The organism is Chryseobacterium sp. Marseille-Q8038 (assembly GCF_965111995.1).
In genome coordinates, this window is the sequence record NZ_CBCOPN010000002.1 from 400968 (window position 1) to 516310 (window position 115343).

101 protein-coding genes and 1 pseudogene (2 of these 102 cut by a window edge) are annotated in these 115343 nt (G+C 35.5%); 32 read left to right on the forward strand and 70 right to left on the reverse strand.

Features of this window, described 5'->3' with window-relative positions; genetic code table 11:
- The 4 genes from ACWPWS_RS15745 to ACWPWS_RS15760 all read left to right on the forward strand — a co-directional run.
- Positions 1-310: the 3' portion of a DUF7674 family protein gene (locus tag ACWPWS_RS15745; RefSeq protein WP_209787956.1), read on the forward strand. The gene continues 47 nt to the left of window position 1, outside the view; 310 of the gene's 357 nt are visible here — the last part of the coding sequence; the start codon falls outside the window, past its left edge; the stop codon is at positions 308-310.
- 82 nt (positions 311-392) lie between these two features.
- Entirely contained in the window at positions 393-524 is a 132-nt protein-coding gene (locus ACWPWS_RS15750; protein WP_262497573.1) for a hypothetical protein, read from the forward strand.
- Positions 525-575: 51 nt separating this feature from the next.
- On the forward strand, positions 576-971 hold the full coding sequence (locus ACWPWS_RS15755) for a DUF7674 family protein (RefSeq protein WP_209787953.1): 396 nt from the start codon (positions 576-578) through the stop codon (positions 969-971).
- Between the two features lie 138 nt (positions 972-1109).
- Positions 1110-1652, forward strand: a complete 543-nt coding sequence (locus ACWPWS_RS15760; protein WP_454047159.1) for a hypothetical protein — start codon at positions 1110-1112, stop codon at positions 1650-1652.
- 139 nt (positions 1653-1791) lie between these two features.
- Here the strand turns inward: ACWPWS_RS15760 and ACWPWS_RS15765 are convergent, their stop codons facing one another.
- The gene (locus tag ACWPWS_RS15765) at positions 1792-2304 is read right to left on the reverse strand and encodes a thioredoxin family protein (protein WP_209787944.1); all 513 of its coding nucleotides are present in this window, start codon (positions 2302-2304) and stop codon (positions 1792-1794) included.
- A gap of 80 nt (positions 2305-2384) precedes the next feature.
- Here ACWPWS_RS15765 and ACWPWS_RS15770 point away from each other — a divergent pair, with 80 nt between their 5' ends.
- The 3 genes from ACWPWS_RS15770 to ACWPWS_RS15780 all read left to right on the forward strand — a co-directional run bounded on the left by ACWPWS_RS15770 (position 2385) and on the right by ACWPWS_RS15780 (position 4491).
- The gene (locus ACWPWS_RS15770) at positions 2385-3179 is read left to right on the forward strand and encodes a helix-turn-helix domain-containing protein (RefSeq protein ID WP_454047160.1); all 795 of its coding nucleotides are present in this window, start codon (positions 2385-2387) and stop codon (positions 3177-3179) included.
- A 514-nt stretch (positions 3180-3693) separates the two neighbouring features.
- Complete coding sequence (locus ACWPWS_RS15775) at positions 3694-4125, forward strand: DoxX family membrane protein (RefSeq protein ID WP_454047161.1); 432 nt, start codon at positions 3694-3696, stop codon at positions 4123-4125.
- Positions 4126-4137: 12 nt separating this feature from the next.
- Positions 4138-4491, forward strand: coding sequence for a cupin domain-containing protein (locus tag ACWPWS_RS15780; protein ID WP_454047162.1), 354 nt, complete (start codon positions 4138-4140; stop codon positions 4489-4491).
- Between the two features lie 81 nt (positions 4492-4572).
- On the opposite strand, the gene ACWPWS_RS15785 is transcribed toward ACWPWS_RS15780, so the two are convergent.
- The gene (locus ACWPWS_RS15785) at positions 4573-5682 is read right to left on the reverse strand and encodes a heparan-alpha-glucosaminide N-acetyltransferase domain-containing protein (protein ID WP_209787932.1); all 1110 of its coding nucleotides are present in this window, start codon (positions 5680-5682) and stop codon (positions 4573-4575) included.
- Positions 5683-6444: 762 nt separating this feature from the next.
- Here ACWPWS_RS15785 and ACWPWS_RS15790 point away from each other — a divergent pair.
- Positions 6445-8058 (forward strand): hypothetical protein, encoded by a 1614-nt coding sequence (locus ACWPWS_RS15790; RefSeq protein ID WP_454047163.1) that lies wholly within the window; start codon positions 6445-6447, stop codon positions 8056-8058.
- A gap of 83 nt (positions 8059-8141) precedes the next feature.
- On the opposite strand, the gene ACWPWS_RS15795 is transcribed toward ACWPWS_RS15790, so the two are convergent.
- The 5 genes from ACWPWS_RS15795 to dnaK form a co-directional block, all read right to left on the reverse strand.
- The gene (locus ACWPWS_RS15795; RefSeq protein ID WP_454047164.1) at positions 8142-9284 is read right to left on the reverse strand and encodes a cytochrome-c peroxidase; all 1143 of its coding nucleotides are present in this window, start codon (positions 9282-9284) and stop codon (positions 8142-8144) included.
- Between the two features lie 6 nt (positions 9285-9290).
- Entirely contained in the window at positions 9291-10883 is a 1593-nt protein-coding gene (locus ACWPWS_RS15800) for a DUF6850 family outer membrane beta-barrel protein (RefSeq protein WP_454047165.1), read from the reverse strand.
- Positions 10873-12219 (reverse strand): DUF4876 domain-containing protein, encoded by a 1347-nt coding sequence (locus tag ACWPWS_RS15805; protein WP_454047166.1) that lies wholly within the window; start codon positions 12217-12219, stop codon positions 10873-10875. Before ACWPWS_RS15805 ends, ACWPWS_RS15800 begins: the two co-directional genes overlap by 11 nt.
- Before the next feature lie 26 nt (positions 12220-12245).
- Entirely contained in the window at positions 12246-14966 is a 2721-nt protein-coding gene (locus tag ACWPWS_RS15810; protein ID WP_454047167.1) for a TonB-dependent receptor plug domain-containing protein, read from the reverse strand.
- Positions 14967-15359: 393 nt separating this feature from the next.
- The gene (dnaK, locus tag ACWPWS_RS15815) at positions 15360-17258 is read right to left on the reverse strand and encodes a molecular chaperone DnaK (protein WP_105681175.1); all 1899 of its coding nucleotides are present in this window, start codon (positions 17256-17258) and stop codon (positions 15360-15362) included.
- Between the two features lie 462 nt (positions 17259-17720).
- Between dnaK and ppk1 the strand changes: the two genes are divergently transcribed.
- The 6 genes from ppk1 to ACWPWS_RS15845 all read left to right on the forward strand — a co-directional run bounded on the left by ppk1 (position 17721) and on the right by ACWPWS_RS15845 (position 25562).
- Complete coding sequence (gene ppk1 / locus ACWPWS_RS15820) at positions 17721-19793, forward strand: polyphosphate kinase 1 (protein ID WP_209787867.1); 2073 nt, start codon at positions 17721-17723, stop codon at positions 19791-19793.
- A complete protein-coding gene (locus tag ACWPWS_RS15825) occupies positions 19790-20674 on the forward strand; it encodes a Ppx/GppA phosphatase family protein (RefSeq protein ID WP_454047168.1) in 885 nt (294 codons plus the stop codon). The genes ppk1 and ACWPWS_RS15825 overlap by 4 nt, the downstream gene beginning before the upstream one ends.
- Before the next feature lie 325 nt (positions 20675-20999).
- Positions 21000-21653, forward strand: a complete 654-nt coding sequence (locus tag ACWPWS_RS15830) for an NAD-dependent epimerase/dehydratase family protein (protein ID WP_454047169.1) — start codon at positions 21000-21002, stop codon at positions 21651-21653.
- The gene (locus tag ACWPWS_RS15835; protein ID WP_156106575.1) at positions 21650-21799 is read left to right on the forward strand and encodes a hypothetical protein; all 150 of its coding nucleotides are present in this window, start codon (positions 21650-21652) and stop codon (positions 21797-21799) included. The genes ACWPWS_RS15830 and ACWPWS_RS15835 overlap by 4 nt, the downstream gene beginning before the upstream one ends.
- A gap of 137 nt (positions 21800-21936) precedes the next feature.
- Positions 21937-24972 carry a choice-of-anchor I family protein gene (locus tag ACWPWS_RS15840; RefSeq protein ID WP_454047170.1) on the forward strand — a complete coding sequence of 1012 codons (3036 nt, stop codon included), beginning with the start codon at positions 21937-21939 and terminating at the stop codon, positions 24970-24972.
- A gap of 197 nt (positions 24973-25169) precedes the next feature.
- Positions 25170-25562 (forward strand): DUF3060 domain-containing protein, encoded by a 393-nt coding sequence (locus tag ACWPWS_RS15845; RefSeq protein WP_454047171.1) that lies wholly within the window; start codon positions 25170-25172, stop codon positions 25560-25562.
- Positions 25563-25710: 148 nt separating this feature from the next.
- On the opposite strand, the gene ACWPWS_RS15850 is transcribed toward ACWPWS_RS15845, so the two are convergent.
- Both ACWPWS_RS15850 and ACWPWS_RS15855 read right to left on the reverse strand, forming a co-directional pair.
- Positions 25711-25959, reverse strand: coding sequence for a NifU family protein (locus ACWPWS_RS15850; RefSeq protein WP_002977212.1), 249 nt, complete (start codon positions 25957-25959; stop codon positions 25711-25713).
- 46 nt (positions 25960-26005) lie between these two features.
- A complete protein-coding gene (locus ACWPWS_RS15855; protein WP_209787847.1) occupies positions 26006-27112 on the reverse strand; it encodes an Mrp/NBP35 family ATP-binding protein in 1107 nt (368 codons plus the stop codon).
- A gap of 151 nt (positions 27113-27263) precedes the next feature.
- Here ACWPWS_RS15855 and ACWPWS_RS15860 point away from each other — a divergent pair, with 151 nt between their 5' ends.
- On the forward strand, positions 27264-27719 hold the full coding sequence (locus ACWPWS_RS15860; RefSeq protein WP_454047172.1) for a hypothetical protein: 456 nt from the start codon (positions 27264-27266) through the stop codon (positions 27717-27719).
- Positions 27720-27856: 137 nt separating this feature from the next.
- Here the strand turns inward: ACWPWS_RS15860 and ACWPWS_RS15865 are convergent, their stop codons facing one another.
- A complete protein-coding gene (locus ACWPWS_RS15865; protein ID WP_454047173.1) occupies positions 27857-30199 on the reverse strand; it encodes a TonB-dependent receptor domain-containing protein in 2343 nt (780 codons plus the stop codon).
- A gap of 93 nt (positions 30200-30292) precedes the next feature.
- Here ACWPWS_RS15865 and ACWPWS_RS15870 point away from each other — a divergent pair, with 93 nt between their 5' ends.
- Positions 30293-33094, forward strand: a complete 2802-nt coding sequence (locus ACWPWS_RS15870; protein WP_454047174.1) for a GH92 family glycosyl hydrolase — start codon at positions 30293-30295, stop codon at positions 33092-33094.
- A 181-nt stretch (positions 33095-33275) separates the two neighbouring features.
- Here the strand turns inward: ACWPWS_RS15870 and ACWPWS_RS15875 are convergent, their stop codons facing one another.
- Both ACWPWS_RS15875 and ACWPWS_RS15880 read right to left on the reverse strand, forming a co-directional pair.
- Entirely contained in the window at positions 33276-33998 is a 723-nt protein-coding gene (locus ACWPWS_RS15875) for a phytanoyl-CoA dioxygenase family protein (protein ID WP_454047175.1), read from the reverse strand.
- 6 nt (positions 33999-34004) lie between these two features.
- Positions 34005-35255 (reverse strand): dicarboxylate/amino acid:cation symporter, encoded by a 1251-nt coding sequence (locus tag ACWPWS_RS15880; protein WP_110367164.1) that lies wholly within the window; start codon positions 35253-35255, stop codon positions 34005-34007.
- Between the two features lie 220 nt (positions 35256-35475).
- Between ACWPWS_RS15880 and ACWPWS_RS15885 the strand changes: the two genes are divergently transcribed.
- From ACWPWS_RS15885 to ACWPWS_RS15900, 4 genes are all read left to right on the forward strand, one after another.
- Positions 35476-35967, forward strand: coding sequence for a BON domain-containing protein (locus ACWPWS_RS15885; protein ID WP_079242881.1), 492 nt, complete (start codon positions 35476-35478; stop codon positions 35965-35967).
- Between the two features lie 6 nt (positions 35968-35973).
- A complete protein-coding gene (locus ACWPWS_RS15890) occupies positions 35974-36393 on the forward strand; it encodes an SH3 domain-containing protein (protein ID WP_105681194.1) in 420 nt (139 codons plus the stop codon).
- Between the two features lie 94 nt (positions 36394-36487).
- Positions 36488-39238 carry an outer membrane beta-barrel protein gene (locus ACWPWS_RS15895; RefSeq protein ID WP_454047176.1) on the forward strand — a complete coding sequence of 917 codons (2751 nt, stop codon included), beginning with the start codon at positions 36488-36490 and terminating at the stop codon, positions 39236-39238.
- Positions 39239-39499: 261 nt separating this feature from the next.
- Positions 39500-41359, forward strand: coding sequence for a CocE/NonD family hydrolase (locus tag ACWPWS_RS15900; protein ID WP_454047177.1), 1860 nt, complete (start codon positions 39500-39502; stop codon positions 41357-41359).
- Positions 41360-41519: 160 nt separating this feature from the next.
- Here ACWPWS_RS15900 and ACWPWS_RS15905 read toward each other — a convergent pair whose 3' ends face one another.
- From ACWPWS_RS15905 to speB, 3 genes are all read right to left on the reverse strand, one after another.
- The gene (locus tag ACWPWS_RS15905) at positions 41520-42128 is read right to left on the reverse strand and encodes an alpha-ketoglutarate-dependent dioxygenase AlkB family protein (RefSeq protein WP_454048196.1); all 609 of its coding nucleotides are present in this window, start codon (positions 42126-42128) and stop codon (positions 41520-41522) included.
- Between the two features lie 204 nt (positions 42129-42332).
- Positions 42333-43175 carry a bifunctional helix-turn-helix domain-containing protein/methylated-DNA--[protein]-cysteine S-methyltransferase gene (locus ACWPWS_RS15910; protein WP_454047178.1) on the reverse strand — a complete coding sequence of 281 codons (843 nt, stop codon included), beginning with the start codon at positions 43173-43175 and terminating at the stop codon, positions 42333-42335.
- Positions 43176-43244: 69 nt separating this feature from the next.
- Positions 43245-44102: an agmatinase gene (speB, locus tag ACWPWS_RS15915; RefSeq protein WP_209787824.1), complete on the reverse strand. Its 858-nt coding sequence runs from the start codon at positions 44100-44102 to the stop codon at positions 43245-43247.
- Positions 44103-44282: 180 nt separating this feature from the next.
- Here speB and ACWPWS_RS15920 point away from each other — a divergent pair, with 180 nt between their 5' ends.
- Positions 44283-44930, forward strand: a complete 648-nt coding sequence (locus ACWPWS_RS15920; RefSeq protein ID WP_454047179.1) for an HAD family hydrolase — start codon at positions 44283-44285, stop codon at positions 44928-44930.
- 190 nt (positions 44931-45120) lie between these two features.
- On the opposite strand, the gene ACWPWS_RS15925 is transcribed toward ACWPWS_RS15920, so the two are convergent.
- The 6 genes from ACWPWS_RS15925 to ACWPWS_RS15950 form a co-directional block, all read right to left on the reverse strand.
- The gene (locus ACWPWS_RS15925) at positions 45121-46515 is read right to left on the reverse strand and encodes a type III PLP-dependent enzyme domain-containing protein (protein WP_209787819.1); all 1395 of its coding nucleotides are present in this window, start codon (positions 46513-46515) and stop codon (positions 45121-45123) included.
- A 122-nt stretch (positions 46516-46637) separates the two neighbouring features.
- Positions 46638-47513, reverse strand: a complete 876-nt coding sequence (locus tag ACWPWS_RS15930) for a tyrosine-protein phosphatase (RefSeq protein ID WP_454047180.1) — start codon at positions 47511-47513, stop codon at positions 46638-46640.
- 178 nt (positions 47514-47691) lie between these two features.
- Entirely contained in the window at positions 47692-48339 is a 648-nt protein-coding gene (locus tag ACWPWS_RS15935; protein WP_309512677.1) for a thiamine diphosphokinase, read from the reverse strand.
- Positions 48329-48898 (reverse strand): cob(I)yrinic acid a,c-diamide adenosyltransferase, encoded by a 570-nt coding sequence (locus ACWPWS_RS15940; RefSeq protein ID WP_454047181.1) that lies wholly within the window; start codon positions 48896-48898, stop codon positions 48329-48331. Before ACWPWS_RS15940 ends, ACWPWS_RS15935 begins: the two co-directional genes overlap by 11 nt.
- A gap of 189 nt (positions 48899-49087) precedes the next feature.
- Positions 49088-51508 carry a TonB-dependent receptor plug domain-containing protein gene (locus ACWPWS_RS15945; RefSeq protein WP_454047182.1) on the reverse strand — a complete coding sequence of 807 codons (2421 nt, stop codon included), beginning with the start codon at positions 51506-51508 and terminating at the stop codon, positions 49088-49090.
- A gap of 335 nt (positions 51509-51843) precedes the next feature.
- Positions 51844-52428 carry a hypothetical protein gene (locus tag ACWPWS_RS15950; RefSeq protein ID WP_454047183.1) on the reverse strand — a complete coding sequence of 195 codons (585 nt, stop codon included), beginning with the start codon at positions 52426-52428 and terminating at the stop codon, positions 51844-51846.
- 171 nt (positions 52429-52599) lie between these two features.
- Here ACWPWS_RS15950 and ACWPWS_RS15955 point away from each other — a divergent pair, with 171 nt between their 5' ends.
- Positions 52600-53091 carry a DinB family protein gene (locus ACWPWS_RS15955; RefSeq protein WP_454047184.1) on the forward strand — a complete coding sequence of 164 codons (492 nt, stop codon included), beginning with the start codon at positions 52600-52602 and terminating at the stop codon, positions 53089-53091.
- Between the two features lie 227 nt (positions 53092-53318).
- Here ACWPWS_RS15955 and ACWPWS_RS15960 read toward each other — a convergent pair whose 3' ends face one another.
- Entirely contained in the window at positions 53319-54272 is a 954-nt protein-coding gene (locus ACWPWS_RS15960; protein ID WP_105681205.1) for a helix-turn-helix transcriptional regulator, read from the reverse strand.
- Between the two features lie 93 nt (positions 54273-54365).
- Between ACWPWS_RS15960 and ACWPWS_RS15965 the strand changes: the two genes are divergently transcribed.
- Both ACWPWS_RS15965 and ACWPWS_RS15970 read left to right on the forward strand, forming a co-directional pair.
- A complete protein-coding gene (locus tag ACWPWS_RS15965) occupies positions 54366-54938 on the forward strand; it encodes a Crp/Fnr family transcriptional regulator (protein WP_209787801.1) in 573 nt (190 codons plus the stop codon).
- Positions 54939-55142: 204 nt separating this feature from the next.
- Positions 55143-55607 (forward strand): carboxymuconolactone decarboxylase family protein, encoded by a 465-nt coding sequence (locus ACWPWS_RS15970; protein WP_454047185.1) that lies wholly within the window; start codon positions 55143-55145, stop codon positions 55605-55607.
- A gap of 49 nt (positions 55608-55656) precedes the next feature.
- Here the strand turns inward: ACWPWS_RS15970 and ACWPWS_RS15975 are convergent, their stop codons facing one another.
- The gene (locus tag ACWPWS_RS15975; RefSeq protein ID WP_454048197.1) at positions 55657-57384 is read right to left on the reverse strand and encodes an ABC transporter ATP-binding protein; all 1728 of its coding nucleotides are present in this window, start codon (positions 57382-57384) and stop codon (positions 55657-55659) included.
- Positions 57385-57888: 504 nt separating this feature from the next.
- A pseudogene (gene lptB, locus ACWPWS_RS15980) lies at positions 57889-58614 on the reverse strand (LPS export ABC transporter ATP-binding protein); the annotation flags it as partial.
- A 155-nt stretch (positions 58615-58769) separates the two neighbouring features.
- Between lptB and ACWPWS_RS15985 the strand changes: the two are divergent.
- Positions 58770-59063 (forward strand): TM2 domain-containing protein, encoded by a 294-nt coding sequence (locus ACWPWS_RS15985; protein WP_454047186.1) that lies wholly within the window; start codon positions 58770-58772, stop codon positions 59061-59063.
- 82 nt (positions 59064-59145) lie between these two features.
- On the opposite strand, the gene hemB is transcribed toward ACWPWS_RS15985, so the two are convergent.
- Positions 59146-60135, reverse strand: coding sequence for a porphobilinogen synthase (gene hemB / locus ACWPWS_RS15990; RefSeq protein ID WP_079242899.1), 990 nt, complete (start codon positions 60133-60135; stop codon positions 59146-59148).
- A 118-nt stretch (positions 60136-60253) separates the two neighbouring features.
- On the opposite strand from hemB, the gene ACWPWS_RS15995 reads away from it, so the two are divergent.
- From ACWPWS_RS15995 to ACWPWS_RS16005, 3 genes are all read left to right on the forward strand, one after another.
- Positions 60254-60604 (forward strand): T9SS type A sorting domain-containing protein, encoded by a 351-nt coding sequence (locus tag ACWPWS_RS15995; protein ID WP_034699180.1) that lies wholly within the window; start codon positions 60254-60256, stop codon positions 60602-60604.
- A 107-nt stretch (positions 60605-60711) separates the two neighbouring features.
- Positions 60712-61623, forward strand: a complete 912-nt coding sequence (locus ACWPWS_RS16000; RefSeq protein WP_209787789.1) for an ABC transporter ATP-binding protein — start codon at positions 60712-60714, stop codon at positions 61621-61623.
- Between the two features lie 3 nt (positions 61624-61626).
- Positions 61627-62937: an ABC transporter permease gene (locus tag ACWPWS_RS16005; RefSeq protein ID WP_105681211.1), complete on the forward strand. Its 1311-nt coding sequence runs from the start codon at positions 61627-61629 to the stop codon at positions 62935-62937.
- 107 nt (positions 62938-63044) lie between these two features.
- Here the strand turns inward: ACWPWS_RS16005 and ACWPWS_RS16010 are convergent, their stop codons facing one another.
- The 10 genes from ACWPWS_RS16010 to ACWPWS_RS16055 form a co-directional block, all read right to left on the reverse strand.
- Positions 63045-63716: a porin family protein gene (locus tag ACWPWS_RS16010; protein WP_105681212.1), complete on the reverse strand. Its 672-nt coding sequence runs from the start codon at positions 63714-63716 to the stop codon at positions 63045-63047.
- 16 nt (positions 63717-63732) lie between these two features.
- Positions 63733-64605, reverse strand: a complete 873-nt coding sequence (gene sucD, locus ACWPWS_RS16015) for a succinate--CoA ligase subunit alpha (protein ID WP_047378735.1) — start codon at positions 64603-64605, stop codon at positions 63733-63735.
- Positions 64606-64705: 100 nt separating this feature from the next.
- Positions 64706-65275, reverse strand: coding sequence for a hypothetical protein (locus tag ACWPWS_RS16020; protein ID WP_454047187.1), 570 nt, complete (start codon positions 65273-65275; stop codon positions 64706-64708).
- On the reverse strand, positions 65272-66171 hold the full coding sequence (locus ACWPWS_RS16025; protein ID WP_209787781.1) for a UDP-3-O-(3-hydroxymyristoyl)glucosamine N-acyltransferase: 900 nt from the start codon (positions 66169-66171) through the stop codon (positions 65272-65274). Before ACWPWS_RS16025 ends, ACWPWS_RS16020 begins: the two co-directional genes overlap by 4 nt.
- A gap of 70 nt (positions 66172-66241) precedes the next feature.
- Positions 66242-66805 carry an elongation factor P gene (gene efp / locus ACWPWS_RS16030; RefSeq protein WP_209787779.1) on the reverse strand — a complete coding sequence of 188 codons (564 nt, stop codon included), beginning with the start codon at positions 66803-66805 and terminating at the stop codon, positions 66242-66244.
- Positions 66806-66825: 20 nt separating this feature from the next.
- On the reverse strand, positions 66826-67497 hold the full coding sequence (locus ACWPWS_RS16035; protein ID WP_209787776.1) for a hypothetical protein: 672 nt from the start codon (positions 67495-67497) through the stop codon (positions 66826-66828).
- The gene (gene lpxA / locus ACWPWS_RS16040; RefSeq protein ID WP_209787773.1) at positions 67497-68291 is read right to left on the reverse strand and encodes an acyl-ACP--UDP-N-acetylglucosamine O-acyltransferase; all 795 of its coding nucleotides are present in this window, start codon (positions 68289-68291) and stop codon (positions 67497-67499) included. The genes ACWPWS_RS16035 and lpxA overlap by 1 nt, the downstream gene beginning before the upstream one ends.
- Complete coding sequence (locus tag ACWPWS_RS16045) at positions 68292-69689, reverse strand: bifunctional UDP-3-O-[3-hydroxymyristoyl] N-acetylglucosamine deacetylase/3-hydroxyacyl-ACP dehydratase (protein WP_105681218.1); 1398 nt, start codon at positions 69687-69689, stop codon at positions 68292-68294.
- Positions 69682-70713 (reverse strand): UDP-3-O-(3-hydroxymyristoyl)glucosamine N-acyltransferase, encoded by a 1032-nt coding sequence (gene lpxD, locus ACWPWS_RS16050; RefSeq protein ID WP_454047188.1) that lies wholly within the window; start codon positions 70711-70713, stop codon positions 69682-69684. The genes ACWPWS_RS16045 and lpxD overlap by 8 nt, the downstream gene beginning before the upstream one ends.
- A 71-nt stretch (positions 70714-70784) precedes the next feature.
- Entirely contained in the window at positions 70785-72011 is a 1227-nt protein-coding gene (locus tag ACWPWS_RS16055) for an HD domain-containing protein (RefSeq protein WP_454048198.1), read from the reverse strand.
- 164 nt (positions 72012-72175) lie between these two features.
- Here ACWPWS_RS16055 and ACWPWS_RS16060 point away from each other — a divergent pair, with 164 nt between their 5' ends.
- From ACWPWS_RS16060 to ACWPWS_RS16075, 4 genes are all read left to right on the forward strand, one after another.
- Entirely contained in the window at positions 72176-73816 is a 1641-nt protein-coding gene (locus ACWPWS_RS16060) for a S41 family peptidase (protein WP_454047189.1), read from the forward strand.
- A 132-nt stretch (positions 73817-73948) separates the two neighbouring features.
- Positions 73949-75493, forward strand: coding sequence for a T9SS response regulator signal transducer PorX (porX, locus tag ACWPWS_RS16065; protein WP_105681222.1), 1545 nt, complete (start codon positions 73949-73951; stop codon positions 75491-75493).
- A gap of 100 nt (positions 75494-75593) precedes the next feature.
- Positions 75594-75884, forward strand: a complete 291-nt coding sequence (locus ACWPWS_RS16070) for a YciI family protein (protein ID WP_454047190.1) — start codon at positions 75594-75596, stop codon at positions 75882-75884.
- Complete coding sequence (locus tag ACWPWS_RS16075; protein ID WP_454047191.1) at positions 75884-76648, forward strand: exodeoxyribonuclease III; 765 nt, start codon at positions 75884-75886, stop codon at positions 76646-76648. Before ACWPWS_RS16070 ends, ACWPWS_RS16075 begins: the two co-directional genes overlap by 1 nt.
- 70 nt (positions 76649-76718) lie before the next feature.
- On the opposite strand, the gene ACWPWS_RS16080 is transcribed toward ACWPWS_RS16075, so the two are convergent.
- From ACWPWS_RS16080 to ACWPWS_RS16250, 35 genes are all read right to left on the reverse strand, one after another.
- Positions 76719-77090, reverse strand: coding sequence for a septal ring lytic transglycosylase RlpA family protein (locus tag ACWPWS_RS16080; RefSeq protein ID WP_105681225.1), 372 nt, complete (start codon positions 77088-77090; stop codon positions 76719-76721).
- Between the two features lie 569 nt (positions 77091-77659).
- Positions 77660-78373 (reverse strand): hypothetical protein, encoded by a 714-nt coding sequence (locus tag ACWPWS_RS16085; RefSeq protein WP_454047192.1) that lies wholly within the window; start codon positions 78371-78373, stop codon positions 77660-77662.
- A 15-nt stretch (positions 78374-78388) separates the two neighbouring features.
- Entirely contained in the window at positions 78389-78991 is a 603-nt protein-coding gene (locus ACWPWS_RS16090; RefSeq protein ID WP_454047193.1) for a hypothetical protein, read from the reverse strand.
- A 395-nt stretch (positions 78992-79386) separates the two neighbouring features.
- Entirely contained in the window at positions 79387-80688 is a 1302-nt protein-coding gene (rimO, locus tag ACWPWS_RS16095; protein ID WP_209787751.1) for a 30S ribosomal protein S12 methylthiotransferase RimO, read from the reverse strand.
- Between the two features lie 96 nt (positions 80689-80784).
- On the reverse strand, positions 80785-81330 hold the full coding sequence (gene rfbC, locus ACWPWS_RS16100) for a dTDP-4-dehydrorhamnose 3,5-epimerase (protein WP_454047194.1): 546 nt from the start codon (positions 81328-81330) through the stop codon (positions 80785-80787).
- A 15-nt stretch (positions 81331-81345) separates the two neighbouring features.
- The gene (locus ACWPWS_RS16105) at positions 81346-81915 is read right to left on the reverse strand and encodes a sugar transferase (protein WP_454047195.1); all 570 of its coding nucleotides are present in this window, start codon (positions 81913-81915) and stop codon (positions 81346-81348) included.
- Positions 81916-81929: 14 nt separating this feature from the next.
- Positions 81930-83066, reverse strand: a complete 1137-nt coding sequence (locus tag ACWPWS_RS16110) for an aminotransferase class I/II-fold pyridoxal phosphate-dependent enzyme (RefSeq protein ID WP_454047196.1) — start codon at positions 83064-83066, stop codon at positions 81930-81932.
- A 20-nt stretch (positions 83067-83086) separates the two neighbouring features.
- Positions 83087-83680 carry an acetyltransferase gene (locus tag ACWPWS_RS16115; RefSeq protein ID WP_454047197.1) on the reverse strand — a complete coding sequence of 198 codons (594 nt, stop codon included), beginning with the start codon at positions 83678-83680 and terminating at the stop codon, positions 83087-83089.
- A 9-nt stretch (positions 83681-83689) separates the two neighbouring features.
- Positions 83690-84292, reverse strand: coding sequence for a sugar transferase (locus ACWPWS_RS16120; RefSeq protein WP_454047198.1), 603 nt, complete (start codon positions 84290-84292; stop codon positions 83690-83692).
- Between the two features lie 46 nt (positions 84293-84338).
- The gene (locus ACWPWS_RS16125) at positions 84339-85517 is read right to left on the reverse strand and encodes an O-antigen ligase family protein (RefSeq protein ID WP_454047199.1); all 1179 of its coding nucleotides are present in this window, start codon (positions 85515-85517) and stop codon (positions 84339-84341) included.
- A gap of 36 nt (positions 85518-85553) precedes the next feature.
- Positions 85554-86792, reverse strand: coding sequence for a glycosyltransferase family 4 protein (locus ACWPWS_RS16130; protein ID WP_454047200.1), 1239 nt, complete (start codon positions 86790-86792; stop codon positions 85554-85556).
- 4 nt (positions 86793-86796) lie between these two features.
- Positions 86797-88647 (reverse strand): asparagine synthase (glutamine-hydrolyzing), encoded by a 1851-nt coding sequence (gene asnB, locus ACWPWS_RS16135; RefSeq protein WP_454047201.1) that lies wholly within the window; start codon positions 88645-88647, stop codon positions 86797-86799.
- Between the two features lies 1 nt (position 88648).
- Complete coding sequence (locus ACWPWS_RS16140) at positions 88649-89776, reverse strand: glycosyltransferase (RefSeq protein WP_454047202.1); 1128 nt, start codon at positions 89774-89776, stop codon at positions 88649-88651.
- Between the two features lie 22 nt (positions 89777-89798).
- A complete protein-coding gene (locus ACWPWS_RS16145) occupies positions 89799-91631 on the reverse strand; it encodes a hypothetical protein (RefSeq protein ID WP_454047203.1) in 1833 nt (610 codons plus the stop codon).
- A 289-nt stretch (positions 91632-91920) separates the two neighbouring features.
- Positions 91921-93135: an O-antigen ligase family protein gene (locus ACWPWS_RS16150; RefSeq protein ID WP_454047204.1), complete on the reverse strand. Its 1215-nt coding sequence runs from the start codon at positions 93133-93135 to the stop codon at positions 91921-91923.
- A gap of 2 nt (positions 93136-93137) precedes the next feature.
- Positions 93138-94430 carry an oligosaccharide flippase family protein gene (locus ACWPWS_RS16155; protein WP_454047205.1) on the reverse strand — a complete coding sequence of 431 codons (1293 nt, stop codon included), beginning with the start codon at positions 94428-94430 and terminating at the stop codon, positions 93138-93140.
- Positions 94427-94858, reverse strand: coding sequence for a glycosyltransferase (locus ACWPWS_RS16160; protein ID WP_454047206.1), 432 nt, complete (start codon positions 94856-94858; stop codon positions 94427-94429). Before ACWPWS_RS16160 ends, ACWPWS_RS16155 begins: the two co-directional genes overlap by 4 nt.
- 64 nt (positions 94859-94922) lie before the next feature.
- Positions 94923-95210, reverse strand: a complete 288-nt coding sequence (locus ACWPWS_RS16165) for a hypothetical protein (RefSeq protein WP_454047207.1) — start codon at positions 95208-95210, stop codon at positions 94923-94925.
- Entirely contained in the window at positions 95194-95571 is a 378-nt protein-coding gene (locus ACWPWS_RS16170) for a hypothetical protein (protein ID WP_454047208.1), read from the reverse strand. The genes ACWPWS_RS16165 and ACWPWS_RS16170 overlap by 17 nt, the downstream gene beginning before the upstream one ends.
- Positions 95571-96584 (reverse strand): Gfo/Idh/MocA family protein, encoded by a 1014-nt coding sequence (locus ACWPWS_RS16175; RefSeq protein WP_454047209.1) that lies wholly within the window; start codon positions 96582-96584, stop codon positions 95571-95573. The genes ACWPWS_RS16170 and ACWPWS_RS16175 overlap by 1 nt, the downstream gene beginning before the upstream one ends.
- A gap of 10 nt (positions 96585-96594) precedes the next feature.
- A complete protein-coding gene (locus tag ACWPWS_RS16180; protein WP_105681246.1) occupies positions 96595-97167 on the reverse strand; it encodes an acyltransferase in 573 nt (190 codons plus the stop codon).
- A gap of 12 nt (positions 97168-97179) precedes the next feature.
- Positions 97180-98304 carry a DegT/DnrJ/EryC1/StrS family aminotransferase gene (locus ACWPWS_RS16185; protein WP_454047210.1) on the reverse strand — a complete coding sequence of 375 codons (1125 nt, stop codon included), beginning with the start codon at positions 98302-98304 and terminating at the stop codon, positions 97180-97182.
- Between the two features lie 37 nt (positions 98305-98341).
- Positions 98342-99532, reverse strand: coding sequence for an L-2-hydroxyglutarate oxidase (gene lhgO, locus ACWPWS_RS16190; protein ID WP_454047211.1), 1191 nt, complete (start codon positions 99530-99532; stop codon positions 98342-98344).
- 6 nt (positions 99533-99538) lie between these two features.
- Positions 99539-100834, reverse strand: a complete 1296-nt coding sequence (locus tag ACWPWS_RS16195) for a nucleotide sugar dehydrogenase (RefSeq protein WP_105681249.1) — start codon at positions 100832-100834, stop codon at positions 99539-99541.
- On the reverse strand, positions 100834-103221 hold the full coding sequence (locus ACWPWS_RS16200) for a GumC family protein (protein ID WP_454047212.1): 2388 nt from the start codon (positions 103219-103221) through the stop codon (positions 100834-100836). The genes ACWPWS_RS16195 and ACWPWS_RS16200 overlap by 1 nt, the downstream gene beginning before the upstream one ends.
- Positions 103222-103228: 7 nt before the next feature.
- On the reverse strand, positions 103229-104053 hold the full coding sequence (locus ACWPWS_RS16205; protein WP_454047213.1) for a polysaccharide biosynthesis/export family protein: 825 nt from the start codon (positions 104051-104053) through the stop codon (positions 103229-103231).
- 39 nt (positions 104054-104092) lie between these two features.
- The gene (locus ACWPWS_RS16210; RefSeq protein WP_454047214.1) at positions 104093-106021 is read right to left on the reverse strand and encodes a polysaccharide biosynthesis protein; all 1929 of its coding nucleotides are present in this window, start codon (positions 106019-106021) and stop codon (positions 104093-104095) included.
- A 355-nt stretch (positions 106022-106376) separates the two neighbouring features.
- On the reverse strand, positions 106377-106835 hold the full coding sequence (locus ACWPWS_RS16215; RefSeq protein ID WP_454047215.1) for a regulatory protein RecX: 459 nt from the start codon (positions 106833-106835) through the stop codon (positions 106377-106379).
- Positions 106836-106892: 57 nt separating this feature from the next.
- On the reverse strand, positions 106893-108158 hold the full coding sequence (glyA, locus tag ACWPWS_RS16220) for a serine hydroxymethyltransferase (RefSeq protein WP_105681254.1): 1266 nt from the start codon (positions 108156-108158) through the stop codon (positions 106893-106895).
- A gap of 361 nt (positions 108159-108519) precedes the next feature.
- On the reverse strand, positions 108520-109425 hold the full coding sequence (locus ACWPWS_RS16225; RefSeq protein WP_454047216.1) for an NAD(P)/FAD-dependent oxidoreductase: 906 nt from the start codon (positions 109423-109425) through the stop codon (positions 108520-108522).
- 152 nt (positions 109426-109577) lie between these two features.
- Positions 109578-111104 (reverse strand): glycosyltransferase family 39 protein, encoded by a 1527-nt coding sequence (locus tag ACWPWS_RS16230; protein ID WP_454047217.1) that lies wholly within the window; start codon positions 111102-111104, stop codon positions 109578-109580.
- A 56-nt stretch (positions 111105-111160) separates the two neighbouring features.
- The gene (locus tag ACWPWS_RS16235) at positions 111161-111727 is read right to left on the reverse strand and encodes a hypothetical protein (RefSeq protein WP_454047218.1); all 567 of its coding nucleotides are present in this window, start codon (positions 111725-111727) and stop codon (positions 111161-111163) included.
- Positions 111728-111852: 125 nt separating this feature from the next.
- Positions 111853-113064, reverse strand: a complete 1212-nt coding sequence (locus tag ACWPWS_RS16240; protein WP_454047219.1) for an efflux RND transporter periplasmic adaptor subunit — start codon at positions 113062-113064, stop codon at positions 111853-111855.
- Between the two features lie 114 nt (positions 113065-113178).
- Entirely contained in the window at positions 113179-114450 is a 1272-nt protein-coding gene (locus ACWPWS_RS16245; protein WP_209787662.1) for an ABC transporter permease, read from the reverse strand.
- A gap of 67 nt (positions 114451-114517) precedes the next feature.
- Positions 114518-115343: the 3' portion of an ABC transporter permease gene (locus ACWPWS_RS16250; protein ID WP_105681261.1), read on the reverse strand. 404 nt of this gene lie beyond the right edge of the window; 826 of the gene's 1230 nt are visible here — the last part of the coding sequence; its start codon lies beyond the right edge, outside the window; it ends in the stop codon at positions 114518-114520.

Genomic DNA, 115343 nt, shown 5'->3' on the forward strand with positions numbered 1-115343 from the left:
CTTTGAAAAAGAAGTAAAAGAAATTAAAATTCAAAATTCATACAGCATCATCAGAACTTTTACAGAACGTATTAAAAATATGATCCGCCAGAATGACAGAAATCTGTTGTTCAGAAGTTTACAGAAAATGGATAAAATATATACTGACGGAGATACCGTATTAAAGAATGCTATTGAAACGACTTTTATCTATTCTCTGGACAATTGTACTGCTTTCTGCAGTGAGGAGTACAAAAAAGTGATTTTTAGTCACATTTCTGCCAACCTTCAGAAGGTGTATTCAAGACAAATTTACAGCCATGGCATATAACGGTTTTGTTACATTTTTCATCCGTTTCATTACAAAGTGTTTAAATTAAACAAAATTAAAAATAACTCACAATCAATAGATTATGAAAAATAAAATAAGAAGAATTTCAGACTGGAAAACCTGGAAAACTACGTCAAACAGACACAATACAGAGATATTACTCACTCACATAGCAGTGATCCTGGGAGTTTTTATTTTTGCAGCCTGTCTTTAGATTTTGGTATACATTTCGCTGCACTAAAAAGTGTTTGAAAAATTCTTAATTATGATGAAAGTAAAAATGCAAACTATTAATAAAAAAATAGCTGTTGAATACTTAAAATTTTTCTATCCGCCACTTCGCAATGAAATCACACAGTTGTCTGTTCAGGACAATTTCGCTGGAATCATGCAGGCTACCGTGAATTATCTGAAGAATCTTTTACAGGAATCTAAAATCAGCATTATTGCCCATCACCTTAAACTGATGGACTCAATCTATAAAAACGGTGATTCTTATGTAAGAACCATGATTGAAAATCTGTTTGTAAGATCTTTTGAAAGTTTCAAAAAACACGCAAAGATTCAACATTGGAAACTCCTTTATCAATATATGCCTGTAAGCTTCCAGATCATTTATAATGAGCAACAGAAGCAGGATATGATATATTTTGGAAAATAAATTAAAGCAAAAGGCGAAAGGGTAAATCGAATATTTACCTTTTTACCTTTTTATTTTTTCCCTATTAAATATAGCTTCCATTTTATTTTGTTTCACTGTTACGTGTGAAACCTTTATTTTTTTTGTAACAATATACCCATGAAATACTCTTTTTATGCCCTGATGATGGCACTCTCATTGATCTCTTGTGAAAATAATGACACTACGATTGATGATCCAAGACCTGTTGATAAAAGTCTTTACCAGTTTCAATTTAAAAGCTATGCTGTAAAAAATACAGTTTTGTACAAAGGATCAAATGGAGAAAAATCTACACCGGATGAATCTTACCTCAACAATTATTGGAGCTTATATCAGGAACCTGCCTGGAAAAAAATAAGCCTTGATCTTAAAAACAAAACCATTAAATTGTTTTCCGAGACCTCATCTACAGATTTCACCTATAGTTTTACGATCGTCAATGACTCTGTACTGATCAAAGAGAATAACAATAATAAGCCAAGTTACATTGGCGATTTCAATAAAAACACCTCTTCATTCACGTTAAAAAGAACGTACAGATATGTTAAAAAAGTACCCCGAAACGACCAGGACGCACTATTAATTACTAAAAGTGCCCATTTTGGGACCACCCAATTTGAAAATATTTTTGGAAATATATTTACGACTCCTCCGAAATGATAAAAACAGGAGATCAGGTTTTGTGGACTAATATTGAATATTCTTATAAAGAATAATTGTTATGTATAATTATTCAAAAAACAAATCCCCGGAAATATTAAGTTCCGGGGATTTGTTCTTTATCATAAATGAAAAGTTTTTATTTCTTCACAAATACTTTCTCTATGGTCTGTGATTCTTCATTAGTAAGTTTTGAGGTTTTTCCCAACTTGGCAATGAAAGACTTTACTTCTTCAGGGGTTGCCGGTGATCCCAGATTTTCTCCTTTGTCATCAAAAGAATCTGCCAGTACTTCTCCTTTTGGACTGAGAACCAGCCAGAAAGGAAGTCCTGCATTTCCGCCTTTATATTTATTCATAAGTTCCTGTCCGCCTGGATTTTCAAGGTTCTTCTTATCTCCCCTTTCCTGAACGTCTACATACGCAGTGACAAATCTTTTATCAAAAATAGGTTTGGTTTCAGGGAGATCCATATTTTTTTCCATCATTTTACACCATTTGCACCATGAAGCATGGAACACCAATAAAACATTCTTCTTTCCTGCTTTAGCTTCCGTGAAAGCCTTATTTAATACAACATCTGCTTTTTCCTGTGCTGCTCCCAACTGAAACAGTAAAAGGCTGACAACGATAATAATTTTAGAGTATTTCATTCTGAATTTTCATTTAAAATCAACACGAATTTAGGTATTTAATCCTTCATTTATTTTATTTAACTTTAAATATTTATAAAATGATTGAAATAAGAAAATATTCTAATCAGGCAGGACATGCTGAGCCTAGACGGGTCATTAAATATACCTTGTTCTGGTGCCATCATGGAAGTGCTGAAATTTTGATTGATGAAAATATCTTCACCCTGAAGACAGGGCAGACTGTAACCATTACTTCGGGACAGTTTCATCAGTTAAAATCTGTGGAAGGAGAACTTACTGCATTAGAATTTACCCTGGACTTTTTCTGTAAAAGCGACAGTGATATTGAACTTATTTTTCACAACGGGCTCTTTTGTCATTTCGGGATGAATGAAATCATTACCATACAGCATCCTGCATTTTTCTCTGAAATGCTGAATACTATTGAAAAAGAAATTCAGGAGCAGCCTTATCAGTATCTGATCTCTACCCATTCTCTGGTGGAACTGCTATTGGTAGAAATTAACCGCAGTAAAATTGCCAATGGTGATGAAATCTGGAAACCGGATGCTTTATTTTTAAAGTTCCTGGAAAGTGTGAGGGATAACTTTAAAAACAATTATCAGGTCTTTCATTTTTTTACAGATCTTCTTGGAACCACTGAAGCCAAACTGAATGAGGTTTCAAAACTTCACACCAACAAAACCGCTCAGAATGTGATCTACAGCCTTATTATTTCTGAAGCGAAGAGACTTTTACTTTATGAAAAACTAACCGTAAAAGAAATTGCTTACCTTCTTGGTTTCAATGATCCTTTCTACTTTTCCAATTTCTTTAAAAAACATACTTCACATTCCCCCAAAGAGTATCAGAAGACCGTGAAGGAAATTTAAAAGAAGCCAGATAGAAATAAGGTGCAAAGTTGGGGCTAGGCAAAAAAATGTAGTAATCACCTTATGAAGCAATATAAATATCCTGTTGCTTAGAAAGAATCAATGAAATTGATTCCGCCTTTGCCTCCTTAAAAGTATAATATCAACTTCTTAAAACTTTGAATCAGTCTTAAAAGTTGGAGAGGTCTGTAATTCTGGATTTTTATAACACGCAAAGATTTATTTTCAATTCCGTTTTATCTTAAGTGAGCAAAGAAATGAATCGATATTCAATCGATTCTGATGAAGCATGTGTTTAAAGCTATACTATAATTTATAACTAAATGTCAATATACTGAATTCTCCACAGCATTTGAGACTCGTCCAGAATTTTTATACATCATCACTTCCAACTTCCATCCTTCTGCTTCCCTCTTCCATACAAATATTCTATGCTTTTCCCGGAATTGTCTATTCTTTAGATAACGGATTTCGCTGAACTTTGTACTGTAATTAAGACCTAAAAATTATACGTATGAAAACTCAACAGGATGCCGCTATTTTTTTATTAAGAATTACCTTGGCTTTCGGATTTTTATCTGCTGTAGCAAGCAGGCTGAATCTTTGGGGAAATCAGTCTTCCGGCTGGAACAATTTTGTTAAATATACCGCTGAAATAAATTCATTTTTACCACAGTCGTGGGCAGCTGGTATTGCCGTATTATCTACCACCGCTGAATTGTCAATTGGAGTGCTGCTTCTTTTGGGATTTCAAATAAAAAAGACAGCATGGTCTGCCTCTATTCTCACCCTAGTTTTTGCGGTTGCGATGAGCATTTCCTCGGGTATTAAAGAGCCTTTGGATTATTCTGTCTTTGCTTTCAGTGCCGGAGCATTTCTCCTGAGTACTTTTTCCCGTTACATCTGGAGTTTAGACCATTTTTATAACAATAACAATAACAATTAAAATTTATATAGTATGAACACCAACATCCACGATTACATCGTAAAAACAGAACAGAAAGAATGGCAGCCTTTAATTGAAAAAGGAATTCATTATGAAGGTATTTTTGTAAAATCTTTAAAATTTGATCCTGAAAACAACCGTTCAACCAGTATTCTTTTAAAATTTGAACCGGGAGCCAGCTATCCTTATCACAACCATCCTGCAGGTGAGGAACTGTTTATCATGGAAGGCGATGCCACTATTGCAGGAGCCACACTTGAAAAAGGAGATTATTTATACACTCCACCTGGCTTCAAACATTCCGTGAAGTCGGAACATGGATGCACCATTCTTTTTGTGATCCCTGAAGAAGTGGAAATTCTTTAACCCGTTATTAAAAACAAAACCACCGTAAAAAGATTTACGGTGGTTTTGCTATAAAATATTTTTAGTGTTACGCGGAAATATTTATTTCAACACTGTTTTGTTTGATGATATGGGTGTAAAATCAAATAAAGTTTTTTTCTTTCTTATGATATCCAACAAAGTCTGCACTGAAAAGGTGAGAATAATATACAGTACGATGAGCACCGAAACATAACCAATTTCATGCTGTCTATACCCAAAAATTCCTTTTCCCCAAGAGATCAGTATCCATTGAATCATATACATTGAGGTTAAATTTTTGCTGCAGTATTTTAGAACACGCATGAAGCCATTTTCTTTACTATTTGTCGTTATTCTATTGATCAGCCATAAAAACAGTAATGTCCAGCCTGCAAAATAAATTACTCCTCCAGGTCCCATATGATAAAAACCGTTGTAATTATAATCACCATACAGAAAAACCAGCGGTGCTCCTATGGCAATGAACAACAGCCCCACATACAGCATATTTTTAAATATCTGTTGGATATTGTAGTTTAATTCCTGAAACCACTTACCGAAAAACATTCCGATGATAATAAAAGCCATCCATGGGAAAACAGGAAAATAGACATATGCCGGATAATCCGTATTGAAAAGAAGATCCAGAACATAATTGATCACGGGATAGTCCAGATTAATTCCGCTCACTTCTCTGGATATCAGGGCTACAAATAAGCCTATAGCCAGCATAATATATTTATTTTTCACATATTCTCTGATAAACCCAACGAATAATAAAGACATCCCTGCAAGCTGTAAAATATCACCCAGCTGTACCAAATATACATACTGTTGTTCTATAGGAGCATGCCATCCGTATTTTTGGATAAAATTATCGGGAGCAAAATTAAAAATAACAGGGACCATAAACTTCATAAAATTCATGAAAAGACCTGCAAACACTAATAAGACACCTCTTTTTAATGCACTCTTAAGGCTTTGATGGCTGGAAGTCATAAAAGTGATTCCCATACAGATCAGGAAGATGGAAGTTCCTCTTCCGAGAAAAACAATAAAACTGCCAATGGCTGTTTCATATTGTGATTTGACATTGGCATACACCAATAAGGTATGTATAATGATCATTCCGAGAACACTTATACCTTTTATTAAATCCAGAGTCAGGATTCTTTTGTTTTGTTGTTCCATAGTTTTTAGTGGAAATTGTGGATTAGATGGATAAAATTGTAGTCATTATTATTTCTTTACACTATATTTTTATTTATTCTAAATAAAAATCAAATATACAAATTAAAATCACTTTTTATAATCCATTATGTAATTTTCATAAACAATTAATAATTAAACATTTAATCCAACAGTAAAGAACAATAATGATCTAATATTCATCCCTATTCTATCTTATAATTATCCATTAAATCTGTACAAAAATGAAATGATTAAAGCACTTTAAATAAAAAAACTCTTCCGCTTGGAAGAGTTTTTTATTACAGTTATGATTTAGATAATTCTGGTGGACGCATTTTGTATTTGTAACTGTTCAGTGTTTTCAAAAATGCTACGATATCAAAAACTTCGTCATCTGTCAGATTCAGTGTTTGCTTTAATCGTTACAAAATCATTGGCAGAAAACATTTATTTCAGAGTATAAAGCAATAGGATGTAAATAACATGTCATTTACTAAAGTGTCAATAAAAAAAATAAAATGCACAATAGAGTAATTACTCCACACAAAAATGATAAAAACACAGAAACCGTAATCAAATAACATATGATGTATATATGATGTATGTATGATGTATATCAAAACACGCAACAACCTAGAGTATATCCTTACTTTTATTTGAAGAAATACGATTCAACAAAACGCAAGGATACACTGTTCTTTTTATGAAATACTCACAGAAAAAGAGATATTAATTTATTTTAATTCCAAATTCTTATATATTATGAAAAAAAAATTATTACTAGCAGGCTTGCTTACCACATTTTCCCTGGTGGTAAAATCACAAGTGGGGATCAATACAACTAATCCTCAGGGAGTATTTAATATTGATGGAGTAAAAAATAATCCAACAACAGGAACCCCGACAGCAGCTCAGGCTACAGATGACCTGGTAATGACTTCTAATGGTAATCTGGGACTGGGGCTTACCGCTCCCGGCACCACCCTGGATGTGAACGGAGCCATTACCAACCGTGAAACAACACTGGTTGTTACTGGTAACGCAGCTACTATTCCAGCTAATATAAGCCAGGTACAGCTTACCGGTGCTGCTACTGCAACAATTGCTATTACGGCGCCTGCTGCCCCCAATGCAGGTCAGCGAATCGTTGTTTTTAATAATACAACGGGAGGCTTTGGTGCTGCATTAGGTGGTGTTACCATTCCCAATGGTAAGGCTTTGGAATATGTATACAGTAACTCTGGCTGGAGATCTACGGATGGTGGTGCTGTAGGAGCTACTTCCATTAATATTTATAATACAGATGGTACACTTACCAGTAATAGAACGGTAACACAGGATGCCAATACTCTGGCATTTACCGGAACTCAGACCAATGCATTTTCCGTGGATGGAAATACCTTATCAGTAGATGCTGCCAATGACCGCGTAGGGCTTGGTACCAATACACCTGATACTAAACTTACCATCAGTACTCTCGATAATAGTTTCGGTTTGAATCATACCAATGGTACAATCAATCTGAAAACGTATATTGGGGGAGGATCCGCCTACTTTGGAACTACCACACCCAACAACCTGCATCTGGTAACCAGTAATAGTATAAAGATGACAATTACTCCTTCTGGCAATGTGGGGGTAGGAACAAGCATTCCGGATAATTCAGCTTTACTGGATCTCAATTCAGCTACCAAAGGATTTTTGCTGCCAAGAGTATCATTAACATCAATGACAGATGGAGCAACAGTCCCTTCACCTGCAAAAGGATTGATGGTTTACAATTCTAACACGGCATTAACTCCTTATGGAGAGGGACTTTATTATAATTCAGGAACTTCCGGAGCACCCAGCTGGAATAAACTATCCCCTCAGAAAAGTGATTATATCTTATCACAGGTAGTAGCGGTTGCAGCAACAGTTCCTGTAGATCAGGCTGCTGCGGGAGCAGGCAACATTGTAGATAATATAGATCTTGGCTTAAGCGCTACTGTAGTGGTTCCTGCTAATTCTACCGCCAAAATATTAATGACCTACACTGTTCCTATGGGCACTTTTCCTATAAATAACAGTAATACAGTTGTTAATGGATATTTTGGGATTCGTTTTCTGAAAGACGGAGTAGAAGCATCGGAGGGTTCCCGAAAATATTCTGTCCCCTATTCTTCTTCCGGTTCGCATATGATAAGTGTTTCAGGGAGTTTTTCTGAAACCGTTGTTAATAATGGATCATCACCTCTGAATATAGTATACACACTGAATGGCTATGTGGAAGGGACTGCAACTGGTACTAGATTTAATATGTTCGCTTCATCCGGGGCTAACTTCAACTGGGGTAAGGGATCCTTAAGCGGAACTATATTTGTTAAAGGGAACTAATACAAAAGATTACCTATAAATTCTATTTTCACAATGGAATTCTACAAAAAAAACTCTTCCAGTGGAAGAGTTTTTTATTACAGTTATGATTTAGGTAATTCCGGCGGGCGCATTTTGTATTTGTAACTGTTCAGTGTTTTCAAAAATGCTACGATATCAAAAACTTCGTCGTCTGTCAGATTCAGTTTTTCTACCATTCCTGATTTGTGAGGAAATTTCGGATCATTGAGCTGATCTGCTTTTGGTGTTTCTCTGCCCATTCCGGCGTTATACATCATGACGATATTGGCCAGTTCAGGGAAAAGTCCGTTATGCATATAAGGTTTATTTTCAGAAACCTCTCTCAGTGTAGGGGTTTTGAATTTTCCTACGTCTTCATTTTTTTTAGTAACGATATATCTTCCCAGATCTTCATATTTCCTTCCGTAGTAGGTGAGTCCAAGATTATGGAACTTCTGGTCAGAAAAATAAGGGGTGTTATGACAGTTGATACAGTTTGCTTTTGTTCGGAATAAATGAAGCCCGTTGATTTCTGAATCCGTTAAAGCATCTTTTTTTCCGGAAACAAATTTATCAAACTTTGATGGCGGACTGATGAGCGAACGTTCAAAAGTAGCAACAGCCTTTGCAATTTTCTCTTCAGTCACTTCCCCATTTCCAAAAGCTTTGACAAAGAAAGGTTTATAATCTTTAATTTTTCTGATATTTTTTGTTGCCATTGACATATGAAGATTCATTTCTACAGGATTTTCAATGGGAGCTTTTACTTGCTCTTCCAAAGTTGATGAACGGCCATCCCAGAAGAATGTTTTGGCATATCCTATATTCACCAGAGTAGGTGCATTTCTGGTTCCAGTCTGCCTGTCATGACCAAAAGAAACTCTGCTTCCGTCTGACCAGCCTATTTCGGGATTGTGGCAGTTGGCACAGGAAATCTGTCCGCTTTTAGAAAGTCTCGGATCAAAGAACAACATTTTCCCTAGTTCCATTTTATCTTCGGAATAGGGATTATCTTCAGGAAAATTCATTTTAGACAAAGGTCCGATATCCTGAAAACCTTCTTTAGCTTCATCAAATAAGTGAGCAGCCGGCCATTTGCTCTGGTCTCCACTGCTGTATAGCGTACGAAGTTCTTCCACGGTATATCCCGTAGGGTCATTAGAAGTATAACTTAGTAAACATATTATCCCGGCAATTGCCAGAAAAGCAATATATCTGTCTTTCATTATTTTTTAATAATAAACATTCAATCCTACCAGGGCAACATGATTAGCTCTGCCATTGTAGTCAACTTGATTTTTATAAGTACTGTTCATCAGCCAGATCTGGGAAAAACTTGCAAACAATTCATACCTTATTTTGTTCTGATCAAAAATATAATTTGCATTAAAATTAAGACCCATTTTAGGTGTTGCATCATACGCAAAGTCCGGCTGTGCTATTTTAGTTGCAAAGATATTCTCTTTTGTGCTTTGATAAGGCTGATAATTGAATTCTTTTCCCAAAGGAACATAAAGATTTTGAGAAAGACCAATAGCCAGTTTATGAGAAGATTTTAAAGCAAATTCTTTTTCAGCTCCGAGTCTGTAATTGAAAAAAGACAGTTTTCGATCCATTACTACAGACAAATCTTTTACACGATTTTTCCCATAGGCTGCATCGAAAAGAACCTTGAACGCCTCATTTTTATGATTAAACCAGACCAGGCTATTCTGCCAGGAAAGATTCTTCTGCTCCAGACGGTATGATGTGTAATCCAAAGGATAATTGTAATTGGTATCCAGCTGATCCTGATACGTCATCATAGAAGCCCATTTTTTCCCGTTATAATTTCCTAAAAAATTAAGGTAGAAGCTATGCAGCTTTGTTTTCAGCCCGGAATATTTTGTGTAGTCTTTCTGCCAGTTATAGTTTGCATCCTGATATTCAAAAACTCTGTAGAAGCGTTCAATAAGGTTTTTGTAATCATATCCGGCAGAAAAATGAGTATCATTACTATTGAAGGCATATTCTCCGCCCCAGATATAGCCTCCCATTTTATATTCAGAAGTTTTATATTGGGTAATTCCGATATACTGATTACCGTAGCCTTCATTATAATGGATATAAATACTGTCATTCGCAGGTACATTTCCTTTCATATTCACAAACATGATATCATTTCCTTTGTAATGATGCACATAGCTCAGTTTTCCAAATAGAGTGTGCTGCTTCCAGTTCAACCCTAATTTTGCAAAAGCTTTGTATTTATAATCATCTACTTTGGGTCTCGGATCTGCATTCTGACGATAAGATTTAGCATACATTCCTTCTCCTCCCAGCTGAAGAATGACTGGTTTTACAGGATTATAGGCAAACTGTCCGTTGATAAGATAACTCTGTTTCTGCCATTTTGCCGAACGGGAAACCCAATAATAAGAGGGATTGTAAATAAAGGAAGAATTGTTCGTTCTTTCATCACTGAGGATATAAGGAACATTATCTTCGGTTGTTTTGTCTGCTTTAAGTCTTCCTGATAAAGCGATCTTATCATTAAGCTTATATACTCCTTCAGACAGAAAAGTAAAACTTCCGGTCTCTTCAGGAGTCTGAACTCTTTTAAAATTTTGCTTTGTTGAAGAATATTGAAAAGTTGTCCTGGAAAAATCCAAGGGCTGAAAAAATGAAATATAGGGATCATTGATTCTGATATTCTTTTCTACAGCACTTATATTAATACTGTCTAACTGAGTTGCCTGAGCATGAAAGAACTGAGTTCCTGCTAAAGCCAATCCCAATATACTGTATTGAAAAACTTTAATTGTCTTATTTTTATTATTGTGCATATCCTCTAGGGTTTGCTTTAATCGTTACAAAATCATTGGCAGAATTATTCGTATCCTGCAATACTACACGTCCATTGGTAATTTCCTTTGTTTTTCGGATTACAGAAAGTCCGGTAAAAGTAGCTTCAGCCTGTCCCGATGCATTAACAATAAATGTTCTTGAGGCATCTATATCTGCAGGAAAGTCTTTAGGTGCTTTTTGTTCTTTGTCTGTAATATCAATTCCGTCTATGATATAGTTCTTAGGAATTTGCAGAAATAAAGTTCCGCTTGGAGCTTTAGGCGATGCCACTTTTTTCCAGCTTGCCACTTCTGCATCGGTTGCTCTCAGAATTCCCAGCCCCAGCATTGAAGTTACATTAAGGATTAAATCATTGGATGCAATACTCCAGTATGACACCAGCATATCCGGCACCAAAATATTCTGGATATCCCATGCAAAAGGTTTCTTACCAATACTAGTATTATAATCACCCATATAGGTTTCAAAATCTGCATGGCTCAGGTCTATGGTTCTGTCAGGTTCCTGTATCGCTACACCAGTACCGTTGATATCATCAAAAGGCATTTTATGGTTAATAGCGGTTTGAGCAATGACAATACTTTTCCCAGGCAAAATAGGATACTGATTTCCGTTTCCTGGTATTTTAATGAATATATTGGAATATACGTACTCTGTGTTTGCCTCAGATCCGCCACCGGCAGTTTTGCTCCAGTCGTACTGTCCATTAGATAAAGTATAAGTAGTTGGATTATTATTCGTATTCCCCTCCAGAAATACCAGATATAAGCCGTCTGCATAAATAGTCTGATCAGAATTGTTATGAATTTCAATAAACTGATCTCTGAAATTGGCTCCTAATTTCGTATCCGAACCTGCATAATAGTACTGTTTGATTACAAGATCTCCTAAGTTTCCACTGGTGATTCTGACCAATTTTGAAGAGGTATTGGCATTAACGGTTACTTTTTCATCAAAACCTCCGAAGTGTACAATTTCATAGCTGGTCTCTTCTCCAATCTGTTGCTCATATTCATTCTGCTTCAGTTGCAGTTCAGCCTGAACACTATAAGTTCCCGGTAGAACAGCATCCAAAATCAATTCACCATCTGCATTTGTCTTTCCTATAATCTGATCTTCTGTTGCAGAGTTTTTCAGAATCACGGTTACATTGGCAACTCCTTTATCGGAAACGGAAGGATATTTTGAAGCATCATATTTTATATTTATGGTAAACGGAACAGGTTTAATCTCATTATTACCAAAGTCATCATCTCTGTTGCATCCTGTCAGAACAAGGACAGGAAATAGGAGTAATAGTATGAATTGTTTCATTATGTTCAAGTTTATTTTTAGTAGTATTAAAATCGGTATGAAATATTTCCTCCAAACGAGGTAGAGGTAAAATTGCCGTATACAGCTCCTCTCTCGTCGTATGCTTTTAAGTTGAAAACATTACTCACATAGATTGAAAGTCTGAGGCCGCTCAGGAAATCCTTGGTAACTCTTAAATGAATATTATGCAGGGTTTTGTTATATAAACCTGAAAGTTTTTCATCGGAAGGTTTCAGGAAGAGTCCCTGATATTTTGGATTAGTACGGTCATTTTCCGGAATCATCTGTGTCTCTCCGTCATGTTTGATATACCCTATCGGATAAATATCATTCATACCATTCAGGGTTCTGTCTGAAAGGAAATGATCTGTTCTCAAACCGATAATCAATCCTGATGAGGCCAGGTGATAATCAAAACTGAAACTTGCTCTGGCCATAGAACTTTTGTTTCGGGAATCGTTATAAATTCCATATTCATAGTCTTTATCTGCAATCTTAGGAGCAGTGATCTTGTAAAGACCTTCATCTTTATGGCCGGAAGTTTCTACATAACTGGCATTGAAACCTATAACAAGATTTAAAGCTTCAATCTTTTTGAAACTTGCCATCAGCTCCAGTCCTTTATCTACGGACTGATATCCGTTAACGATTCTGTTTTGGAGATAATTAAATTTTTCTGTTCCTATTACTTCAAAAGTAGGTACTTCTGTTCCTGAGACATTGACATTTACTTTCGCCTTATCCATAATTTTATGAACACTTGCGGTGGTAAATCCATCAAATAATCGGTTGTAATAAGCTGTAAGGTTAACTGTTGCAAAAGGAAATCTGTAATCCATTCCTACTTCAGTTTTCCAGCTTCGTGATGGTTTCAGATTGGCATTATCTCCCGGCGTAACAATAGTTTGCATGATAGCAGCTGAATAATATCCCGGCAGACGATAATCACCAAGAAGGAAGTCAAAATATCTTGGTGCTGTGTAAATCTGATTCAAAGAAGGAGCTTTAGAAGTGAGCCCAAATCCTCCTCTTACAGAAAATTTTCCCATTTGATACGAAGTATTTACCCTTGGGGAATAGGTAGAATATGAATTCTGCAGATCGTAACGAAGTCCCAGATTGGTTCTTAAGATATGTTTATTAGCAAAAGCTTTCGTAATATTATCCTGGATATAGAATGCATATTGTTTGGATGCAAAAACATGATCACGATAATTAAAGTCTCTCATTCCGTTTGATCCCTGACCTGCCGCATTAAATGTTGTAAACTGTCCTGCAGTTCCGTAACGGCCTTTTCCGAAATTGTTTCCATATCTGAAGTTCGCTCCAATGCTGTACATATGAACCCATTTGGAGGCTGTCACTTTACTTCCGTTCACACTTAAATCAGTGAAAATAGTAAGTGGTTTACCGTCTGAGAAGGCCTGATTTTCATAACTTGGGGGTGTATAAGGAGCGTAATAAACACCATCAGTGGTTGAATTTCCATAAGGACGGGCTCCCTGGTTAAGCCAGAATCTTCTCTCCGTAAGCTGCGTTGAATAGCTGACCCCTACATCTGCACTGACCGTTCTGAAAAATGGTTTGCTTCCGTTTCGATTAAAGTTATAACTGATATTATTTCCTAATGAAAAACTCTTGTTATCTACATTGATAATCATTCCGTCCAGATCATCAGGATCTCTTTTCCCTTTGCTGGTATTGGTAGAAAACGAAGCGGAGAATTTATTACTGAAACCGTTTTTATTTTTTGATGACCAAAGGAAGTTGACATTTGTTCTGTCATATCCTACCAGACTGGTTCTTGGATCAGAAAGTGAATTCATATAGCCCACAGATACATTCAGGGCATTGTTGTTTTTAAGCTTAAATCCTTTTGTAACCCCTACCTGGTAAGTTCCATCTCTGAGCGATGCATCCAAACGGAGTGGTGATGCTTTGGCAATGGTTGTAACCTTGATAAGTCCTGAAGTTAAATCTCCATATTTAGCATCCGGAACCCCTTGTATGACTTCAATACTTTCAATATTTTCAGTCGAAATTTCTCTTAAATCGACCCCGTAATTCGGTTGGCTTGGTGTTAAATTTCCTCCATTGGTAGAAGTACTAAAACTTATCCCGAAGGGGCCGCTGTTCGCAGAATCATAGCTCTGCATATTTTCATTATTGGATAAGGCAATATCATTGACCATCAACTGTACACCGAATGCTCTGTTTCCAAAATCATCTCCACCGGGAATATTACCGGATCCTGTTACAGATGATCCGCTTGCAGTTCTGAAAACAATATTTTTAAACTGGGTATTGTCAAATTGTTGTACATATTGACCTGGTAATTGCTGTAGAACATCTCCGATAGAAAATGATTGTAAATTTTGAAGGGCTTCCTGCTGGATAGCAATTTCAGAAAACTGTTTTTTTCTGGCGGTAAGCTGTACTCCTTCAATCCTGATCGCTGGTTTTTCTAAAAAATTTTCTTTGGATGGAATGAATTCTACTTTAAGCTCTTCTCCTTCTTTTAGTGTGATTTTTTCTTTTTTATTGTTGGCATTCAGGAGGGTTATCTGACAACTTCCTTTAAAAGTCAGAATCTGATCTTTGTAGACCAAGCCTTTACATTTTTCCATTTCTCTGGTCAGAAGTTCTCCCTTTTTAAGTTGTCCATCATGATAGAATTCTACATTCTGTGCAGACAAGAAACCTCCTGCTGTTAAAAAAACAGCACCTGCTAATAACGATACTTTCACCCTTAAAATATTTAGGCTGCAAAATTAATTATAATTATTCTAAATAAAAAGTAAGTTATTGAAATTATTAAAGTTATTTTAACGTAAAATAAAATAATATTTACATATAAATCCCTATATAAAGAATAAAACAACAATAAAAACAACGAAAAACAAAAGCTTAGAGGATACATCAGTACAAATGTGTTTATGATATTAATCCACAAAATATACACTAAGAAAAAGAAATAAAAATACCCACAGTAAGCCGCTGATAATCTTATTTTTCAGCAATTACTCTTCAAGGAAATATTTATCCGATCTGTTTTATGAGTATTTATATACGAAAAACCCCGCGGTAAACTTTGTTTACCGCGGGGTTGATTTATAATTAAATGTTAGTGTTTATATCTATTATTTTACTTCTTCGAAGTCTGCATCCTGTACATCTTCAGCTCCAGCGTTTCCACCAGCATTCTGAGCTCCAGCACCTGCATCAGCTCCTGGCTGTTGACCCGCTGCATATAATTCTTCAGAAGCGGCCATCCATGCTGCGTCTAATGCTTCAGTTTTAGCTTTAACATCATCAGCATTTTTAGCTTCGAAAGCTGTTTTTAATTCTCCATGAGCTGCTTCGATTGCTGCTTTTTTGTCAGCAGAAAGTTTCTCACCGAATTCTTTCAATTGCTTTTCAGTCTGGAAGATCAATCCGTCAGCTTTGTTGAAGATTTCAACTTCTTCTTTTCTCTTAGCATCTGCTGCAGAGTTTTCCTGAGCTTCTTTCTTCATTCTTTCGATTTCTTCGTCAGAAAGACCTGAAGAAGCCTGAATTTTGATAGACTGTTCTTTACCAGTTCCTTTATCTTTAGCAGATACGCTTAGGATACCGTTAGCATCAATATCGAAAGTTACTTCAATTTGAGGAACTCCTCTTGGTGCTGGTGGAATATCCTGAAGATCGAATCTACCGATTTCCTTGTTATCGTTGAACATTGATCTTTCACCTTGTCCTACTCTGATGCTTACTGCCGGCTGGTTGTCAGATGCAGTAGAGAATACTTCAGATTTCTTAGTTGGGATGGTAGTATTCGCTTCAATTAATTTAGTGAATACAGAACCCATTGTTTCAATACCTAAAGAAAGTGGAGTAACGTCAAGTAGTAATACGTCTTTTACATCACCTGTCAATACACCTCCCTGGATAGCTGCACCAATTGCTACAACCTCATCCGGGTTAACTCCTTTAGATGGTTTTTTACCGAAGAATTTTTCTACTTCTTCCTGGATGATTGGGATTCTTGTAGAACCACCTACCAAGATTACTTCGTCAATATCAGAAGTTGATAAACCAGCATCTTTTAATGCTTTAGCAACAGGCTCCATAGATCTTCTTACAAGATCAGCAGATAATTGCTCGAATTTAGCTTTTGTTAAAGACTTCACTAAGTGTTTAGGGCCAGTAGCAGTAGCTGTGATATAGGGTAAGTTGATTTCAGTCTGAGGAGAAGAAGATAATTCAATTTTAGCTTTTTCTGCAGCTTCTTTCAATCTTTGAAGAGCAATGGCATCAGATTTTAAATCTACACCTTCTTCAGCTTTGAACTCGTCAGCCATCCAGTTGATGATCACATCATCAAAGTCATCACCTCCTAAGTGGGTATCACCGTTTGTAGACAATACTTCGAATACACCGTCTCCTAAATCAAGGATTGAGATATCGAAAGTACCACCTCCAAGGTCATATACTGCGATTTTCTGATCTTTATGGTTTTTATCAAGACCGTAAGCTAATGCTGCAGCTGTAGGCTCATTGATAATTCTTTCTACTTTAAGACCCGCAATTTCACCAGCTTCTTTAGTAGCTTGTCTCTGTGCATCGTTGAAGTATGCAGGAACAGTAATTACCGCTCTTGTTACTTCCTGTCCAAGATAATCTTCAGCAGTTTTCTTCATTTTCTGAAGAGTCATTGCAGAAATTTCCTGTGGAGTATATTCTCTATCGTCGATTTTTACTTTTACTGTATCGTTTGGTCCGGCAACTACTTTATAAGGTACTCTTGTGATTTCAGAAGCATCATCTTTAAAATGAGTTCCGATAAATCTTTTAATAGAGTAAACAGTCTTTGTTGGATTCGTTACAGCCTGTCTTTTTGCAGGATCACCTACTTTTCTTTCTCCATCTTCCGTAAAAGCTACGATAGAAGGAGTAGTTCTCTTACCTTCTGCGTTAGGAATAACAACAGGGTCTTTTCCCTCCATTACAGCAACACAAGAGTTGGTTGTTCCTAAGTCAATTCCAATTATTTTACTCATAATATTTTATATTTTTTCTATTTTTAATTTAATTTACACTCTCAATTTCTCAATATCTGTACCATTCGAAGAATTATGACAAAATGACACAATAAAAATAAAAACCCCGATAAATTGAGGTTTTTATATGGTTTAATATGGAAATTTTTTCCTACAAGATTTTATCAGAATGCCATAAATAAGCTTTCCAGGATTTCAATAACTATTTTGAGATTTTTTCTGGTACGTTTCTATACTACCCCAATAAACTGTCATGACTGATGAGATGTATTCTCTCATTTTTCTTCATAAAAATAAAATTTGATCCATATCAATCCCGTAAAAAAGTATTGATTATCAACATGATTATATTAGTCTAACAAATTAATTCACCAATCTTTAAAAATTAATCAAAGTTTAACCTAAGAAATAAGGTGATAGTCTTTGTGAATTATTATTTTTGATAAAATATACACATTTAGAATGTCAATACACTTTAATCCAAGAGATATTACATGGCTTGCCTTTAACGAAAGAGTTTTGCAGGAGGCTATGGATGAAAAAGTACCCTTACATTTAAGAATACGTTTCCTGGGAATTTTCTCCAACAATTTAGATGAATTTTTCAGAGTACGTGTTGCCGGATTAAAGCGTGCCATGGATTTTAAGGAAAAAGTGATTGCTGAATCTTTCTATCAGCCTCCTACCAAAATCCTTCAGAGAATCAATGAGGTTGTTATGAGACAGCAGCTGAATTTTGATAAAACCTGGAAAAAAATCCAGACTGAAATGGCTGATCATAAAGTTTCTATTAAAAACGCCAAAAACCTGACAGCAAAGCAGAAAGAGTTTGTCCGACAATATTTTGACGAAGTGGTAGAATCCAATGTGATCCCGATTCTTCTTCATGAAAATACACCTATGCCCTACATGAGAGATAAAAGTCTTTACCTGGGCGTAGCCATGAGAAAAAAAGACTGGCAGTATTCCAGCAATTATGCAATTATTGAAATTCCTTCCCGTTTTGTGGGGCGATTCGTATTGCTGCCAACGGAAGATCCGGAAGAAAAAAATGTCATGTTACTGGAAGATGTGATTACTTTCAACCTTCCTCACATATTTTCTTATTTCGGATATGATGAGTTTGCAGCCAATGCTTTTAAAGTAACAAAAGATGCGGAACTGGATCTGGATAATGATATCAGAACCAACTTCGCAGAAAAGATAGAAAAAGGACTCAAAAACAGAAGAAAAGGAAAACCTACCCGTTTCGTTTTTGATAAAGATATGGATAAAGCTCTGCTGGAACTTCTTATCAGAAAACTGAATCTGACCAAGAAAGACAGTATCATTCCCGGAGGAAAAATTCATAATTTCAAGCATTTCATGGACTTTCCTGATGTTTTTGAAAAGTATGAAAGACCGGTGGAAAGAACCTCTTTTACCCATCAGGCATTTGAACATGGGGAAAGGGTAACGGATGTTATTTTAAAAGAAGATGTTCTCCTTACTTTCCCTTACCACAAGTATAATCCGGTGATTGACCTTCTTCGCGAAGCCGCCATGGATCCGGATGTGAAATCCATACAGATCACGGCTTACCGTCTGGCCAGCAGCTCAAAAATTATTAATGCATTAATCTATGCGGCACGAAATGGTAAGGAAGTGACAGTGATGCTGGAACTTCAGGCAAGATTTGATGAAGAATCCAATCTGGAATGGAAAGACATGCTGGAACCGGAAGGAATTACCGTTCTTGTTGGTATCCCCAATAAAAAAGTACATGCCAAGCTTTGTGTTATCAAAAAGAGAGCCCACAACAAAACAATTCAATATGGATTTGTAAGTACCGGAAACTTCAATGAAAAAACGGCAAGAATATATGGAGACCACCTGTTGTTAACTGCTGACCGTGGCATCATGGCAGATATCAATAAAGTCTTCAATGTATTGAAAAAACCGAAAGATGATTTTATTTCCATTTTGAAAACTTGTAAAAATTTATTAGTTTGCCCTCAGTTTATGCGTGAAAAAATTGTTCACCATATTGATAAAGAAATTGAAGAAGCTAAAGCAGGACGAAGAGCAGAGATTATAGTAAAAGTAAATTCTCTGAGCGACAGACTGCTGATAGAAAAATTATATGATGCCGCAAAAGCAGGTGTGGTAACCAGACTGATTGTAAGAGGAATCTATTGTGCCGTCAACCAAAAGGATTTTAAAGAAAAAATAAAAGCTATAAGTATTGTAGATGAATATCTGGAACATGCCAGAGTAATGTATTTCTACAATAAAGGATCAGAAGACATGTATATTTCTTCTGCCGACTGGATGACAAGGAATCTTGACTACAGAATTGAAGCAGCCGCTAAAATTACGGACAAGAACCTGAAGAAAGAATTAAAAGACATTCTTGACATTCAGCTTAGGGATAATGTAAAAGCCCGAATTCTGGATAAGAGACTGAGCAATGAATATGTAAGAAATGAAAAACAAGAATGCCGATCACAAATAGAAACCTATAAATATTTAAAAGCTAAAACAAGCAAAAAATGAAGATAGCAGCGATAGACATAGGGAGTAATGCAGCCCGCCTTCTTATCAATGAAGTAAAGATTAATAACAGAAAACCTGAATTCATCAAACTTAACCTTCTCAGAATTCCTCTGAGACTGGGAATGGATGTTTTCACCATCGGAAAGATAGGCCCGGAAAGAGAAAAAATGGTCATTGACTCCATGAAAATCTTCAGTGACCTGATGAAAATATACAAAGTAGATCATTACAGAGCCTGTGCTACCAGTGCAATGCGTGATGCTGCCAATGGTAATGAAATCATCAATCTGGTAAAAGAAACGTCAGGTATTAATATTGAGATCATTTCCGGTGATGAAGAAGCAACGCTCATCTATGAAAATCACGTAGCAGAAGGTCTTGACAAAGAATTTGCCTATCTATATATTGATGTAGGTGGAGGTTCTACAGAACTTACCTTTTACGAAAACGGCAAAATGGTTTACGAAAAATCCTTCAATATCGGAACAATCCGTCTTCTCAACAATCTTGTAACGATGGACAACTGGAAGGAAATGAAAGATGAAATCAAGAAAAATATCGTCAGCAAAAAACCAATTGTAGCCATCGGGTCTGGAGGAAATATCAACAAAGTATTCTCCATGAGCAAAACCAAAGACGGAAAACCAATGTCTTTGTCTCATCTGAAAAAGGTTTATAGAGAGTTCAATGAATTGTCCGTAGAAGAAAGAATGAGCAATTACAACCTGAGAGAAGACCGTGCAGACGTATTGGTACATGCTCTGGGAATTTTCAACAACGTAATGTCCTGGTCTGAGATCAACAGGATTTTTGTCCCTAAAATCTCAGTAGCAGACGGATTGATCCATAATATTTACAGTCAGCTGCAACATAAAAAATAACAGCATACAAACAATATTGAAAGCCAGCCATTTTTGTGCTGGCTTTTTCTTTGAGAAGCTGTTTCGCACATTGTCATTGCGAGGAGCAACGCGACGAAGCAATCTCTATGCTCTCTCATACTATTAAGTTTTGGCTAAAGCCAATAGATGGATAATTAATTTTCAGGTGGGTTAAAACCCACCCCTATTGAATTTTAACATAAACATCTTTTATCTCTTATCTTTTATCTTTTATCTTTTATCTTCTATCTTCTAATAAAAATTTTTCAGAATTTTAAAGTAAAACCTCATCTTCATCCGTCATACCAGTATCAATAGCAAAGCAATGAACCCAATCAAAATAATTCTTACAGGAGCTACAGGAATGGTAGGCGAAGGTGTTTTAATGGAATGTCTTGAAAATCCTAATGTTTCTGAAATTCTGAGCATAAGCCGAAAACCCTCCGGAAAAACACATTCCAAACTGAAAGAATATCTTATCCCTGACTTTTTATCCATAGACCTTCATGATGAAAACCTGAAAGGTTATGATGCCTGCTTTTTCTGCGCAGGAATAAGCAGTGTAGGGATGAATGAAGAAGACTACACCAAAATCACTTACGATACAACCCTCCATTTTGCAAAAGCTGTTTTAAACCAAAATCCGGACATGGTTTTCAGCTATGTCTCAGGAGCAAGCACAGACAGTACAGAGAGTGGTAAACTGATGTGGGCACGCGTAAAAGGGAAAACAGAAAATGATCTGAAAAGAATGAATTTCAAAGGAGCTTATAATTTCCGTCCCGGATTTATGAAACCCGTTGATGGTCAATTGAATGTAAAATGGTTTTTTAAACCTTTTATTTGGATTTTTCCTGTTTTTTTCCAATCAAAATCATTAACTTTACACGAAGTGGGTAGAGCAATGATCAAAGTGACACAAAATGGATACCCAACATCTACTTTAGAAATTAGAGATATTAAAAATTTAGCACTATGAGAGACATGTTAAAAAGAATTGTTCTGGTTATTTTTGTACTGTTGCTTGTGACTGCTGTTTCAGGATATTTTTACATGCAGAAACATCCGCTGGAAGGAAATAAATCAGGAACGATTTTAAATTTTTCCGGAAAGTCAGGAAAATAATTTCATCTCAACTCTCTTATTCGAACAAAATTCTATCTTTTATCAGAAACAAACCTATTTTTTAAACATTTCTTAAGATTCCATTAAAATAGTTGCGAAACAGAAAGTTCATTTTTGCATATCTAATTGATGTAAAAATGATCAACAACTACCTATTAAAAGGGTCTGTGATAGCTGCCTTCTTTTTTCAGAGCGGTCTTTTCGGACAGACACTGATTCATTACTGGAATTTCAACAATAATACTTCTGCTGCTGCAGTCACTACCCCATCGTCAACCATGGTAAATGGCTCTCTTGCAGCGATAGCAGGAGGAACAAGTGTAATTGATTTTGCCGGTGGTACGGGACAGAATTTTGATTTGCAAAATTTAAATGCCAGAAATGGTGATGCATCCGGAACTCATTTAAGATTCAATAATCCGATTGGTGGAGCTTTACAATTTAATCTTCCTACAACAGGATACAAGAATGTCATTGTTAAGTTCACGACCAGAAGATCCGGGCAGGGAGCCGGAACGCAGACATGGTCTTATTCCACAGACGGAACTACCTTTGTACAGCTTCAGACTGTGAATCCTCAGGATGCAGATCCACAATTGACTACATTGGATTTTTCTGCTATTCAGGGAGCTAATAATAATCCTGATTTTAAATTAAAAGTTGAATTCTCTGCAACAGGAGGCGGAACAGGAGGAAACAACCGTTTTGATAATTTTACAGTAGATGCAACCTCTGTTGGAAGTGCAGACACAACTCCACCAGCAGTCACTTATCTTCCTGCTAATACTACCAATAACGCTTCAATTACCGTAAATCCTACCCTTTCTTTTAATGAGAATGTAAGATTAACAGACAATTCAGCAATCAACGATTCTAATGCACAAAACCTTATAGATTTCCGTCTTGGAAATGCTTCAGGTACACAAGTTCCCTTTACTACCACTTTCAGTAATAATACCATCACCGTAATTCCTGCTTCCGGCTTAGTTCCGGGACAAACGTATTATGTAGCCCTTAAGCCCAATACGGTAGAGGATTTCAGTGATAATGCCGTTACTGCCGTTACGTCCAGTACTTTTACGACTGCCGGAACTATTATTTCCTTAGAAAAGAATTTCATTAAAGTCAATGAAAATGCAGGAAACCTGGCGTTAAAAATTAATATCACGAATCCATCAACCTCTACAGTAAATCTTGTTGTTAAGCCCGCACCATTCAGTACAGCTGATGCTAATGATTTTACTTTAGTCAACCAGACTATTTCTATTACTCCTTCTACAACAAGCTACACCGTGAATATTCCGATTATTGATGACACAGTGGCAGAACAGCAGGCTGAATACTTTGTAGTAAGTCTTGAAAATCCTGTGGGAGCAACAATATCAGGAGATAATTCGGCAACCGTTTATATTGTAGATAATGATAAGCCGACACCGGTTCCTTCCCATCAGATTCAATTGAATTACCTCGGAAGTTTTGATCCTTCAGGAAATAATAGCAGTTCTACAGAAATTGTAGTTCATGATGCATCCACACAACGTTTGTTCACGATCAGTTCGATTACAGATGTTTTTGATATTATTGATTTCAGTACTCCGGCAGCTCCATCAGTTGTAAAAACAGTCAATATGGCTCCTTACGGCGGAATTACGAGTATTGCCGTAAAAAACGGAATCATCGCAGCCGCATCTCCGAATACTGATCCTCAGCAAAATGGTTCTGTAGTATTCTTTGATATTAACGGAAACTTCCTGAAACAGGTAACTGTAGGAGCTTTACCGGATATGATCACCTTCTCCCCTGACGGAACAAAAGTAGTGACCGCCAACGAAGGAGAACCTAATGACGCTTATACGGTAGATCCTGAAGGAACAATCAGCATCATTGATATTTCCGGAGGGATTGGAAATCTTACCCAAAGTAATGTAACAACACTCAATTTCAATAGTTTTGATTCTCAGGTAGCAGCTTTAACAGCTACCGGATTAAGAAAAGTAAGAACGAATAATACGCTTTCTCAGGATCTGGAACCAGAATATGTAACCATCAGTTCAGACAGTCAGAAAGCATGGGTAACCCTTCAGGAAAATAATGCCATCGCAGAGATTAACCTGGCAACCAAAACTATTACAGGAATTTGGGGATTAGGCAAAAAAGACATGAGTATTCCGGGGAACGGATTTGATGCTTCGGACAATAATGGAGAAGTTTTAATTGCCAACTGGCCGGTGAAAGCCTATTATACTCCGGATGCAGTACAGAATTATAAGGTAGGTAGCACAAATTATATTGTAACCGCCAATGAAGGTGATGAAAAAGATCTTTCCGGATATAGTGAGAGAACAACTGTGGGAGCTAATACTTATACTTTAGATCCTGTACTTTTCCCTCATTCAAATATCTTAAAGGCTTCTTATAATCTTGGAAGATTCAGGGTTTCATCTGCTACCGGAAATACAGACGGAGATACAGAATTTGAAGAAATCGCAGCTTTAGGGGCTCGTTCATTCTCCATTTTCAATGCAGATACCAAGCAGATTGTTTATGATAGCGGAGATCAGTTTGAAAGATATATTTCCGTGAAGCATCCATTAATTTTCAATGCAGATAATGAATCAAATGCTGTCAAAAACAGAAGCCGTGCTAAGGGTCCTGAACCAGAAGGAGTGGCATTAGGAAATATCAACGGCCAGACTTATGCTTTCATTACCTTAGAAAGAACAGGTGGTGTTATGGTTTACAATATTACAGATCCTAATAATCCTACCTTCACAGATTATAAACATTCGCGATCAACTTCCGCATATGGAGGAGACAATGGCCCTGAAGGAATTATCTACATTGCTCCCCAAAATACAGCCGCCAATGGTTATGTGATCGTTGCCAATGAAATCAGTGGAACGCTCTCCATATTTGAAGTCGCTACACCAACAACACTTGGAACTGGTGAAATTAAAACTGAGCAGGCGACATTCAACATATTCCCTAATCCGGTAAACAAAGGAAACACTCTTTATTTCAACAGAAAGCAGGATTACGAATTGTATGATATGTCCGGGAAATTAATCGGAAAAGAGAAAAATGCTTTAACAATAAGTACGTTCAATCTTTCTACAGGAGTTTACCTTGTAAAAACTTCAGAAGGACAGATAAAAAGAATTATTATAAAGTAAAATATAATATTTAGTTGATTGAAAAGGCTTCGGATTTCCGGAGCTTTTTTATTGTTGATAAAATGATATCAACCCTATTTCTTAAATCATTGAAAAAACAGTGTCTTAAAAGCTTTATATTTAAGATGATTTAACTTTTAAAATACCTGAAAAAATCATTTTATTTCTATATTTACTCCAATCAAAATCCAATCACAATGAAAAATATTAAAAGAGCAGGAATTCTGGCTATCCTTTTACTCGGGACAGGAACAGCTTTTTCACAATCCAGGAAAACAGAATCTGCAAAAGGTGTAGAAAAAACGGACAATAATAAGATTGTACATGTAGAAGGTGTAGGCCACCAACTCAATTATTCTCTCAACGGAGGAGTAGCTGAAGTAGAAGGTGGTGACAATACGGTAACGATCAAAGGAAGTGCAAAAAAGATTGCAGTTTCGGGAACGGGTAACAAAGTATATATTGATAAAGTGGATAAAGTTTCCATAGAAGGAGGTAATAACACAGTATACTACCGAACTTCAGGAACAAAATCAGGAAAACCTGATGTTTCTGTTACAGGAGTGGGGAATAGAGTAGTAAAACAATAAAAACATTTTTCTAAGTCTGGAAAATCCCATCATACACCTCACAGTTTTCAAAACCTGAGAGATGAGATTTCTATTTAACTCTGATTTTAAACAAAAAAAAGACAGGCTTTAAAAAAACCTGTCTTTTAAAAATATCTCAGATATAATTTTACTCTACGTTGATTACCTTTTCGATTTCCGGAGCATGTTGCTTGATTGTATTTTCAACGCCTAGCTTTAAGGTTGAAAAATTCAATGAGCACCCGGAACAGTTACCTAAAAGTTTCACAAACACCTGATTATCTTTCACATCAATAAGCTCAATATCACCACCGTCTTTATTCAAAAACGGTCTGATGCTTTCCAGAGCTTCCATTACTCTTGTTACGGTATCTTCGTGCGTTATGTTTGTTTCCATATTTTTCAGTTCAATTTGGTACTTTCAAGTATATTGAAAGCTATTATTATTTTGCTTTTGGTGAACATCCAGCCATTGTTGAAATCTTCACGGCTTCAGTAGGAGGAAGACTTTTATTCCTTTCCACTAAGCTTTCTACCATTTTTCTGGCAGTTTCTGTATAGATATCTGCAATTTTAGATCCATCCTGAAGCGCTGCCGGTCTCCCTACATCTCCTGCTTCTCTGATGCTTTGGATCAACGGAATCTCTCCCAATACAGGAATTCCAAGATCTTCAGCTAAATATTGTGCTCCCTGGTTCCCAAAGATATAATATTTATTGTCAGGAAGTTCTTCCGGTGTAAAATATGCCATATTTTCGATCAATCCCAGAACCGGAATATTGATGCTTTCCATCTGGAACATGGCAATTCCTTTTCTTACGTCTGCCAATGCAACATGCTGAGGTGTACTTACAATCACCGCACCTGTTACCGGTACTTCCTGAATAATTGATAAGTGAATATCACCTGTTCCCGGAGGAAGATCGATTAATAAGAAATCCAATTCTCCCCATGCAGCATCTCTGATCATCTGGTTCAAAGCTTTTGAAGCCATAGGACCTCTCCATACTACAGCCTGGTTAGCTCCTGAGAAATATCCTATTGAAAGCATTTTCACGCCATAATTCTCAACAGGTTTCATCATACTCTTTCCATTTACTTCTACAGAAATAGGTTTTTCACCTTCTGTATCAAACATGGTAGGAACTGAAGGACCATAGATATCAGCATCTAATAATCCTACTTTAAAGCCCATTTTAGCTAGTGTTACTGCCATATTTGCAGAAACTGTAGATTTCCCTACCCCTCCTTTACCGGAAGCAATAGCGATAATATTTTGAATTCCCGGAATTTGTTTTCCTTTGATCTGACTTTGCTGAATTTCACTAGGCTCCGGAGAAACGATTTTAAGTTTTAAATGAACCTCTTCTCCAAACTCACTGGCAAAAGCCTGTTTCATTGCTGCCTCCAGTTTTTTCTTTTCGTGCATTGCAGGCGAATGAGCGGTCATGTCAATATAAACATCGTTACCCATAATCTGAAGATTATTCACCAAATCGTCTACTTCTATTTCTTTAAGGAAATCCTGAACCTTTTCTTTCGTCAACATATAAATATAAATTGTTTACAAATTTACGCATTTTTTCGGTAATTTAGAATCAATAAAATCTATAATATCAGGTGATAAATCAGATCGTTAAAAATTTCTTATTTCTGTTTTTTCATTTTGATACCACAACCAATCCCAGAAAGCAATTGATATGAAAACCACTTCCTATCCTTCCAAATACGCACAGCCAAAAGGAATTTTTACCGTTGGAAAAACGAAATTCAAATGGTATGACCTCGCGAGTGATCCTTTGGAAGTTTCCCAACAAGACATTGATGATGCACAATTGTGTATTGAAAATGCTGAAGAAAATTTTAAAAACATCGATGATCTGGGATTTGTCATCATGCACCGTTGTGGAAAAAACTATCTTCTGTTAGCCTGCACATGGCGAAGTGAAAATGAATTGTGGGAAAGTGTATACTACGACGGTTCCGGAAAATTTGAAATATGGGACAGAAACAAAACCCACCTTCCGACTTACTGTGTTTGGGAAATGGGCATTGTATATCATGAATCTCAGTCCTGGAAAAAATTTCTTGGTTCCGGACGGGAAGAAAAAGACAAAGAGGAATATCTCAATGACTTCTTTGAGGGAGAAGTTTAAATATTTTGCTCTGTCATTAACTATGTCGGATCTTCGATTTCTGACGAAGGAAGAACCTCATAAAAAGAAGAGATTCTTCATTTCACTTCGTTTCATTCAGAATGACATGCATCAAAAAATAATTAAAATCCAGAGTATTAGTTAGCTCTGTTTTTTTCATCAAATTTCACATTACGGTCAGTTCCTTTTACTTTTTTATTTCCAAAAGTATAGGTAGCAGATACAGTAAGTCTTCGGGCATCGTAATAATTATTGAAAGAATGAGTTCCTGTAGTATAATAAATCTGTCCTAAACTTTTTGACTCTTTAAAAATATCAGAAACCAACACATTAATCTGTAAATTTTTCTCCATGAAATTCATCTTCATTCCGGCAGTCAAGTTCCCCAGATACTCCCAATGTACCATTCCAAAATTGGAAGGGAGGCGAAACCAGTAATTAAGAATAAACTGAATGGTTTTATTTTTATTGAGTGACAGATTGTTCTGAAGATTGAAGTCATAACCCAGCCCCTTTCTGGAAGCAGCATCTGTAGCAAAAACCTGTGTTTTCATATAAGAAAGATCCGCAGAATAATTGGCTTCCCATTTCTTGAAAAATGTATCAGAATAGTTCAGGGTAATTCCCATACTGTTTTGAGTATAAAAATTGGCAAAAGTACTGATCCTGTTTTCTCCATCAAGATTCACAATCTGTCCGAAACCGTCTAATGTTCTCTGAAAGTACGTTGAAGCAGATAATTTTCCTTTATACACATAAGAGAATTCAAAATTATGGTTGAAAGAAGGCTTCAGAAAAGGATTTCCGGTAAAATAAGAGTTGATGTTGATATACCATCGGTATGGATTGATCGCACGGAATCCGGGTCTTTCGATTCTTTTGGAATAACTCAGGTTGAAAGTATGATTTTCATTGCTTTTATAACTGATATAAACCGTTGGAAAAAATTTCCCGTAGGAATTCTCGGTCTGCTGTCCGGAAGTTAAAGAGTTGCCGTTGACCACAGAATATTCATAGCGTAAACCTGCTTTTGCCGACCATTTTTCACTGAATGATTTTTCAAAACTGATATAAGCGGCATAATTTTTCTCATTATACTCAAACTCATTGCTTTTCAATGGATCTGTGATATATTGCCCATTCGTCAAGTTCTGATAAAATATACTGGAGTTATTATCAAAATTGGTGAATTTCACCCCGGCTTCTGTCTTTGCAAACTGATAAGGCAATGTAAGATCCGCCTGCCCGGAATAAATTGTATACTCCACCATAGAAGGTGATTTTACCACAAATTGATCGCCCGAACTCTCTGTAGTGGTAAAATCAATAGTTGTTTCCGGCATATTGGAAAAATAATTTCCTGTGATACTCAGTTTATGATCCTGCTTCCCGAATTTCAGGTCATAATAAGCGCTGGCAGTATGTTGCCTTCCCGTGGATCTGTGCTCTGCATCGGTAAGGAGTGTATTTGTATAATTACCATTCTGGAAATAGTTTGAAGTATTCCTGATATCCATATTGGAATGCCCGAATCCGAAATCATAAATAAATCCGATATTAGATTTTCCACCTAGCTGATAATCAAGACTTACATTTGCACCAAGCCCATCTCCGAAATCTCTTCTGTTGTCATTGCTTTTAAGACCGTCTGCTCCTTCTATCCAGTAGTTTTCATAGGAATGTTTTTCATTTTTATTTTGTCTTAGTTTTATTGAAGTACGTAGTTTTTCATTCTGATAATTGACCGTTATGCTGTTTGAATTTCCGGTATAGGTCTGTTGCTGAAGGCTGGAGGTTAAACTTCCACTCCACCCGAGATTCTGGTTTTTCTTTAAAACAATATTGATTAAACCACTGTTTCCCTGTGCTTCATATTTGGCTGGAGGCGCTGTAATGACTTCAATTTTTTCAATATTTTCGGATCTGAGACTTTTCAGATAAACAACCAGTTCAGCATCTGACAAATTCAGAATTCTGTCGTTAATCATGACTGCTACTCTACTCTTCCCAACAATGGAAACTCCTGAGTTATCATCTACTTTTACCAGAGGAGTTGTCGCCAGAGCATCAGCTCCATCCATTCCCTGTGAAGCAACAGAATTGGAAACATTAAAAACAAGTCTGTCTGCTTTTCTCTCAATCAGTTTTTTTCTGGCAGTAAGTGTAACGCCTTCTATTCGTTTTTCTTTTCTTATTTCAACAAAAAAATCCTGTTTCACAGCTCCGTTTATAACAATATCTTTATTGGATATTTCTATACCATCCTGGATAAGTTTAATGTTATAGTTCCCGTTTTCTGAAAGTTTCAGTGAGTAATTTCCTTTTTCATCTGAAATAGCGGTCTGCTTCTTATGATCCCTCATTGCAATAACTTCTGCGTAAGGAACACCATTTCCGGTTTTGGTAATCTTCCCTGCTATACTTTGGGCGAATACAGCTACAGGCGACAGCATGATCACAGCAAATAATGTCTTCTTCATGAATTATATCGTTTTTAATAAGACAAACCGTAATTATCTTTTATTACATCACTTTTACTGTTTTTCAATATCTTCGCTTCATAAAATCAGAACATGAAAAAAGGGCTTATTGCATTTTCCATATGTATTACTCAGATCATTTCGGCACAGAATTATTCACAATATGTCAATCCATTTATAGGAACCGGAGGCCATGGCCACACTTTTCCGGGGGCCATTGTTCCTTTTGGAATGGTACAGCTTTCTCCGGATACAAGAATTGACGGAAGCTGGGACGGATGCAGCGGATATCATTATTCGGATTCCGTGATCTATGGTTTTTCTCATACCCACCTGAACGGCACCGGAGTTTCGGATTATGGAGATATTATGCTCATGCCCACCATGGGCAATCCAGGTCTGAACAGCAAAGATTATTCTTCAAAATTTTCTCATAAAAATGAAAAGGCAACCGCAGGATTCTATGCTGTCAAATTAGACAAAAACAATATTGATGTTCGTCTTACCACTACAAAAAGAGTGGGCTACCACGAATATACTTTCAACAATGCAGGGAATGCGAATATTATTTTAGACCTCAACCATAGAGACAAACTTCTGGAAGGCGAAGTAAAAATCATTGATGACAAAACCATTGAAGTATTCAGAAGAAGTGAGGCCTGGGCAACCAACCAATATATTTATGCCAGAATTGAGTTTTCAAAACCGATGAAAATTTCAAAAAAAGAGGCCAACGGAAAAAAGGAAAACAATCTTTTTACCGGAACAAAGCTTGCGCTTGCATTTTCAACCAGTGTTAAAAAAGGAGAAAAGATTAATGTAAAAGTATCCCTTTCTCCCACAGGTTATGAAGGTGCAGGAAAAAACATGTTGGCAGAAGGACAACCGAAGGATTTTGAACTCGTAAAAAAGCAGGCAGAAGCTGATTGGAACAAAGAACTTTCAAAAATTGAAGTAAAGTCTGATGATAAAGACAAATTAGCCGTTTTTTATACCGCTTTGTATCATGTTTTCACCCAACCCAACATCAATATGGATGTTGACGGAAAATACCGGGGCAGAGACAATAAGCTTTATAACACTAATGGTTTTGATTATTATACCGTATTCTCACTTTGGGATACCTTCAGAGGAGCTCATCCGTTAATGACTTTAATTGATAGAAAAAGAACCGCAGATTTCATCAATACCTTCATCAAACAATATGAACAGGGAGGAAAACTTCCGGTATGGGAACTGGCTTCCAATGAAACAGAATGTATGATTGGCTATCATTCTGTTTCTGTTATTGCAGATGCTATGGCTAAAGGAATTCAGGGGTTTGATTATGAAAAAGCTTTTCAGGCTGCCAAAGGTTCTGCCATGCAGGATATTTTTGGATTGAATGCTTATAAACAGAATAATTACATCAGTATAGACGATGAGCATGAAAGTGTTTCCAAAACCGTAGAATATGCCTATGACGACTGGTGTATTGCTCAAATGGCAAAGATTTTAGGCAAAAAAGAAGAATATCAGGAGTTCATGAAACGCTCTCAAAACTGGAAAAATCTTTACAATCCTAAAACAGGTTTCATGCAGCCAAGAAAGAATGGAAACTGGTATGAACCTTTTGATCCAAGAGAAGTCAACAACAATTATACGGAAGGGAATTCGTGGCATTATTCTTATTCCGTACAGCAGGATATTCCGGGACTGATTGCCGCTCACGGCGGAAAGGAAAAATTCGAGCAGTTCATTGATGCCATCTTTACCGCGCCTGATAAAACAACAGGTAGAGAGCAGGTAGACATTACAGGATTAATGGGACAGTATGCTCAGGGAAATGAACCGAGCCACCATATTGCTTACCTGTATAATTTCGTAGACAAACCTGAAAAAACAGATGCCAAAATCAAATACATTCTTGAGCATTTTTATAAAAATACACCTGACGGATTGATTGGAAATGAAGACTGCGGCCAGATGAGTGCCTGGTATATCCTAAGTTCTATGGGAATTTATTCTGTAACTCCAGGATTACCGGAATGGGAAACTACCACTCCTTATTTTGATGAAATTAAAATTCATCTTGAAGATGGAACCACAAGAACCATTACTAAAAATACAGGCAGCGCTGAACTTAAAAAATTAGGGTTTGAAAACGTAAAACCGACTAAAGATTTTAAATATACTGAACAAACAGCCTCTCCGGTAATTGCTGCGGACAGAATCTTTGATTTCTCTACCAAGGTGGAAATCACCCCATTGAATCCAAATGACAAAGTATATTATATGACGATGGATGAAAGTGACAGCAATAAAAGAAAGACTTTCAGTACTTACAAAGGTCCATTCTCCATCACCAAAACCACTCAGGTAATGGCTTATGCTGAAAGAAACGGTGAAAAAAGCTCTGTTACCACCGCCAGCTTCAACAGAAGACCTAATTATTGGGATATTAATATTCTTTCAAAAGTTACTCCGCAGTATAGTGCCACCGGAAACCTGGCTCTTATTGACGGAATCAGAGGGGATGTCAACTGGAGAAAAGGAGAATGGCATGGATATCAGGGGCAGAATTTTGAAGCAGTTATTGATTTCAAATCTCCTCAACATATTAAATCATTATCTTCCACCTATCTTCAGGACAGCAGAGCCTGGATTCTGATGCCTAAAAAAGTAGAATACTACGCCTCTATGAACGGAAAAGATTTTATCCTTCTTCAAACGGTGGAAAATGATATTGATCCTAAAGATGAAAAGGTACAGATCAAAGACTTTTCTGTCAGCATTCTTCCTACTGAAGCCCGATACCTCAAAGTAAAAGCTTACTATTTCGGAAAACTTCCGGAATGGCACCAGGGCGCTGAAGGTGATGCTTATATTTTTATTGATGAGATTGGTATAAAGTAAGGAAGATGGAAGTTTCTATTTGACGAATTACTTCCTAAAGTCCATTTGTAAGAGAATTTGATTTTCAAAAATTTAATAAATAGATTAATATTAGTACTTAGGCTTTCAGAAACTTCCTTCTTCCAGCATCCATCTTCCGGCAATAAAAACCGCCCTTCGAAAATTCGAAGGGCGGTTTTTATCAATTCATTCTTTCCGACCATTGCAGAACTTCCGGAAGTTCCATATCAGAAAATTCAATGTGGATCACTCTCCTTTTCTTTCCGTTGGTTGTTCGGTTGGAACCATGAAGTGTTAAAGGTTTCATGATCATAATTCCTCCTTTTTCAACGTTGCAGATTTCTTCTGTTTCAATGGTCCAGTCGATGGTTTCCGGTCTGTAAATACCTTTTGCATGAGATTTTGGAACTACTTTCAGCGCTCCGTTATTTTCATCGGTATCATCCAGATGGATTCTGATGGTATAAATATTTTCCAACACAGCCAGTGGAGGCTGTACCGCAAACTGATTTTGTTTGGTTGTCCATGGACCGAAGTTAGCTAACTCTAGCTTTTTATCTACAGAAATAATCAGATCCTGATGATAGGCTACATACCAGTTGGAGGTTTCAGGTTTATCAAAATAAATACTTTTTACCACAAAATATTTTTCTCCGAAGATCTTCTTCACCACTTTCTGAATATTGTCATTCAAAACAAGGTCTTTGATTTCCGGAACTTCTTTTAAAAACTGTCTTATGGCAAAGAGGTCTTCAGACTTTCTGAAATTTTCTTTGGAAGTGTCTATATTTTTCAGAACAAGATTGATATCCTCTAACTCTTTCTGCGAAAACACATTATTGATAACAGCAAAGCCATATTCTTCAATATGGCTTTTATGATTTTCTAAGTTATTTAAACTCATTGATATTTAAATTTTGTCTAACGGCTCAGTCAATTGCCCTTCCCATTTAGAAACTGCTGTAGTTGCCAGTGTATTTCCTAATACGTTGGTCATACTTCTACCCATATCACAGAAATGGTCAATTGGGAGAATTAAAGCAATTCCTTCCGGCGGGATACCGAACATTGAACATGTTGCCACAATAATTACCAGAGACGCTCTCGGAACCCCAGCGATTCCTTTTGAGGTAAGCATTAATACCAAAAGCATCGTGATCTGCTGTCCAAGAGTCATTTCAATTCCGTAGATCTGTGCAATAAAGATTGAAGCAAATGTCATATACATCATACTTCCATCCAGGTTGAATGAATATCCTAATGGTAAAATAAAAGACACTACTCTGCTGTTACACCCGAATTTTTCAAGTTCTTCAACCAATTTCGGGAATACAGCTTCTGAACTTGTAGTAGAGAAAGCAATCAGCAATGGCTCCTTAATTCTTTTTAAAAGATCAAAAAGACGGTTTCCTAAGATGAAATATCCCACTAACAAAAGTACCAGCCAAAGAACAGCTATGGCAAAGAAGAAGTCTCTTAAATAAATAGCATATACTTTAAAGATTTCAAAACCATTGGTGGCCACTACCGCAGCAATAGCTCCCAGTACTCCAAGCGGAGCAAACCACATGATATACCCTACCATTTTAAGAATAGCATGAGCAATGATATCAAAAAGCTTTACTACAGGTTTAGCATATTCTTCTCCTAAATTAGCAAGGGCAACTCCAAACATCACAGCAAATACAACGATTTGCAGTACTTCATTAGTAGCAAAGGCTTCAAATAAACTTTTAGGAATCATATGCTTTACAAAGTCTTCCATAGAAAAACTTTTGCTGCTTTTAAGAAGTTCATCAGCAGAAGCAACATCCTGAATTGGCAATTTTGTAACATGCCCGGGTTCAAGCCAGTTAACAAGAATCAACCCAATGAAAAGGGAAATCAGAGAAGCGGAAATAAACCAAAGCATTGCTTTTGTTCCTACTCTTCCGATCATTTTGATATCACTCATTTTGGCAATTCCCACTACTAATGTCGTAAAAACCAATGGAGCAATAATCATCTGTACCAATCTGATAAAAACCGTTCCCAACAGTTTTATATTCTTGGAAAAAGGTTCTGCACTATCCGGATAGCTTACGTGTACAATACCTCCAATTCCTACTCCCAGAAGAAGAGCAATGATAATTGCTATAAAAAGTTTATTCTGTCCTTTCATATATATAGTTCAATTTGCGCAAATATAATGGTTTTTCAATTGACAGTAGATTTTCTTCTATCAGGATGAATTTTAGATTAAGTTTTTAATCCCTGAAAATTAAATCCCTGGTTTAGAAAATATTGTAAAAAAATTAAGAAACATTTATTGAATTTTTATTCTTTTGGTACAAATTTTATTATTACATTTGAGTGTATAACAACATTAATAAATATACAATATGAAAAAAACTATTGCAATGGCTGCATTAGCTGTAGCTGTATCTTTCGGTGCTATTTCTTGTAAAAAGAAAGTTTCTGATGCCGACCTTCAGACTCAGGCTACAACTATAGTAACTTCTAATCCCAATGCTTCTGTTGAAGTAAAAGAAGGTGTAGCTCACTTAAGCGGTACTTTCGCAGATCAACAGTCTAAAGACGCAATGATTGCAAAATTAAAAGCGATCAGCGGAGTTAAAGATGTAATGGATATGTCTACTATAGCAGCGGCTCCTACCCCTGCAGCACCTGTTGAAACAGCATCTGCTGTAGATCCTGCTGTTCAGAAAAAAGTTCAGGATGCGGTGAAGGATTTCCCTTCTGTAAAAGTAGAAGTTGTAAACGGGCAGCTTACTCTTACAGGAAATGTTTCCGGCTTACAGGCTAGAAAAATCAAAGAATCTGTAGATGCTTTGAAAATCGGAAAGTATAACAACAACCTAATCGTAAAATAATTTAAGATGAGCGAATTACAAGATAAATATTCAAGCGTAGTTTCAGCGGCACAGTCTGCAGGGATCTCAAATCTTCAGGTTCAGGAGCAGGACGGAATTCTTTATGTTTCCGGAAATGCTTCCAATACTGCGGCTAAAGATGCTGTATGGAATGCTCTGGGAGCTATTGATTCTACTTATTCTGCTTCAGATATCAATATTGATGTACAGGTTGCAGGTCTTTCTTCGGGAGCTTCTTTAACGGTAGCAACGGAAGAATCTAATCTTAACATCAGACAGGAGCCTTCTACTGAAGCTGCCGTAGTAGGTAAAGCTGCAAAAGGTTCTTCTGTGACTCTTATTGAGCAAACTTCTGATGACTGGTGGAAAGTAAAAACTGCTGACGGTCAGGAAGGGTATGCTTATTCAAGATATTTAAGAGCATAATTTTTATTAAAAAGTAATAAATTTTTATAAAAAAAGCATAGAGACATCCCAACTTTGGGATGTTTTTATATTTTTACGGTTCTGAAAAGAACTAATGAAGAAAACTCTGTTGCTATTGACTTTGATGTTCACAGTCATTATTCTGCACGGTCAAAAACTACACATTGACGGAAAAATATTCGATTCTGAAAAGAAGCCGATAGAAAACTCCACCGTTTATCTTTTGAAAGAAAAAGATTCATCCATCATCAATTATACGGCAACCAATAAAGAAGGGAAATTCTCTCTGAAAATTGATGAAATAAAAGAACCTTCCATTCTTAAAATTGATGCCGATAAATTATCTTCTTACTCCAAAAAATTTGAGAAAATAGACCGGGCATTATCTCTGGGAGAAATTCAGCTTGAAAAACAAGGCATCATTACTGCCATTGATGAGGTGAAAATTACAGTATCTCCTGTAAAAATTAAGAAAGACACCATTGAATTCAATGCAGCCGCTATCAAAGTAAGGCCTGACAGTAAAATTGAAGAGCTTCTGAAACAGATTCCCGGTGTGGAGGTCAGCAATGAGGGAAAAATTACAGTCAATGGAAAAGAGGTGGATCAGATCATGATTAATGGAAAACCTTTCTTTGATAAAGATGGTAAAATTGCCCTCCAGAACTTACCTGCAGATATCATTAAGAATATTCAGTTTACCACCACCAAAACAAAAGAGGAAGAACTTAGCGGAAAAACAGCCAAATCTCGGAATACCACAATCAACTTTAATATTGACGAAAAGAAAAATAAAGGATTACTGACGAGACTTACCGTAGGGTATGGATCAGACAAGCGGTATGAAGCAAGCGGATTGGCCAGTTATTTCAAAGGAGATATGAAAGTGAGTATTCTTGGCTCTTCCAATAATATCAATTCACAGGGATTTTCCAAAGATGATGTTTTTGACAGTATGGGTGACGGGAGGAATTCCTGGACGGGAGGATCTGCTTCTTCATCAGGAAATAATCAGGGAGGCGGTGCAAAAGGAATTCAAAGGTCTACCACCATAGGCTTAAATTACAGTGATAAACTGGGAAAAGATGCTGATCTGGATTCTTTCAGCCTGATGCACACCGATTCTAATACAGAAACAAAATCCAAAGTTTCAAGATCTACTCTTTTGCCCACTTATACTCTTCAGACCAATTCTGAAAGTAATGGAGAAAATGAATCCAAACAATATAGTTTTGATACCTCAGCCAAAATTACATTGGATTCCCTGACAAGTATCTATCTTTCTCCAAGATTTTCCAGGAACAGCAGCTTTAGTTCTAATAATTCACGGTCGTCTACTTTAAATAACGGCAGCCTTCTGAATGAAAGTAATGCTTACTCAAACAATAATTCAGAAAATAATTCATTTAATCCTTACCTTTATTTCTCAAGAAAGTTCAAGAAAAAAGGACGTGTGATTTCTGCCAATATAAACAGTTCCATCTCCGAATCTAAAAGAGATAACCTGAACCAGTCTCAGAATACCTTCTATCAACCCAATGGAACAACAGTAGACAACAGGGACCAGTTGGCTAACAACAAAAATCAGAACAGCAGTTTTAATTTCACTGCCGGATATACAGAACCCGTTTCTGATTCAGCAAGGGTAAGTTTTGAAGTAAAATATGAAAACAGATCTGTCAGAGATTTGAGAAATGTAAACGATTTTGATAATACTACAGGAGATTATACTAAATTCAATCAGCTTTTATCCAACAATATGAAACAGAGAATCAATCAGATCTCTCCTGAATTCACTTACCAGCTGAGTAAAAAGAAACTTAATTTCTGGGCTTCCATGAACCTTGACATCTCTGATATGAAAGTAAACTCCATCTATAATGGGCAGCAATATGATCTGCAGAAAAATTTTGTTTTACCTGGATATAATGTCAATCTTTACTATCAGCTGAGTGAAGGGAAAACCTTGAACATTTACAACTATTCCAACTTCACCATCCCCACCGCAGAACAGCTGACTCCGTATAAAGATGAATCAAACCCCTTGATTACCTATCAGGGAAACCCTAACTTAAAAAATACATGGACCAACAACCTTTATTTATATTTTAGTAATTATAACAAAATAAAAGATCTCAGTTACTATTTCAATATTGGGTTTACGTACAGAAATAATGATATCATCAATTTTTCCAAGTATGATAATGCAGGAAAACAGGTGATCACTTATGACAACATAAGCGGAAATAAAAGCATCAATGCCGGCGGAGGTTTCAGTAAAGTATTAAAATGGAAGAATAATAAACTTATTATCAATCCAAGATTTACCATGAATTATGCGCACAATAACGGTTTTATTGATGGACAATCTTTCACCAGCAATTCTTATAATCTAAACCCAGGTCTTAATCTTACCTATGAAATCAAAGATAAAATGACCATCAAACCTTCTTACAGACTTGGATACAGCTTCTCAAATTATACCAATTATGATATTAATACAGTAAATACAGCCAATCAGTCATTAAAACTGGAACTTACCAATTATATGCTTCAGGGCAGATTTGTATTTGGAAATGATTTTGAATACAATACCAATTCCAATATTGCTCCGGGCTTTAAAAAAGATTTCTATTTCTGGAATACCAGCCTTGGATATTCATTCTATAAGAAGCAGTTTACAGCGAAAGTGAAGATCTATGATGTTTTAAATCAGAATCAAAGTGTGAGAAGAACAATCACAGATTCTTACTTTGAAGACCGTGAAGACCTCATTCTGAAAAGATACATCATGTTTTCCATCAGTATGAAACTGAATAAGTTTGCAGGTAAAAAAATGCAATAAAGCAACACCATACTTTTATATATATTTTCGATAATGGCCGGATCTTTCCGGCTATTTTTATGAATAACCTAACATTCAACCCCGAACACCATTACAAATGAAGACGTAATATTCCCATCCTCAGGAGGGGTGGCAAAAATTCAAAGAATTTTTGACGGGGTGGTTTACCATAATACTCATTCCAATAAATACCCATAACCTTTTAAACAAGATATACGGATAAACCTATTTTTATTTTTAAATTAGCAGCAAATTTTTTTTATGAAAATCCATATTTCAGTATTATGTATTCTTTTTTTCATTCTTGGAAAAGCTCAGAAAACGGAACAGAAAGATACTTTCGTTAAAGACAATTTCACCAAGAAAGAATTTTATATTCCAATGCGTGACGGAGTGAAACTTTTCACAGCAGTGTATATCCCGAAAGATATAACAAACAAAAATAAATATCCGTTTCTGATGCAGAGAACCTGCTACAGCATCGCCCCATACGGAGAAAGTGAATATAAAACAAAGGTAGGACCCAACACTTACCTTATGAAAGACAAGTATATTTTTGTGTATCAGGATGTACGCGGAAGATATATGAGTGAAGGTACTTTTACCAATATGACTCCACAGGTAGAGCGTAAAACCAAAAAAGATGTTGACGAAAGTACAGATACGTATGATACTATCGAATGGCTTTTGAAAAATGTTAAAGATAACAATGGTAAAGTAGGTCAGTTTGGAACATCATACCCTGGATTCTATACTGCCGTAGGAACCTTATCACAGCATCCTGCTTTGGTAGCTTCTTCACCACAGGCACCCATTTCAGATTTCTGGAATGATGATTTTCTTCACAACGGAAGATTTATGCTGGGGTATTTCAGAACATTCCCGGTTTTTGGTGTACAGAAAACACAGCCGGAAAAACAGGCATGGTATATGGATTCTTTCATCAAGCAGACTTCTGAAGACGGTCTGAAGTTCTACAGAGATATGGGCACGCTGAAAGATGGATATGAAAAATATTACAAGAATAATTTCTTCATGACAGAAATTATGAACCATCCCAACTACGATGAATTCTGGCAGAAAAGAGGCCTTCTTCCTCACCTGAAGAATATCAACCATGCTGTAATGACCGTTGGCGGATGGTTTGATGCAGAAGATCTTTCCGGTCCTCTGAATATTTATAAGACAATTGAAAAAACAAGTCCTAAAGCCAAAAATACAATTGTAATGGGACCTTTCTCACATGGCGGATGGTCTCAGGAACAGGGAAAACATTTCCACAGTGAAACGTATTTTGGTGACAGCATTGCTACTTATTACCAGAAAAATATTGAAACAAAATTCTTCAACCACTATCTGAAAGGCAACACCAAAGAAGATGCAGGACTTCCTGAAGCACTCATGTATGACACCGGTGCTAAAGAATGGAAAGAATTTGCTTCTTATCCCCCTAAAAATGCACAGAAAGTGAATTTCTATCTGGCAGATAAAACCTTGAAAAAAGCCTCAGGGCAAGGATATTCTGAATATTACAGTGATCCAAACAATCCTGTTTTAAGCTCAGATCATTTAAAAGATTTCAACGGCTTCACTCCTAAAAATTATATGTCGGAAGATCAGAGGTTTGCAGTAGGAAGACCTGATGTATTAACATTCACAACAGATGTTCTTACTGATGACATTACATTTGCCGGAGAGATCATGGCTAAACTGAATATTGCTTCTACGTCCACAGATGCAGATTTTGCTGTAAAACTAATTGACGTTTACCCTGAAGATTTCAAACCTGCAGAGAAGAAAGAAGGTGTTATCTATGGGAACTATCACCAGATGGTAAGAAGTGAGATTATGCCTGCAAGATTCAGAAATACAAAAGAAAAGGGAGAAGCTTTAGTTCCTAATCAGAAAACAGCTGTTAATTTCCGACTTCAGGATGTGGTTCACACATTCAAAAAAGGACATAAAATCCAGATTCAGATCAGCAGTACATGGTTCCCGCTTTTCGCTATCAATCCGCAGAAATTTATGGATAATCCGAATTTTGCCAACAAAGAAGATTATACAAAAGCATTTATTAAAGTATATGACGACAGCTCCATTGAAGCTGAAGTTTTAAAATAAATTGAAAAAGCTGTTCACACGAACAGCTTTTTTTGTTTTTATGGCCAGTCGCAATCTGATTTAATTTTACGGATGATTAAGTTGTTCATCTCCCACTGATCACACAGATTTTCACAGATGACAGGAGTAAAGGCAGTATGAATGACTATTCCAGATTTTTTTATTCCTCAATCGTTCTGAAAGTCAGATTTACTCTTGGCGTTTTCACTTTTGTGGTTGGAGGAAGCCTGTGCAACCAATTGTCCTGAGTAGTTCCTTTCATAATTAACAAACTTCCGTTTTCCAGGAATATCTCTGCCTTTTCTTGGGTTGTTTTATGTTTGAATAAAAATTTTCTTTCCGCTCCAAAGGTGAGAGAGGCAATTGCTCCATGTTTTTTCAGATCCGTTTCACCATCGCTGTGATAAGCCATCCCTTCACTTCCGTCATGGTATAAATTGAGCAGACATGAATTGTAGGTTTCCCCTGAAACTTCTTCACATTTCTTTTTTAATTCTAATAATTCAGGAGTCCAGAATTTGGCATATTTCGTTCTTTTCGAATAGGTATATTCAAAAGCTTTTTCTCCAAACCACGCTACTTTTCTTTTGGTTAAAATCAATTTTCCAAAGATTAATGCCTCATCGTTTTCCCATGGAATCTGATTGAGCAGATAATCATAATAAAAAGCAGATTGTTCTGTTGAAAAAACTTTTCCATAATAATGAACAGTGCCACCATGTGGAAGGACATTCAGTGGATAATCTGATATTTCTTCGAAGAGACTCATCATAGTTTTAGAATTAAATGCTTTATGTTGTAAAATGTACAATGTAAAATGTATTGATGTCTTTTATATTTAAACACAAATGGCACCAATGTTTTTCACAAATGACACGAATTTTATATCAATAGGAACGGACTTTAGTCCGTTTAATAAAAAATGTTTCAACAAACCACTGGCTTTAGCCAAAACTTATCTACATCATTGATTTCAGGAATAAATACGTGAACCTTCCCAACCTACAATCAGCTGTTTCCTTTCACTTCCCCATCGGTAGCCGCCAAGATGTCCGGTAGACTGAATAACACGGTGACATGGAATAAGAAATGCAACAGGGTTACTTCCAATAGCAGTTCCCACCGCTCTGGAAGCTTTAGGGTTTCCAATTTTTTCAGCCAGGCTGCCATAAGTAGACAGTTTTCCCATTGGAATTGTCAACAGGCTTTCCCATACTTTAAGCTGAAAATCGGTTCCTTTTAAGTGTAATTTTATAGTATTGAGTTTTGTCCAGTCTTTATCGAATATGGACAATGCATTCATTTGAAAAGCATCCTGTTTTTCAATAAAAGAAGCATTGGGGAACATTTGTTTCAGCTCCCCTAATGCTGTTTCTTTATCGTCTTCAAAAGCCATGTAGCAGATTCCTTTTTCTGTAGAAGCTACCAGTATATTTCCGAAAGGACTTTCAGAAAAATTGTAATAAATACTGAGGCTTTTTCCGCCGTTTTTATATTCTGCCGGAGACATTCCTTCTATTTTTACAAACAGGTCATGAAGCCTGCTGGTACTAGAGAATCCTGTCTCGTAAGCGGTATCAAATAAACTTGCTTTTTCTTCCTTCAATAAGTTTTTAGCATGTTCAAGACTGATGAATTGTAAAAACTTTTTCGGACTTGTTCCTGCCCAATCAGTAAATATCTTCTGAAAATGAGCCGGACTCAGGTGAATATTCTCTGCCACTTCCTCCAAACTTGGCTGAAGCCTGAAATTGCTCTGGATATATTCTATCGCCTTGGCAATTCTGTTATAATCTATCTGACTTTGTGTGGACATTGTATTATTATTTTACCTCACAAATTTCCAAAGAATATACGGCAGAAAAAATCCGATTCTTGCGGAATATTAGTTGTTGTTATAAATATCGTAGTAAGCAAGCATTTTGTAATATAACTTCGCAGATAAGAAAGCCGTTGGCTTAGCCATTGGAGAATCCATTAATTCTACAATATCAAATGCTACTACGTTACATTTTTCAAATACTTTTCTCAATAATTCCAGCGTTGGATACCATTGTAACCCACCTGGCTCCGGAGTTCCTGTAGAAGGAGCAATGGAAGGATCAAAAGCATCTAAATCAATCGTGATATAAACATTTCCTGATACTTTTTCCAATACATCGTTGATCCAGTTTTCGTTGTTCGCAATTTCGTGAGCAAAGAATACTCTTCCTTCCGGTAAATATTCAACTTCTTCAACATCCATAGAACGGATTCCCACCTGTACTAAGTTATGCTTCTGATTCGCTTCAAAAACAGCACAAGCATGGTTTGATGTAGAACCATGGAAATCAGGACGTAAATCTGTGTGAGCATCAAGCTGAAGAACGGTAAGGTTTTCAAACTTCTCTCCTACTGCACGGATAGAACCAATAGAAACGGAGTGTTCGCCCCCAAAAAGAGTGAATAATTTACCCTCATTGTTCAAAAGTTCTTTTGTTTTCTGATAAACCGCTTCTGTCATTGCTTCCGGACTGGATTTCTCAGAAACTTCTCCTGCCAAATAAACTCCCTGTAGGTAAGGTTCTGTTTGAGTTTCAATATCATAAAGCTCCATGTTTTCAGAAGCGTTTAAGAATAATTCCGGACCTTTATCAGCTCCTTTACCCCATGTTGAAGTTCCATCATAAGGAACAGTTACCAACATTACTTTCGAATTCTCTAACGTTGCGTTTTCTTCGGGAATTCCTGCGTATGTTTTCATGCTTTATTTAAAAATTTTAATGATTGAAAGATTAAAAGATTTCACAAAGATACAAAATAGTCCTTGAGTTATAAGTGATGAACGGTGTGTTATGAATTTTTAACCTTCACTCTATTTTTTAAATTTTTAAATATTTTAATGTTTAAATTTTAAAAGTTATTTTTGTACAAAACTCATAATATGCCTTTAAAAGCTGTTCTTTTCGATATGGATGGTGTGATTGTAGATACAGAGCCATTGCATAGAAAAGCTTATTTCAAAACGTTTGATGAACTGGAAATTGCGGTTTCCGAAGATTTATACACCTCTTTTACCGGAGCTTCCACCAAAAGGGTTTCTGAAACATTGATTAAGGAATTTAATTTAAATCAGACTTATGAATCCATTGCAGGGATTAAAAGATCTCATTTCAAAGATTATTTTTATAATGATGATGAATTTGATTTGATTCCTGGAGTAAGAAAACTGATTGAACATTATCATGAAAATGGGCTCAAGCTTATTCTGGCTTCTTCTGCTACCATGGTAACCATCAATATGGTTTTTGAAAAATTCGGGTTGGAACAATATTTCAGCGGAAAGATCAGCGGTGCTGATTTAAAAGAATCAAAACCTCATCCTGAAGTTTTCTTACTGGCAGCAGAAATGGCAGGAGAATCTGTTGAAAACTGTATGGTGATTGAAGATTCTACCAACGGAATTCTGGCAGCCCACAGAGCGCAAATTTTCTGTGCCGCGTACAGAAGTCCACATTCGAAAAATCAGGATTCCACTTTGGCAGACACTGTGGCATCTGATTATGAGGATCTGGAAATTTCTAAGATTTAAAAATATTTTTAAATAAAAAAGCTCTCAGAAAAATCTGAGAGCTTTTGTTTTGTATGTACTTTGTCATCTGAGCGAAGTAAAGATCCTTAACTTTCCTTAATTCTTAATAAAAAACTTAATGGTTAAATTTTAAAACATTAAGATGAGATTGCTTCGTCACTTTCGTTCTTCACAATGACAGATTAAAGTCTTATTTATAACCAAGCAGTTTCAATATATCTTCCGGTTCCTGTTTTTCACGGAAAATTTCGTATTGCAGTTCACCGTTCTCATCTTTCTGAATCAGGACGTGTCTAGGCTGAGGCATCAGACAGTGGTGTACTCCGCCATATCCACCGATGGTTTCCTGATAAGCTCCCGTGTGGAAGAATCCGATATACAAAGGTTTTGTATCACTGAAAACAGGTAAATAAATTGCGTTGGTATGCTGTTCTGAGTTATAATAATCATCCGAATCACAAGTCAGTCCTCCCAGGAATACTCTTTCATAAGTATCTTCCCAACGGTTAAGCGGAAGCATGATAAAGTGTCTTGAAATTGCCCATGTATCAGGAAGAGTGGTCATAAAAGAAGAATCAATCATATTCCATTTTTCTCTGTCATTCTGACGTTTCTGAGAGATAATTTTATAAAGGTTCGCTCCACTTTCCCCTACGGTAAAGCTTCCGAATTCAGTGTAGATGTTAGGTTCTTCCACTCCTTCTTCTTCACAGAATTTTTTGATCTGAGAAACAATCTCTTCTACCATATACTGGTAGTCATAATCAAAGTTCAAAGAAGTTTTGATTGGGAAACCACCTCCTATGTTCAGTGAATCTACTTCAGGAGCAATTTTCTTCAAACGGGCATATACACGAAGACATTTGTACAATTCGTTCCAGTAGTAAGAAGTATCTTTAATCCCGGTATTGATGAAGAAGTGAAGCATTTTCAATCTTGCATTCGGGTGTTCTGCGATCTTCTGGCTGTAGTAAGGGATGATATCTTTATATCCGATTCCTAATCTTGAGGTATAGAATTCGAACTTCGGTTCTTCCTCTGATGCAATTCTGATTCCGATATTAAAGGTAGAATCGATGCTTTCCGTAAGTTTATCCAATTCTCTGTAGTTATCAAGAATCGGAGTAATATTTTCAAAACCGCTGTTGATCATATCTGAAATCTTTGCCAGATAATCATCAGTTTTGAAACCATTACAGATGACTTCAATATTTTTATCTACTTTCTCTTTTTCATAAAGAGACTTTACAATATCCATGTCATAAGCAGAAGAAGTTTCTATTGAAATATCATTTTTCAATGCTTCTTCCAATACAAAATTAAAATGACTGGATTTTGTGCAGTAGCAGTAGGTATAATTCTTTCTATATTCGGTTTTTTCAAAAGCTTCTTTAAACCAGCTTTTTGCTTTCTGAATATTTTGAGAAATTCTCGGCAGATAGCTAATCTTTAGCGGAGTGCCAAATTGTTCAACTACGTCCATCAGTGGAACGTCGTGAAACAACAAATTGTTCTCAGAAACATTAAATTCCTCTGTAGGAAAATATAATGTCTGATCAATAAGTTCCGAGTACTTTATTTTCATTTCTAAACAAGTGAATTAAGAAATGCAAAATTGCTAAAAAAGTTTCATTTTTAGGTGTTAAAATTATTATAATTTTAAATAAACACCCAATATTAAATCTTATAGAAATTTATCTCTGATAATCAATACGTAAACTTTTGAATATATTCCCTCCTTTTAGCATCTGAAATCCCTAATGCCTGCTGAATATAGGCATCCGTAGAACCATACTTTTTATTGATCTCCCCAAAAGCAGCATCAAGATATCTTTTTTCAACCCAGCTCAGTTTTTCCAGTACCTGTAAATCCATTTTCGGATAGAGAAAATGTAAAGTATTGGCAAGACGAAGCCTCTTCTGAACAAGATCTTTTCTATAATTATTAGAGAGAAGATATTCGTTGTAAATAGTCTCTTTATCAAATTTCAGAATCGTTAGAAGTAATGCTGTGATAATTCCCGTTCTGTCTTTTCCCGCTGTACAGTGATAAAGAATCGGATCTTTAGATTCCAGAATTTCTGTAATAATCTTTTTTATGGTTTCGGGGTTTTCCGTCACATATTCACGGTAAAAATCAATCATTCTTTTATCGGCATCGGAAGCATTCACTTTACCTTTAAGAACCAGTTTTTTCGCCTGAGCCAACTGATCTCCTTCATCTTCGAACGCTGAATATTTTTTGTATGCAGTTTCTGCCGGCAGCTGATCCGGCTTCTGAGTAATTTCTTTTGAATTTCTAAGGTCAATAATTTCTTTGATCCCCAGTTTTTCAACATCATCAAAAGATTTCTTTTTAAGCTGATGAAGATGGGCACTTCTATAGAACCTTCCCTCTTTTAAAGTTCTTCCTTCTGTGTTTTTAATATTTCCTACCGTACGGAAATTCGTTACTTTCTTAATATGAATTACTTTTTCAGTTTCATTTTTTCCATATTCGGGTGTTTCAAAATGCTGTGTTTTGCACGAAACAATACTGCATAATGAAATGGTAAAAACTGATATTTTGATTAGTTTATTCAATATTTTTAATAAGTTTTGGCTAAAGCCAATGGATGTATTTATTTTTATTAAACGGGCTAAAGCCCTTTTCTATTGATGTAAAAATTCGTGCCATTTGTGAAAAACATTGGTGTAATTTGTGTTTAATGACAGTCTTTTTTTTAATGGGTAAAGCCCGTTTCTATTGATAATTGATTCTTTAGTAGATTGTTGGATATTCTATTTCGCTGACTCCTACGAATAACAAAACATCACCTGATTCATATTCTACAGAAATCTCATCTTCAACAGCAAAATTTCGGGTTCCTATTCTTGACGTGATGCTTAGATTTTCGTTGGTTAAAGGCCAATTAAGTCCTTTTGTTGTTATATTGTTCACCGATGGAAAAGGGTAAAGAGAGATCATTCTTTTTTTCGCTCCTTTCAATGTAAAATGATTGGGAATAAAATAATACTCTGAAAATTCATCATAAAATTTAATGTTCATCTGATCTTTGAATGCATAAGCAACGGTAAGATTTCCCAAAAAATGATCCTGTTCACCACCGCTTCCTCCAAAAACATCGGTTTCTGAAAACCCTTTTTCCTGAATGATTTCCAGTGCTTTGTGAAAATCTGTTTTTTCCTGATCTAAGGTAAGGATAAATTTTCCTTCATACATATCTTCATCTGATCCGGAGTGTGAATCAAAGTCACCGGATATAAAATCCAGCTTATCCAAAGGAAAACCCATTCTTTTTAAATAATGAAAAGCACCGTCTGTGCAGGCAACTAAACCATAATTATCAGGATTGGGTAATGATTTTGGAGCCTCTCCGTTGATGAAAAGTAATGCTTTATCTCTCATTCGGATTCCAGTATTCTTCCGGTTCGTTGTTCAGTTTTGAAATGTATCTTGCCAACACAAAAAGATAATCTGAAAGTCTGTTTAAATATTTAATCAATTCAGGGCGTACTTCTTCTGATTCATTCAGAAATACCAATGAGCGCTCTGCTCTTCTGCAGATGGTTCTTGCTGCATGTAAAAAAGTTGCAGATTTTCCTCCACCTGGCAGGATAAAGTACTGAAGAGGTTCCAGCTTTTCATCGAAGGCATCCATCCATTGTTCCAGCTCTTCAATTTCAGTTTCTGAAATAATAATCGGAAGACGTGATTTTCCGTTGGCAAGCAGCAGCTTATCTACAGGTGTTGCAGCTTCTGAACCTACCGTAAACAAATCAAACTGTATTTTCTTCAGCTGTCTCAACACTTCTTCATCTTCAATATGACTTTTTGAAATCCCAATGAATGAATTCAATTCGTCTATATTTCCATAGCTGTCTACTCTTGCGCTGGCTTTGGAAACCCTTGTTCCGCCATACAATGCAGTCTGGCCTTTATCTCCTGTCTTTGTATAAATTTTCATAGTACTAAAATACTTTTTTTTGTACAATGTAAAAAGTAAAATGTAGGAATTAGTTCCTATTCTATCTGAAAAAAAATTGCCTGACATTAATTAATACCAGGCAATTTTCACATAGATGTTTGTATATCTTTTGAAATTGCTTTCTCATTGTTAAGCATGACAAGCAAATTTCAATTCCTTATTGATGAGTTAAAAAGTATAATTGACATTGAGCTGAAAAATTGTTCCGTTAAATCCAAACTGATTGACCTCCCAAGGGTATTTGAACCTTCCTCCAAGATCTGTGACTACATCTCCTTTGCTGTCTATTATATCCGGATAAATATTAAATAAGTTATTGACAACTCCGGAAACTTTAAGATCATTCGTGATTTTATAGGTTAAAACGATGTCTGTAATTACCTTACCGGAAAATGTCTGATCTTTGGCAGGATCAGTAGCGTGCTGCCATGTAACCGATCCAAAATACGTATTATTAAGGTTAAAATTAAACTTTGAAATATCATACGAAAGGCTAAGAATAGTTTTTGTTTTTGGTCTTGCAGAGATAATTCTGGATTGTTCTTTTCTATCAAAAAAGTTTTCTGAATAGCCGTTTTCAGCCAAAATAGGCGGAACAGCAATATTATCTACTATCTTAGTTTCGTTATAATTGAAAGCAGCAATAATTCCCAATTTTCCTTTGCCAATAGCAGAAGTATAATAATTAGCTACAAAATCAACCCCTTCAGTCACTGTATTGACAGCATTGGTAAAAAACTTCAGGGAGGTTATTTTGTTATTGTTTAATATGACTTCCACAGGATTTGTCAGATCCGGACTTCCCGGAGCACCGGTTTTGTACCCAATATCTCCTGAGAAAAGTACCCTGTCTTTAATTTTTATTCTGTAATAATCTGCTGTAATAGTAAGGTTTTTAAAAGGCTTTACGGCAAATCCTCCCGTAATATTAAAGGCTTTTTCAGCATTTAATTTGGGTACCCCAAGATCAGATCTTATAATTTGAGAGTCATTATTAAAAGTACCCTGATTAGCTACCGTATTTCCTGTAATTTTGGTTTGAACATTAGAGTAATAAATCTGGTGTAATGAAGGCGCACGGAATCCTGTAGAAACCGACCCACGGAAAACCAATTTATCATCCAGTAATTTATATCTTGCATTTGCTTTCCATGAAACATTATTTCCGAAATCACTGAAATTTTCATACCTCACCGTTCCTCCAATTAACAGGTTTTTCGTAACATCCCATTCAGCATTCATGTAAGCTCCGATATTCTGACGATTTTTGTTAACTTCATTTTGAGGCTGCAGTCCCGGAAATGATTCTGCTCCACTTCCTATATAAGACACTTCCTCTCCTGCCCTTGCCTGATAATTTTCATTACGTACTTCAGCTCCGGCTCCTAAAACAAGGGCCCCAAAATCCCTGCTGATATCTACGTTTCCAATAATATTACTGAACTGGTGGCCACCTGCTTTAAAATAGGTTGGTGAATTTGCACCCAAAGATGTATTAATAGTGTTTCCTACAGCATAATCTACGGCATTAGAACCAAAGGTTGCACTCCCATCAAAACTCCATTTTCCAAACATTCCTTTCCATCCGGAGGTTAAATTATAATCGTAAACATCTGTTTTAAATTGCGGTTGAAATCCATTGTAAGGTTGTCCTTGTGGAGTTAATAAACCAAAATCTGAAGTTACCCAATAGGGAGTTCTGTACAAAGCAAAACTGGTCCCACTTCTGTAAGTGGTACCCCCAAAAGCATAAAATTTACCTGTTTCACCTGTTGGCAACTCAAAATTGACAAACATATTCCCCACTTTCGTCTCCGGCTGCCCTATAATCATTCCCAGACCAGGATTAGCTTGTGTCCAGGCATTATCTACACCAAAAAGTTCGTCTTTTGTAACAGAGCCTGCGCGGTTCGTTTTATTTTGAGAGGAAAATCCGAAGGTAAGATTCAGACTTCCGGTTTTTGCTACTCTGATTCCCGTATTAAAATCTGCTCCGATATTAAAACCGTCTCCTTTTGAAGTAATACCTGAAAAAAGATTGACCGTGCTTTTTCCCACACTGTTTTTAAGAATTATATTAATTACTCCTGCAATAGCATCCGAGCCGTACTGTGCAGATGCTCCATCTCTCAATACTTCTACATTTTGTAAGGCTGCTGAAGGAATACTTTTCAGATCTGTACCTACTTCACCTTTTCCCGGTGTATCATTTACATAAATTAAAGCACTTTGATTTTTTCTTTTACCGTTCACCAAAACCAATGTTCTGGAAGGTCCTAATCCTCTTAAATCTGCAGGATCAAAGTGAGCCGTTGCATCAGAAACAGTTTGCTGTGATGAATTAAAAGAGGGTACAGCATACGTCAAAGCTTTATCAAAAGTAACCTGCCCCGTGGATTTTAACTGTACTGCCGAAATATTGTCAATAGGAATTGCAGAGGTAATGATGGTTCTGGGCTTGGTTCTACCTGTGGTAACTACCACTTCATCTATTTTATTTTGTTTTATGCTGTCCTGAGCATATCCCATAGCACCTGCTCCGCTTAATACTAATGCATAGATTTTTCCATTAAATAAATTATTTTTCATGTCAATTGTTAATTATTTAATAAATCTAATGAAAAAATTAATATTAAATACAAAAACAAAACATATAATAATAATTCAATTACATATTAACGAAAACTATACCATTTCACAAAAATCACAATTAGTTCACAAAACATAAAGTAATTTATTAATAACATGAAAAAAAATAAATCAATAACATCGTATTTGTATAAAAAAATTAATTACTCAACATCGGAAATAAACATAATTTCATTCGCTCTGATGAGTAGTTTTCAACGGGTTGATATTGCTTCGCCTATGGCTCGCAATGAGTGGCAATAAAAAATGGCCGGGAGAAACCGGCCATATCCAAATTATTTATTTACCTCTACGTATTGTATGATGGTCTGATTTTTTGGGTTGTAGATGATTGTACTACTGTTGGGAAATCTTTTCAGCTTATAATACTGAATGTTTTTATCGGATTTAATATCCTCCAGAATACTGGTATCAATTGTATTGTCAGGAAGGAATTTCGATAGGAAACTTATTTTATCTATGATATTCTGTCCATCAATCTTACGGGCAGTTTTATCAGATTTATTTTCATCAGATGTTGGCTGGCCTTCCAAAAATGGCAGTAGCACAGCGATATCGGCTTTATATTTTAAAATATACCCCTGAGGTCTTCCCGGAATTGTAATTTTCTTACCCTTTTCTTCAGAAACTATAGAAGCTCCTGTACCAGGAAAAACAGTATTAAACTTAACGTCTTCGGAATTGGTTAAAGAATTTATAGATTCATTGACTGTTTTCTTTACCGTCTCTTCCACCACTTCCTGTGTTTTTTGCCGCACGGTTTCGGTAGTTTTTTGAACAGTCTGGTCAATTTTTTCCTCTATCTTATTGCATGATACTACTAAAAAAGCAGTGACAACAGGCAAAATATACTTCTTCATAATTCTTTTAATTGCGATTTTTTTTAGTAATACACTACTCTTCTAACGCAAAATTAGAGCCAATATTTGAAGATTAAAAAAATATTTTTTCAATATCAAAAATCCTACTGACAAACTGTTGTCATAACCCTCTCTTACCTTTGTATCAACAACAAACAAAACAAATAAATTATGACAACTACAGCCACAGCCACAAAACAATTCATGACTTCTGAACAATTATTAAACGATTGGCAGGGACACAGAAATCTGACGAGAAGAGTCATTGAATCTTTTCCTGAGAAAGAACTATTTGAATTTTCAGTAGGCGGAATGAGACCATTTTCAAAGCTTGCAGTAGAACTGATCGGAATTGCCGGACCTGCTTTAAAAGGAATTGTGGAAGGGACTACAGAAGCTTACAACGAAGAAGCTTTCAATCCGAAAACAAAAGAAGAAATCTTAAAGAAGTGGGATGAAGAAACAGAAGTGATTAATCATTATTTCAGTATGATTTCTGAGGATCGTTTCCAGGAAACTTTCAATTTATTTGGAGAGTATGAGTTTCCGGTATATCAAAACATTCTTTATTTTGTAGATAATGAGGTTCACCACCGTGGACAAGGATATGTGTATCTGAGAGCTTTGGGAATTGAACCTCCTTTCTTCTGGGAAAGATTTTAATAAAAACGGAAGGGTAAAATCGCAAAAAGGCAGAAAATCCTGAAAAAAATCACCTCTGCAATGTCATCTTTTCAACAGTGATTTTTCTTCAATTCATCTACAACTTATATCATTTTTTTGCGACTCAACACCACTGCTCTTTTGTAATTTTGCTCTTCGCTTATTAACCATTTCATTTATTTGCCTCAATTAAGTCTTTAAACCTCAACAGGTATTCTGTTGGGGTTTTATTGATGTCTTTCTGTCATTTTCAGAAGCAGTTCTTTCAATCGTGTGCGAAGGCTTTCGGGTTCCAGAACAGTGGCATAGTCTGCAAAAGTGATGAGCCAGCGGGGAAACCCGTCATTAATCCATTCTGTTTCAAAAGTCAGTTCTACTCCATTTTCGGTTTCTACTTCTTCTATCAGTCCATAATATTTTTTAGAATTTACCAGGTGATTCATGATCTTTTTATCAACCAGAAGTTTAGCTTTGACTTTATTTCCATTTGATTTTTTGCGATAATCATTCACCTGTCCGTATTCCTGTACAAAAGGATTCGGTGTTTTTGAAATTTCCAGAATCCTGTCAATACGAAACTGTCTGAAATCTTTTCTCAACATACAGAATGCCATGATGTACCAAAAATTAAACTCAAAAAACATCCCCACTGTTTCAATCGTTCTGTTATTCACTCTCCCGTCTACCGTCTGATATTTTATATTCAACTGGCTTTTCTCTGCAATACTTTCGAGAATAATAGGAATCACATTTTTCAGTGAGTCCCCGGAATCTGTATGAAAGCTGAAAACATCAATCTGTTTTTCAATATTTTTAATCAGATTTTTATCCGAATATTTCAGCACTGAACGCACTTTTTCCATGGCAGCCTGATAATGATTTCCTAAGCTTTGGTGGGAAAATTTCTGCATCAGTTTTTCCGCGGTAATGAAACTTAACACCTCTTCTTTGGTAAACATGATCGGAGGAAGTTTATAGCCGTCCATTAATGAATATCCGTTACCCGCTTCTCCCACAATGGGAATCCCAGCATTTTCCAGCGTTTTCACATCACGATAAATGGTTCTGATACTGACATCGAATTTTTCAGCCAGATCCTGAGCCCTCACAATAGGCTTAGACTGCAGCTGGGTAAGGATGGCCGTTACCCGATCGAGTTTTTTAAGATAGTGGTCGTTCATTATAACAAAGCTAAAAATTCTTTTTCGAAGTATGGCTTATAAATAGGACCGCTTTTTTTATTAATTTTATTTTCACAAAACAGTTTCCTATTTATGCTTCACACTCATTTCGTTCAATCTATTGAAAAAATCTTAAAACCAGAACAGGCAGTGATAGACGGACTTGTTTCCAATCTGGAATCCAAAACTTACAGAAAAGGAGATTTTCTGTTAAAAGCCGATGAAACCTGCAGGTATTTTTATTTCATTGAAAAAGGGCTTGTAAAACTGTTTTTTGACAATGGAGATAAAGATTTTATCATGACATTTTTTGCTGAAAATGCTTTTTTTGCAGAATTGAGTGGTTTTCTTACCGGAAATCCATCAAAATATATGATTGTTGCCCTGGAACCTACAGAAGTTCTTCGGGTACACAGAGATGTTGTTGAAGGATTATGCAAAAAATATCACACGGCAGAAACACTTTTCAGTAAGCTGTATTCAAAAGCTCCGGTGAATATGATGGGAAGGATCAGTGAAATGCTGGAAGATGATGGAAAAAAACGGTATCATAATTTTCTGAAACAAAGACCTGATCTTATTCAACGCATCAGTCTTGGGGATCTTGCTGATTATATTGGCATCACTCAGGTTTCTCTGAGCAGAATCAGAGCACAGAAACTTTAGGGGAATGGGTGATGGAAGCTTGAAGAGGGAAGCTATTGCAGACTGAGTATATATCATCTACCTAATAGTAACTTCTAGCATCTAACTTCTAGCATCTAGCATCCATCTTCTAAAATCTTTCCTTTTAAAATTTATCATTTGTAAAAAAATTCAGGGAAATTCCACGCTACATTTGTCACATAATTAATCACAAAAACAAATATTATGTCACAAAGAATCAACGCATTTGCCATCGGAAACAAGGCTGTAAATGCACTTCACAACATGGGATCTCAGGTACAGCATTCTTCACTGGACAATTCATTTCTGGAACTGATGTATTTCAGAGTTTCACAAATGAATGGCTGTGCTTTTTGTCTGGATATGCATTCCAAAGAATTAAGAGCGAAAGGGGAATCTGAGCAGAGAATATTTCTGGTAAGCGCCTGGAGAGAATGCTCATTTTACACCGATAAAGAAAAGGCAGGGTTTTTATGGGCGGAGACTTTAACTGCTTTGAACGGTAAAGAAGTGAATGATGAGATTTATTCAAAGGTAAGTCATCATTTTTCTGAAACTGAAATGGTAGATTTAACCATGGCTGTTATTGCCATCAACAGTTATAACAGAATTAATATTGCTTTCGGAGCTGATGTAGGTACTTATCAGGTTCCTGAAAAAGCGCTTTAAGCAATACTGTAGAAATGTAAAAACTCAGCCTGACCGCTGAGTTTTTTGTTTAATTTTCTTTAAAAGTATTCACCAGTTTATCAAGGTTCAGACTCCTTGCTGATGCATCGAAAATTTCACGATAAGTTCCTTCTTTATTGTAAAGTTCATCATGAGTTCCGTTCTCTACCACTTGTCCTTTCTTCATCACATAAATGGTATCTGAATCCAGAATCTGTGACAGGGAATGAGAAATGATAATCACTGTTCTTCCTTCTTTTATAGCATCCAGAGAATTTTTGATCTGTTCAGTAGCGATAGCATCCAGGCTGGCTGTGGGTTCATCCAAAAAGATAATCGGAGGGTTTTTAAGAAATAATCTTGCAATAGCAATTCTCTGCTGCTGTCCTCCGGAAAGCTGGGTGGCATCATGCAGGTATTTGTCGGGAAGATCCATAATCTGTTCGTGCAGATAAGCTTTTTTTGCGGCTTCCTGAATTTCTTCAAAACTTGCATTCATATCTCCGTAACGGATATTATCTTCTATGCTTCCCTGAAAGATATGATTTTTCTGAAGTACCAGTCCCAGGTCACTTCTCAGAAAGGTATTGTCGTATTCATTAAGGTTAACTCCATCCAAAAGAATTTCTCCGGAATCCGGAAGATAAAATTTGCATAAAAGATTAATAACTGTAGACTTTCCTGCACCACTTAATCCTACCAAAGCCGTAGTTTTCCCATTTTCAATTTTCATAGAAACACCATGTAAAGCTTTGGTTCCGTTGGGATACGTAAAATCTACATTTTTCAGTTCAAAAGTTCCTTTGATTTGTTTTTCTACAAAGTTTCCGTTCGATTCCGTCTCGTTATCTGCATTGAGAATATCGAAATAACCTTCGGCATAAATCATGGCATCGTTCATATCATCATAAATTCTGTGAAGCTGACGAATGGGCGCTGAAACATTGTTAAAAAGCATAATATGAAGCATAATGGCACCAATAGTCATTTGCTGATCGAGCACCAGATAAACGGTTAAAAGAATAATCAGAACCACTCCAAACTGTTCTATAAAAGTTTTTAATCCATCATAGATAAAATTGGTTCTTCTCGTGATCATCTGGCTTTCCATCAACTCCATCTGAAGATCATATTGTTTTTTTCCTTCAAATTTTTCACGGACAAAACTTTTAATGACCATAATAGAATTGATCAGATTTAAAAGTCCGGATGTCTTTCTTTCCCTTTGATTTCTGAGCTGGCGGCGGACTCCTCCCAATTTTTTAGCCTGCAGAGAACTTATGTAAAAATAAATAGGAACAATAATCGTTGAAACAAGTCCCACATACACATTCTGCATGTACATAATGATCAGCGCAATAATTGCATTGGAAAAAAGAGGAAGGATATCAATGAAAAAATTCTGAACCAGCCTTGTCAGACTTTCTATTCCACGGTCTATTCTGATCTGGAGTTTTCCGGACTCATGGTTTTCATCATTAAAATAAGCAACCCTGTAGGTTAAAATCTTATCAATCGCCGATTGTGCCAATACTGAGCTTACGTTGATTCTAATCTTTTCCCCATAAAATTTCTGTCCGAAATTGATAAAGATATTCAGCAATTCCTTTCCCAGTAGAATAATGGAAATGATGATAAGAATATGAATTCCCTCTGACATGGGATGCGGAAGGTGAGTAAGCTTAGTCACCTCATCTACGGTATATTTCAAAACAATTGGGTTCACCTGCGCTGCCAAAGCTCCGAGAAAAGTAAGAAACAGGGTTCCGTAAATCATTAATCGGTAAGGTCTGATGAATGGGACAAGCTGTTTATAAATTCCGAATAAAGTAACGGTTCTGTTAAAAGGTTTAGCCATAGAAATCATTTTAAATGAAAAACGTACCGCTTTCAAAAGAAAAAGGTACGTTTTATTATCATGTTCAGCAAATAAATGCTTTATATTTTATCCCTCATACATATAAGTCGTAAGGTAGTGCAGCTCTTTTCTGCTTGCTTCTTTAGACTCTGCTTCCGCCTGTTCCAGAGAATATTGAGAGTTAATTTCCTTTTTCTGGAAAACAAATGAATTGTTGGCATTCTTATCCACAATATCATTAAAGATATGCTCAATTTCAGAGTTGGCTAATGAGGCAAAACTGATATCTTCAAAACCATACATCAGTCTCAGGTCATCAAACTGTTTGAAATTATCATTGACAAATCCTTGAAACTGTGCTTTTGAATCAAAATTACCTGCCCAGATATTGTAAGCGTATTTCTTCTTTTTAGGCTTATCCAAAATACTCTGATAAACAAAGTTTTCACCCAGGTACGCTTCTCTTACCTGTGGATCATTTGCCAGGTCTTCCGGAAGTCCTTCTTTCAGGATCTTTCCTTCAAACATGATATAGGTTTTGTTGGTAATGGCTAAAGTCTGCTGTACGTTGTGGTCGGTAATTAAAATTCCGATGTTTTTATCCACAAGGCTTCGTACAATTTTCTGGATATCTTCTACGGCAATTGGGTCTACCCCTGCGAAAGGTTCATCCAGAAGGATAAAGTTCGGGCTTGTAGCAAGACAACGAGCAATTTCGGTTCTACGTCTTTCTCCTCCGGAAAGAAGGTCTCCTCTGTTTTTACGGACATGCTGTAAAGAAAATTCTTCAATCAGTTCATCACATTTGATCTGCTGCTCACGCTTTGAAAGCTTAGTCAGCTGCAAAACTCCCATAATGTTTTCCTCTACGGAAAGTTTTCTGAAAACAGAAGCCTCCTGTGCCAGATACCCGATTCCTTTTTGAGCTCTTCGGTACATTGCATCGGTGGTAATCTCCTGTTTATCCAGGAAAATTTTTCCTGAAGTGGGCTTAACCAACCCTACGATCATATAAAACGATGTGGTTTTTCCGGCTCCATTCGGACCCAGCAAACCAACAATTTCTCCCTGTTGAACCTGTACAGAAACGCCTTTTACAACTTTTTTAGGACCGTATTCCTTGATTAAGTTTTCTCCTCGTAAAATCATAGGGCAAATATATCAAAAATATAAACTTCACTTATAGGTTAAATGCAAACTTGTTTAGCTTAAATGCAAACTTGTTCATTTACAAACCATTGTAACTTTTTATCATTTTAATATACTCATCATAAAATATATCAATCAATTACAAATAATAAGAAATGGAAAATTACGGGTACACAAAAACAGAAAATGTACAAAACCAGCAAAGCAATGTTCCTTACCGTTCGGAAAAGAAAATCCCTGCTGCTATATTGGGAATTCTTGTGGGATGGCTGGCTTTAAATAAGTTTTATCTGGGTTATACCAAAGAGGGAATCATTCAATTGGTTCTGAATGTCGTTACTTTTGGTGCAGCTTCAATTATTCCTTTTATTGAAGGTATTTTATATCTCTTTATGCGTGACAAACAGTTTGATGACACTTATGTTTATGGAAAAAAAGGGTGGTTATAAGAAATTATTATCAACCTATTATAAATAAAAAAGAGACTGCCTGTTTGGGTAATCTCTTTTTTTATTGGGATGAATTTAATTATTATTTATTTAATAAGATAGCCGCTTCTTTTGCAAAGTAGGTAAAGATCATATCTGCTCCTGCTCTTTTGAAACACGTCAAACTTTCAATAATTGTTTTGTCATTATCCAGCCAGCCGTTTTGGGCAGCAGCTTTTACCATGGCATATTCTCCACTTACATTGTATACTGCAATCGGAAGGTCAATCGCTTCACGTACTTTGGAAACGATATCCAGATAAGGAAGTCCCGGTTTGATCATGATCACATCTGCTCCTTCGTGGATATCTTTAAATACCTCGTTCAATGCTTCACGGGTATTGTGAAAATCCATCTGATAGGTTTTCTTATCTTTCGGAATTTCCATATCATCTTTCGGAGCACTGTCTAAGGCACTTCTGAAAGGTCCATAGAAAGAGCTTGCATATTTGGCTGCATAACTTACAATTCCTACATCTGTAAATCCGCTTTCTTCCAATGCTTCACGAATGATCTGTACTCTTCCGTCCATCATATCACTTGGTGCCACAAGATCGGCTCCTGCTTCTGCATGAGATACTGACATTCTTGCCAGTGCATCATTGGTAGCATCATTTAAAACTTTTCCGTTTTCAATGATTCCGTCGTGTCCATAGATTGAATAAGGATCTAAGGCTACATCAGGCATCACAACCATTCCCGGAACGGCGTCTTTAATGGCTTTGATGGTGTTCTGCATTAATCCGTCTTTGTTCCATGCTTCTTTTCCTGTATTGTCTTTCAGGTGTTCTGACACTTTCATGTACAAATTGACAGCTTTTACCCCCAAAGAAAATAATTCCTTACATTCCTTCACTGTTAAATCTATACTCCGCCTAAAAATTCCCGGCATAGACGGGATTGCCTCCTGCTTGTTTTCGCCCTCCATTACGAAGATCGGCATTACAAAATCATCAGTTGTAAGCACATTTTCTCTTACCAAACTTCTGATAGATTCATTAACTCTAAGTCTTCTATTTCTTGAATGTATCATTTTGGAATACTTTTTGAATAAGTTTCTACAAATTTAATATAAGTTCTGCAAAAAACTATTGTACGAAATTGTAGAATGTATTACATTTGTTATATATATTCGAGAAATTATAAATTTGATGAAAAAACTTTTACTTTTATTTCTATTTGTAGGCACTTTTGTTGGATTTTCCAACAATTTCAAAGCTCAGCTTAGAGAGCCGGGTTCCATCACTCAAAAGGCGGATGATGGCGTATTGCTTGCCTATCCAAATCCTGCAAAGGATTTCCTTATTATTAAGGCAAAAGATTCTTCTTTAAGAATCAAAAGTGTGACTTTTTATTCAATTTTGGGTATGCAGGTTGCTAGTTATACGGTGAATATGAATTCCGGTGAGATTAATATTGAAAAATTAAAACCCGGAAAATATATGATCCGATATATTTTAAGTGACAACACGCAGAAAGTTACTCAAATCGTGAAACAATAAATTAAAATCCTGATAATCATCAGGATTTTTTCTTTTACATTAATTCTGTTTTAATATTTCCGTAACTTTCGGGACTTTTTCATACTAATAGTAAAAAGAACAATTTAATGCTAAAAGCTGAACATATTAAAAAGACCTATAATGCCGGAAAAAAGGTCGCCCTGGATGATTTTAGCATCCATGTTCCAAAAGGCAGTATTTATGGCCTTTTAGGCCCCAACGGAGCCGGAAAAACTTCTTTTATCCGTATCATTAACCAAATTACACAGGCCGACTCTGGAGAAATCCTTATTAATGGACAAAAACTGAACCCTGCCCATATCAAAGACATTGGCTATATGCCTGAAGAAAGAGGACTGTACAAAAACATGACTGTGGGTGATCAAATTCTATATTTCGGGGAACTGAAAGGAATGACCAAAAGTGATGCATTGAATGAAGCCAAAAAATGGTTTGAAAAACTGAACATTGATCAATGGTGGAAGAAAAAGCTTTCTGAACTTTCTAAAGGAATGGCACAAAAAATTCAGTTTGTAGTTACCGTTCTTCACAGGCCGCATCTTTTGATTCTTGATGAACCTTTTTCGGGTTTTGATCCTGTGAATGCCAACTTAATCAAAGATCAGATCATTGATCTTAAAAATAACGGAACAACCATTATTCTTTCTACCCACAGAATGGAAAGTGTAGAGGAAATGTGTGATTATGTTGCTTTGATTAATAATTCCAAGAAAATTATTGACGGAAGGGTTTTTGACGTAAGAGAAAAATTCAAGAAAAATATTTTTGGGATTACGCTTTCTGAAGTAAGCAGTGATCATTTTGAAAATTTCAAAAATAAATATGAGATCTTCAATTTATCTAATGAAAACAATCTTGTTTCTTTTGATCTGAAAAATGAGGAGAGCCAAAATAATGTGCTTCTTGATCTGGTACAGGTAGGTAAAGTAAGATCTTTCGACGAAAGAATTCCCAGTATGAATGAAGTGTTTATTAACGCTGTCAGTAACCATTCTTAATTTATGAATAATATTTTTTTAATTACCAAGAGAGAATTTCTTACCCAGGTTAAGAAAAAATCTTTCATTATATTGACTCTGCTTGCTCCTGTAATGATTATTGCTTTCGGAGCAGTGGTGGGTTTAATGTTTAAAGCAAATGAGTCACATAGCATTATTGAGGTGGTGGATAAGAGCGGTCTGTTTACCAACCATCTTAAATCTAATGATAAATTAAACTACGTTTTTGTTTCTGCAGCTGATGAAAAGTCTAAGATTAACAATTTAAAAGGAAATGAATCTCTGGACGGCATTCTGATCCTTCCTGAGCTGAAAAATCAGAATTTTGATGCGCTTGAAAAAGAGGCAAGACTGGTCATCAACAGTAAAATAGGATTTGACACCAAGCAGCAAATTGTATCTGATATCAGCAATGTGGTCAGAAAAGAAAAAATCAAGCAATTGGGTATTCAGGAAACTCAATTGAATGATCTTGACAAAAACTTTACTTTAAAAACCATTAATGTAACGGATAATAATAAAGAGGATTCTGATCTTGCTTTTGGCGTTAAATCCGGATTGAGTATGGTTCTGATGTATGTTACCTTTATGTTCATCATTATTTATGGGGTAAGGGTAATGAGAAGTGTTCTTGAAGAGAAAAATAACCGTGTTGTAGAGATTATTATTTCTTCTGTAAAACCTTTTGAACTGATGATGGGTAAGATTCTGGGAGTAACAATGGTTGCTCTGACGCAGTTTTTGATCTGGATTACCATGTCTGTCATCGGAGCATTGGTATTAAATACAGGTTTTTCTCCGCTTCAGAAAAATATTCCGGGGGCCAATGAAGAGATTGCAAGTAAACTGGACATTGGACAGCTTGCTACCCAGATTTCTCACAGCTTGCTGGAACTGAACTTCCCGTTAATCATTTTTGTATTCATCGTTTTCTTCCTTTTAGGTTATGTCTTCTATAGCTCAATTTATGCAGCCATTGGTTCTGCTGTAGATAATGAAACAGAAACACAGCAATTTACTTTATTTGCAATTTTACCCTTAACATTAGGCATGTATGGAAGCTTCACACTGATGAATAATCCGGAAGGACCTTTAGGCTTCTGGCTGTCCATCATTCCGTTTACTTCACCAGTTGCTATGATTGCCAGAATTCCATTTGGAGTTCCTGCGTGGCAGATTGCATTGTCTATAACATTACTGCTGGTAACGACTATTTTCATGATCTTCCTTGCCGGAAAAATCTATCGTGTAGGTATTCTGATGTACGGAAATAAAGCTACTTTAAAAGAGCTTTGGAAGTGGATTAAGGGCTAATTAATCGAAATAGCAAAACGCTAATTTTATCTTTTGATTTTCCAAAAGACATATCAATAAAAAATCCCGGAAACTGAGTTTCCGGGATTTTTTTATTTTGAAATATTCTATTTGAATATGTAGCTTAAAGTAAGTGCGATTACCTGTTCTGATTTTTTCTTATCAGTACCCTTGGTTTCTTTAGCGAGACCAGGATAAGTATCTCCTAGACCTAAGTCATATTTTAAAGCTACTTCAAGTTGTCTTTTGTAGCTATATCCTACTCCCAGTCCAAGTCCCCAGTTAAAGCTCTTTGCCTTTCCATTTACGCCTGACGGCTGGTTAGGATCTGTAACATCCGGGTCATAATAAGGTCTGCTTACAGGAACGTCTTTTACGTTCTGGCTCAGTAAGAAGTTAAATCTAGGTCCTATTAATCCAAAGAATTCTGATTCTGCTTCAGAGAAATATCCTTTGAAATAAAGAGGAACACTCAGGTAGTTATTAGCATATACTGCATCATAACCGCTTACCCCTTTAGCATCTTTATCTTTACCTGTTTCTCCTGCACCATAGTACAGAACTTCAGGCTGAATAAAGAATTGGTTTGCCTTTCCTACGGGAATCAATGCTAATGCTCCAGCTTGGAAAGTGTATCTTGGGCCTGAAGGATTGTGGGCGTTAGATACTCTGGAGTAGTTTAAACCTCCTGTAACTCCAAATCTTGTACTTTTCCATTGCACCTGTGCAAAGGATAAGGCAGAAAGAGTTAAAGCTGAGGCTAATAAAAGTTTTTTCATATGGTGTGGTTTTATATTATCCAAGAATTTTTGCTACAGTAGCACCGATATCAGCTGGAGAATCTACAACGTTGATACCGTTTTCTCTCATGATTTCCATTTTTGCCTGAGCTGTATCTTCAGCACCACCTACGATAGCACCTGCGTGACCCATTGTTCTTCCTTTTGGAGCTGTTTGTCCAGCAATGAAACCTACAACCGGCTTATTAGATCCGCTTGCTTTGTACCATCTTGCAGCTTCAGCTTCAAGACCTCCACCGATTTCACCAATCATTACAACTGCTTCAGTTTCAGGATCGTTGATGAATAGCTCTAATGCTTCTCTTGTTGTTGTTCCGATGATTGGGTCACCACCGATACCAATTGCTGTAGAAATACCGTAACCAGCTCTTACTACCTGGTCAGCAGCTTCGTAAGTAAGGGTTCCTGATTTTGAAACGATCCCTACTTTTCCTTTTTTGAAAACGAAACCTGGCATAATACCAATTTTAGCTTCTTCAGAAGTAATGATTCCAGGGCAGTTTGGTCCGATTAATCTGCAGTCTCTGTCAGCGATGTAAGATTTTACTTTTACCATATCAGCTACAGGAATTCCTTCAGTAATACATACAATCACTTTAATTCCTGCTTCAGCAGCTTCCATGATAGCGTCTGCTGCGAATGCCGGCGGTACGAAAATGATACTTACGTTTGCTCCTGCTTTTTCAACAGCGTCAGCTACAGTATTAAATACCGGTTTTCCTAAGTGCTCGCTACCTCCTTTTCCTGGAGTAACACCACCTACTACGTTTGTTCCGTATTCAATCATCTGACCAGCGTGGAAAGTTCCTTCATTTCCTGTAAATCCTTGTACAATTACTTTAGAATCTTTGTTTACTAAAATTGACATTTTATTGTTGTTTTAATTTATTTATTTTCAGTTTATACGTCTTATACGTTCAGACAAAAATAATGATTATTTGTCGTTAAAAAATTTTTTAAATCTGATTTTATTCATCATATCTTTTCAACAGATCGATTAAATCTTCTTCCTTAAGTCTGTTGTAATTAATATTTTCAATCAGTGGTTCCAGCTCGGGTTTATCAGCCGTTAATTCCTTCAATTTCTTCCTGTTATTGACAAAAAGACTTAACGGTTGTCTTATATCTCCTTTGTATAAAACATCTGATGTAAGAGTGGATCCGTCATAACCATGACGTCTGTATGCTTTCAGCCATTTTATTTTTCTACCATCATACACCAGTTCTACCAAAGTTTTGGTTGATTCTAAAGGAAAATAAATAAAAACTCTTGGCTTTCCTTTAAGGTCTACGAACTCAATCTTTTGAATTTCAGATGGTTGATATTTAACAGTTTGTCCATTTTCCAGAATCTTAACTTTTCTGTCGCTAATCGTTATCTCATCAATCTGATTACTATCAAAAAGATTAGTTATAAAAGGTATTTTAGCATCTACAGTTCTGTTATCACTAAATGTAACCTTTGATTCGATCTGTGATTTCTGAGCGAAACTTATTGAATATATAAAAAGAAATAGAGCTAATAAATTCTTCATCATAGTTTTCTCAGTTTTACTTCTTTTTTCAGATAGGTTTTGAAATCTTCTGCAAACATCCCGATATAGGTTCCTTTTTCAAGATCTCTGTTCACCCCTGTTTTTCCCAAAAGCACTGATCCTGCCTCAATTTTATTTCCGGAAGCAATTCCCACCTGCCCCCACAGCGTCACCTCATCTCCAATGACACAGCATCCTGCTATTCCTACCTGAGAAGCAATCAGACATTTTTTTCCGATAACAGTATCGTGCCCGATTTGAATCTGGTTATCTAAAACAGAACCTTCACCAATGATGGTAGAGTCTGTAACTCCTCTGTCAATTGTACAGCCATTACCGATCTCTACGTTGTTTTCAATGATAACATTTCCTACAGAAATCAGACGGTCAAAGTTTCCATTCAGTTTTCTGTAATAAAATGCGTCACCTCCTAAAACGGTGTTAGACTGAATAACAACATTATCCCCGATTTCAGTACGGTCTCCAATCACAACATTTGGAAAGATAAGGGTGTTTTTTCCAATTTTCACATTGTTTCCGATCACTGCAGAATGGTGAACTTTTGTGCCCTCTCCAATTTCAACATCATGAAGCTCTTCTGTGAAATTATATATTCGGGTAAAATGAGTATTGATTTTATTAAAGTCTCTGAAAGGATCATCAGAAACCAGAAGTGCTTTGCCTTCCGGGCAATCTACTTCTTTATCAATTAAAATAATAGTGGCTGCAGAGTTTAATGCTTTGTCATAGTATTTAGGATGGTTTACAAAGACAATATCACCAGGTTTTACCATGTGAATTTCATTGGTTCCCAATACTTCAAAATCTTCCGGCCCTACAAATGCTGAGCCTATTAAATCTGCAATCGTTTTAAGCTTTTGCGGAGAATGGAATCTCATAACAATAGATTTTCTTATAAAACAAAATTCGGACTGCTGATGCAAACCGAATTTATGTAATTTTTATTTATTATTTTACTCTTTCTAAGTAGCTACCGTCTTCAGTGCTTACTTTAATTCTGTCTCCCGGTTCAATGAACAAAGGAACCATTACTCTTGCTCCTGTTTCAACGATTGCGTTTTTAAGAGCATTGGTTGCAGTGTTTCCTTTAACCCCTGGATCAGCTTCGATAACATCAAGATATACCGACTGTGGAAGTTCAGCAGAAAGTGGTGTTTCATCAGCTTCTTTCAAAATGATTGTTACTTCTTCACCAGCTTTCATAAACTGAGAGTTTTCAATCATTTCTTTATTGATGTATAACTGAGAGAAGTCATCATTGTTCATGAAGTGGAATCCGTTCTCATCATCATACAAATACTGGAACTTTCTGGTGATTACTTTTACTTCATCAATTTTGTGTCCCGCAGAGAAAGTGTTATCAATTACTTTACCGTTGGTTACAGACTTTAGTTTTGTTCTTACGAAAGCAGGTCCTTTTCCTGGTTTTACGTGAAGAAACTCAATTACTTTATAAATATCATTGCTATACTCGATACATAGCCCTTTTTTGATATCGTTACTTGTTGCCATTAATATATTTTATATTCTTTTTATTTATTATTCTCTTTATTCACCAAATCAATTATATCTTCCAGGTAATACTGATTGGCTTTTAGTTTTGAAATCACCTCCGGATCATTATCTGTAAGTTTAACAATGAGTTTTGTATCCACTACCAATCCAAAGCTGACATCTCTTTTATCAGAGGTATTATTTGATTTTTCAATATCAACCAAAAGAACCTTGTAAGAATTTCCTTTTTTATCCTTCCACGCAAACTTAGGTGTTAAACCTGCATTCAAAGCGCCCCCTAACAAGCCTCCTCCGTAAGGATTATTGTATGAAATTGCTTTTTTATCTTTTACTTCATCCAGATAGATCAAAAAATATTTCTTCCCGATTACATTCACTCTTGCAAATGTATCAAAAGAATAGATATACGCTGCATAGGTCATGCTAAAATACAGGTTATCCTGATATTTCATCAGCCATGCTCTATTCTCCATCTTTGCCTTTTTATCAGTATCTGCAAATCTGAATGGCGACATTTTGATGTAATCTTCATTCTGACTTTTTACTTCTGCATAAACATTGGGTTTAGCCAGGCTGTCTTTTTTATAATCTGAGAAGCCGTAATAGAACTCCATTCCTGTTATCCTTTGGTTCTGGGAAAGGCAAAAATGGGAAATTACCAATGCAAAAAGAAAAGATAATTTTTTCATTAGTTACTCTCTTTACCTGTTCCGTAACCTTTTACGATACCTCTTGGTGAATTTTGAATAAACTGTAAGATTTCATCTCTTTCAGCCGTTGGAAGCATTTCTTTTTCAATATGGGAAATAGCCTGAGAAACGTTCATCTTCATCTGAAAGATCGCTCTGTAGATTTTCTGGATTTCAAAGATCTTTTCATTCGTAAAACCTCTTCTTCTTAAACCAACAGAATTGATCCCTGCATAAGACATAGGCTCTCTTGCTACTTTTACATAAGGCGGAATATCTTTTCTTACCAGAGTACCCCCGGAAATCATGACGTGTTTTCCGATTTTACCAAACTGGTGAACTGCTGATAAACCTCCCATTACCGTATAATCTCCAATCTCCACGTGCCCTGCAATACCACAACCGTTGACAATGATAACGTGATCTCCGATAACACAGTCATGTGCAATATGCGAAGTTGCCATAATAAGACAGTGAGCTCCAATTTTGGTAAACCCTAAGGCTTTTGTCCCTCTGTTTACGGTAACACATTCTCTGATTGTCGTTTCGTCACCGATAATCACCTGGGTATCTTCACCATCAAATTTCAGATCCTGAGGAATCGCAGAGATTACCGTTCCCGGGAAAATCCTACAGTTTTTTCCTATTCTTGCACCATCCATAATGGTTACATTAGGACCAATCCATGTTCCTTCTCCAATTTCTACGTCCCCTGCAATGGTAGTGAAAGGTTCTACGATTACATTTTTGCTGATTTTCGCACGTTTATCTACGGCTGCTAATTGATGAATCATTTAATCAACTTTATTTTTTGCAACTTGAGCCATAAGCTCTGCTTCTACTGCTACAGTGTCTCCTACATATCCATATCCCTGCATATGAACAATTCCTCTTCTGATAGGCTCTATCAATTCAATTTTGAATATAAGCGTATCTCCCGGAATTACTTTTCTCTTGAATTTCACCTTATCAATTTTGATGAAATAAGTAGAATAGTTTTCAGGATCCGGAACGCTGGCCAGTACAAGAATTCCTCCTGTCTGTGCCAATGCCTCTACCTGAAGTACTCCAGGCATTACAGGTTCTTTAGGGAAGTGTCCAACGAAGAATGGCTCATTCATCGTAACATTTTTCAGACCTACAACGTGAGAATCTGAAAGTTCAAGAACCTTATCAATCAATAAGAATGGAGGTCTGTGAGGCATAAGCTTCATAATTCCGTTGATATCGAATACGGGTTCTTTTGTCAGGTCAAAATCCGGAACGTTTTTCTTTTTCTGCAATTTCCACTGGCGGTTTAGTTTTTTCGCAAACTGAGTATTCACAAAGTGTCCCGGTTTGTTAGCGATAACTTTACCTTTTATTTTTACACCTGCCAAAGCAAGGTCACCGATTACATCCAGTAATTTGTGTCTCGCAGCTTCGTTAGGATAATTTAAATTAAGATTGTCCAGAATACCGTTGGGTCTGATCGATACATTGTCTTTTCCAAAGGCTTTCTTTAATTTTTCTGTAGTTTCAGGAGTAAGATCTTTATCTACATATACAATAGCGTTGGAAATATCTCCACCTTTGATCAAACCATGATCTAAAAGCATTTCCAACTCATGCAGGAAGCTGAATGTTCTTGCTGATGAGATTTCGTCTTTAAATTCTGAAATATTTTTAAGGGTAGCATTCTGAGTACCTAATACTTTAGTCCCAAAATCTACCATGGTAGTTACTTCGTAAGTATCTGAAGGAATAATTGTGATTTCCGAACCTGTAGCCGGATCACTGTAAGTAAGAACTTCTTTTACCACAAGATATTCTCTTGCTACCGTTTGTTCTGCTACTCCAACACTTTCGATTGCTTCTACAAAGTATTTTGAAGATCCATCCAAAATAGGAGGTTCAGAGGCATCCATTTCTAAAACAGCGTTGTCTATATCACAACCAACCAGGGCTGCTAAAAGGTGTTCGCATGTGGTAATTTTTACCCCTAATTTTTCTAATGTAGTTCCTCTTTCTGTTGCTACAACATAATTTACATCTGCTTCTACCTGAGGATGTCCCTCCAAGTCTGTTCTTACAAATACAAAACCTGTATTTTCTTTTGCAGGTTTAATGGTAAGTTTTACTTCTTTACCCGTATGAAGGCCAATTCCAGAAAGAGTTACCTCTTGCTGAAGTGTTTTTTGCATATCACTCATTAGTATTATCTTTTGAGTTATTCTCAAGATTATTTATTCTATTTACTATTCCAGGTAAGTTCCTGAAATGAACATAACTCCTCAAATAGTCATTGTAACTGATAGCCGGTGAGCCGTACAATGTTTCTCTGTCATTAACGCTGGAATTCACGCCACTCTGAGCCTGGATTTTCACCTGATTTCCTATTTTGATATGTCCTACAATACCTACCTGACCACCGATCTGGTTCCAGTCACCGATTGTAGTAGAACCGGCGATTCCCGCTTGTGCAGCAATCACATTATTCTGACCAATTTTAACGTTATGAGCAATCTGAATCAGATTATCAATTTTAGTTCCTTTACCAATAGTAGTAGAGCCTATTGTAGCTCTGTCAATACTACAGTTTGAACCGATTTCAACATCGTCTTCAATAATTACATTTCCAAGCTGTGGTATTTTTTTGAAGCCTTCAGCGGTTGGCTGGAAACCAAAACCGTCACCTCCAATTACCGTATTGGAATGAATGACACAGTTATCCCCAATAATACAGTAGTCGTAAATTCTGGCTCCACTGTCTATTTTACAGTTTTTACCAATTTTCACTCCTTTTCCTATATATACATGTGGATAGATCTGTGAACCTTCCCCGATTTTAGCTTTCTCAGAAACATAAGTAAATGCCCCGATATAGGCTTTATCTCCTATAACAGCAGTATCATGAATGGAAGATCCATTCTCAATACCTTCTTTTCTCCCCTGCATTTCCTGATATAAATTCATCAGAATCTGAAAAGAAAGATAGGCATCCTTTACAACAATTAAGGTAGGATTATAATGATTTTTCTCCAGAAGTTGTTCTGAAACGATAATAACAGAGCATTTTGAGCTATCCAAAAAATGAGAAAATCTATCTTGTGCTATAAAAGAAAGATGTCCTGATTCCCCATTCTCAATTGGTGAAACTCCCGTAATAAGTGCATTCTCGTCACCTATTATTTTTCCGTCAATAAAACTTGCAATTTGCGAAGCTGTAAATTCCATATTCTGCAAAGATAAGAAATTCTATAATTTGCAAACATGTTTTAGTTTCAGATCGTAAATTTTAATATTCTTTAAGAGTCCAATTTGGAGATATCTCTTGGAAACATAAGGATATAACGAGTGGTTTTATTCACGATCAACCCGGATAAAAGCTGATCTTCCGACTCGTGCAGCCTCGTTCTCCTGCCATTTTTATGCAGTAAATAAATCGGCTGTTTCTCTGCATGATAGGGCAATAATTTTCTTTTAATTTCATGAACCAATTCATTACCATTATTGATTCCGAAAAATTCATTACTCTTTTTTATTTTTTCATCAATTATTTTCGGGTCAAATGGATGAGATGAAATGATTGTTTTAGGTAAATTTCTCTGAATTACACATTTACACCAGTATGACAAGACAAAATCATCCGAATTCTGCCATTCTTTCATTGCCTGAATTACGTCATTATCATCAAGATTCGTAAATCGTTCTATATCTTCATCCGTTGCAGCACTCTTTTCACGGTATAAAAAATATTTCAGATTATCCGTTGCAGGAAGCTCTGTACCCTGAGAAATCAGATATTTTGCTCTTTCAAGAATTTTAACCAAAAGAAATTCTGCTAGAGCTGAAGTTTTATGATAGTACACCTGCCAGTACATAAACATTCTGGCGGTCAGGAAATTTTCAATGGAATAAATTCCTTTTGCATCAATCACCAGCTCCCCTTCTTCACACACATTCATCATGGAAATAATTCTTTGGGTATTAATATTTCCTTCTGATACTCCTGTAAAAAAGCTATCTCTTTTCAGGTAATCCAGACGGTCCACATCCAGTTGGGAAGAGATCAGCTGATTAAAAAATTTTCTATGATATTTCCCCTGAAACATTTCAATCGCCATTGAGAGTTCTCCTTTGAATTCCTCGTTAAGCTTGTTCATCAACAGTAAAGAAAGATTTTCATGGTGCCAGTCATCCATCAGCATACTTTCAAGCGCATGAGAAAACGGACCATGACCAATATCATGCATCAGAATAGCCAGCATCGCTCCTTTTTCTTCTTCCTCAGAAATTTTTACTCCTTTCTGTTTCAATGTTTCCAAAGCCGTAAACATCAGATGCATGGCTCCCAGTGCATGGTGAAATCTTGTATGGGTAGCACCGGGAAATATCAGGTTCAAAAGTCCGGTCTGCCCGATTCTTCTTAATCTCTGAAAGTAAGGATGCTCAATGATATCAAATAAAATTTCGTGTGGAATTTTGATAAATCCGTGAACAGGATCGTTGATGATTTTTAGCTTATTCTGCATTGAAACGTCAATATTAGTAAACAAAGTTAGGCATTTTAAATTTGAGTTATGATTAATTTCATGTTAAAAGAAGATCTGTTCCCCTTCAGGATTAATTCCTTAAAAACGTTTGCCATTATTGTATTTTAAGCCTATCTTTGATTGAGAAAACACGATAACTTTTAATGAGAAAATACTCTCTTTTCCTTTTATTATTTTTAAGCTTACATTTTTCCGCACAAGTTATCACTGAGACCCAAAAACTGGAGTCCCTCTGCAGAATTTGGGGATTTTTAAAATATTACCATCCTCATGTTGCCAAAGGAAATGTAAACTGGGACAAGCAGCTTTTTCAAAAAATCAAGGAGCTTGAAAATATTCATGATAAGAAATCTCTTAATATTCTTTATTCCGAATGGATTAAAAGTCTCGGAGAAGTTCCACTATGTAAAGAATGTTCAGCACAAGATCAGAAAGTTTATTTTCTCAAAAACTTTGATTTGCGCTGGATTGATAATTCGCAGATTTTCTCTGATGATGTATCTCAAAAACTTCGTTATATTGAAAAAAACAGGAATCTTGGAGACAATCACTATGTTGGAAAAGGCGGGAGAAAAATATATTTCAGGAATGAAAAATCATATGGCTCTGAATTTACTTCCAAAACAATTAGCCTACTGGAATTATTCAGGTACTGGAATTATGTAGAATATTTTTTTCCTTATAAATATGAAACCGATCAAAACTGGAATGATGTTCTTTCCGAAATGATCCCAAAATTTCTCATGATTGATAATGACGAAAATTTTCACCTGACATTAGCAGAACTGGTCACTAAAACGGATGACTCACATGCCTTTATTTCTTCAAAAGAGATTCAGCTCCATCAGTATGGTAAACGAAAAGTTCCTGTAGAATATTCTTATGCTGAAGGAAAACTGGTTGTTGTAAAAATCAACAACACACGATCCAGAAACAGCAGTCCTTTACATACCGGTGACATTATCTATGATATTGATGGAAAAACAATTCCTCAAATGATCAATAGCCTGGGAAAATATGTTCCTGCTTCCAACTCATGGGGCAAAGTCAGCAAAATAAAGGACAAACTTCTCTTCAGTAACAATGATTCTATCTCTGTAAAGATTGAAAGAGAAGGGCAAAATCTGGAAATAAAAGCCAAAACCTATCTTGTCAAAGATATCCTTCATGAAAAAACTGTGACACCCAAAAAGTGGAAATTCATTGATGATGAAAAGAAAACCGGGTATGTTAATATGGGAATGATAGAAAAAGAAGATCTGGATGAAATGTACAGAGAGTTGAAATCTACAAAATCCATTATCTTTGATATAAGGAATTACCCTAAACAAACCATTATTCCTTTAAGCTATCTTCTGCTTCCAGAGCCAACCGTGTATTATCAGTTTACTTTTCCTGATACCAGCTATCCCGGAAAATTCTACAGCAGAAAAAATGTGACCGGCAGAAAGAATCCTGAATACTATAAAGGAAATGTAATCGTTTTAGTAGATGAGAATACACAGAGCCAGGCAGAGACCACAACAATGATGTTCAAACAGCATCCGAAAGCTAAAATTATCGGCAGTAATACTTCCGGAGCTAACGGAGATGTTGTTATGTTTAAAATTGCTGACCTGGACACACGGTTCACTGGCCTTGGGGCTTATTATCCTGACGGCAGGGAAACTCAAAGGATAGGAATAATCCCGGACATTCTTGTAAAACCCAGTGTAGAAGGAATTAAAAACGGTAAAGATGAAGTCCTGGAAAAAGCTTTAGAATATATAGAAACCATTCGTTAAATGAAGCAAAAATGTGAATTATTTCACGGTATTTTCATTTAACTAATATTTAACTTTTAATCTTTCGATTTTGTGAGATTTTAAAAGGAATTGGTCAACATTTTGATACAATAACCATGTAAAAAATAAATTATGTCAGAAAAGATATTATGGATCGATGATGAAATAGATTTACTTAAACCTCATATCGTATTTTTAGAAAAGAAGGGTTACCAGGTAACTCCTGTTAATAATGTGAATGAGGCTTTGGAACTTATGGATTCAGAGAAATTTGCTTTAACGCTAATTGATGAAAATATGCCCGGCATTTCGGGATTGGAAGCCATTCCTATGATTAAGGAAAAAGATAATGCCTTAAAAATCGTCATGGTGACCAAAAGTGAAGAGGAACACATTATGGAAGAGGCTATCGGTTCCCAGATTGCCGATTATATATTAAAGCCTGTAAATCCTAACCAGATATTACTTTCCTTAAAGAAAAATCTTCAGGAGGATAATCTTGTTGAACAAAAAACTATTTTGCAGTATCAGCAGGAATTCAGGAATCTTTCTATGGAACTTTCTTATTTGAGAACGTATCAGGAATGGGCTGAATATTATAAAAAGATCCTCAGCTGGGAAATCAAGTTTGATAAAGTAGCAGATAATGAATTTGCTGACCTTCTGCAGTCTCAGAAAGAAGAAGCCAATATTCAGTTTGCTAAATTTATTGAGAAAAACTATGCAGATTGGCTTATTGATTCAGACAAGCCTCTGATGAGCCATACCCTGTTCAAGGAAAAGGTAAAGCCTGAAGTGGAAAAAGAAAAAGTTCTTTTACTGATGGTTGATAACCTTCGTTATGACCAATGGAAAGTAATTGAGCCTTTATTTACAAAATATTACAATAAAATATCAGAAGATTACTACTACAGTATTCTTCCTACCGCAACACAATATGCGAGAAACTCTTTCTTTGCCGGATTAATGCCATCCGAGATTGAGAAACGTTTCCCGGATAAATGGTTTAATGATAATGAGGAAGGAAACAAAAATGAATTTGAGCGCGATTTCCTTGAAGACCAGATGAAGAGAATTGGACTCGGATCAAAGTCTATGAAGTATCTTAAAGTACTGAACGCTGATTTTGAAAGAAAGATCTATGATGATTTCAATCAGCATAAAAATAATGATCTGTTGGTCATTGTATACAACTTCATTGATATCCTTTCCCACGCAAAAACAGACAACCATATTGTAGATCAGCTGATCCGTGATGATAAAACGTTCCGTTCCCTTACTTTCAACTGGTTTGAAAACTCTTCTTTACTAAAGATCATTAAAACCGCTGCAGAAAATGGATATAAACTGGTTATCACCACAGACCACGGAACGGTATACGTAAAAAAGCCAAGTAAAGTTGTAGGAGACAGAGAAACGTCTACGAATATCAGATACAAAACAGGTAAAAGCTTAACGTATGATGACAGTGATGTATGGGCAATTACCAATCCTGAAAAGCTTTTCCTTCCCAAAGGAAATTTAAGTTCGAAATATATTTTTGCTAAAAACAATATATTCCTGGCGTATCCTAAAAATTACAATCATTTTGTAAATTACTATAAAGAAACTTACCAGCATGGGGGGATTTCACTGGAAGAGTGTATCATTCCCATCAGCGTTCTAGAACCCAAGTAGTTTTTTTCATAGTTTATTTAATTTTGGGTTTAAGGCGGAAAAAATCATTCGATTTTTTCCGCCTCTTTTTTATAGTTCATATCTTCGTAAAAAATAAATCATGTTTATTATTTCGCTCACTTATAAGAGTTCTCTTGAAGATATAGAAAGACATATTCCCCAACATAATATTTTCCTCGACAAACATTATGAATCCGGAGTGTTTATCACATCAGGAAGAAAAGAACCAAGAACAGGAGGGATCATTATTGCCAAAACGGAATCTAAAAAAGATATTGAGCAGATTATTACTGAAGATCCTTTTTATATTCATGAAATAGCAGATTATACCATCACCGAATTCATCCCTTCCAAATACAATGACAATTTTAAAATATTTATAGAAGAATAATGAGATTAATCACCTACAATGTCAATGGAATCAGAGCAGCTTTCACGAAGGATTTTCTAGGCTGGCTGAAGACTGCCGATCCGGATATCATCTGTATTCAGGAGAGCAAGGCAGGAAACGATCAGATAGATATCGAAAGCCTTGAAAAATTAGGATATCACAGTTATTGGCACTCAGCGGTAAAAAAAGGCTACAGCGGGGTCGGAATTGCCTCAAAAATAAAACCCAATCATGTAGAGTATGGTTGTGGTATCGAAAGCTACGATAATGAAGGAAGAATCATCCGTGCAGATTTCGATGGATTTTCTGCCATTTCCGTCTATGTGCCTTCCGCTTCTAATATTGAGAGACTGGATTTTAAAATGCAGTTTTGCCATGACTTCCTGGAGTATATCAAAAACTTAAAGAAAGAAATTCCTAACCTGGTTATATCCGGTGACTTTAATATCTGCCATGAGGCTATCGATATTCACAATCCTGTAGGTCTAAAGAATGTTTCAGGATTTCTTCCTATGGAAAGGGAATGGATGACCAATTTCATCAATGAATGTGAATTGATTGACAGTTTCAGGTTTTTCAATAATGAACCTGATCATTATACATGGTGGAGTTACAGGCAAAATTCAAGGGAAAGAAATAAAGGCTGGAGGCTGGATTATAACTTCACCTCTTATAGTTTAAAAGATAAGCTCAGCAGGGCTGTTATTTTAAAGGAAGCAGTACATTCTGACCATTGTCCTGCTTTATTGGAACTGGAGCTATAATCAATGTCTTATTTATCTATACAAAAAGCCAGCTGAATCAGCTGGCTTTTTTTTAATTTAAATCATAAAATTAATCGACAATTTCATATTCGACCGGAATTGTACCATGACTGATATCTCCGATCTCATCGAACGCAGCTTTAGACATATCTAAAGATCTTGATGAATGGAAAGGCCCTCTGTCATTAATTCTCACTATTACCTCTTTACCATTCTTAAGGTTTGTTACCTTAACGTTTGTTCCAAATGGAAGCGTTCTGTTTGCTGCAGTAAACTTTGAGTTATCAAAGATTTCTCCGCTAGCAGTTTTTCTACCGTTAAATTTATCGTGGTAGTACGATGCATAACTTGTTTTTTTCGCATCTAAGGCATTACTCGTAAAAGAATAAACACCTAAGGTTGAAATCATCATTATGATTACGAGAATGAATCTTTTCATCATTTTGAACTTTTATTGGTTTTGACGGGACAAAAGTATCAGGAATCTTTATAAAACCCTATCCAATATGTTAAAAAGAGTTAATGAAACAGTAAAGAAATGTTAACAAACCCTGCAATACCCTATTAACAGGGCTTTTAGACCACACTGTTAAAAAATGTTAAAAAAAGACCTAAAAAGTTAATATAATTAACTAAATCACATAAAATTTGAAAAAGCAAAAATAAAAACAATTTGAAAATCAATCAGTTACAAAATTAACAACGTTAAAAAATTGAATCAAAAAATTATTATTAAAATCAGAAATCATAAAATCTGATTCTGGAGAAAAGTCCTGATAGAAGATATCTGGCTTTATAAAATCAGGTTTCTGAATCAGATTTTAACAGCATTATATTTTGTTAAAATTTCCGGATTGATTCTTTATTTCCATAATCTCATGATTCTACACTAAAAAATTACATCAATATGATTACTTACTGTCAAAAAAATAAATGAACGCTATGCCTCTTAAAAGTAAAAAAACCAATGATATTCTCATTGGTTTTTATGATGTAACTAAATAAATTTCTTTATTTTAAGTATTCTAAAACGTAGTCATACGTTCCGTTAGGATATACTACAGACATACTTGGAGACCCTGTAACAGCAGCCCCTGTACCTGTATCATATGAATACAATTCTCTAGAATATACATTGTTTGTACCCGCTTTATAAATAGTAATTCCGTACATAGCAGTAATACCAGCAGGAGCAGGAATTGTTACTGCAGTAGTAGTACCGTTTGCAGCGAAAGTTCCTTTTATACCATAAATTTGTGCGTTGTTTACTTGTCTGTTTGTAACAGTTTCAGTAGTAAGAATATTTTCTTTCGCAGAAGAACTTAATGGTAACCATTGTCCTGAAGCAGAAGAAAATGCCGGCGTTGGAGTAGGATTGCTAAAATAGTAAAAACCTACCCCTACAGTTTGACCTCCGATACCTGATCCTGTAGCAGGAGTAGTACCAGCAGTAGAGTTATATACAATCATCCCATCATATGCTGTAGGGAAATTAAGCGCACTAGTCACTGGAGTTACAAAAGTAAACGTAGTTAAATTTGTTCTAGGAAATGCTAATCCTTTACCATTACTAGTTGATGTTGTAAAGCCGTTTGCAGAAGCATCTAAAAATACGGACTGTGTAGCTACTGTAGCACTAACAGTACCGTTTGATCTCAATTGAGCGAAAAAAGTGCTTGATGCCGCAACAATGGCAAACAATGCTGATGTTAAATATACTTTCATAAGTGTGTTTTGTTATTAGAATGAACTATAGCTATACCAATTTGTCCCATCACAAATATAAGACAAAGATCCACCTGATTGAAGAGGTGTCGTTGAAGCAGTACTGTGAGCTCCCGATACACTAAAGAAATTACCTCCGGTAGCATCAATAAATGTAATAGTTTTACCGTTGGTTTTTGTTAATGTAGCTAAGTTAAATGTAACATTTGACGTAACAAGGATTGCGTTATTCAAGTCTGCATCTGAGATTGTAGCAGCTGTTTGTGCTCTTACTGTCATTCCAGCAGGAGCGACAGAACCTCCACCAAATGGCTTCCATTCAGGAACAGTATTGTCGAAATAATAGAAACCCGGACCAGTAATTTTAACTTTTCTTGCACCTGTACCTGTTCCGGAAGTAATGTAAACAATTGCTCCATTCTGAGGTGCACCGTATGTACCACTGGTGTCATCCTTAGAAGATAATTCTGCTGCCGTCATACGAGGGACTAGTAAGGCATCAGGTCTTGCATTGTCTGTAGTATTTGCTACTACGTCTAATGTTGCGGCAGGTGTGGTTGTGTTAATCCCCACTCGCCCCTGTTGAGCCTTAGAAACGGCCGAAAGGCCAACAAGCATAATTGCTGTTAATAAAAATTTTTTCATAAGTTTTTAAAGATTTTTAATTACATTTTTTCATCAATATTTCTAAAAAGCTTAATAAATCTCAACTTGTGAACACTGAACTAAAAATAAAATATTCAAATAAGTATTTCAATTGATTTTAACTTCATTTCAATGATTAACTTGCTGAAATCATACGCTTTAAAAATATTGCTTCTTGCGCAAATTTAAGACATAATTTTCGATTTTAAATACATTATAAAAGAAAATTAAAAATTCTTAATTACACAAAATATTAACAAATTGATTATCAATACAATAAAAATAAATTACCGAGAAAATTCTATGTTAATTTTCGTTAATAATTTAATTTTAAAAATGATATTTTTACTTGATTAATAAGCGTTTAGCTAGACTAACTCTCCATATAAGTCAAATTCTTCGGCAGAGGTAATTTTCACGTCTGCAAATTCACCTATTGAAATATAAGTATCTTCGGCAGAAACCAAAACTGTATTGTCCACATCTGGTGAGTCATACTCTGTTCTTCCGATAAAATAATTCCCTTCTTTACGGTCAAAAATACATCTGAATACTTTACCGATCTTTTCCTGGTTTTTCTCCCACGAAATCTGAGACTGAAGCTCCATGATTTCTTCTACTCTTGCCTCTTTTACTTCCTGTGGGATATCATCTTCCAAAACATGAGCAGTGGTATTCTCTTCATGAGAATAAGTAAAGCAACCTAATCTGTCAAACTTTTGCTCTCTTACCCAATCTTTAAGCTCCTGAAATCTTTCTTGTGTTTCTCCTGGATATCCAACAATAAGCGTTGTTCTGATTGCCATATCAGGAACTTTCTCTCTGAATTTTCCTAAAAGGGCATCCGTTTTTTCATGGGTAGTTCCTCTCTTCATAGATTTCAGCAAATCTGAATTGATATGCTGAAGAGGAATATCTATATAGTTACATACTTTAGGTTCTTCACGGATAATATCAAGAACATCTTCCGGGAAGCCGCTTGGAAAAGCATAGTGAAGACGAATCCATTCTACTCCTTCTACTTTCACCAGTTCTTTTAGAAGATCACCCAATGCTCTTTTTTTATAAAGATCCAACCCATAGTAAGTAAGATCCTGAGCGATAAGAATTAATTCTTTTGTTCCTTTTTTGGCCAGTTTCTGAGCTTCAGAAACCAGCTTTTCGATAGGCGTTGAAATATGTCCTCCTCTCATCAATGGGATGGCACAGAAAGAACATGGTCTGTCGCAACCTTCAGAAATTTTAAGGTATGCGTAATGTTTAGGAGTTGTTGTTAATCTTTCTCCTACCAGCTCATGTTTATAATCTGCTCCAAGGTGCTTTAAAAGTATTGGAAGGTCTCTGGTTCCGAAATACTGATCTACATCCGGAATTTCTTTAATCAAATCCGGTTTATATCTTTCGGATAAACATCCTGTAACGAATACTTTTTCAACCTCGCCTCTGTTTTTAGCATCCACATAATCAAGGATGGTATTGATAGACTCTTCTTTAGCATTATCAATAAATCCGCAGGTATTGATGACCACAATGTCCCCACGGTCTTCGTGAACCACTTCTTTGCCATTGGCCTTCAGCTGGCTCATTAATACTTCAGAATCATATACATTCTTGGAACATCCAAGAGTGACTACATTGATTTTCTTCTTCCCTACAGATTTTGTACGCATCGTTTTGATTTTGAGTCTGCAAAGATACAAAATATTGGAGAGTTAAGATTAAAAAAGTAAAAACCACTTTATAAAAGTGGTTTTCAGGGATATGCTTTAAAAGTTTTTTTCTTTAAATCCAGGAGCGTTCTCGTCTTTTTCAGAAAGGATGGCGTCTTTTTTATCTACCTTCCAGTTGATATCAAGATCGGGATCATTGAATTTTACACTGCCTTCTGATTCTTTGTTGTAAAAATTATCACATTTATAAGAAAATACAGCGTGGGTACTCAGCACAGAAAACCCGTGCCCGAAACCTCGCGGTACATAAAGCTGTAATTTATTTTCAGCAGTAAGTTCTATTCCGAACCATTTTCCAAATGTAGGCGAGTCTTCTCTAAGGTCTACAGCCACGTCCCAAACGCTTCCTTCAAGACAAGAAACTAATTTTGCCTGAGCATGTTCTCCTTTCTGAAGATGTAATCCTCTTAATACTCCATAGGAAGATTTGGAAATGTTATCCTGTACAAAGTGCCCGTTCATTCCGGTAAGTTCCTCGAATTTTTTTTCGTTGAACTTTTCAAAGAAGTATCCTCTTTCATCCTCAAATATGGTAGGCTCTATGATGTAGCAGTCTTTAAGCGGGGTTTCTTTAATTTTCATAATAGTTAAAAAACTCTATTTCAATGTGGTTATTAATGTTTTAAACAAAATTTTTGCATCGTTTTTAAAAGACATATTTTCAAAATAGTCCAGATTCATTTTTACTTTGTTCGGAAATAAAACTTCATCATTATATGCTAAAGGATCTTTCTGGTTTTTCAGAAGATTTTCTTCATCTCTGTATTTGATGCTTGCTTCACAGGTAAGCCCGGGTTTAAGTTCCAAGACTTTTCTATCTGCTCCGGCGAGTTTATCATAATACCCTTTGATATCCGGTCTGGGACCGACAAAACTCATTTCGCCTTTTAAAATATTAAACAATTGCGGAAATTCATCCAGCTTAAATTTTCTGAGCGTCTGCCCGATTTTTGAGCATGTTCTCGTCTCTTCATGAATTGTTTTAAATTTAAAAATGGTAAAAGGTTTTCCATACTGCCCTATCCGGGTCTGAAAAAAAATTCCATTGGAAGAGGTATCCCAACTTGCAATCACAAATAAAATGATCAGTACCGGCATAAGAAAGAGGATCAATATTGCCGCTAAGGTAAAATCAAAAACCGCTTTCCAATATGTATACTGATTCATTAAATTCGATGATATTAAATTCCAAAGTAAGTATGCACTACTTTTGTGATTCTTTCTCTGTCATCATCTGACAGGTTAGAGCCTGAAGGAAGACATAATCCGTTATCAAAAAGCTTTTCAGAAATATTCCCTCCGTAATAAGGTGAAGTTTCAAAAACCGGCTGTAAATGCATTGGTTTCCACAGTGGTCTTGATTCAATATTATCTTCTAAAAAGGCAAATCTTAAACCTTCTCTGTTTTTCCCTGTAGTTTCGGGGTCAACAATGATTGCAGATAGCCAATGGTTTGAATAAAAATCATCTCCCGGCTCTGAAAATACTGTTACTCCCTCAATATTTTTGAAAAGGTCAACATAGAAATTGTGCATTGCTCTACGGGCATCCACTCTGTCCTTAAGCACTTCCATCTGTCCTCTTCCTATTCCTGCAACAATATTGCTCATTCTATAATTGAAACCAATCTGCGAATGCTGATAGTGAGGTGCATTGTCTCTTGCCTGTGTAGAAAGGAAAACGGTTTTATCTTTATCTTCCTGAGTGTGACAAACCAAAGCTCCACCTCCTGAAGTGGTAATAATTTTATTTCCGTTAAAACTTAAGACTCCGAAACGTCCGAATGTTCCGCATGCCTGTCCTTTATAGGTAGAACCAAGAGCTTCAGCAGCATCTTCTATCACAGGAATCTGAAATTCCTGAGCAATCGCTGTAATTTCGTCCATTTTTGCAGGCATACCATATAGATGAACTATAATGATTGCTTTAGGTTTTGTCCCTTTCTGGATTCTGTCTTCAATTGCTCCTCTTAATGCTTTCGGACACATATTCCATGTATCCGGCTCACTGTCAACAAAAACAGGTATTGCTCCGCAATATGCAATAGGATTGGCGGACGCAGAGAAAGTCATTGACTGGCAGATCACCTCATCACCATGTACAATTCCGCATTCAACAAGAGCAAGATGTAATGCTGCAGTACCTGCAGAAAGTGCAGCCACTTTTGCATTTTCACCTAAAAACTGCTCCAGATCAGTTTCAAATCCGTTAACATTAGGTCCCAACGGAGCTACCCAGTTTTCTTCAAATGCTTCGTTGATATATTTTTGTTCATTCCCTCCCATATGTGGTGAGGATAACCAGATTTTAGTATTCATATTTTTGATTAGTAACTTGTTTATATAATATTTTTCTTGATAATTCTCCCCGGATTTCCTACTACCACTGAATAATCAGGAATATCATTAATAATAACTGCTCCGGCACCTATTACACACCATTTTCCTATTTTGATTCCTTGAATGACCGAAGCGCCGATTCCAATCTGAGAACCTTCTTCTACTTTCACTCCTCCCGCAAGTGCGGAGTTGGGTGAGATATGGACAAAGTCTTCAATCACACAATCATGATCTACGGATGCATTGGTATTGATTATACAGTGTTTTCCAATGGTAGTATCTGCATTGATGACAACGCCACCCATGATTACAGTTCCCTCTTCTATTTTCACAGAGCCTGAAATAATTGATTTTGGGTGTATTAAGACATCAATTTTATTCTTAATTTGTTCTGCGATTTTCTTACGGGTAAGGTTATTTCCAATTGAAATAATAAGCTTTTCCTTATCATCCGGTACATGATTCAATACAGGAAATCCATAGCATTCCTTTTTAGAGGCATCCTGATCTATGAATGCCTTAATTTTTATGTCATTAGCAGCAGCAATATCTGCAATTACCTTTCCATGTCCACTTGCTCCAAATAAATACATAGCTATCAGTTAATTTCCTTGAAATGGTTCTATGGTTACATGTCCTTCAGCGGACACTCCTTCTCTTATAAATACTTTCTTGGCGGTAAGAAAAAAGATTTTGCAATCTAACATCAATGATATGTTTTCCACATACCACACATCATAGTCAAATTTTTGATTCCATGATATTGCATTTCTCCCGTTTACCTGTGCCCATCCAGTAATTCCGGGTCTTACTTCATGTCTTCGTGCCTGATGTTCATTATAAAGTGGCAGATATTGTACGAGAAGAGGTCTGGGACCGATAAGTGACATATCTCCCTTTAAGACATTGATCAGCTGTGGAATTTCATCCAAAGATGTTTTACGGACGAACGAACCGATTGCTGTTAATCTTTCTGCATCTGATAAAAGGTTTCCGTTGGAGTCCTTTTTATCATTCATTGTTTTAAACTTTATAATCTTAAATACTTTTCCTTTTTTCCCAGGTCTTGACTGAAAGAAAAAGGGTTTCCCATCATTGGCCAGGAATAATCCTACCATCACAATAAGAAAAATTGGAAGTAATAAGGTAATTCCCATCAGGGAAAATACAAAGTCTAAAATCCTCTTTAAATAATTTTTATACATTCTTAAAAGTTAGATATATTGGTCATAATACATGGTGAGTAACTACTCAGGCTTCTTCTGTTTTTGCAGTATAACTGATTCCAATAATCATTGAACTAAAGTACAAAAATTCCGGTATATTAAAAAGGTTACAGGATGTTTGTACAAGTGTAAAATATTGTAAGAATAAAGCAAAAATCAATTTATAGTATATATTACTTTTTTTTATGTTCCAAAATAGAGAAGCATTTTGTAATACAGGCAAAAACTTTAGAAAATAAATAATTAGCCCTAAAATTCCGGTGGCCATTAAAAGCTCTAAAAAAATATTATGGGGATGCACTCCATCCTCAAACAATATCCTTCCTCCCAGCAAAGGGTTTGAATTAAAGATTTCAATAGCCTTGGTATATAATGGTCCTCTGCTTGATGTATCTCCATGGGCAATCCATTTATACATTCTGTTGAAGCTTGTTATTTGTCCGTCTCCATATTGTTCATGCAGAATAATCAACCCTATAAATAACAAGATTGATGTAACAGCATATAGCAGATATTTTTTATTTCCTTTTAAAAGAACTATGTAAAAAGAACATACAAAAATAGCTATTAACGGACTTCTCGCCATCGATTGAATCACATTAAAAAGGCCTAAAAAAAGGCAGAAGAATAAAAAATAGGATTTGTAATCTTTTTTACAAAACAAAAGCAAAAATAGCGATATAATAAATAATGAAGCTCCTATATGGCCGTACATAATGTAGTAGGTACTAAAAATATGATCTAATTTGATATAACCATATATATAGTTTACCACAAGAAGACCACATAAAATACTTATACAATACTTTGCTATGCTTTTGAAATCTACTTTACGGTAGTCAATACATAATAAAGCAGTACTTGGTAACAGGATCATAAAGAGGATTCTGAAAAGATCTTCATTCTGCGATGCTATTACATCCTGATTAAACGGATAGTTTTTAAACGAATAGATAAGCTTGATGATGTAAAAAACCCAGAATCCGGCAAGGCTTATCATTGAAATATTTTTAAAACTAATATTTCTCCTTTCTCTATAGATGATGAATATAGAAAGGACAATGATAAAGATTCGATAGGGTATAGAAAAGTTCCTGGTATTCATTTCCAAAGGCTTGGCAAAAGAAATGGCAATAGTATTTCCCACTATAACAGATAACAGGAAAAGTTTATCAATGAAATTATTATTAACCGTAATTTTCAAAATAAAGCCTCTATTTATATTTCAATCTATGCAAAACTACTTCTTTTGCTTTACAGAATGAAATAAAATGGCATCCATATATTTTTTTCCCAGCACCGGATACGTTCTGTTTTCAAAAATCCACTTTCTGCCTCTGTCACCTATCTCCATTCTTTCTTCTGAGCTCATATTGGCATAATACAGGATTGCACTTTTAATATCCTCTGCAGATGTACTGTTGATAAATTTACCGCAATCAGCTTCATTAATCATAGAAGGATATCCGGTATAAGAGGCAATAATAGGTTTTGCAGCCAGCATGTATTCCACTACTTTGTTCATAGATTGTCCGTAGTCCCACACTTTTGAATCTTTAGTAGACAAGTACAAAATATCACAAACCTGAAGAAAATATTTAACTTCATTTTGCTGTATTCTTTGTAAAAATGTAACGTTCGAACAATCTTTGAGCTGTTCTTCGTAAGATGCTCTGAGATCACCACTTCCAACAAGTACAAAATGGATATTACTGTTCTTTTTCATCATTTGTATTGTTTCAATAAAAGGTTCCAACGCATTGGTAACTCCCATACTGCCTGCATAGCCAATAATTACTTTGCCGGGTGGCACAATTTCTGAAAAAGGATTTTTTTCTTTCAGGAATTCTTCGGAATAGTTTTCAGGATCAAATCCTAATGGTGAGCAATGAAATGGTTTTTTATATCCCAGTAATTCTTCCACATGCAAATCTAATCTCGGCATTGTTCCTGCCACCAGATCTGCTTTTTTATATCCAAACTTTTCGATAAATCCTATCAATAAAACAAGAGGGTGGGTTTTGGAAAATCCGGCTTCCTCCGTCATCGTCAGCGGCCAGATATCACGGATTTCAAAAACTAAAAAACTACCAAACTTCTTTTTCAGATAATATCCATAAATAATAGAAAAAATTGAAAGTGAAGAAATAATGACAGCATCAGGTTTTCCCATATTAGAAAGTTTCATTGAGAAAAGCTTTCTTTCAAAATCAAACCATGACAAAATTCTGTCTATCGATGCGGTTTTGGTATATTTTTTTGTTTTAATCCATCTTATAGCTACCCCATCCTGCTCTTCATCATTATAGATCTTGTCAGTTTCAGGACAATTGGTAAAATGATTTGAATCTGAAGTTATCATGAGGGTATTATTTCCCTGTCTTTTAAATTCTCTTGCCAGATAAAACAAACGTGAGGGCACTTTTGCATATTGCGGAGGTGAGGCATATTTGGAAATTAGCCAGATATTTTTTTCCATTTTATTACTGCAAGGTTGGTTTTTTAATTGGATCAATTAGGAAATCAAGCATAATTGCTTCATTCAAAATATTGCTGTTATTAAGATTTTTAATGCTCAGGCTGTTTTCAAGCTGCTTAAAGTCTGATACAAAATCTTTTACTTTATCTTTTCGCTCCAGAATATTTGATTTTATTCTTTCTCCCACCCCATCATTCACCCAATTCTGGGTAACATCAAAGCCTCTTTTTAAACGGTTTTTGAGGATATATCCCGGCACATCTTTCTTCATCATCTCCCGTAGTATCCATTTTCCGTATCCATGTTTAATTTTAAGCAAATCCGGCAATGCTAAAGCAAACTCCACCAGTCTGTAATCCATAAATGGCAGTCTGCTTTCAATAGAAAAATACATTGAGTTCCTATCTTCATATCTTAAAAGTGAAGGAATACTATATTTTTGAATATCTGAGATTTGTCTGTCTGATAAAGATGTATTTTCAAACAGATTTAAAGAAATGTCAGGTAAGCAATCAAGGAATGCAGTATCTTTTCCTGTTGTTTTCAGGTATCTGTTTTTCTCATTCCAATAGGTCTTTATCTGTTTGGTTTCAAATAGCAGCATAAGTGCCAGTGAGTGAAAGTATTGCAAGCCGGGTAGGATTTCCTTTTTTTCGATTGCTTTTTTCAGTGCTACTACGAAAAACTTTCTGTATCCAGCAAAAACTTCATCACCTCCCTGACCTCCTAATAAAACTTTAATGTTCCTTTCTTTTACCTGCTTGTATACTTCATGCTGCGCTATAATGCTTAATCCAAGAAATGGAGATTCTTGTGCCTCCATGGTCTGATCATAAATATTCCCCATCTCCTGTGCGTTGTAAGAGTGATGAATATATTCAACATTGATATTTTTATCTTTTGCAAATTTATTGATAACAGGTCCTTCTGATTTCGGGTGATCGGGAGCGCCATAGCTGAATGCCATTAGATGGTCTACTTCTTTTGCTGTAATGGCTGCTATAGAGGAAGAGTCCACTCCTCCACTTAAAGAAATTGCCAGGGGAACATCACTTCTCAGACGTATTTTTGTTGAATTTTCCAACAGGGCTTTCCCTTGGGAAATGAGTTCATCTGAGCTTAATGACTCCAGTTCTTTTCTTTTTTTTGCCACCTGCTCTTCCAGAGAATACCATGTCTTTGTTTCTATTTTCAGTTCTCCCTCCAGCTTACATTTCATTAATGATCCCGGCAAAAGATATTTAACATTCTTGAAAGGAGTTCTGTCTTCATATCCTTCAAAAAAACCAAATCTTATTCCGCTGGAACAATATTCCAAATCTATGTCCTGATTTATTTGCTTCGCTACAGAGGCAATGGAAGAGGAAAATAACAGCTGGCCATCAAAAAAAGTATAGATTAACGGCTTCACTCCAAATCGGTCTCTTACAAGATAGAATTCTCCTTTAACCTTATCAAACATCCCGAAAACAAACATTCCGTTCAGTTTATTCAGGCACGCTTCTCCCCAGCATTCCCAGGCTCTCAAAAGAACTTCAGTATCTCCTTTTGTTCTGAAAGTAAACCCATTGGCAATTAATTCTTCTCTAATTTCCTGATAGTTATATATTTCACCATTAAAAGTGATAGTATATCTTTCATCCTCAGAAATCATAGGCTGGTTAGATGCTCCTGAAAGATCTATAATCGCCAGCCTTGAGTGCGCTAACGTTACTGACCAATCTGCATATTCTGCTTTTTCAACTGCATAATAATCCGGTCCTCTTCTTCGTATATAGTTATGTAAATCACTTCCTTCTTTAAAGTCGAGGTTTTGTGATCTTTTAAATTCTATTGCTCCTGTTATTCCGCACATATTAGTTTGATAAAACTTTTTGATAAAACGTTAATAATTTGTCAGACTGGCTTTCCCATGAAAAATTTTCATAGACTAACTTTCGTCCCACTTCACCCATTTGTTTCGCTGTTTCTTTATTAAGCATGAAATAATCAATAGCATCTGCTATTTCCTTAGGTTTTTGAGGGTCTACAAAAATACAACAGTCGCTTCCTTTCAATAAACTTCTCCAATAGGGAAAATCTGAGGCAATAAAAGGAATTCCTGCCACCATGTATTCAAACATTTTTATTGGCAGACTCACCAAAAATGTTGGGATCGGATGTAAAGTAACCACTCCTACCATGGAACGGTTATAGATATTTTCTACTTCATCAGAATTTATGTATCCAAAATCATTAACAAGATGGTAATTCTTATGTTCTTTTATTTCTTTTTCCAGCGTAGGAGAAGAATACATTCCCGCAAGATTCAGTCTGGCCTCTGATTTTGTAATCTCCAATGAATCCATAAGGTCTTTAATCCCTCTCGTGTCATCAATAGATCCTACATAACACACTTCATCCTTTTTTTGATCCCAGGAAATATGTTCTTGTTTCTTATCGGATAAGATGGGATAGTTATTGATGTTTTCTGTTTGTTTTGCAAACTTTTTAAAATAGTTTTCAATATGAGGAGTAGCCCCAATCACCCCATCTATTTTTTTACAGGCATAACGCTCGAAATTCTCATAGAACAGGGAGATGATATTTGAAACAGGAGATTTTAAATAGGGTGAAACTAAAATAGTATTTACCGTATCTTCGTGAGAATCAAAGATTACTTTTTTATTTAGCTTTTTTAGTTTCTTCGCTATTAAAAGCAATTCGGGGTCATGCAGATGAAATACATCTGCATTGAGTTCCTTAGCTTTATTAAAAATTTTAGCTGTAGTCTGTGTAATTCTTTTTATTCTACCTGATGGGGCACCTATATCTATAATTTCCACATTGTCTATCACCTCATTCCCTTTACCGTCAGCAACAACTAAGGTTACCTTAACATCTTTGGATGCCAGACTTTTACACATCTTATGAAATATCCTGGAGTCATTTCTTGGATGGACACTCGTAAGATGGCATATGTGAAATCTATAATTTTTATTCATTAATTGTTTTTTGGACTTGAAATTATTTTTCAGTATACAATTTCGGAATTCTATTCACGATTTTAATTACTCTTTCAAAATCGAGTCCTAAGGTATCCAGATACCATCTGATATTCTGATAACGGGGAGTATTTTCTATTCCCACGAGTTCTAAGGCTCTTTCTCGTGTTATTTGCCCTTCTCTGATCTGATTACTTCTGAACGTGTCATGCTCTGTAAAGCCAGCTACAGTATAATATACATAGTTGTAAAAAGCTGCTGTACCATCACCAATTCTCCAGGTAGTAGTAGTATCTATTGCCTTTTCCCAATTATAATCGTTTAAAAGGGTATTATCCACCTGCTCTTCATCCCATCTCCAATAATCAAAAATGTGATAGTAATCCTGTTTTTCCGTAAAACTACGATAGTATTCTCCAGATAGAGTATCCCAAAGTGAACTATTGAAATATCCAGGGCTCTCCATCATCGCTCTGAATCTTTTGGAGTGGTATCTCAGCTGTTTCATAGCACCATGACTGTATACTCTTTTTTCTTCAAAATCAGGTTCAATATCTAAAAATCCTGTTTTAAAGTGAGTTACTTCTAATGGATTTACTCCCCACAGATTAAGATTGATTCCTGTTTGCTTTTTAATATCTTCTACATGTCTGAAGAAGTGTTTATCTCCAGCGGTTAGCATTGCCATCATTCCTAAATGGGGTGATTTCAGCCATGCTTCCAGATTCATTCTGATATTCTTTCTTTTGAGTGAGATGTCTGCAGCAACAATAATATTTTCTACACCAAGATCTGCACACATACGGCTGATATTTCTTCGGCCAAGATCCGTTACCATTCCCCAATCATAGGTATAAGTAACAGGTTTCATTTCCAGCTCTTTTACAATAAGGTGCAGTCCATAGCAGCTGTCTCTACCTCCTGAAAAGGGAACAATACAATCCAGTTCTTTTCCTTTTCTTCTGTAGGGCTCAACCAGCTTAAATAATTCTTCTTTCGGTTTAGGATTATTTCTTGGTTTGTAGCTTTTACAATAATTACAGACCCCAGCTTCATCAAATTTTATAAAAGGCATGGTCTCAGGAAGAATACATTTGGTGCATCTCCTGATGTCAAGTTTTTTATATTCAAGTAGATTTTCTTCAATCGTATTAAATTTAAACTCAGGGATTAAGTCTTCTACTCTGCTTTTTTCATCTATAACCGTAAGCTTCTCTTTTGAGACAGGAATATCCAGAATCAAGGATTCTTCTTTTATCTGGGTAATGTTTTCGCATCCAATAATTTTAAGTCCATAGCTTTCTGATGCAAAATAAGTTTTATCCTCATTGTATCCTACGTATAAACTGCCATTATTAGAGAATAAAAGGAGTTTTCCTTTTTCAGGCAGAGCAAGAGCGCAGGCAATAACTCCCTGGCATAAAGAAAGTACTTCTTTAGGAAGGTCTTCTATTTTGTTCTCACTATGAGTAAGAAATTCTTCTGCAATAGCTACAATAGCTTCAGAATCAATTTTTAATTGTCTGCTTACTGATAACTTACTCCAGACTTCGTCTTCGTTAACTATAATACCATTATGTATCGCACATATATTACCTCTGATCACAGGTTGATTATCTCCCAGTCCGTTGGTAATTAATCTGCTATGTCCTAAGACAATATTGTTATTATAGGGTTTTACCTTATTCAGTAATTTTTCAATGCTGTAATCAGCTCTGTTTACCCTATATTGGTTATTTTGATAATAAATCAAACCACTAGAGTCTACTCCTCTTTGTTCGGAGTGTTTTACCAGAGTTTGAAACTTCTGTTTATTAATACTGGTGTTCGATACGACACCAAAAATTCCACACATTTGTTTTATTTTTTTAAATCATTATATTTTTTAATAACTCGTTTTCCTAAATATTCCAGATACATGATAATGTTTATTTTCTACTGTATTACCTCATTTTAAATATCCGGTATCTTTTATAATTTTAAACAAGTTTTCAGCATTTAAGCTACTATATTTTACTAAATTATATTCTTAAAGAGTACTTTTTGACATCTATAAAATCTGATGCTAATATATATATAATTCTGATCTATCCATTAAGTAAAATAATCACTTGAAGAAACAGGATCTACTAAGCGAAGAACTTTTACTTTCCATATGATTTCAGCATTTTCTTTCCACCAACTGAGGATATAATTGCGAGTGATGTAAGATATAACCACCAATATGTATTTCCCAATGAATCACTATTGATTATACCAATGATAGGGATTACCAGAACACTTGTATAGAAGAGCCTTTTCACATTACTACTCAGCATTACACTCTTTTTAAATCCTATTAGAATTTTTAAGAGCCAGATTATAAATAATGAAAAAATAACAATCCCATATTGTGCAAAAATTTCTAAAAAGAAGTTATGTGGATTGACTATTCCTTTATAATATTCAGATCTTTCCATATAATATTCATATCCTCCGGCACCCACTCCGGCACCGTAAGAATCAATCAGGAATCCAATTCCAGCAATAAAATTATACATTCTTACACTACCGGATTCATCATTGCTGTAATCAACATTTACCCTATCTTTAAATAAAATTTCTATATTTTGTACCAAAGGATCTGGCAGAAAAGTATAAGAAAAATAAAAAAGCAATAATATAAGAGCAATAAAGGATAAGTTTTTATAGTTTAAACGGATCTGAGATAATAAATAAATAACAATGATGATCATGGATGTTCTATTGGTATTTACAAAAATTATAAGGACAGAAATCCCCAAAACCACTAAGTAGAATATTTTTAACGCTTTTTTCCCTTCTTCAATGATTCCCCATAATACCATGGGTAAACACAAACAAATAAAAACACAATAGTTGTTATAATTTCCAAAAAAAACGGAAGCATAAGGTGCATATATACCAATACCTCCAATTAATCTTTCGTCATCATAGCTAAAATGGTTCATTGTTACAATTTCGTAAATTGCAATAGGCAAAGTAAGTGCTAATCCATAAATCCAAGCATTTCTAATTAATTTGAGAGTAGCATCACTATCTTTCAAAAAAAGAGGAAAAAAGAGTAAACTTGACATACTAATGGTCATCACGACGATTTCATTCGTTAAACCAATTTGTGGATCCGGGCTCCAAAAAAGAGAAATAAGGCCATAAGTAATCCAAACAAAATACGTAAAGAGGCCAAAAGTAATTGTATTATTGTAGTGAAGATGAGAACCTTTAGTTGATTTCACCAATAAAAAAGGTAAGAAAAGCAACAATAATCTTGTAGGTTGAAAAGAACCTCCGAAACTTCCTAAGCTTAATGAAAAAATTATAAGAAAAACAATAATATTCATTACTACTTTTTAAAATTAATTATAAAACTCAAATCATTTATTTTAGGAATCAGATATTCTCTTACTCCTGTTTTTGTTATTTTACAGTATATCAGAAGGCTTACAGAGAACCAAATTATAAATGATATACTTGTTGCTATGGCAGCTCCAACAAGATTAAATCTTGGTATCAATAAAAAATTACTGATTACTGTAATGATGAGAGCCATGAGATTCAAATAAATATTAATTTGTGGTTTACCCTGAGCAGCAAAGTCTACATTTATAATTTTCGACCCCGCCATCAGTATTATTCCTGGTCCCAAATATAAAAACAGAGATCTTGTATCTGTAAATTTACTTCCAAAAACAATGTTAACTAAATAATCCCCAAGAATATAAAATAACAATGTAGCAATAAATGTCAGAAAAATAACAACTCTTGTAATAATTGGAATCATCACTTTTCTCTGAGCAGACATGGAAGGATTTGAAAACCATGGATAGGTAACAGATGAAATAGTTGCCGGAAGCAGCCATATAAAATCAATAATAACAAGACAGCTAGAATAAATACCGGTTTCCTTTGATCCTAAATAATGTGCAATAATAAATATATTGATACGATAATTTAAGATCGTTATCAGATTAGATACGTAAGATTTTAAACCAAATTTCAATATATACTTCTGAATATCAATATCAATTTTAAAATCTTTTATTGAAAATATTTTAACACTTCCAAAAAAGTAAATTATTAACAATATACTGGTTATGATAAATCCAGTCATAAATGAAATAATCACATGCTGAAGCGTTATCTCTTTATATATCAAAAATATACACAACAGGATAATAAAAATTACATTGGGTCCTATACTAAAAATAGCATAATTCTTAAAATCCATTTTACCAATCAAAATTGTATACAAAACATTTGTAAACAATGTACCAATTCCGATAATTGTAGCAAATGATTGCAAATCAGGAGGGATTCCATTTAAGCTTCCATACGGTATTATTTTAAAAATTAAATTAAAAACAATAAAAGCAATAATGCTTATAAATATTGTTAAATAGAAAATATTTAGAATAACTTTATCCTGATTATGTTTCTGATTTTGTAAAACATATCCACTGGCAGAGTCAATACCTAATGATAAAAAACTGGTAATGATTAAAATTGTATTGATAAATACGTTATACAAACCATAGTTTTCAACACTTAGATTTCTAGTAATCAACATCGTAGCAACTAACGTTGCTAATGCTCCCATGATTTTCCTTAAAAATAAAATAATGACATTCTTTGTCATGATTTTAGTATTTTCTTATAAACGTTTATAAGGTCATTTGAAACCTTTTCTCTAGAAAAATGCTCAACACAATATTTAACGATCTTCTCTCTGTCAAATTTGTCTTCATTCTCAATTAAATACTTCATTCCTTTATATAATTCTTCTCTTGAATTCTTCTTTACAATGATTCCGACGTCATTATTTAAAATAGATTGAGGGCCACCGGAATCCGTAGCCAAAACAGGAAGTCCCATAGCTAAAGCTTCAATAATAACAATTCCAAATGTCTCTATTAAACTTGGTGAAACATAAAATGTTGAGCTTTTATATTTTTCAATGGCAGTATCCCTGTCAAGTTTTCCTAATAATACTATTTTATTTTCTAATCTTAACTTTTTAATCTGATCTGACAAGTTATGATATTCAACCCCATTCCTCCTATCCAAAGCTCTACATTTTGATATTCTTTAGCTAAATCATCAAATGCATCAATCAAAATATTAAGTCCTTTTAATGGATTGAGTGAAGAAAGAGAGAAAAAATAATTTTCTCTCCCTTTTTTGTAAAATTGTTATCTTGATTTATAAAATTATCATTTACCCAATTCGGCAAAACATCCCAAGTTCCTCCAATGGATTTTGCTAATACTTCTGCCAAACTTTTACTTACGGCAAAATTATGAGAAGATTCAGTAACTTCAGCCTTAAAAGACATTAATTCACGCTTACTATATAAATTTCTATCAAATCCTGATGAATGCTCAGTCACAACAAAAGGTATATTATACTTTTTTTGCATACACAGCAAATTGCCCTGCTGTAATTACGGAATGAATATGAATTAGATCTGGATATCCAAATTTTTCTACATAATTTTCAAATAACTTTTTACAATTATTAAACCACTGTAATCTATTATATATATTGCAGCCTGGTAAATGCCATAATTCTTTAATAAAGGTATTGACCCCATCATTATTAGAAAATGTCGTTTCATTCTGTTTAAAATTAAAACTTTTAAAACTTCTGTAAACCGGAGCAATAACTCCTACATTTTCAATAACGGATGAAAGTCCTTCAATTTGTTCTTTAAAAAAAACACCTGACAAGCTATCATATCGATTAGGATACCAAGATGGAATATAAAGAATATGATTCATTATTGTTTAAGTTTGTAAATTCTCTCAATAATATCTACTACTTTAAGCCCTTCTAAAGCATTTGTTGTGATGGTATTTCTCCCTTTCAATACATCTACAACATTTTCAATAATATAATGATGGTTTGCTGCAGATCCTTTATAAGCACCATAATCATTTCCAGGGTTTGTTGGAGCTAATTCAGGCATAACATAATCTTTTATATTACAAACTTCTACTTTGTCCATATATTGTCCTCCAATCTTTACAGACCCATTCTCTGCGATAATTGTCATAGAACTTTCAAGATTCTGATTCCAAACAGAAGTAGAATAATTTAATGATCCCATTCCTCCATCTACAAAATCAAAGCTAACGAAACCTGAGTCTTCAAAATCAGTAAGCGTTTCATGATTAAAATCTGCAAATTTTGCCTGAATATTGGTAATATCACCAAATAGCCAGTACATGATATCGATAAAGTGAGAAAACTGGGTAAATAAAGTTCCTCCATCCAGATCTTTCTTTCCATGCCATGATTCCGGCTTATAATATCGGTTATCACGGTTCCAGTAGCAATTAAGCTGAACCATATATATATTCCCAAGTTTTCCGCTCTCAACCATTTCTTTCACCCATGCGGAAGGAGGTGAATATCTGTTTTGCATCACGGCAAAAACTTGTTTATGCTTGTGCAGAGCCTGAAAAATAAGTTTTTCAGCATGCTGTTTTTTCAGAGCCATTGGCTTTTCTACCACAACGTGCTTTCCTGCATCTATTACTTTATAAGATTGTTCAAAATGAAATCCGTTTGGAGAAGCGATATTAACTACATCCACTTCAATTCCGGAAGCTAAAAATTCATCTAGTGATGCAAAAAAGGGAACGTCATAATTTTCAATTCCCAATACTGATTTATCTTTAACATCAATCAGACCTATCAACTCACATTCATCATTTCTTGAGATCATTTCGGCGTGTCTTTTTCCGATATGCCCGCAGCCAACAACTGCAAATTTTATTTTTTCACTCATTTGTATGTTTTTAAATTTTTGAAACTTTGTTATTTTCTAATTTGTATTTTTCTCCACTTTCTTCACAAACGGCAATATTTTCTGCATCAAATTGAAGTCTTTGCCCAAATTCACTCATCCATCCCATTTGTCTGGCAGGGTTTCCTACTACCAATGCATAATCCGGCACTTCTTTTGTAACTACAGCTCCTGCTCCAATAAAAGCATACTGACCAATATTATGTCCACAAACAATTGTTGCATTAGCTCCTATAGATGCCCCTTTTCCAACATGGGTTTTCAGATATTCATTCTTTCTGTTGACGGCACTTCTTGGATTTATTACATTGGTAAAAACCATTGAAGGCCCTAAAAAAACATCATCATCACATGTTACTCCTTCATAGATTGAAACATTATTCTGAACTTTCACATTCTGTCCTAAAACGACTTTAGGAGAGATGACAACATTCTGACCAATATTACATTTTTCGCCCAAAATACAACCTGTCATCAGGTGTGAAAAGTGCCAAATTTTGGTTCCGTTTCCTATTTGACATCCTTCGTCAATAACGGCTGTTTCGTGTGCAAAAAAATCCGACATATCTGCTTTATATTAATTAAAATAGTTCTTAATTTCTGTAATAATCACATCCAGTACTTCCTGATCAAACTCGGTATGTACAGGAAGAGAAATAACTTCCGTGCAAAGCTGCTCTGTAACCGGAAGACTAAAACCTTCTTCTACATATTGAAGAAAGGCTTCCTGTTGGTAAAGGGGTAAAGGATAATATACCATACTTGGAATATTTTTTCCTGCCAAATATTTCTGTAGCTCATCTCTTTTCCCATTTTTCACTCTAAGGGTATACTGATGAAATACATGGGTAGAATTTCCAGCTCTTTTAGGAATCTGAATTCCCGCAATATCTGCAAGGTTTTCATCATAATAATCCGCCATTCTGTTTCTGGCTGCTGAATACTCATCCAAATGTTTAAGCTTAACTTTTAATACCGCTGCCTGAATGGTATCCAATCTTGAGTTACAGCCTAAAACTTTATGATAGTATTTTTTTTCCTGACCATGGTTGGCAATCATTCTTATTGTAAGAGCCAAATCATCATCATTTGTCATCAATGCACCTCCATCACCATAGCATCCAAGATTTTTTGACGGAAAAAAAGAAGTACAGCCAATGTGTCCTATAGTTCCTGTTTTTTTGACTGTTCCATTAGAGAAAGTATAATCAGAACCAATTGCCTGCGCATTATCTTCTATAACAAAAAGGTTATGTTTTTCTGCAAATTCAATAATTTTTTCCATATCAGCACTTTGGCCGTATAAATGAACAGGAACAATTGCTTTGGTTTTTGGGGTCAGGTATTTTTCAAGACCTTCCAGTTGGATATCAAACGTATCTTCGTTTACATCTACCATCACCGGTTTTAATCCTAAGAGACCAATAACTTCTGCCGTAGCTACATAGGTGAAGGCAGGACAAATTATTTCATCGCCAGGCTGCAGATTAAGAGCCATCATGGCAATTTGAAGGGCATCTGTTCCGTTAGCACATGGAATAACATGTTTTACTCCCAGATATTTTTCAAAATCCTGTTGAAATTCTTTTACAGCAGGACCGTTAATAAATGCAGTATTATCAATACATTCCTGGATACTGATATCTACGTCTTCTTTTATTTTCAGGTATTGACCTTTAAGGTCAACCATTTGAATTTTCATATTTTTAGTTTTTTGAGTGCACGTAGAGGTGCATTTTTTAATTCATGATAAGCTCACTTATTTTATTTCCTATAGAAAGGCAGGAAGTAGCTGCTGGAGAAGGAGCATTTCTAACGTGAATAATATTTCCGTTTTTCACGATATCAAAATCATCAATCAGTCCTCCATTTCTATCACAAGCCTGAGCTCTTACTCCTGAGCCTCCTACTACAAGGTCATTTTCCTGTATTTCCGGTAAAAGTTTCTGAAGTGCTTTTGTAAATGCGGATTTGGAAAGTGAACGGTGCATTTCTCCCATTCCCGTTTTTCCATATTTTGCTACAATTTTTCTAAATCCCGGCCATAGCATAGTCTGCATGGTCTCGTTGAAATTGAAATCAAAAAAATGGTATCCTTCTTTTTTGAATGCCAGAACAGCATTGGGTCCAGCTTCAATATTACCATCAATCATTCTGGTAAAGTGGACTCCAAGAAATGGAAAACTAGGATCAGGTACTGGATAAATAAGATGTTTTACCAGATATTTTTTTTCGTCCTTAATTTTATAATATTCTCCTCTGAAAGGAATAATGACCACATCGTTTTTTTCGTTGGTCATTTTGGTTATCTTATCCGAATACAAACCTGCGCAGGAAATCAGCTTATTGGTTTTAAATTCGGAAATATTGGTGTTTACAATAATTTCAGATCCTTTATCAATGATGTTTTTTACTTCATTATTAAATCTTACTTCTCCTCCTAATTCTTCAAAAAGCTCTTTTATTTTTTTGGCTATTCCCGGATAGTCAATAATTCCGGTTTGTGGAACTTTGATTGCTTTTACTCCTTCACAATGGGGTTCAATTTCACGGAACTCTTCTCTTGAAAGGTATTTTAAATCCTGGAGACCGTTTTCAACTCCTCTTTTATAAATATTATCTAAAAGGGGTAGTTCTTCCTGTGAAGTCGCTACGATTATTTTGCCACAAAGATCGTATCGTATTCCGTGTTTTTCAGCAAAATTAATGACTGAGTTATATCCTTCAATACAATTTTTTGCTTTGAGACTGCCTGGTTTATAATAGATTCCACTATGGATTACTCCGCTGTTGTGTCCCGATTGGTGCAATGCAACATCGTTTTCTTTTTCCAAAATTAAAATCTTAGAATCAGGATTTTTCAGTTGAGTCTGATAGGCTGTAGCCAATCCTACTAAACCTGCACCAATGATTATAATATCATAGTTCATTATCTGTTATAATCTTGCATCTACCAGATTTCTGTCTAAACATGCTTTGGTATCAAAAACCACGGCATTTTCTTTTTTAAGCTGATCCAGATCCATTTCCAGAAACTCGTTATGAGATACTGCAATTACTAAAGAATCATACTTTTTTCCTTCTTCAAGAGCATCCAGAATATCAATTCCATATTCATGTTTTACTTCCTCTTTACTAGCCCATGGATCATAGATATCAACATTTACTCCGTAGTCAGCAAGTTCTCTATAAATATCTACAACTTTAGTATTTCTGACATCCGGACAGTTTTCTTTGAAGGTAACTCCTAAAATCAAGGCATTAGAGTTTTTGATCACTCCTCCTTTTGCAATAAGAAGCTTCACTACTTTAGCTGCAACAAATTTTGCAATAGAGTCGTTTACACGTCTACCTGATAAGATAACATCCGGGTGGTATCCTAACTGCTCTGCTTTATGGGCAAGATAATAAGGATCTACTGAGATACAGTGTCCACCTACTAATCCCGGTTTATATTTAAGGAAATTATATTTTGTTCCTGCCGCTTCCAATACATCATTGGTATCGATACCTACTCTATCAAAAATTAAAGCGAGTTCGTTAACAAAAGAAATATTAACGTCTCTCTGTGCATTTTCAATAGCTTTTGAGGCTTCGGCAACTTTAATACTAGGCGCTTTATGGGTTCCTGCAGTAATAATTTTCTTATAAAGTTGATCTACTTCTTCCGCAATTTTTTCCGTAGAACCTGATGTTACTTTCTTAACACTTGTAAGGGTATTTACTTTATCTCCCGGATTAATTCTTTCCGGAGAATATCCTACAAAAAAGTCTTCATTAAACTTAAGTGCTGAATATTTTTCAAGAACCGGTACACATTCTTCTTCTGTACATCCAGGAAAAACTGTAGATTCATAAATAATAATATCTCCTTTTTTGATAATTTCTCCTAACATTTTTGAGGCAGAAATCAATGGATTCAGATCCGGAGCATTATATTTATCAATAGGGGTAGGGACAGTTACAATGAATACATTAGCTTCAGAAATATCTGACAGCAGGCTTGTTGCTTTATAGCCTAAAGAACCATTGGATTCCGTATATTTTTTCAGTCCGTTATTTAGTTTATCAACATCGGCTTCTAGCGTTATATCTTTCCCGTTATTAAGCTGGTCAACACGCTGTGCATTGATATCAAAACCAAAAACTGGATAGTGATCTGCAAATTCAAGAGATAAAGGAAGACCTACATAACCCTGGCCTATAACCGCTATTTTATATGGTGTTATCATTAACTAAGTTTATTTTTTATTTTTTGAAACCAAGATTGTTCTGTATGCTGGTTATAACCATAACCATATTTGTTGCTATATCCTAAATTTTCCCTGTTTACATCGTTAAGTACAAATCCAACATTTTTGATTTTTTTCTGATCGATATTGCTGTTTGCAAATTCTAACAATGCCTTTTCAGTGTATTTAGATCTGGATACATAAATAGTAATATCAGAAAGTTCAGCAATAAGGAAAGTATCTGTAACAAGAAGCAATGGTGCGGTATCAAGAATAATATATTCATATTTATCTTTCAATTCGCTGAGAAGGCTCTCATAGCGTCCGTTGGATAACAATTCTGTCGGGTTAGGAGGAATCATTCCTGAATAAATTACATCCAGATAAGGGTTAAAAGATGATACATGAATGATATCTTGAAGTTTAGTCTCATCATTATAAAGATATTCAGTAAGTCCGGCAAGTCCTTTTCTTGCAGGATTATATCTTTGAAGCTGAGGATTCCTGATATCGGATCCTATAATAATTGCTTTTTTCTTAGGATTTGCCAGTGTTAAAGCTAAATTCACCGAAGTAAATGTTTTTCCTTCTCCTTTTACTGTTGAAGTAACAAATACAACTTTTCCTTTTTTCTCCTTTGAAAGCATGAAATTCATATTGGTAATAAGAATTCTGAATGCTTCTGCCATAGGAGTAATATCATTCATTTTTACTATTTCAGAATCTCCTTTTTCAAGACTTGGTAATTCAGCAATAATAGGTGCATGCACCACCTTTTCAAGATCATGTTTCGTAACCACTTTATCATTGAAAAGCATTGTTAGATAAATAACAATAAAAGGAACTAATAATCCTAAAACAAAAGAAACCATTAAAACAATCTCTCTATTAGGTGAAACCGGTGCTCCGGAAGCATAAGCTAAATCTACAATCTTTGCTTTAGGAGCAGTAATGGATTGGGCAATAGCCGTTTCTTCTCTTTTTTGAAGCAATAGCAAATACAAATTTTCTTTGATTTGCTGTTGTCTTTCAATACTTCTGAACATCTTCTCAATGGAAGGCAGTTTTGATATCTTTCCGGAAACTATATTTTGTTCTCCTAAATATTCATTTCTTGCCAGCTCAAGGCCTTGTTTGTTTTTCTGAAGACTCTGCGTAACAGAACTACGCATTGCATTAATTTGTTTAGTAACATCTACAACCGTAGGGTTTTCCGGCGTAGCGGACTCCAAAAGTCTGTTTCGATGTAATACTAATTGATTATAAGCAGAAATTCCACTTGTAGCGTCTGTATTGTTTAGTCCAACATTTGCAGGAAGAACCTGATACTGTCCTTGATTTGAGACATAACTAATTAAGGAATTTGTAAGTTCTAACTGGGCGTCTATTTCCAACTGTTTTGCTCTTGCAGCAGCAGAACTTTCCAAACCAATCTTGGCCTCAGTTTCTATATCAATAATATTATTTTTTGATTTAAAACTTTCTTTTTGGTTTTCAACTTCCCCAAGTTCTCCGGATAATTTTTTGATTCTGTCTTCAATAAAGTCGAGTGTTTTTTTTGACTCTGAATTTTTATCAGACATTGCATCATTATTGTAGGCTACCACTAAATTATTTAGGACATCTTCAGCTTTTATGATCTGCGGGTAATTGAGGCCTAATCTAAGTACAGTAGCTTCTTTATTAGCTAAATCCACACTCAATCCACCTTGTAAACTATTTACTTTTGCATCTGCTGTGGAGATTTGCAGCTCAAGGTTTTTCATATCCACTCCAAGGTTTCCCGGAGCGAATTCTTTATTTTTTGTTATAATGATATTGGCAAAGGGTAGACTGATGGTTTTCCCATATGTTGTAACGATTTCTTTTGTTAAACTTTTTGAAGTAAGAATAAGCTTATCTTTATCTATACTAAGTTTTACAGGAGTTGCAGGTTTTTCACTTTGCTTCTCTTCAATTACTTTAACATTTATAGGGCATGTTGCTTTATACAGTTCTAGTTTAGTAACCCTACCTTTTCCAATTACATTTACCTGTAAATTTTGATTGATGACTACCTCGCGCATCATCTTCTTAGATTTCAGTATTTCTATTTCATTAGCAATACTATTCGTTTTAAGACCGCCTAAACCTGACAGATCCGGTAATATTCCTAAATCACTTCCCATTATAGGAGAAGAGTTTCTTGCATCTTTAATTAAAACGGAAGTCTGAACATTATATATAGGAGTTATAAACCTTAGCGATATATAACCTATTATTAAAGCAACAAATGCACTTAGAATAAACCACGGCCATCTTCTCAGATATGGTTTTATAATTTCACTAATGTTAATACTATTTGAGTTGTTTTCTACTTCAGAAAATTGTGAAGATTGGTTATCCATCAATTTTTTATTTCTTATTAAATAAACTTACTACTACGGCAACTGCTGTAACCGCAATAGAAATGGCGGTCAGATAAAGTCCTGTGTTGGGATTCTGTTTTGCTATAACATCTTTTGTATTGTTTGAAGAAACAATAATAGCATCGCCTTGCTTCAGATTGTAATATGGAGAATTTATCAAATTAGCATCCTGAAGGTTAATACGGCCGTGAGAAACAACCCCATTTTCGGTTCTGACAACCAATATATCTTCTCTTTTTCCATATTGAGTCAAATCGCCGGCCATCCCTAATGCATTTAAGATCGTTGCCTGCCCAGTTGCTACGATATAGTCTCCCTGTCTGTTCACTTCCCCTAATATGGTAACTTTAAAGTTAGCAAGTTTTACATTAACTGTTGGATTAATAACGTATTTCGTCATTTTTTCCCTTAGTTCATCTTTGAAGGCTGTCAAACTTTTATCTGATGTACTCAGTTTCCCCAATATTGGAAAGTCAATATTTCCATTTGCATCTACAATATATGTTGGTCCCGACATAATTGTAGAGCCCTGATTAGGAGTATTTCCTCCTGCTATTGCATTTGTCTGTATAAGTTCTGATGAAGAATAATTCTGATTAAAAGGCTTTACAACATCCATATCTTTTGCAGTGATCAGAATAATAAGCTGATCTCCTACCTGGATTGTATTTGCTGAATTTTTAGCAGAGGCACTGATTGCAACCTGTTCTATATTCTGCATATAATTTAAATCATTCTTAGCATTGGGATTAACTTTACAGGAAATCACTAATGAGGATGCCAAAACTACTGCTAATATTTTTCCTTTCATTATATTGTTAAATTGTGCAAATATACATTTATATTTTTTCTATTTATCTAGAGCCTCATAAATTGAATTATTGCTTCGGAATTCCGGAACTATTGTTTTAAGAATCTTTACTACTTCTACTTTATCTCTTCTAAGAGATGCTTTAGTAATTTCTTTAGTAAGCGTATCTATTTCTGTGAATCCCATAGAAGGATCTTTAGAGATCATAATTTTGTCATTATGAGTGGGAAGTGTTTTTGCATCATCACTCAAGAGTTCTTCATACAGCTTTTCCCCAGGTCTCAGTCCTGTATAAATGATCTTAATATCAATATTAGGTTCGAATCCTGACAGCTTTATCATTCTTTTGGCAAGATCAATAATTTTAACGGGTTCACCCATATCAAAGACAAAAATCTCTCCACCTTCTCCCATTGTTCCGGCCTGAAGTACAAGTTCACAGGCCTCAGGAATAGTCATGAAATATCTTACAATTTCCGGATGCGTGATGGTTACAGGACCTCCAGCTTCAATTTGCTTTTTAAAATGAGGAATCACAGAACCGTTGGATCCTAATACATTTCCAAATCTTGTGGTAATAAACTTGGTCACGTTACCTTCTACATTTTGAAGGGACTGCACAAAAAGTTCTGCAGCACGTTTTGAAGCTCCCATTACGTTAGTTGGATTTACAGCTTTATCTGTAGATACCATTACGAACCTGTTTACTTTATATTTGCTGGATAGCTTTGCAACAATCTTTGAGCCTAATATATTAACAAAAATTGCTTCATGAGGGTTTTCTTCTACCAGAGGAACATGCTTATAAGCTGCTGCATGGTATACCATTGAGAAGTTATAGGTCTGGAACAGGGATTCCATTCTGTGATGATTGGAAACATCTCCTAAAACAAATTTGAAAGGAATATGAGGAAATTTTTCTCTCATTTCAAGTTCAATTTCATAAAGCGGTGTTTCTGCCTGATCTAAAACTACAATCAATGAAGGGTTGAAAAGAGCAACCTGTCTTACAATTTCACTTCCTATGGATCCTGCCCCACCGGTTACGAGTACGGTTTTATCAGAATGTCTGCTTTTAACTTTTTCGTTCTGAATTTTGATAGGTTTTCTATTTAATAAATCCTCAATTTGAAGATTTCTAATCGACCCACCCAAATCACTGTCTCTCAATTTTTGTACAGACGGTGCTTTAAAGACGTTAAGATCCTTCTCTAAGAATAAATTCACCCACGAATTCATCTCATCCCTGGCCATCATCTCTTTAACAATAAGGACACCATCAATAATAAGATCTTCTTTGGAGTTTTCTTCTATTTTTTGTTTTTCATAAATAGGCTTTCCTAGGAGAGACGCCCTTTTAGAATCTGTTCTTTGTGTCAAAAAGCCCACTACCTGATAAGGCAGGCTCGGATTATCAAGAATAGCACGTGCAATGGCAATAGATTGTTCATCAATTCCCAATACCAGGATTCTTTTTTTCAGTGCACTTCTTCTGTATTCCCTTACGATATGGAAAAACTCTTTCACATATAATCTGAACAGGAATAATCCCATAAATGAAATTACAAAATAAAGCATCAGATAGGGAGTAAGGATAAACTTACTTCCTGTGGTCCAGAAATAGCAAATATTTACTATTCCGATAGTCAGCATTGTGCAAAAACAGGATATCAGAAGCTTAAATAAGTCTATAAATGTTGAATGGCGAATAATACCGGCATAGGTCTTGAAGACATACATAAAAGCAGCATTTACGAGAATAATAAAAGCGAAAATTAAACTTTTATCATCATGGTAGATAAATTCCTGCTTGGTAATTCTTGCGATAATGTAAGTAGAAAGAAATAAAGATATGACTAGGATAATAATGTCTATTACAAGAATTATCCATCTTGGAAGATATCTTACGTCTGAGAGATTGACAACATTATCCCCTCCAAATATTGTTTTTCTAAGAGAATTGTACATTGTCTATATTGGTGTTCATATTTAATTAAGGTATAATATCTAACTATCCAATCAAAGATAATTCCGATACAATCATACAAAAATAAATAAATTTATTTCAATATGCTGAAATCAAAAATAAATTTGATGTTATATTTATAAAATCTAACAATTTCATTGCGATACAGCTAAAGCCACCGACAAAAATCATACCATAAGAATACTTATAAAAATGACATTTATTTGTGAATATTCTTTATTTCAGCTGTTTTTAAAAAAATTATTTATTAAATCTTTATGTATCAATCTTTTTCAATGAACTGATTGTTTTTTCACGAAAAGTCATAAGTCAAGTTTTTTTTAAATTCGTTAATATTCAGTCAAAAATATCAATTATTTTTTCATATTCAAAACCTTTACTCATTAAATATTTTATTGTTTTGGTTTTTTTTTGATATTCTTTCAAGCCCGTTTGTCTGGAATAGTAATCTTCAAAAATCTTTCTGATCGTCTTCTCATAGTCTGAATCATCAATCTCATCAAAACATGAGCTGATTAACCTTTCAGAAATCTGTTTCTGCTTCAGATTCATTTTAATTTTGTTCTTTCCCCAGTGCTTGATGTAAAACTTACCTCTGATATAGCTTCGGGTAAATCTTTCTTCGTTCAGATAATTTTCTTTCAGGAGAAATAAAATAATATCTTCTTTCGCTTCCTCAATAAGGAGAAACTCTCTCATCTTCTGCTCCACTTCTGCATGACAACGATCCTGGTAAACACAGTAATTCACCAGTTTCTGTTTAATTTCATCAAAAGTATAGGATTTCTTTTCCATTTGAATAAAAAAAGAATGAGCAGACTGCTCATTCTTTATATGATATTGGAATGCCTGTTAGTAATTAAACAGAGCTTTACCTTCCATTAATTCGTTTACCTTTTTTCTTACAGATCCAAGAACCTCTTCATTTTTGATATTGTCTACTACATCAGAAATCAATCCGGCAATAGTATCCATATCATTTTCTTTTAATCCTCTTGTTGTAATGGCTGCAGTTCCCAATCTGATACCCGATGTTGTAAATGGAGATTTATCATCAAAAGGAACCATGTTTTTGTTACAAGTAATATCAGCAAGTACTAATGCTTTTTCAGTTTCCTTACCGTTTACTCCTTTGTTTCTAAGGTCTACCAGCATCAAGTGATTGTCTGTACCTCCACTTACGATATCAAATCCTCTGTCGATCATCGCTTTTGATAATGCCTGAGCGTTAGATTTAACCTGTTTTGCATATGTTTCGAACTGTACATCCAAGGCTTCACCGAAAGCTACCGCTTTACCAGCAATCACATGCTCAAGCGGTCCTCCCTGAATACCAGGGAATACAGCACCATCCAATACCTGGCTCATCATTTTGATTTCTCCTTTTGGAGTTTTGTGGCCGTATGTATTTTCGAAATCTTTACCCATCATGATCATTCCTCCTCGTGGCCCTCTAAGGGTTTTGTGAGTAGTGGTAGTTACTACATGACAGTGTTCGAATGGTGAGTTTAATAATCCTTTTGCTACTAATCCAGCCGGGTGAGCGATATCTGCCCAAAGAGTTGCCCCAACTTCATCTGCTACCTCTCTGAATTTTGCATAATCCAAATCTCTTGAATATGCTGAGAAACCAGCGATAAGCATTTTTGGTTTTTCTCTTAGTGCAACTTCTCTCATTTGGTCATAATCAATAAGACCTGTTTCCTGCTGAACTCCGTAAGAAACTACGTTATACTGAATACCAGAAAAATTAACTGCAGAACCGTGAGTAAGGTGCCCTCCCATAGAAAGGTCCATCCCCATGATTTTATCACCTGGTTTCAAAACGGCAAGATAAATGGCTGCATTCGCCTGAGAACCGGAATGTGGCTGAACATTCACATAGTCTACTCCGAAAAGCTCTTTAGCTCTGTTAATTGCTAAAGTTTCAACCTCATCTACTACTTCACATCCTCCGTAATATCTTTTTCCGGGATATCCTTCAGCATATTTATTTGTCAGTACACTTCCCATTGCTTTCATCACGTTTTCAGAAACAAAGTTTTCTGATGCGATAAGCTCTAATCCATGAGTTTGTCTTTGTCTTTCCTTTTCAATCAGGTCGAAAATAATATCCATTTTACTTTTAGTTTTTGAAATTTTCACCCCAAATGTACGGAATTTTCGTTGAGATTTCTCTATTGAAAAAATGATTTTTAAACACTAAAAAATAAAAAAACACCTCCTTTTATATTAAAACCGTATAAACTTTTACATTGATTATTTTAACCATAAAAGACCCAAAAGTTTAAATACTTAAATTTTATAGGTCCAAAATTTATGCATAAAGTACACCTTAGTTTCATAAAAATCTTTGATTTTCATCTTATGTGAACTTTTCTGCGGACTCATTTTAAACTTACTTAAATGAACTAAATTGTTTTAAAATGAAAACTTTTGTGACTTTTGCGGTTTTTTTAAAGTTTAAATAAAAAAGCTATTAAAATTCTTCATCCGAAAGCTCTTTATTTACGACAGCACCAGCAAAACTTCCCTGTGCAACTGCATTAGCCACGGAACGCATCATCGTTACATTGTCTCCACAGGCAAAAACTCCTGGAACATTTGTTTTCTGCATCATATCTATTTTAATAAATCCCTGTTCTGTCAGTTCACATCCCAGATCCTCGGATACATTGATATTTTGTTCAAAAGGAATTTTAGCATATAAAGCCTGTAAGGAAACTTCTTTTCCGTTTTTGAAAATAATTTTCTGAATGGATCCGTTTTCATGTTTTATTTCTCCAATTTCCTCCTCGTTCAGAATGATTTTATTCTGCTTCAATTTTTCAATCTGTTCATCAGTAAGAACAGCTTTTCCATTGGTGAATAAGGTGAGGCTTTTGGTCAGATTAAAAATCAGTTTTGAAAATTCGTAGGCCATGTCTCCATTGGAAAGAATTCCGGTTATTTCATTTTTCACTTCATAGCCGTGGCAGTACGGGCAATGTATAACAGAGATTCCCCAGCATTCTGCAAATCCAGGAATATCCGGCATAAGATCTTTTACTCCTGATGCCAGGATCAGTTTTTTAGCCTGAAATTTTTCACCAGATGAAGTTTCAATTTCAAAACCTTCAGTTGTTTTTACTGTTTTCACCACTGTTCCATTGTAAAACCGGACCGTACTGTATTTTTCTACATCTTCTTTTGCCAGCTTTGCAATTTCTGCGGGTGTTTTGCCATCGTGAGTCACAAAATTATGGGAATATGGCGTTTGTCTGTTGCAAGGTTTTCCGTTATCGATAATCAGAACATTTCTTAAAGATCTTCCTAATGACATTCCTGCTGACAATCCTGAATAGCTCCCTCCTATTATAATGGCATCAAAGTTTTTGTTTTCCATAGTTCAGTTGATAGTTGATAGTTGATAGTTGATGGTTGATGGTTGATAGTGCAAAGTTAACATAAAATCAACTAATGCAATAAAGTTGCAATAATATTTATCTATTAACTTTATCCTGTCTACAAATCATCATTTTTTATTCTTATCGAAAACTATTTCCACTCATTTTTGACTCCATCTATTTCGTCCTGAATTCTTTTATTGACATCTATTTTAGCTCCCTGCAAACTGAAAATTGCCGTACCCCTTTCTCTTGCATATGGATTGGCAATGGAATCTTTTAATCGGGCAACTTCAAAGAAAGAACCGGATTCATTCAGTTCTTTTCCTGCTTCGGAAGCATCTTTTACCCTTATAACATTTTTATATTTTTTACTCAGATCTATCCAATTAATATAGTCTGCATGAAATGAAATTGCTTTTACGCCAATTTTGGAATAATAATTAATAGCTCCTGTCTGTCCGTAATTATCACACAATACCATGGTATTTCCGGACTTTGACAATTTAGAATATTCTTTATCCACTTTTTGAGCCAGTTCTTTCCAGCCCTGCATATCGGCAAAATCCTGTGGCAAAGGATGATCTTTTCCATCTTCCCAACGAAGCAGTCCTAATTTCCTGTACTGTTCCTGATGAGATTCAATATATTCGGGACTTTTATTCGGAAAGGCGACTTGATATAAAGGGAGAAATAATAGTATGGGAATGAGAATACTGACAGGTTTCAAGAATCTCTTCCAGCCATTTTCAAATACATTTCCAAGAAAAACAGCTCCAAAAGCAATATATACCGGATAAAGTCCTATTGCATAATAATCTTTTGCTTTAAAAAACAAAAACAGGGTGATCGTGATGATATAGCTCCAGAAGAAAAATCTGAACTTCTCAAAAGGTTTATACAACAACAATGCTCCCCATCCTGCAATAATTACAAAAGCAACTCCAATGAAAAATAATACCTGAGATTTCATAAAATCTATCCTATTTACATGGACAAGCTGTTTTTCTGAAAGTTCTTTCATATGATGAATAACCGGAAACTGGTTCTGATACTGCCAGAGAAGATTAGGAAAAATAATGATTAACGCTAAAAGCGATGCCCAATACACATGGGGCTGCATAAAAATCTTTCTCTGCTCTGTTAATAATAATGCGGGAACAAGCCCCAATAATGAAAAAGCAATATTGTATTTGTTTAATATTCCAATTCCGAAGATAACGGCTCCAATGTAAATCCATTTTACTTTTTGGGAATCAAAATATTTAATCAAACTATAATAAAGAAACAGCCACAAAAAAATTTCTAAAGACGTTGGCTGAAACAACATATTTACCCTGAGAAGTACTGAGAACAGAATTCCTGAAGCGGCAAGTATTTTAGCAAACAGGCTTCCATTAAGTTCTTCAACGATCTTCCATGTCAGCACAATGGTTAAAGCTCCGAATAAAGCGGGAAAAAATTTAACCCAAAATATAGAATTCCCCAGCATTTTAATGATCCAGGCCAGCCAGGAATTAACCGGAGGAACTGAGAGATATCCCCATGCAAGATGGTTTGCCTGATCAAGATGCAGGTATTCATCTCTGTGCAGCTCATATTCAGGGCTTATCAGTGAGTATTGGAGCGCAAACTTGGCAATGATGAAAAGAATCAGAATCCAGTAGTCTTTTTTCATGGAGGTATCGTTTGGAGTTTAAAAGTAAGACAGTCTAAATCTCTTTTTTGTTACACTTACATTATTTCAAAGCTATTATTAATAATTTCAGTTTTAATCTTCTGAATATTGCCAGACCAATACTTAATTTCTTCAATCTTCTCAGGACATTCTTCTATAGGAGTTTTCTGACAGGCCACTAAATATTCCTGATAGGTTTTCAAAATATCATTCAGGTAGGCTTCATAGTCTTTAGGATTTTTAGGAATATACCCTATTCCATCACAGCCACAGCTATGAAAGCATTTTCCAGTTTTAAAAAGACTTTCTATGATTTTCCATTCTTTGACCGCTGCTTTTTTAGGAGCCTTGAAATCTTTCCCAAGATCAGCCATCACACTGGTGCACTCAGGACATTTTATCGTTCTGTTTTCAATCTCTGAAACCATTTTTTCCAGCTCCTTTGTTTCTGCTTTTGTGAAAACATATCCTACTTTACGAATTGACTTCCCATTAGGATCATGGTATATCTTTTCTTTTTCAATCCTTTGTATAATATCATAGGCATCCGGCTGTTTAAATGATTTTCGGCATTTAAAACATACATAGTGTGATTTATAAGTTTTCGCAGCGTATCTGCACATTTTTATGGGTTTATCTGATTCAAATATAGGAATTTACTCCTGTAAAAGGTTTTGATATAAAAAAAGAATCCCGGAGAACAAAAATTCTCCAGGATTCACAGTTTAAAAGTGTATAGTGTAGTTTATTATTTTTTATTCGCTTTTTCTTTTAGTTCTTCTTTGTCTTTATCAGAAGGGTTCCAAACTTTTATTTCAGTGTCTTTTGTAATGTTTGATCCCGGAAGAATCTGAACGTTGATACCGTCACTTGCTCCCAATTTCAAATATACTTTCTTGAATTTCCCATCTTTTTGTTTTACTTCTACGAAAGCTACATCTTTTCCTTGTTTCTTTTCATACTGAACTAAAGACTCATCCAATAATAAAGCATTTTTCTGAGAACTTAAAACAATTTCACCATTTGCAGAAAAACCTGCTCTAATATACTCATTATTAGGATTAGTTACGTTTCCTTCTACCGGAAATTTGATTGTTCCTGCATTATCTTTTCCTTTAGGAGCAATCATCGTCAGTTTTCCCGGGAAAGTTTTGTTTTGCAGGGCACCGATTACGATGTTCATATCCATTCCCTCACTCAGTTTTCCAGCTTGTGCTTCATCAATTTCACCTTTAAAGATCAGAACATTCAGATCTGCTACGGAACAGATTGTAGTTCCTGCGTTAAAGTTATTGGCTTCAATTACCTGGCTTCCTGCTTTTACCGGAACTTCAAGTACAGTACCTGAAGCTTTGGAACGGATCTCAGTGGTCGCTAATCCCTGCCCTTTAAGTTCAGGAGTTGCTCCTGTCTTAGCGATCTGTAATCTTTTTTGAGCAGTATTCAATTGCTGTTGAGCATTTTTCAAAGTTTGTTGTTGAGAAAACAACTGCTGCTGAGAGTTCAGATACTCTTGTTTAGAGGCTACTCCCTGCTTGTATAGTCTTTCCTGCATTTCAAACTGCTTCTGCATATTTCCAACATTCATCTGAGCATTACTGATCTGAATCTGCGCATTCTGAACTTCCTGTTGAGATGCGTTTACTTCAGAGATGCTTGGAACGATTTTAACAGTAGCAATCAACTGTCCTACTTCTACTTTATCTCCTTCTTTTACTAAGATTTTATCTATAATCCCTGCGATATTGGGTTTAATTTCAATTTCTTCTTTGGGAACAATTTTTCCCGTCGCCATTACCTTATCATCCATATTCTGAACAGTAGGTTTACGGGTAAGGAACTCCTCACCTTCTTTAGAGTTTGATTTTATAAGATAGCCAAGCCCCGAGAACAATGCCACTGCAAATAAAAGCCCCAACACAATATAAATGGCTTTTTTCCAGGTGAATTTCTTTTTCATATGTATAGTTTATTTTTTATTAAATAGATTGAAAAATTTAAAGATTAAAAGATTGATTCTGTGTATTTATTAATCATTTATCTTTATTTTCAAATTGTTTGATTTTCAAATTAATTACTCTGTTCTTAATGCTTCAATAGGTCTGATTTTTACGGCTCTCTGTGCAGGAATCATCCCGATTATCAGTCCCAGAATCACCATTACAGCCATCGCAGCAAATACATTCCCATAGTTGACTGTCGGGTTATAGAAAGGAAATGAATCCTGTCCCTGGGTAACCGCATTAAGAATCATCAGCACAAAAATTCCAAACATAAAACCTAATAATCCCGAGGACAGTGTGATAACCACACTTTCGAGCAAAATCTGATTTCTTACTTCTGCCGGTTTCGCTCCCAATGCTCTTCTGATCCCGATTTCTTTGGTTCTTTCTTTTACGGTAATCAACAGGATATTCGAAATGGCAATTACTCCCGCCAAAATAGTAAGTGTACCCACGATAATTGTTAACAACTGCATTCCCGTAAGAAAACCTGTCAGTTTTTTAAACTCTTTTCCAAGGTTGAAACTTCCGAAAGCATTGGTATCTTCAGGTGAAACTTTATTTTTTGTTTTTAAAACCTGCTTTACATCTTCTTCTACAGAGTTCACATTGGCATTGGGCTTACTGACAATGGCAAACAAGTCAATCTGATCTCCTGCATTATACATTTTTGTATAGGTAGAAAGTGGAATGAAAGCCGTTTGGTCATTTTCAAATCCTCCTCCTTTTTTCACTCTGAAAACTCCAATTACATTAAAGAATATCCCTTTAATATTGATTGATTTCCCAATGGGATTTTCTTTTTTCTTGGCATCAAAGAAGTTTTTATAAATTTCTTCTCCAATAACTACTACATTTTTATTTCCTGAAACATCGGCATCATTGATATAGCGTCCGAAGATCAGTTTCTTTTCCGAAATTTTATTTCCTACGGAGTAGTCTCCGGTAAGCGAATAGGTTCCGTTCTTCCCGTTTCTGGACATAGATTCCCCAGGTGTTCCGGTAAAGCTTCCCCTTGCATTTTGTGGGGATATATAGTCTATGGCTGTCACTTTTCTTTTCAGCATTTCCATGTCGTTCAAGTTCAGGTGAACTTCCCGTCCCTTAGGAAATCCTTCGTAAGGAATAGAGGTTTTCTGCGCCCAGAGAAATATTGAGTTGGTGGCAAAACCGGAAAACAATTTATCAAAACCATTCTCCATTCCTTTGGCTGCTCCAAGAAGGCTTACATACAAAAACATCCCCCATCCTACGCCGATCATGGTAAGAAATGTTCGGAGTTTATTATTTCTCAATGAATAATAGATCTCCTGCCAAGTATCTTTTTTAAATATGATATTCACCTTTTTGAATTATAAGTTATAAATTATGAGTTATGAATTTCATTAATCCGTTTATCTTTTTTGTAAATTACTCTGTTCTCAATGCTTCAATCGGTTTGATTCTTGAAGCTCTGTATGCCGGAACAAATCCTGCAATTAATCCTGAGAAAATCAGGGCAATGAATGCCATAATAATGGCTCCCCAGCCTACACTTGGACTTTTGATGAAAAATTCTTCAAGACTATCGCCAATAAGGCTCAATGTTAAAACTCCTACTCCTACTCCAATAAGTCCGGATACCACTGTGATTACAACACTTTCCTGAACAATCAGACCTACAATGCCGCTTGGTTTTGCCCCAATAGCCTTTCGTACTCCAATCTCCTTGGTTCTTTCTTTTACGATATACACCATAATGTTACTGATCCCAATAATTCCGGCAAGCAGCGTTCCCAGGCCAATGAATCCAACAATTGCTGTAAGAACCGCCATAAACATAAATGTGTCATTCATGTTTTGGGCATTATTCCATACCCGTATCCCTTTTTCATCATCAGGAGAAACACTTTTTCTCGCTTTTAATTTATCTTTAAGCTCATCACCATATTTAATGGCCTGTTCCGGAGTCAGTTTATCATTGTATGTAATATAGGCTATATTTACTGTATCAGAACCTTTCTTCATCTGCTGTAAAGTTGTAATAGGAACAGTAATATGTCTTTCATCCCGGTCTCCTCCATCATCTGAAAAAACTCCAATAACCTTATACATCGTTCCATTAATATCGAGTTCTTTTCCTATCGGGCTCCCATTTTTAATCAAATCCCTCTGAACCATTCTTCCAATAACTGCAACATTTAATTTCCTTTCCAGATCCATCGCTGTCAGATACCTGCCATCAATCATTTTTCTG

Excerpts from the sequence above, each read along its gene's own strand:
- ACWPWS_RS15975 (WP_454048197.1), bottom strand. The coding sequence starts at position 57,384 with ATGATTTACGGAACCCTGTTTCTTACTTTTCTCGGAGCTTTGGCAGCG.
- porX (WP_105681222.1), top strand. The coding sequence starts at position 73,949 with ATGTCAGAAAAGATATTATGGATCGATGATGAAATAGATTTACTTAAA.
- ACWPWS_RS15945 (WP_454047182.1), bottom strand. The coding sequence starts at position 51,508 with ATGAAAAATAATTTATTTAATGGAAAAATCTATGCATTAGTATTAAGC.
- ACWPWS_RS16020 (WP_454047187.1), bottom strand. The coding sequence starts at position 65,275 with ATGATGAAGAATTTATTAGCTCTATTTCTTTTTATATATTCAATAAGT.
- ACWPWS_RS16115 (WP_454047197.1), bottom strand. The coding sequence starts at position 83,680 with ATGTATTTATTTGGAGCAAGTGGACATGGAAAGGTAATTGCAGATATT.
- ACWPWS_RS16170 (WP_454047208.1), bottom strand. The coding sequence starts at position 95,571 with ATGAATCATATTCTTTATATTCCATCTTGGTATCCTAATCGATATGAT.
- ACWPWS_RS15845 (WP_454047171.1), top strand. The coding sequence starts at position 25,170 with ATGAAAAATATTAAAAGAGCAGGAATTCTGGCTATCCTTTTACTCGGG.
- ACWPWS_RS16235 (WP_454047218.1), bottom strand. The coding sequence starts at position 111,727 with ATGTGCAGATACGCTGCGAAAACTTATAAATCACACTATGTATGTTTT.
- ACWPWS_RS16045 (WP_105681218.1), bottom strand. The coding sequence starts at position 69,689 with ATGAGTGATATGCAAAAAACACTTCAGCAAGAGGTAACTCTTTCTGGA.
- ACWPWS_RS16210 (WP_454047214.1), bottom strand. The coding sequence starts at position 106,021 with ATGTACAATTCTCTTAGAAAAACAATATTTGGAGGGGATAATGTTGTC.
- ACWPWS_RS15825 (WP_454047168.1), top strand. The coding sequence starts at position 19,790 with ATGAAGATAGCAGCGATAGACATAGGGAGTAATGCAGCCCGCCTTCTT.
- ACWPWS_RS16200 (WP_454047212.1), bottom strand. The coding sequence starts at position 103,221 with ATGGATAACCAATCTTCACAATTTTCTGAAGTAGAAAACAACTCAAAT.
- ACWPWS_RS16165 (WP_454047207.1), bottom strand. The coding sequence starts at position 95,210 with ATGCAAAAAAAGTATAATATACCTTTTGTTGTGACTGAGCATTCATCA.
- ACWPWS_RS15840 (WP_454047170.1), top strand. The coding sequence starts at position 21,937 with ATGATCAACAACTACCTATTAAAAGGGTCTGTGATAGCTGCCTTCTTT.
- ACWPWS_RS16185 (WP_454047210.1), bottom strand. The coding sequence starts at position 98,304 with ATGAAAATTCAAATGGTTGACCTTAAAGGTCAATACCTGAAAATAAAA.
- ACWPWS_RS15865 (WP_454047173.1), bottom strand. The coding sequence starts at position 30,199 with ATGAAGAAGACATTATTTGCTGTGATCATGCTGTCGCCTGTAGCTGTA.
- ACWPWS_RS15885 (WP_079242881.1), top strand. The coding sequence starts at position 35,476 with ATGAAAAAAACTATTGCAATGGCTGCATTAGCTGTAGCTGTATCTTTC.
- ACWPWS_RS15920 (WP_454047179.1), top strand. The coding sequence starts at position 44,283 with ATGCCTTTAAAAGCTGTTCTTTTCGATATGGATGGTGTGATTGTAGAT.
- hemB (WP_079242899.1), bottom strand. The coding sequence starts at position 60,135 with ATGATACATTCAAGAAATAGAAGACTTAGAGTTAATGAATCTATCAGA.
- ACWPWS_RS16120 (WP_454047198.1), bottom strand. The coding sequence starts at position 84,292 with ATGTATAAAAATTATTTAAAGAGGATTTTAGACTTTGTATTTTCCCTG.
- ACWPWS_RS16090 (WP_454047193.1), bottom strand. The coding sequence starts at position 78,991 with ATGCTTGTTGGCCTTTCGGCCGTTTCTAAGGCTCAACAGGGGCGAGTG.
- ACWPWS_RS16225 (WP_454047216.1), bottom strand. The coding sequence starts at position 109,425 with ATGGAAAACAAAAACTTTGATGCCATTATAATAGGAGGGAGCTATTCA.
- ACWPWS_RS15850 (WP_002977212.1), bottom strand. The coding sequence starts at position 25,959 with ATGGAAACAAACATAACGCACGAAGATACCGTAACAAGAGTAATGGAA.
- ACWPWS_RS15955 (WP_454047184.1), top strand. The coding sequence starts at position 52,600 with ATGACAACTACAGCCACAGCCACAAAACAATTCATGACTTCTGAACAA.
- dnaK (WP_105681175.1), bottom strand. The coding sequence starts at position 17,258 with ATGAGTAAAATAATTGGAATTGACTTAGGAACAACCAACTCTTGTGTT.
- sucD (WP_047378735.1), bottom strand. The coding sequence starts at position 64,605 with ATGTCAATTTTAGTAAACAAAGATTCTAAAGTAATTGTACAAGGATTT.
- ACWPWS_RS16085 (WP_454047192.1), bottom strand. The coding sequence starts at position 78,373 with ATGAAAGTATATTTAACATCAGCATTGTTTGCCATTGTTGCGGCATCA.
- ACWPWS_RS16215 (WP_454047215.1), bottom strand. The coding sequence starts at position 106,835 with ATGGAAAAGAAATCCTATACTTTTGATGAAATTAAACAGAAACTGGTG.
- ACWPWS_RS16240 (WP_454047219.1), bottom strand. The coding sequence starts at position 113,064 with ATGAAAAAGAAATTCACCTGGAAAAAAGCCATTTATATTGTGTTGGGG.
- ACWPWS_RS15900 (WP_454047177.1), top strand. The coding sequence starts at position 39,500 with ATGAAAATCCATATTTCAGTATTATGTATTCTTTTTTTCATTCTTGGA.
- ACWPWS_RS15870 (WP_454047174.1), top strand. The coding sequence starts at position 30,293 with ATGAAAAAAGGGCTTATTGCATTTTCCATATGTATTACTCAGATCATT.
- ACWPWS_RS15895 (WP_454047176.1), top strand. The coding sequence starts at position 36,488 with ATGAAGAAAACTCTGTTGCTATTGACTTTGATGTTCACAGTCATTATT.
- speB (WP_209787824.1), bottom strand. The coding sequence starts at position 44,102 with ATGAAAACATACGCAGGAATTCCCGAAGAAAACGCAACGTTAGAGAAT.
- ACWPWS_RS16195 (WP_105681249.1), bottom strand. The coding sequence starts at position 100,834 with ATGATAACACCATATAAAATAGCGGTTATAGGCCAGGGTTATGTAGGT.
- ACWPWS_RS15965 (WP_209787801.1), top strand. The coding sequence starts at position 54,366 with ATGCTTCACACTCATTTCGTTCAATCTATTGAAAAAATCTTAAAACCA.
- ACWPWS_RS15835 (WP_156106575.1), top strand. The coding sequence starts at position 21,650 with ATGAGAGACATGTTAAAAAGAATTGTTCTGGTTATTTTTGTACTGTTG.
- ACWPWS_RS15800 (WP_454047165.1), bottom strand. The coding sequence starts at position 10,883 with ATGCACAATAATAAAAATAAGACAATTAAAGTTTTTCAATACAGTATA.
- ACWPWS_RS15775 (WP_454047161.1), top strand. The coding sequence starts at position 3,694 with ATGAAAACTCAACAGGATGCCGCTATTTTTTTATTAAGAATTACCTTG.
- ACWPWS_RS16035 (WP_209787776.1), bottom strand. The coding sequence starts at position 67,497 with ATGAAAAAATTATCTTTTCTTTTTGCATTGGTAATTTCCCATTTTTGC.
- ACWPWS_RS16140 (WP_454047202.1), bottom strand. The coding sequence starts at position 89,776 with ATGAATAAAAATTATAGATTTCACATATGCCATCTTACGAGTGTCCAT.
- ACWPWS_RS16175 (WP_454047209.1), bottom strand. The coding sequence starts at position 96,584 with ATGAGTGAAAAAATAAAATTTGCAGTTGTTGGCTGCGGGCATATCGGA.
- ACWPWS_RS15760 (WP_454047159.1), top strand. The coding sequence starts at position 1,110 with ATGAAATACTCTTTTTATGCCCTGATGATGGCACTCTCATTGATCTCT.
- ACWPWS_RS16000 (WP_209787789.1), top strand. The coding sequence starts at position 60,712 with ATGCTAAAAGCTGAACATATTAAAAAGACCTATAATGCCGGAAAAAAG.
- ACWPWS_RS15970 (WP_454047185.1), top strand. The coding sequence starts at position 55,143 with ATGTCACAAAGAATCAACGCATTTGCCATCGGAAACAAGGCTGTAAAT.
- ACWPWS_RS16060 (WP_454047189.1), top strand. The coding sequence starts at position 72,176 with ATGAGAAAATACTCTCTTTTCCTTTTATTATTTTTAAGCTTACATTTT.
- ACWPWS_RS16145 (WP_454047203.1), bottom strand. The coding sequence starts at position 91,631 with ATGTGTGGAATTTTTGGTGTCGTATCGAACACCAGTATTAATAAACAG.
- ACWPWS_RS15755 (WP_209787953.1), top strand. The coding sequence starts at position 576 with ATGATGAAAGTAAAAATGCAAACTATTAATAAAAAAATAGCTGTTGAA.
- ACWPWS_RS15860 (WP_454047172.1), top strand. The coding sequence starts at position 27,264 with ATGAAAACCACTTCCTATCCTTCCAAATACGCACAGCCAAAAGGAATT.
- rimO (WP_209787751.1), bottom strand. The coding sequence starts at position 80,688 with ATGCGTACAAAATCTGTAGGGAAGAAGAAAATCAATGTAGTCACTCTT.
- ACWPWS_RS16130 (WP_454047200.1), bottom strand. The coding sequence starts at position 86,792 with ATGGAAAAAAATATCTGGCTAATTTCCAAATATGCCTCACCTCCGCAA.
- ACWPWS_RS15890 (WP_105681194.1), top strand. The coding sequence starts at position 35,974 with ATGAGCGAATTACAAGATAAATATTCAAGCGTAGTTTCAGCGGCACAG.
- ACWPWS_RS15785 (WP_209787932.1), bottom strand. The coding sequence starts at position 5,682 with ATGGAACAACAAAACAAAAGAATCCTGACTCTGGATTTAATAAAAGGT.
- glyA (WP_105681254.1), bottom strand. The coding sequence starts at position 108,158 with ATGGATATTATTTTCGACCTGATTGAAAAGGAAAGACAAAGACAAACT.
- asnB (WP_454047201.1), bottom strand. The coding sequence starts at position 88,647 with ATGTGCGGAATAACAGGAGCAATAGAATTTAAAAGATCACAAAACCTC.
- lpxA (WP_209787773.1), bottom strand. The coding sequence starts at position 68,291 with ATGATTCATCAATTAGCAGCCGTAGATAAACGTGCGAAAATCAGCAAA.
- ACWPWS_RS16155 (WP_454047205.1), bottom strand. The coding sequence starts at position 94,430 with ATGACAAAGAATGTCATTATTTTATTTTTAAGGAAAATCATGGGAGCA.
- ACWPWS_RS16070 (WP_454047190.1), top strand. The coding sequence starts at position 75,594 with ATGTTTATTATTTCGCTCACTTATAAGAGTTCTCTTGAAGATATAGAA.
- ACWPWS_RS16150 (WP_454047204.1), bottom strand. The coding sequence starts at position 93,135 with ATGAATATTATTGTTTTTCTTATAATTTTTTCATTAAGCTTAGGAAGT.
- ACWPWS_RS16105 (WP_454047195.1), bottom strand. The coding sequence starts at position 81,915 with ATGAATCAGTATACATATTGGAAAGCGGTTTTTGATTTTACCTTAGCG.
- ACWPWS_RS16005 (WP_105681211.1), top strand. The coding sequence starts at position 61,627 with ATGAATAATATTTTTTTAATTACCAAGAGAGAATTTCTTACCCAGGTT.
- ACWPWS_RS15750 (WP_262497573.1), top strand. The coding sequence starts at position 393 with ATGAAAAATAAAATAAGAAGAATTTCAGACTGGAAAACCTGGAAAACT.
- ACWPWS_RS16075 (WP_454047191.1), top strand. The coding sequence starts at position 75,884 with ATGAGATTAATCACCTACAATGTCAATGGAATCAGAGCAGCTTTCACG.
- ACWPWS_RS15925 (WP_209787819.1), bottom strand. The coding sequence starts at position 46,515 with ATGAAAATAAAGTACTCGGAACTTATTGATCAGACATTATATTTTCCT.
- ACWPWS_RS15830 (WP_454047169.1), top strand. The coding sequence starts at position 21,000 with ATGAACCCAATCAAAATAATTCTTACAGGAGCTACAGGAATGGTAGGC.
- ACWPWS_RS16010 (WP_105681212.1), bottom strand. The coding sequence starts at position 63,716 with ATGAAAAAACTTTTATTAGCCTCAGCTTTAACTCTTTCTGCCTTATCC.
- rfbC (WP_454047194.1), bottom strand. The coding sequence starts at position 81,330 with ATGAAAATTAAAGAAACCCCGCTTAAAGACTGCTACATCATAGAGCCT.
- ACWPWS_RS15795 (WP_454047164.1), bottom strand. The coding sequence starts at position 9,284 with ATGAAAGACAGATATATTGCTTTTCTGGCAATTGCCGGGATAATATGT.
- ACWPWS_RS15910 (WP_454047178.1), bottom strand. The coding sequence starts at position 43,175 with ATGTCCACACAAAGTCAGATAGATTATAACAGAATTGCCAAGGCGATA.
- ACWPWS_RS16080 (WP_105681225.1), bottom strand. The coding sequence starts at position 77,090 with ATGATGAAAAGATTCATTCTCGTAATCATAATGATGATTTCAACCTTA.
- ACWPWS_RS15960 (WP_105681205.1), bottom strand. The coding sequence starts at position 54,272 with ATGAACGACCACTATCTTAAAAAACTCGATCGGGTAACGGCCATCCTT.
- ACWPWS_RS15805 (WP_454047166.1), bottom strand. The coding sequence starts at position 12,219 with ATGAAACAATTCATACTATTACTCCTATTTCCTGTCCTTGTTCTGACA.
- ACWPWS_RS15995 (WP_034699180.1), top strand. The coding sequence starts at position 60,254 with ATGAAAAAACTTTTACTTTTATTTCTATTTGTAGGCACTTTTGTTGGA.
- lpxD (WP_454047188.1), bottom strand. The coding sequence starts at position 70,713 with ATGGAATTTACAGCTTCGCAAATTGCAAGTTTTATTGACGGAAAAATA.
- ACWPWS_RS15950 (WP_454047183.1), bottom strand. The coding sequence starts at position 52,428 with ATGAAGAAGTATATTTTGCCTGTTGTCACTGCTTTTTTAGTAGTATCA.
- efp (WP_209787779.1), bottom strand. The coding sequence starts at position 66,805 with ATGGCAACAAGTAACGATATCAAAAAAGGGCTATGTATCGAGTATAGC.
- ACWPWS_RS15780 (WP_454047162.1), top strand. The coding sequence starts at position 4,138 with ATGAACACCAACATCCACGATTACATCGTAAAAACAGAACAGAAAGAA.
- ACWPWS_RS15765 (WP_209787944.1), bottom strand. The coding sequence starts at position 2,304 with ATGAAATACTCTAAAATTATTATCGTTGTCAGCCTTTTACTGTTTCAG.
- ppk1 (WP_209787867.1), top strand. The coding sequence starts at position 17,721 with ATGTCAATACACTTTAATCCAAGAGATATTACATGGCTTGCCTTTAAC.
- lhgO (WP_454047211.1), bottom strand. The coding sequence starts at position 99,532 with ATGAACTATGATATTATAATCATTGGTGCAGGTTTAGTAGGATTGGCT.
- ACWPWS_RS15855 (WP_209787847.1), bottom strand. The coding sequence starts at position 27,112 with ATGTTGACGAAAGAAAAGGTTCAGGATTTCCTTAAAGAAATAGAAGTA.
- ACWPWS_RS16180 (WP_105681246.1), bottom strand. The coding sequence starts at position 97,167 with ATGTCGGATTTTTTTGCACACGAAACAGCCGTTATTGACGAAGGATGT.
- ACWPWS_RS15940 (WP_454047181.1), bottom strand. The coding sequence starts at position 48,898 with ATGAAAATTTATACAAAGACAGGAGATAAAGGCCAGACTGCATTGTAT.
- ACWPWS_RS16110 (WP_454047196.1), bottom strand. The coding sequence starts at position 83,066 with ATGAATACTAAAATCTGGTTATCCTCACCACATATGGGAGGGAATGAA.
- ACWPWS_RS16205 (WP_454047213.1), bottom strand. The coding sequence starts at position 104,053 with ATGAAAGGAAAAATATTAGCAGTAGTTTTGGCATCCTCATTAGTGATT.
- ACWPWS_RS15905 (WP_454048196.1), bottom strand. The coding sequence starts at position 42,128 with ATGAGTCTCTTCGAAGAAATATCAGATTATCCACTGAATGTCCTTCCA.
- ACWPWS_RS15770 (WP_454047160.1), top strand. The coding sequence starts at position 2,385 with ATGATTGAAATAAGAAAATATTCTAATCAGGCAGGACATGCTGAGCCT.
- ACWPWS_RS15875 (WP_454047175.1), bottom strand. The coding sequence starts at position 33,998 with ATGAGTTTAAATAACTTAGAAAATCATAAAAGCCATATTGAAGAATAT.
- ACWPWS_RS15880 (WP_110367164.1), bottom strand. The coding sequence starts at position 35,255 with ATGAAAGGACAGAATAAACTTTTTATAGCAATTATCATTGCTCTTCTT.
- ACWPWS_RS15935 (WP_309512677.1), bottom strand. The coding sequence starts at position 48,339 with ATGAGAGATAAAGCATTACTTTTCATCAACGGAGAGGCTCCAAAATCA.
- ACWPWS_RS16055 (WP_454048198.1), bottom strand. The coding sequence starts at position 72,011 with ATGCAGAATAAGCTAAAAATCATCAACGATCCTGTTCACGGATTTATC.
- ACWPWS_RS15985 (WP_454047186.1), top strand. The coding sequence starts at position 58,770 with ATGGAAAATTACGGGTACACAAAAACAGAAAATGTACAAAACCAGCAA.
- ACWPWS_RS16230 (WP_454047217.1), bottom strand. The coding sequence starts at position 111,104 with ATGAAAAAAGACTACTGGATTCTGATTCTTTTCATCATTGCCAAGTTT.
- ACWPWS_RS16025 (WP_209787781.1), bottom strand. The coding sequence starts at position 66,171 with ATGAGATTCCATTCTCCGCAAAAGCTTAAAACGATTGCAGATTTAATA.
- ACWPWS_RS15790 (WP_454047163.1), top strand. The coding sequence starts at position 6,445 with ATGAAAAAAAAATTATTACTAGCAGGCTTGCTTACCACATTTTCCCTG.